General features: G+C 65.3%; 82 protein-coding genes. 34 read left to right on the forward strand and 48 right to left on the reverse strand.

All coding sequences use genetic code 11. The features are described 5' to 3' along the window. The first annotated feature begins 141 nt into the window (after positions 1–141). From RBB39_RS10280 to RBB39_RS10305, 6 genes are all read left to right on the forward strand, one after another. A complete protein-coding gene (locus tag RBB39_RS10280) occupies positions 142–1,119 on the forward strand; it encodes a GlxA family transcriptional regulator (protein WP_181248576.1) in 978 nt (325 codons plus the stop codon). Between the two features lie 793 nt (positions 1,120–1,912). After that, positions 1,913–2,425, forward strand: a complete 513-nt coding sequence (locus RBB39_RS10285) for a DUF417 family protein (protein ID WP_045990897.1) — start codon at positions 1,913–1,915, stop codon at positions 2,423–2,425. A 442-nt stretch (positions 2,426–2,867) separates the two neighbouring features. Next, entirely contained in the window at positions 2,868–3,089 is a 222-nt protein-coding gene (locus RBB39_RS10290) for a hypothetical protein (RefSeq protein ID WP_045990898.1), read from the forward strand. 722 nt (positions 3,090–3,811) lie between these two features. Next, a complete protein-coding gene (locus RBB39_RS10295; protein WP_124802861.1) occupies positions 3,812–4,036 on the forward strand; it encodes a hypothetical protein in 225 nt (74 codons plus the stop codon). Positions 4,037–4,384: 348 nt separating this feature from the next. Further along, a complete protein-coding gene (locus RBB39_RS10300) occupies positions 4,385–4,936 on the forward strand; it encodes a cysteine hydrolase family protein (protein WP_045990900.1) in 552 nt (183 codons plus the stop codon). Between the two features lie 83 nt (positions 4,937–5,019). Further along, the gene (locus tag RBB39_RS10305) at positions 5,020–6,012 is read left to right on the forward strand and encodes a GlxA family transcriptional regulator (RefSeq protein ID WP_239452484.1); all 993 of its coding nucleotides are present in this window, start codon (positions 5,020–5,022) and stop codon (positions 6,010–6,012) included. Here RBB39_RS10305 and RBB39_RS10310 read toward each other — a convergent pair. Next, positions 6,000–6,731, reverse strand: a complete 732-nt coding sequence (locus tag RBB39_RS10310; protein WP_083970157.1) for a class I SAM-dependent methyltransferase — start codon at positions 6,729–6,731, stop codon at positions 6,000–6,002. The two genes, RBB39_RS10305 and RBB39_RS10310, sit on opposite strands and share 13 nt — an antisense overlap. Positions 6,732–6,997: 266 nt before the next feature. Between RBB39_RS10310 and RBB39_RS10315 the strand changes: the two genes are divergently transcribed. The 5 genes from RBB39_RS10315 to astB are packed head-to-tail and all read left to right on the forward strand — an operon-like array spanning position 6,998 to position 13,194. Next, positions 6,998–8,212, forward strand: coding sequence for an aspartate aminotransferase family protein (locus tag RBB39_RS10315; protein ID WP_045990902.1), 1,215 nt, complete (start codon positions 6,998–7,000; stop codon positions 8,210–8,212). A 38-nt stretch (positions 8,213–8,250) separates the two neighbouring features. Further along, the gene (locus RBB39_RS10320; protein ID WP_045990903.1) at positions 8,251–9,321 is read left to right on the forward strand and encodes an arginine N-succinyltransferase; all 1,071 of its coding nucleotides are present in this window, start codon (positions 8,251–8,253) and stop codon (positions 9,319–9,321) included. Continuing rightward, a complete protein-coding gene (astA, locus tag RBB39_RS10325) occupies positions 9,321–10,364 on the forward strand; it encodes an arginine N-succinyltransferase (protein WP_045990904.1) in 1,044 nt (347 codons plus the stop codon). The genes RBB39_RS10320 and astA overlap by 1 nt, the downstream gene beginning before the upstream one ends. Further along, positions 10,364–11,833: a succinylglutamate-semialdehyde dehydrogenase gene (gene astD / locus RBB39_RS10330; RefSeq protein WP_045990905.1), complete on the forward strand. Its 1,470-nt coding sequence runs from the start codon at positions 10,364–10,366 to the stop codon at positions 11,831–11,833. The genes astA and astD overlap by 1 nt, the downstream gene beginning before the upstream one ends. A 5-nt stretch (positions 11,834–11,838) precedes the next feature. Continuing rightward, complete coding sequence (gene astB, locus RBB39_RS10335) at positions 11,839–13,194, forward strand: N-succinylarginine dihydrolase (RefSeq protein ID WP_045990921.1); 1,356 nt, start codon at positions 11,839–11,841, stop codon at positions 13,192–13,194. Positions 13,195–13,272: 78 nt separating this feature from the next. Here astB and RBB39_RS10340 read toward each other — a convergent pair whose 3' ends face one another. The 5 genes from RBB39_RS10340 to RBB39_RS10360 all read right to left on the reverse strand — a co-directional run bounded on the left by RBB39_RS10340 (position 13,273) and on the right by RBB39_RS10360 (position 21,433). Beyond that, entirely contained in the window at positions 13,273–14,139 is an 867-nt protein-coding gene (locus RBB39_RS10340; RefSeq protein ID WP_083970160.1) for a DUF4434 domain-containing protein, read from the reverse strand. A 101-nt stretch (positions 14,140–14,240) separates the two neighbouring features. After that, a complete protein-coding gene (locus RBB39_RS10345; protein ID WP_306169071.1) occupies positions 14,241–17,390 on the reverse strand; it encodes a tetratricopeptide repeat protein in 3,150 nt (1,049 codons plus the stop codon). Further along, positions 17,387–19,579, reverse strand: a complete 2,193-nt coding sequence (locus RBB39_RS10350) for a glycosyl transferase family protein (RefSeq protein WP_306169072.1) — start codon at positions 19,577–19,579, stop codon at positions 17,387–17,389. The genes RBB39_RS10345 and RBB39_RS10350 overlap by 4 nt, the downstream gene beginning before the upstream one ends. Next, on the reverse strand, positions 19,572–20,717 hold the full coding sequence (wecB, locus tag RBB39_RS10355) for a non-hydrolyzing UDP-N-acetylglucosamine 2-epimerase (protein WP_306169073.1): 1,146 nt from the start codon (positions 20,715–20,717) through the stop codon (positions 19,572–19,574). The genes RBB39_RS10350 and wecB overlap by 8 nt, the downstream gene beginning before the upstream one ends. Positions 20,718–21,058: 341 nt before the next feature. Beyond that, positions 21,059–21,433: a hypothetical protein gene (locus RBB39_RS10360; protein ID WP_286985737.1), complete on the reverse strand. Its 375-nt coding sequence runs from the start codon at positions 21,431–21,433 to the stop codon at positions 21,059–21,061. 95 nt (positions 21,434–21,528) lie between these two features. Between RBB39_RS10360 and RBB39_RS10365 the strand changes: the two genes are divergently transcribed. Then, a complete protein-coding gene (locus tag RBB39_RS10365) occupies positions 21,529–22,458 on the forward strand; it encodes a DUF808 domain-containing protein (protein ID WP_045990907.1) in 930 nt (309 codons plus the stop codon). A 139-nt stretch (positions 22,459–22,597) separates the two neighbouring features. On the opposite strand, the gene RBB39_RS10370 is transcribed toward RBB39_RS10365, so the two are convergent. Then, positions 22,598–23,971 carry a PepSY domain-containing protein gene (locus RBB39_RS10370; RefSeq protein WP_286985739.1) on the reverse strand — a complete coding sequence of 458 codons (1,374 nt, stop codon included), beginning with the start codon at positions 23,969–23,971 and terminating at the stop codon, positions 22,598–22,600. Between the two features lie 73 nt (positions 23,972–24,044). Next, positions 24,045–24,533 (reverse strand): DUF2946 family protein, encoded by a 489-nt coding sequence (locus RBB39_RS10375; RefSeq protein WP_286985740.1) that lies wholly within the window; start codon positions 24,531–24,533, stop codon positions 24,045–24,047. Between the two features lie 153 nt (positions 24,534–24,686). Here RBB39_RS10375 and zapE point away from each other — a divergent pair, with 153 nt between their 5' ends. The 3 genes from zapE (at position 24,687) to RBB39_RS10390 (ending at position 27,017) form a co-directional block, all read left to right on the forward strand. After that, a complete protein-coding gene (gene zapE, locus RBB39_RS10380) occupies positions 24,687–26,021 on the forward strand; it encodes a cell division protein ZapE (protein WP_306169074.1) in 1,335 nt (444 codons plus the stop codon). A gap of 110 nt (positions 26,022–26,131) precedes the next feature. Beyond that, entirely contained in the window at positions 26,132–26,626 is a 495-nt protein-coding gene (locus RBB39_RS10385) for a GNAT family N-acetyltransferase (protein WP_306169075.1), read from the forward strand. Positions 26,627–26,813: 187 nt separating this feature from the next. Next, complete coding sequence (locus RBB39_RS10390) at positions 26,814–27,017, forward strand: CsbD family protein (protein ID WP_045990910.1); 204 nt, start codon at positions 26,814–26,816, stop codon at positions 27,015–27,017. Positions 27,018–27,123: 106 nt separating this feature from the next. Here RBB39_RS10390 and RBB39_RS10395 read toward each other — a convergent pair whose 3' ends face one another. Next, positions 27,124–28,155: a LacI family DNA-binding transcriptional regulator gene (locus tag RBB39_RS10395; protein WP_306169076.1), complete on the reverse strand. Its 1,032-nt coding sequence runs from the start codon at positions 28,153–28,155 to the stop codon at positions 27,124–27,126. 502 nt (positions 28,156–28,657) lie between these two features. Between RBB39_RS10395 and ltnD the strand changes: the two genes are divergently transcribed. From ltnD to denD, 5 genes are all read left to right on the forward strand, one after another. Beyond that, entirely contained in the window at positions 28,658–29,599 is a 942-nt protein-coding gene (ltnD, locus tag RBB39_RS10400) for an L-threonate dehydrogenase (RefSeq protein WP_045990913.1), read from the forward strand. Positions 29,600–29,656: 57 nt separating this feature from the next. Then, entirely contained in the window at positions 29,657–30,949 is a 1,293-nt protein-coding gene (gene otnK, locus RBB39_RS10405; RefSeq protein ID WP_306169077.1) for a 3-oxo-tetronate kinase, read from the forward strand. Continuing rightward, positions 30,946–31,593: a 3-oxo-tetronate 4-phosphate decarboxylase gene (gene otnC / locus RBB39_RS10410; RefSeq protein WP_045990915.1), complete on the forward strand. Its 648-nt coding sequence runs from the start codon at positions 30,946–30,948 to the stop codon at positions 31,591–31,593. Before otnK ends, otnC begins: the two co-directional genes overlap by 4 nt. Before the next feature lie 92 nt (positions 31,594–31,685). After that, complete coding sequence (otnI, locus tag RBB39_RS10415; protein ID WP_306169078.1) at positions 31,686–32,483, forward strand: 2-oxo-tetronate isomerase; 798 nt, start codon at positions 31,686–31,688, stop codon at positions 32,481–32,483. A gap of 112 nt (positions 32,484–32,595) precedes the next feature. After that, complete coding sequence (denD, locus tag RBB39_RS10420) at positions 32,596–33,567, forward strand: D-erythronate dehydrogenase (RefSeq protein ID WP_306169079.1); 972 nt, start codon at positions 32,596–32,598, stop codon at positions 33,565–33,567. 102 nt (positions 33,568–33,669) lie between these two features. Here denD and RBB39_RS10425 read toward each other — a convergent pair whose 3' ends face one another. The 13 genes from RBB39_RS10425 to RBB39_RS10485 form a co-directional block, all read right to left on the reverse strand. After that, complete coding sequence (locus tag RBB39_RS10425; RefSeq protein WP_083970254.1) at positions 33,670–34,335, reverse strand: NTP transferase domain-containing protein; 666 nt, start codon at positions 34,333–34,335, stop codon at positions 33,670–33,672. Beyond that, on the reverse strand, positions 34,325–35,329 hold the full coding sequence (locus RBB39_RS10430) for an XdhC family protein (protein WP_045991772.1): 1,005 nt from the start codon (positions 35,327–35,329) through the stop codon (positions 34,325–34,327). Before RBB39_RS10430 ends, RBB39_RS10425 begins: the two co-directional genes overlap by 11 nt. A gap of 60 nt (positions 35,330–35,389) precedes the next feature. After that, positions 35,390–37,765, reverse strand: coding sequence for a molybdopterin cofactor-binding domain-containing protein (locus tag RBB39_RS10435; RefSeq protein ID WP_083970253.1), 2,376 nt, complete (start codon positions 37,763–37,765; stop codon positions 35,390–35,392). Continuing rightward, the gene (locus tag RBB39_RS10440) at positions 37,752–38,297 is read right to left on the reverse strand and encodes a (2Fe-2S)-binding protein (RefSeq protein WP_045991771.1); all 546 of its coding nucleotides are present in this window, start codon (positions 38,295–38,297) and stop codon (positions 37,752–37,754) included. Before RBB39_RS10440 ends, RBB39_RS10435 begins: the two co-directional genes overlap by 14 nt. Before the next feature lie 315 nt (positions 38,298–38,612). Further along, positions 38,613–39,824 carry a mandelate racemase/muconate lactonizing enzyme family protein gene (locus RBB39_RS10445; RefSeq protein WP_045991770.1) on the reverse strand — a complete coding sequence of 404 codons (1,212 nt, stop codon included), beginning with the start codon at positions 39,822–39,824 and terminating at the stop codon, positions 38,613–38,615. 176 nt (positions 39,825–40,000) lie between these two features. After that, entirely contained in the window at positions 40,001–40,897 is an 897-nt protein-coding gene (locus RBB39_RS10450) for an NAD(P)-dependent oxidoreductase (protein ID WP_045991769.1), read from the reverse strand. Between the two features lie 120 nt (positions 40,898–41,017). Then, a complete protein-coding gene (locus RBB39_RS10455; RefSeq protein WP_045991768.1) occupies positions 41,018–42,478 on the reverse strand; it encodes an aldehyde dehydrogenase family protein in 1,461 nt (486 codons plus the stop codon). A gap of 67 nt (positions 42,479–42,545) precedes the next feature. Continuing rightward, positions 42,546–43,820, reverse strand: coding sequence for a TRAP transporter large permease (locus tag RBB39_RS10460; protein ID WP_045991767.1), 1,275 nt, complete (start codon positions 43,818–43,820; stop codon positions 42,546–42,548). Beyond that, on the reverse strand, positions 43,817–44,404 hold the full coding sequence (locus RBB39_RS10465; RefSeq protein ID WP_045991766.1) for a TRAP transporter small permease: 588 nt from the start codon (positions 44,402–44,404) through the stop codon (positions 43,817–43,819). The genes RBB39_RS10460 and RBB39_RS10465 overlap by 4 nt, the downstream gene beginning before the upstream one ends. A 118-nt stretch (positions 44,405–44,522) precedes the next feature. Further along, the gene (locus RBB39_RS10470; protein ID WP_045991765.1) at positions 44,523–45,539 is read right to left on the reverse strand and encodes a TRAP transporter substrate-binding protein; all 1,017 of its coding nucleotides are present in this window, start codon (positions 45,537–45,539) and stop codon (positions 44,523–44,525) included. A gap of 60 nt (positions 45,540–45,599) precedes the next feature. Further along, complete coding sequence (locus RBB39_RS10475; protein WP_045991764.1) at positions 45,600–46,958, reverse strand: four-carbon acid sugar kinase family protein; 1,359 nt, start codon at positions 46,956–46,958, stop codon at positions 45,600–45,602. Then, on the reverse strand, positions 46,955–48,220 hold the full coding sequence (locus RBB39_RS10480; RefSeq protein WP_045991763.1) for a ribulose-bisphosphate carboxylase large subunit family protein: 1,266 nt from the start codon (positions 48,218–48,220) through the stop codon (positions 46,955–46,957). The genes RBB39_RS10475 and RBB39_RS10480 overlap by 4 nt, the downstream gene beginning before the upstream one ends. 60 nt (positions 48,221–48,280) lie before the next feature. Continuing rightward, complete coding sequence (locus RBB39_RS10485; RefSeq protein WP_045991762.1) at positions 48,281–49,111, reverse strand: phosphogluconate dehydrogenase C-terminal domain-containing protein; 831 nt, start codon at positions 49,109–49,111, stop codon at positions 48,281–48,283. 165 nt (positions 49,112–49,276) lie between these two features. On the opposite strand from RBB39_RS10485, the gene nanR reads away from it, so the two are divergent. The 3 genes from nanR (at position 49,277) to RBB39_RS10500 (ending at position 52,251) form a co-directional block, all read left to right on the forward strand. Next, positions 49,277–49,984 carry a transcriptional regulator NanR gene (nanR, locus tag RBB39_RS10490; protein ID WP_045991761.1) on the forward strand — a complete coding sequence of 236 codons (708 nt, stop codon included), beginning with the start codon at positions 49,277–49,279 and terminating at the stop codon, positions 49,982–49,984. Between the two features lie 98 nt (positions 49,985–50,082). Continuing rightward, a complete protein-coding gene (locus tag RBB39_RS10495; RefSeq protein ID WP_083970256.1) occupies positions 50,083–50,895 on the forward strand; it encodes a trimeric intracellular cation channel family protein in 813 nt (270 codons plus the stop codon). A 228-nt stretch (positions 50,896–51,123) separates the two neighbouring features. Further along, on the forward strand, positions 51,124–52,251 hold the full coding sequence (locus RBB39_RS10500; RefSeq protein WP_052704271.1) for a DUF3541 domain-containing protein: 1,128 nt from the start codon (positions 51,124–51,126) through the stop codon (positions 52,249–52,251). Between the two features lie 68 nt (positions 52,252–52,319). On the opposite strand, the gene RBB39_RS10505 is transcribed toward RBB39_RS10500, so the two are convergent. From RBB39_RS10505 to nhaD, 5 genes are all read right to left on the reverse strand, one after another. Further along, the gene (locus RBB39_RS10505) at positions 52,320–53,129 is read right to left on the reverse strand and encodes a PEP-CTERM/exosortase system-associated acyltransferase (RefSeq protein WP_052704270.1); all 810 of its coding nucleotides are present in this window, start codon (positions 53,127–53,129) and stop codon (positions 52,320–52,322) included. A gap of 105 nt (positions 53,130–53,234) precedes the next feature. After that, positions 53,235–56,096: an EAL domain-containing protein gene (locus RBB39_RS10510; RefSeq protein WP_045991759.1), complete on the reverse strand. Its 2,862-nt coding sequence runs from the start codon at positions 56,094–56,096 to the stop codon at positions 53,235–53,237. Continuing rightward, positions 56,096–57,316 carry a hypothetical protein gene (locus RBB39_RS10515; RefSeq protein WP_231498440.1) on the reverse strand — a complete coding sequence of 407 codons (1,221 nt, stop codon included), beginning with the start codon at positions 57,314–57,316 and terminating at the stop codon, positions 56,096–56,098. The genes RBB39_RS10510 and RBB39_RS10515 overlap by 1 nt, the downstream gene beginning before the upstream one ends. Next, a complete protein-coding gene (locus RBB39_RS10520) occupies positions 57,285–57,797 on the reverse strand; it encodes a substrate-binding domain-containing protein (RefSeq protein WP_240184161.1) in 513 nt (170 codons plus the stop codon). The genes RBB39_RS10515 and RBB39_RS10520 overlap by 32 nt, the downstream gene beginning before the upstream one ends. A 259-nt stretch (positions 57,798–58,056) precedes the next feature. After that, positions 58,057–59,535 carry a sodium:proton antiporter NhaD gene (gene nhaD, locus RBB39_RS10525; protein WP_045991758.1) on the reverse strand — a complete coding sequence of 493 codons (1,479 nt, stop codon included), beginning with the start codon at positions 59,533–59,535 and terminating at the stop codon, positions 58,057–58,059. A gap of 258 nt (positions 59,536–59,793) precedes the next feature. On the opposite strand from nhaD, the gene RBB39_RS10530 reads away from it, so the two are divergent. After that, complete coding sequence (locus tag RBB39_RS10530) at positions 59,794–60,510, forward strand: DUF3581 family protein (RefSeq protein ID WP_045991757.1); 717 nt, start codon at positions 59,794–59,796, stop codon at positions 60,508–60,510. 256 nt (positions 60,511–60,766) lie between these two features. Here RBB39_RS10530 and chrA read toward each other — a convergent pair whose 3' ends face one another. Beyond that, a complete protein-coding gene (gene chrA / locus RBB39_RS10535) occupies positions 60,767–61,987 on the reverse strand; it encodes a chromate efflux transporter (RefSeq protein ID WP_045992175.1) in 1,221 nt (406 codons plus the stop codon). Positions 61,988–62,222: 235 nt separating this feature from the next. Beyond that, positions 62,223–62,948: a hypothetical protein gene (locus RBB39_RS10540; RefSeq protein ID WP_052704305.1), complete on the reverse strand. Its 726-nt coding sequence runs from the start codon at positions 62,946–62,948 to the stop codon at positions 62,223–62,225. Positions 62,949–63,356: 408 nt separating this feature from the next. On the opposite strand from RBB39_RS10540, the gene RBB39_RS10545 reads away from it, so the two are divergent. Continuing rightward, positions 63,357–63,713, forward strand: coding sequence for a DUF427 domain-containing protein (locus RBB39_RS10545; RefSeq protein WP_045992174.1), 357 nt, complete (start codon positions 63,357–63,359; stop codon positions 63,711–63,713). Between the two features lie 57 nt (positions 63,714–63,770). Here RBB39_RS10545 and RBB39_RS10550 read toward each other — a convergent pair whose 3' ends face one another. Together RBB39_RS10550 and RBB39_RS10555 are read right to left on the reverse strand one after the other, a co-directional pair. Continuing rightward, positions 63,771–64,304: a methylated-DNA--[protein]-cysteine S-methyltransferase gene (locus RBB39_RS10550; RefSeq protein ID WP_052704304.1), complete on the reverse strand. Its 534-nt coding sequence runs from the start codon at positions 64,302–64,304 to the stop codon at positions 63,771–63,773. Beyond that, a complete protein-coding gene (locus RBB39_RS10555) occupies positions 64,288–65,799 on the reverse strand; it encodes a DNA-3-methyladenine glycosylase 2 family protein (RefSeq protein ID WP_239452528.1) in 1,512 nt (503 codons plus the stop codon). The genes RBB39_RS10550 and RBB39_RS10555 overlap by 17 nt, the downstream gene beginning before the upstream one ends. Before the next feature lie 113 nt (positions 65,800–65,912). On the opposite strand from RBB39_RS10555, the gene RBB39_RS10560 reads away from it, so the two are divergent. Continuing rightward, positions 65,913–67,223, forward strand: a complete 1,311-nt coding sequence (locus RBB39_RS10560) for a DUF2252 domain-containing protein (RefSeq protein WP_045992173.1) — start codon at positions 65,913–65,915, stop codon at positions 67,221–67,223. Between the two features lie 13 nt (positions 67,224–67,236). Here RBB39_RS10560 and RBB39_RS10565 read toward each other — a convergent pair whose 3' ends face one another. The 10 genes from RBB39_RS10565 to dctP form a co-directional block, all read right to left on the reverse strand. Then, the gene (locus tag RBB39_RS10565) at positions 67,237–68,112 is read right to left on the reverse strand and encodes an SDR family oxidoreductase (protein ID WP_045992172.1); all 876 of its coding nucleotides are present in this window, start codon (positions 68,110–68,112) and stop codon (positions 67,237–67,239) included. 95 nt (positions 68,113–68,207) lie between these two features. Beyond that, positions 68,208–70,172, reverse strand: coding sequence for an acyl-CoA synthetase (locus tag RBB39_RS10570; protein WP_157033033.1), 1,965 nt, complete (start codon positions 70,170–70,172; stop codon positions 68,208–68,210). Positions 70,173–70,246: 74 nt separating this feature from the next. Beyond that, on the reverse strand, positions 70,247–71,686 hold the full coding sequence (locus tag RBB39_RS10575; protein ID WP_045992171.1) for a coniferyl aldehyde dehydrogenase: 1,440 nt from the start codon (positions 71,684–71,686) through the stop codon (positions 70,247–70,249). Beyond that, a complete protein-coding gene (locus tag RBB39_RS10580; protein ID WP_045992170.1) occupies positions 71,683–73,497 on the reverse strand; it encodes an FAD-dependent oxidoreductase in 1,815 nt (604 codons plus the stop codon). The genes RBB39_RS10575 and RBB39_RS10580 overlap by 4 nt, the downstream gene beginning before the upstream one ends. An 81-nt stretch (positions 73,498–73,578) precedes the next feature. Continuing rightward, positions 73,579–74,604, reverse strand: a complete 1,026-nt coding sequence (locus RBB39_RS10585) for an AraC family transcriptional regulator (RefSeq protein ID WP_045992169.1) — start codon at positions 74,602–74,604, stop codon at positions 73,579–73,581. A gap of 189 nt (positions 74,605–74,793) precedes the next feature. Then, a complete protein-coding gene (locus tag RBB39_RS10590) occupies positions 74,794–76,317 on the reverse strand; it encodes a malonyl-CoA synthase (RefSeq protein WP_045992168.1) in 1,524 nt (507 codons plus the stop codon). Next, on the reverse strand, positions 76,314–77,669 hold the full coding sequence (locus RBB39_RS10595) for a malonyl-CoA decarboxylase (RefSeq protein WP_045992167.1): 1,356 nt from the start codon (positions 77,667–77,669) through the stop codon (positions 76,314–76,316). The genes RBB39_RS10590 and RBB39_RS10595 overlap by 4 nt, the downstream gene beginning before the upstream one ends. Before the next feature lie 76 nt (positions 77,670–77,745). Continuing rightward, positions 77,746–79,095, reverse strand: coding sequence for a TRAP transporter large permease (locus RBB39_RS10600; RefSeq protein WP_045992166.1), 1,350 nt, complete (start codon positions 79,093–79,095; stop codon positions 77,746–77,748). Further along, a complete protein-coding gene (locus RBB39_RS10605; RefSeq protein ID WP_197037048.1) occupies positions 79,095–79,652 on the reverse strand; it encodes a TRAP transporter small permease subunit in 558 nt (185 codons plus the stop codon). Before RBB39_RS10605 ends, RBB39_RS10600 begins: the two co-directional genes overlap by 1 nt. Positions 79,653–79,719: 67 nt before the next feature. Beyond that, entirely contained in the window at positions 79,720–80,715 is a 996-nt protein-coding gene (gene dctP, locus RBB39_RS10610) for a TRAP transporter substrate-binding protein DctP (protein ID WP_045992164.1), read from the reverse strand. Between the two features lie 291 nt (positions 80,716–81,006). Between dctP and RBB39_RS10615 the strand changes: the two genes are divergently transcribed. Continuing rightward, the gene (locus RBB39_RS10615) at positions 81,007–81,705 is read left to right on the forward strand and encodes a GntR family transcriptional regulator (RefSeq protein WP_045992163.1); all 699 of its coding nucleotides are present in this window, start codon (positions 81,007–81,009) and stop codon (positions 81,703–81,705) included. Positions 81,706–81,817: 112 nt separating this feature from the next. After that, positions 81,818–83,341, forward strand: coding sequence for a YdiU family protein (locus RBB39_RS10620; protein ID WP_045992162.1), 1,524 nt, complete (start codon positions 81,818–81,820; stop codon positions 83,339–83,341). An 88-nt stretch (positions 83,342–83,429) separates the two neighbouring features. Here the strand turns inward: RBB39_RS10620 and RBB39_RS10625 are convergent, their stop codons facing one another. Beyond that, positions 83,430–87,374 carry a NahK/ErcS family hybrid sensor histidine kinase/response regulator gene (locus tag RBB39_RS10625; protein WP_045992161.1) on the reverse strand — a complete coding sequence of 1,315 codons (3,945 nt, stop codon included), beginning with the start codon at positions 87,372–87,374 and terminating at the stop codon, positions 83,430–83,432. Positions 87,375–87,765: 391 nt separating this feature from the next. Between RBB39_RS10625 and RBB39_RS10630 the strand changes: the two genes are divergently transcribed. The 6 genes from RBB39_RS10630 to ttcA all read left to right on the forward strand — a co-directional run bounded on the left by RBB39_RS10630 (position 87,766) and on the right by ttcA (position 93,997). Next, positions 87,766–88,023 carry a DUF4212 domain-containing protein gene (locus RBB39_RS10630; RefSeq protein ID WP_045992160.1) on the forward strand — a complete coding sequence of 86 codons (258 nt, stop codon included), beginning with the start codon at positions 87,766–87,768 and terminating at the stop codon, positions 88,021–88,023. Positions 88,024–88,061: 38 nt separating this feature from the next. Beyond that, a complete protein-coding gene (locus RBB39_RS10635; RefSeq protein WP_045992159.1) occupies positions 88,062–89,855 on the forward strand; it encodes a sodium:solute symporter family protein in 1,794 nt (597 codons plus the stop codon). 102 nt (positions 89,856–89,957) lie between these two features. Then, entirely contained in the window at positions 89,958–91,781 is a 1,824-nt protein-coding gene (locus RBB39_RS10640) for a DUF294 nucleotidyltransferase-like domain-containing protein (protein ID WP_045992158.1), read from the forward strand. Continuing rightward, on the forward strand, positions 91,778–92,470 hold the full coding sequence (locus tag RBB39_RS10645) for a 3'-5' exonuclease (protein ID WP_308812406.1): 693 nt from the start codon (positions 91,778–91,780) through the stop codon (positions 92,468–92,470). Before RBB39_RS10640 ends, RBB39_RS10645 begins: the two co-directional genes overlap by 4 nt. A gap of 95 nt (positions 92,471–92,565) precedes the next feature. Beyond that, positions 92,566–92,805 (forward strand): hypothetical protein, encoded by a 240-nt coding sequence (locus RBB39_RS10650; protein WP_239452527.1) that lies wholly within the window; start codon positions 92,566–92,568, stop codon positions 92,803–92,805. Between the two features lie 232 nt (positions 92,806–93,037). After that, positions 93,038–93,997, forward strand: coding sequence for a tRNA 2-thiocytidine(32) synthetase TtcA (ttcA, locus tag RBB39_RS10655; RefSeq protein ID WP_083970319.1), 960 nt, complete (start codon positions 93,038–93,040; stop codon positions 93,995–93,997). A gap of 160 nt (positions 93,998–94,157) precedes the next feature. Here ttcA and fnr read toward each other — a convergent pair whose 3' ends face one another. The 6 genes from fnr to ccoG form a co-directional block, all read right to left on the reverse strand. Next, entirely contained in the window at positions 94,158–94,898 is a 741-nt protein-coding gene (gene fnr / locus RBB39_RS10660; RefSeq protein ID WP_045992157.1) for a fumarate/nitrate reduction transcriptional regulator Fnr, read from the reverse strand. 154 nt (positions 94,899–95,052) lie between these two features. Further along, entirely contained in the window at positions 95,053–95,739 is a 687-nt protein-coding gene (locus tag RBB39_RS10665) for a sulfite exporter TauE/SafE family protein (protein ID WP_045992156.1), read from the reverse strand. Next, positions 95,736–95,966, reverse strand: coding sequence for a cbb3-type cytochrome oxidase assembly protein CcoS (gene ccoS, locus RBB39_RS10670; protein WP_045992155.1), 231 nt, complete (start codon positions 95,964–95,966; stop codon positions 95,736–95,738). The genes RBB39_RS10665 and ccoS overlap by 4 nt, the downstream gene beginning before the upstream one ends. Further along, complete coding sequence (locus RBB39_RS10675; RefSeq protein WP_045992154.1) at positions 95,963–98,437, reverse strand: heavy metal translocating P-type ATPase; 2,475 nt, start codon at positions 98,435–98,437, stop codon at positions 95,963–95,965. The genes ccoS and RBB39_RS10675 overlap by 4 nt, the downstream gene beginning before the upstream one ends. Continuing rightward, the gene (locus tag RBB39_RS10680) at positions 98,437–98,958 is read right to left on the reverse strand and encodes a FixH family protein (protein WP_045992153.1); all 522 of its coding nucleotides are present in this window, start codon (positions 98,956–98,958) and stop codon (positions 98,437–98,439) included. The genes RBB39_RS10675 and RBB39_RS10680 overlap by 1 nt, the downstream gene beginning before the upstream one ends. After that, positions 98,958–100,376 (reverse strand): cytochrome c oxidase accessory protein CcoG, encoded by a 1,419-nt coding sequence (gene ccoG / locus RBB39_RS10685; protein WP_239452526.1) that lies wholly within the window; start codon positions 100,374–100,376, stop codon positions 98,958–98,960. Before ccoG ends, RBB39_RS10680 begins: the two co-directional genes overlap by 1 nt. Positions 100,377–100,453: the final 77 nt, after the last annotated feature.

Raw genomic sequence — 100,453 nt, forward strand, 5'->3', positions numbered from 1 at the left:
GAGAGGTCGCGGCCTCCTTCGATGTGAAGCCAGCTGCCGTGGGTGTCGACCTGGTGTAGCCCATGCGCAACGGACATGGGCGCTGAATCTCGCAGATCAGTGGCGTAATATATGCCTCGCGCACACTCCTCGAGACCCCCCATGCCACACACCGTCAGCACAACACGTTCGCCGGATTTGCTTCGACAGGTCGGGGTCGTGGTCATGCCGGGGTTTTCGCTGCTGGCGCACGCCTGTGCCACCGAACCGCTGCACGTGGCCAACTTGCTGCACGGGCGAACCCTGTATCGATTGACCAGCTACGCCAGCGGCGGCGACGCGGTGACCAGCGCCTCCCAGCAGACGGTGTTGCCACGCGCCGCGCTGGGGGAGGCGGAGTCGCAGCCCGATATGGTGCTGGTGTGTGGTCCGGCCAAGCTGCCGGGGGGCATTCCTGATGACCTGGCCGCCTGGCTCAGGCGTCTGGCGGCGTCCGGGGTGGTGCTTGGCGGTATCGGCGGTGGCACCGAAGCCCTGGCCCGGCTGGGCCTGCTGGATGGCTACCAGGCAACGCTACCCTGGCAGCGTTTCGAGGCCTTCGCTGCGGCCCATCCCAGGGTGCGCCTGTCTCAGCAGCTGTTCGAGATCGACCGCGACCGGATCACCTGCGGCGGGGGGACCGCCGCCATGGACATGATGATCACCCTGGTGGAAAGCCACCACGGCTCAGGCCTTGCCACTCGTATCTCCGAGTACTTCGTGATGGAGCGCATCCGCATGGGGGACGAGCCCCAGCAGATCCCCCTGCGTTCACGCCTGGCCCATGCGCCGGACAGCCTGGTCGAGGCGGTCCAGCTGATGGAGGCCAACATCGAGGAGCCGCTGTCTACCCATGAACTTGCCGAGCACCTGGGGATCTCTCGCCGTCAGTTGGAGCGGCTGTTCAAGAAGTACCTGAAGTCGGTGCCGAGCCGCTATTATCTGGACCTGCGCCTGCAGAAGGCCCGTCGAATGTTGCGCGATACCGACCAGCCCGCGGGCGAGATCGCCCTGCAGACCGGCTTTTCTTCTGCCGCCCACTTTTCCACGGCCTATCGCAACCACTTCGGCATGACCCCGAGAGAAGAGCGACTGGGCTGACGCTCGAGGCTTTCTGTATCCGGTACGTCTTCAGGCCTTGATGAGCGACGCTTGTCGGAATGGTCTGGTCCTGAGGGTAACGGCTGCTGTCTTCACCGTGCTTCTCCCCTCCGTCGCGTTTCAGCTTCTCGCTCCGACCCTCTCGCTTCGCCCCTGCTCACTCCCGCATTTCTAGCCTCGCCTCCACTCGTTCCGTCTGCACGCGCTCCACTCGCCTCGTCTGCACTCGTCCCGTCTGCACTCGCTCTACTCGCCTCTGCGCTCTACATCATCTCCAGCACGACTCCTCTCGCTGATCTCTCCCCGGCTTCTGTCGTCCTATCGTTTCGCCTCTTGCTATCTCTACTGTGCACTGCCCGATGTGCCTACCCGCTAACAATTGGCGTATTTCCTTCTTTTGCGTCGCCGAGTGCATAGACCGGCACAGCATTGGCACGTAAGGAATCTCCAATAAATGCTACATAGATACCGTAACTCCTGGAGCCGTTACGGCTTGTCCGCTGGCTGAGGTCAGGCAACGGCCAAGCAAATGGATCTGCTTTCGTCCCGGGAATGTCGATGGGCGTGTCGATAGCGGCCCGGGACGAAAAAAAATGAAGAAGGCGTGTAAGAAAGTCGCAGGTAACACCTACCAACCACCATGAACAACAGACGAGTTGCTCGGAAGCCTGCCGCTATTGAGGTCGGAATTCTGTGCATATTCGAACGAAGCGTGAATGAAACGGTAGCAGCAAAGTGGAGGCGTCAAGATGCCATCCACGCAAACTAAAAAAGTGAAGACGGAGAGTTAGACATGAACCACACCACCATTTCTCGACTGGGTTTCTATGTGGCCCTGTACGGCGTCGTCGCCATTCTTTTCTGGATCGGCTTTTTCAAGTATCACCCCGATGAAGCTGCAGCGATCCAGGGCATTGTGGCCAGTTCGCCACTGATGGCCTGGCTCTATGATGTCGCCAGTGTCAATCAGGTATCGGCCGCGATCGGAACCGCCGAGATTATCGTCGGCCTGCTGGTAGCCGCCTATCCCATCTCGAAAAAGGCCGGCCTGGTGGGTGGTGCCTTGGCAAGCGTGATCTTTCTGACAACGACCAGCTTCCTGTTGACCACGCCGGGTGTGCTGCACGTCAGCAGCCTGTCGGGTGACACCCTGGCATTCCCGTCCCTGTTCGGAGGCTTCCTGGCCAAGGATCTGGTACTGCTCGGCGCATCGCTGGTGATCACCGGCTCAGCCTGGCAGGCGGTGAGTGCAGAGCGCAGTGCACAGCATGCTCAGGACGACGCTCTGGTTGCTGATGCTGCATAGAAATGAAAGGGCTTTTCGGTATCGGGAGTGTGGCTTTCCCGGGCTGGAAAGCCCGGTCCGCGCCTGGTCCCTTTGTGAAGGGGCGCTGGTGGAGGACATGGCTACCAAGGTGTGTGGGCGCAAGAGTCCGCGTCGGCGCACCTTTCTAATCAAGAAGTTTGGGTGAATTAAATCAGCAGCTTAAACGAATATTGTGCCTGAATGATTAGATGGACATATTTGCAATTGCCAATATGAGGGATGCCGATTAGATTTGATGTTGCCGGGTAACAAAACGTTACGACGAGAGTCGGAAAGACGGAAAGTGGTTAGACCGAAGATAGAAGTAGAGGGCAGAGTGTCGGCGCGTCCAGGAAGATGATCCCAAGGGATGCTCGATAACGCACAAAATATCAGAACGATTCAACGTCGAAACACTATCGACGACTCCAAGGAGAGTGACATGAAAACCAAAATGATCTTTGCCGCAGTGATGGCCTCCATGTTTGCCGCTGGCAGTGTCTATGCCATGGACTCCGACACCCTGCAAAAGCGCATGCAGGAAATCGAAGAGCGCAGCACCGAAGCCTCTGAAGAGCAGAAGGTCGAGGCCCTGGAGCAGGAAGTGGCTGAGCTCAAGGACCTGCTGCAAATGACCGTAGAGAGCCTGGAAGAGTCCCAGTAACACAAGCTGGAGAAAGACACGCTGGAACGCTGACGTAAAGGGCGCTCGCTCTGCAACCCGAGAGGATCGCCCTGGCAGCGCATGAACTAGCCAAAAGGACATGCAAGCGTGAAGGGAAATGTCGGTAAGGTGATAGAAAAGGCGTGCTCATCTTGATGACTCCCTTATCTACAGCGGCAGGGACGCCGTCTTGCCTTGCGGGTTTGAAGCGCTCTTTGGGTTGGTTGTGACAAGACGTTGGGCATCAATACGCTGGCGGTTTCCGCTGGGTAGATGCCGCCAGCCAAAAGCGCTAGTGGTCAAACCAATGTTCGGACTGTGCAAGTCTGGTCATGCAGAGCAAGCGTCGGTTGCGTGCTGAAATGGTGCCCTTTAGATTGATCTTGTCGATTTGTGAACAGTGTTTTTCGAACGGATATCGATGCCTGTTCGCCGACACGTGGACGTTCATGGACCGAGCGCCTCAAGGACTTGAGTCGAAGGATTGGCTCACTGGCCGCAGGGACGCGGTCTTGCAGAGCGATTGAAGCGTGACATTGGATGTCCGGCGGAAGAGCTCGGGAGTGGTCGTCGAAGCGCCTACCTGTCGGTGGCCGTGACGCACCTTGGCTTTCACTAACGTTGGTTGATTACCGCTTCCTGCCACCACCCGGCAGCGCCATCCAGGGGCGGCGGTCAGGACAAGTGGTCGAAGGATGTTCGACGAAAACGAGGAGAGAGACATGAAAACCAAGATGTTGGCAACTGCAGCGCTGGTCTCGATGATGGCCGTCGGCTCAGCCTTCGCCATGGATTCCGATACCTTGCAGAAAAACATGCAGCGGATCCAGGAGAATGCCGAAAGCGCAGAGCGCCAGGCCAAGATTGCAGCCCTCGAGCAGGAGGTTGCAGAGCTGAAGGAACTGCTGCGCGAGACCATCGCGGCGTTCCAGGAAGCGAATATGTAAGTCGTCAGCAAAGACGGCAGCAGTGTTGTCGCGTTTCGCGACCGCTACGTGAAAGGCTCACTCAGGTGGGCCTTTTTAGCGTTTGAAGGATGCTGCGTTCGAATGCCCCTGCGTTCATGACATGCTCAATCGTGGCTACGCTGCTGCGGTCTGCTGGTATCCAGCACTCGTCCATTGATGGGAGAAAGGTCAGGGCAGCCGATACCGATTCCTATGCTGGTGCCGATGGACGGAATCCTCGATAGTAACGTCATGTCCGAATCTGCCCCCTTCAGGGCCGGCCCTGTACTGCGCATCGCTGCTGCGGGGCACTAGTCTGCAATCTCCCCCCTTTGCTGGAGATTGGACATGACCACAGCACTTCTCGTCATCGATGTTCAGGCCTCGTTTCTCGCGCGCCCCTACTGGGATGCCACTCGACTCGGTGATTGGCCGGAAGCTCAGCGCTCCTTGATCGACCTGGCACGCGAGGCAGGCATGTTGATGGTGCGAATCATCCATACGGAGCCGGGAAGCCAGGGCGCATTTGATCCCGACAATGGGTTGACCCGAGCTATGGAGGGCTTCGAAGACCCCGCTGATGTGACCTTTTACAAGACCGCCCACAACGCCTTCACCGATACAGGGCTGGACCGCTGGCTACGCGGTCGAGGGGTGTCTCGGCTATGGATCAGCGGTATTCGCACCGAGCAGTGCTGCGAGACCACCACCAGGGTGGCCTCCGATCTGGGATACGCCGTGGACTTCGTCAGTGAAGCGACCCTGACCTTTGCCATGCAGCGGGGAGCGCGAACCTTCAGCGCCAGCGACATCCGCGAGCGTACCGAACTGGTGCTGGACGGCAGATTCGCGCGTATCGTGGACGTGCAGGCGTTGCGTGAGGAAGCCGCTGCGGCCTGAGCTGGTCCATGACGGGTGCGACCGCAGTAGTCACCATATCCTGAGCATTCACCACGCCAACGACAATGATGAGGAGAGGTTGGGTGCAGGGCAGTTGCGACAAGACCAGGGTCTGGCGTATCGCCATCCTGATGATCCCCGGTCAGGTGCCTCTGGACCTGATCGGTCCCTGGCAGGTGTTGCGCAGTGCTGCCTCCGAGATCTCCTTTCAGATCGACTATGTCGGCCCCCAGGCACAGCTCGACTGGCTTGGTCCGCTCGCACTGTCCGGGATATCGCCCTTGCCCGATGACCTGCATCAGGTCGACCTGCTGCTTGTTCCGGGGCAGTACCGCGCCGCCATGGAGCCTGACGCCCAGCGACGTACGGTCGATTGGCTGAGGGACGTCGCGGAGCAGGCTAGCGCCGTGATGGGGGTATGTTCGGGTACCCTGCTGCTGGCTCAGGCGGGCCTGCTGGAAGGGCGCCGCTGCACCACCCATCACCAGCTGCTGGCACAATTGAAGGAACTGGCCCCCGGGGCTCGGGTGCAGGACGACTGCATCTTCACCGAGGATGGGCCCATCCTGACCAGCGCCGGCATCTCCACCGGGGTCGATACCATGCTGCATTGGCTCTCGCGTATTGCAGGGCAACAGACCGTGCTGACGGTGGCGCGGGATATGGTGCTGTATCTGCGACGCAGCGGTCGGGAGCCGCAACTCGGGGTGTGGCTGACCGGCAGGAATCACGTCGATCAGCGCATTCATCGACTTCAGGATCGTCTGGCGGCGGACCCGGCCGCTCCCTGGACCCTGGCTGGCATGGCCCGCGAGGCCGCCATGGGCGAACGCCACCTGAGGCGGCGCTTTGGGCAACTGACCGGCATGAGCGCGCCAGAGTATCTATCTCGCATTCGCTTGCATCTGGCCATGCAGTTGATGAGCGAGACCTCGCTGTCGCTCGCGGACATCGCCGAGCGGGTGGGGGTGAGCGACGAACGTCAGTTGCGCCGGCTGTGGAAGCGCTTTGAAGCCGACACGCCGGCCCAGTGGCGCCGCCAGCATCGCCAGTGGACGCAGGCTCAGCCGGACTGATGTTCAGTAGGCCCAGGTTCTGCTGGTCGAGATTCGGCTGGTCGAGGTTCTTCTGGTTGAGGTTCTTCTGGTCGCGGTTTCGCTGGTCGAGGCTCGGCGTGGTCGGCCTTGGCGGCGATCAACGCGCGAAACAATGAGCCCATCATCACCGGAGTGTCCTGTTCGATGACAAACCCTGCCTGGTCCAGCAATGGCCGGGCCTGGCGAGTGATATCGGTGGCGATGGCGGATGTCAGCAGATTGAGCCCCCTGCGCGCCAGTCCCGAGGGCCGCTCGTCGCTCTGGAACTTGTCCATCATGCATAGCTGGCCGTCGCCTTTGAGGACGCGATGGGTCTCGGCGAGCCCCTTTGCCGGATCCGGCATCACCGCCAGGATCAGGTGCATCACCACCACATCGAAGCTGTTGTCGGCGTAGTCCAGCCGCTCGGCGTCCATGGTTCTGGCCTCGACGTCGATGCCAAGCCGACAGGCGCGATCCTTGAGACGTTTGACCATCGCCGGGCACAGGTCGCTGGCGTGGATCTCCAGGTCGCGCGGTAGCCACGGCAGGTCCAGGCCGGTGCCGGCCCCCACCAGCAGTACCTTCATCCCCGACTGCCAGCACACCTGATTCAGGGAGCGCCGCCGCGCCCTGGCAAAGGTACGCTGGGCCACCGCGTCGTAGATGGGGGCATAAAGCGAATAGCGCCAGCGGTTCCAGACGGTGGTGTTGAGCATGGCGGAGCCCCTGGAGGTGGTAGTGATCGGGTCAGGTCCTGCGGGAGTCTTCAGCCTAGACGAAGCCTGGGTAGGCGTCATGACGATGGTGCAAGGGCAGGGCGCAAGGACAGAGCTTTGTGAAAAAGCGGGTCCCATTGCTGAAAGCCGTGGAGCGAGGGCGTCCCTATACTCGAAGCATCGATCCATTTCATGCTTTGCAGTAGCGCGCAAACTGCGCGCTCCCGTCCGACGACGGGCAACGCCAACCACAGCGGAGATCCCCGATGAGCCATACCCCGAGCCGTGCCGACTTCGACCAGTACATGGTGCCCAACTACGCTCCTCAGAAGGTCATCCCGGTGCGCGGCGAAGGCAGCCGTCTGTGGGATCAGGAAGGCCGCGAGTACATCGACTTCGCCGGCGGCATCGCGGTGAACTCGCTGGGTCACTGCCACCCGGTCCTGGTCGAGGCCCTCAAGGCCCAGGCCGACAAGCTGTGGCACCTGTCCAACGTCTACACCAACGAGCCGGCACTGGAGCTGGCCCGGGAGCTGACCGAGCGTACCTTCGCCGACAAGGTCTATCTGTGCTCTTCCGGTGGCGAGGCCAACGAGGCCGCACTGAAGCTGGCGCGTCGCTGGGCCCATGACAAGCACGGGGCCCACAAGGACAAGATCATTTCCTTCCGTCAGTCCTTCCATGGTCGCACCCTGTTCACCGTCAGCGTGGGTGGCCAGCCCAAGTACTCCCAGGGCTTCGGGCCGGTGCCCGGAGGCGTGCTCCACGCCGAGTTCAACAATCTGGACAGCGTGCGCGAACTGGTCGGCGACGACACCTGCGCCATCATGGTCGAGCCGATGCAGGGCGAGGGCGGCATCGTGCCGGCCACGCCCGAGTTCCTCCAGGGCCTGCGTGACCTGTGTGACGAGTACGACGCCCTGCTGGTGTTCGACGAGGTGCAGACCGGCGTGGGCCGCTCCGGCTCGCTGTACGCCTACATGGACTACGGCATCACCCCGGACATCCTGACCAGCGCCAAGAGCCTGGGCGGTGGTTTCCCGGTGGGCGCCATGTTGACCACCGATCGCGTCGCCCCGGTGCTGGTGCTGGGCACCCACGGTTCTACCTACGGCGGCAACGCCCTGGCCTCGGCGGTGGCATTGGCGGCGATTCGTCATATCGACACGCCGGAAGTGCTCGGTGGCGTCGCCAAGCGTCACGACCTGTTCCGCGAGCACCTGGAAGCGATCAACCGCAAGCACGGTGTGTTCAAGGAAATTCGTGGCATGGGACTGCTGATCGGTGCCGAGATGGCCCCCGAGTATGAAGGTCGCGCCAAGGACATCCTGCCGCTGGCCATCGAGGAAGGTCTGATGGCGCTGATCGCCGGCCCCAACGTGCTGCGAATGGCGCCGTCGCTGGTGATTCCCGAGGCCGACATCGTCGAGGGACTCGAGCGTCTCGAACGCGCCATCGCACGGATGGTCAGCGCGTCGTGAAAGGTGCCGATCAACATGAGCTGACGGGAGGGCATCCGATGCTGGCCGTTCGCCCTGTGCGGCTAGGTGACCTGCCGGCGCTGGAGCGCCTGGCGGGTTCCGCCCAGCCACGTTTGACCAACCTGCCGGCCCACCGTGATCGCCTGGAAGAGCGCATCGCGCGCTCCCAGCGGGCGTTTGCCAGTGAGGCCGAGGTGCCCGGCGACGAGCACTACACCTTCGTGCTCGAGGATCGCGAGCGGGGTGAGGTGGTCGGTACGGCGACCATCCGCGCCCTGGCCGGGGCCACCGAGGCGTATTACACCTATCGCCAGGAAACCCTGATCCACGCCTCGCAGCAGCTCAATGTTCGCCGTGAGGTGCCGACCCTGGCGCTGTCCCATGAGGTCTCGGACGCCAGCCTGCTGTGCGCGCTGTCGCTGGATCCGCGCTACAAGGGCACCAGCGCCGAGAGCCTGCTGCGCCGTGCCCGGCTGATGTTCATCGCCCAGTACCCCGAGCGCTTCGCCGAGGTGCTGGCGATGGCCTTCCCGGGGTATCTGGACGACGACGGCGAGTCGCCGTTCTGGAACAGTGTCGGTCGCCACTTCTTCGTGCGCGACTACCACGAGATCAACTACACCGCAGGCGTGCGCTCGAAGAGCTTCATCGCCGAGGTGATGCCGCAGTTCCCGCTGTACCTGGCGCTGCTGACGCCCCAGGCGCGCGCTGCCATCGGGCGCGAGCACCCGGCCCACGAGGCGGCGCTGGAGGAGATGCTGGCCGAGGGCTTCCTGCGCTCGCGCCACGTCGACCTGTTCGACGCAGGCCCGGTGATCAAGGGTGACCGCATGCGCCTCGAGTCCTTCCGTCGCGCCGCCTGGCACCCGGTACGCATCCGCCCAGAGCACGCTCTACCCGATGCTGAGCCTGCGATGGTCGCCAACCAGTGCCTGGACGGCTTCTGCTGCACGGTGGCGCGCTACGCGCTGTCGCCCACCGGCCAGCTGATGCTGTCGCCGGCCCACGCCGAACTGCTGGGCGTGGAAGAAGGACGTGCGGTGCTGGCGGCACCGCTGGGGCTGAGCGATGACGGGCTCGACCCGGGCTACGATGAGGGAGAGCTGTAATGCGCATGCGACCGATCATGGAAGGGGACCTGGACGAACTCCAGGCGCTGGCCCGGGAGACCGGCGTCGGCTTCACCTCCCTTCCCGACAACCGCGAGTTTCTGGCGGACAAGATCGCCTCCGCGACGAGCGCGTTCAACGAGCAGACCCCGGTGGACCAGCGTCTCTACTTCTTCGTGCTGGAAGACGAGGAGAGCGGGCATCTGGCCGGCTGCTGCGCCATCGAGGGGCAGGTCGGGCGTGAAGTGCCGTTCTATCACTACCGCGTGGGCACCCTGGCGCACTCGTCCAAGCAGCTCGACCTGCATCGCACCGTCGATACGCTGTTTCTGAGCTCGGATCACACCGGCGACGCCGAGGTCGCCTCGCTGTTCCTGCGCCCGGAGTTCCGGGGTGCCGATCGCCGCCATCAGCGCAACGGCGCGCTGTTGTCGATGATGCGTTGGCTGTTCATGGCCGAATTTCGCGATCGTTTTCCCGAGAAGGTGCTGGCGGAGATGCGCGGACGCTTCGACGAGAACGGACGCAGCGCCTTCTGGGACTGCCTGGGGGCCAACTTCTTCCCCATGGACTTCAACGAGGCGGATCGGCTGACCGGCCTTGGCCAGAAGAGCTTTATCGGCGAGCTGATGCCCAAGTTCCCGATCTATACGCCGTTTCTCTCGGAGCAGGCGCGTGCCTGCATCGGTCAGGTCCATGAGCACACCCGCCCGGCCCTGGCCATGCTCAAGAAGCAGGGGCTGCGCTGGGAGGGCTATATCGACATCTTCGACGGCGGCCCCACGGTCGAGGCCTACATCGACGACGTCAAGGGCGTGCGCTTGTCGCGACACGTGCGTGTCGAGGTCGACCCCAACGCCGACAGCGCCGAGCGGCCCCAGTGGCTGGCGGCGACCACCCGCATGGCCGACTTCCGTGCCGCCTGGGTCGGGCGCGGTCCCGACGCCGACGGCGTGCTGGTGCTCAATGACAACGAGGCGCGCAGGCTGGAGGTCGCCTCCGGCGACACCCTGCGCGTGCTGAATTCCGACGAGGAGGCGTGATGCAACCCACACAACAATTGCTTATCGATGGACAGTGGATGTCCGGCGACGCCGAGGCCTTCACCAAGCTCGACCCGATCACCGGCGCCGAGCTGTGGCAGGGCAAGGCCGCCAGCGACGAGCAGGTCGCCCAGGCCGTTGCCAGCGCACGCAAGGCTTTTCCCGACTGGGCATTGACCTCGCTTGACGAGCGTGAAGCCCTGGTCGAGCGCTTCCGTGGCGTGCTTGAAAGCCACCGCGAGGACCTGGCGGCCAGCATCGCCCACGAGACCGGCAAGCCGCTGTGGGAAGCACGCACCGAGGTCGGCGCCATGATCGGCAAGGTGGCGCTGTCCATCCGTGCCCGCGAGGAACGTACCGGCGAGCGCGAGCGTGACCTGGGCGACGCCCGAGCGGTACTGCGCCATCGCCCCCATGGCGTGATGGCGGTATTCGGCCCCTACAACTTCCCCGGCCATCTGCCCAACGGGCATATCGTGCCGGCGCTGCTGGCCGGCAATACCGTGGTGTTCAAGCCCAGCGAGCAGACCCCGCTGACCGCCGACCTGACCCTGCAGTGCTGGCTCGAGGCCGGCTTGCCGGCGGGCGTCATCAACCTGGTCCAGGGCGCGGCACAGGTCGGCCAGGCGCTGTCCGCCGATGCCGGTATCGATGGCCTCCTGTTCACCGGCAGCGCCAAGGTCGGTGGCCTTTTGCACAAGCAGTTCGCCGGCCAGATGGGCAAGGTGCTGGCGCTGGAGCTCGGCGGCAACAACCCGCTGGTGGTCAAGGACGTGCCGGACGAGGACGCCGCGGTGCTGACCATCCTGCAGTCGGCCTTTCTGTCCGGGGGCCAGCGTTGCACCTGCGCCCGCCGCCTGATCGTGCCCGAGGGCGAGGCCGGTGATCGCCTGATCGACGCCCTGAGCGGTGCCATCGAGCGCCTGCGCGTGGCCGAGCCCTTTGACGAGGAGGCGCCGTTCTACGGTGGTCTGGTCAGCGTCGAGGCGGCCGAAGGGCTGCTCGCCGCTCAGGCAGACCTGGAGGCTCGCGGTGGCAAGGTGCTGTCGCGCATGCGCCAGGTCGAGCCGGGCACCAGCCTGCTGACACCGGGACTCGTCGACGTGACCGGGGTCGAGGTGCCGGACGAGGAACACTTCGGGCCGCTGCTCAAGGTCTACCGCTACCAGAGCTGGGACGACGCCATCGCACTCGCCAATGACACCCGCTATGGCCTGTCCGCCGGGCTGATCGGTGGGGAGCGGGCCGATTGGGACGACTTCCTGCTGCGCATCCGCGCCGGTATCGTCAACTGGAACCGCCAGACCACCGGCGCCTCCGGCGACGCGCCCTTCGGCGGCGTCGGCGACAGCGGCAACCATCGCCCCAGTGCGTATTACGCTGCTGACTACTGCGCCTACCCGGTCGCCTCGGTGGAGAGCGAAGCCCTGAATCTGCCTGAAAAGCTGCCGCCGGGGGTGAGCCTGTGAGCGATATGAGCCAGCGGGACGTGGTCGAGGTCAACTTCGACGGCCTGGTGGGGCCGACCCACAACTACTCGGGGCTGGCCCACGGCAACGTGGCGTCGATGTCCCACGGTGGCCTGGTGTCCAATCCTCGCGAGGCGGCGCTGCAGGGCCTGGCCAAGATGAAGGCGCTGAAGGACGCGGGCTACGTGCAGGGCGTGCTGCCGCCGCAGCAGCGCCCTGACCTGGGGGCGCTGCGCTCGCTGGGCTTTGCCGGCGACAACGGTCAGGTGCTGGCCCAGGCCGCCAGCCAGGCGCCGCAACTGCTGCGCGCGGTGTGCTCCGCTTCCAGCATGTGGACGGCCAACGCCGGCACCGTAACGCCGAGCCTGGATGCCGCTGACGGTCGAGTGCACTTCACCCCGGCCAACCTGCAGTCGAGCTTCCACCGCTTTCTGGAGCCGGAGACCACCGGTCGGGTGCTGGCGGCGATCTTCGCCGATCCCGCTCACTTCGCCCATCACCCGGTGCTGCCGGCGACGCCGGCGTTCTCCGATGAAGGCGCGGCCAACCACACCCGGCTATGCGGCGAGCACGGCGAGCCAGGGGTGCACCTGTTCGTCTACGGGCGTCAGGCCTTCGGTGGTGACGGCGTCGAGCCGCATCGCTTTCCGGCCCGCCAGACCCTGGAGGCCAGCCAGGCCATCGCCCGCCAGCATGGGCTCGCTGAGCATCAAGTGGTCTACGCCCAGCAGCACCCGGATGCCATCGACGCAGGGGTCTTCCACAACGACGTCATCGCCGTGGGCAACGGCCCGGTGCTGCTCTACCACGAGCTGGCCTTCCGAGACGAAGAGGCCACCCTCGATGCGCTGCGCGAGAAGATGTCGACGCCGCTGATTCCGGTGCGGGTGCCGCTTGAGGCGGTCAGCCTCGAGGATGCGGTGGCCTCCTACCTGTTCAACTCCCAGCTTCTGTCCAATGACGACGGCAGCATGACCCTGGTGGTGCCGGGGGAGTGTCAGGAGCGTGAGGCGGTGTGGCGGTGCATCCAGGATCACCTGCTGGCCGGCAACAACCCGATCGGCGAGGTGGTGGTCAAGGACGTCAAGCAGAGCATGCGCAACGGAGGTGGTCCGGCCTGCCTGAGGCTCAGGGTGGTGCTGAGCCAGGCCGAGCGCGAGGCGCTGTCCGGCCGGGTGCTGCTCGACGACGCCCTCTACGCCGACCTGGTCGCCTGGGTCGAGCGTCACTACCGCGAACGTCTGGCACCGGAAGACCTGGCCGATCCCAGGCTCGCCGAGGAGACATTGGCGGCGCTGGACGAGCTGACGTCCCTCCTCGCGCTGGGCCCTGTGTACCCCTTCCAGGGAGCTGGCAACTGAGCCGCGATGGGCTCAAATGAGCACGCGTATCCTGGTTGCTGTTTGTCGATTCGACCCCACCCTCCCCGGTGGGGTTTTTTATTGAGCGAGAGCGCCAGATGGGCCTTGGTGCAGCGCTTCTGCCCAGGGCATGTAGCGCAGCGAAAAGACCGCGTCCGGATGGCAGTCGTTGCCGCGTTGGCGTGGGGTCGCCGGGCTTGCCTGGAAGTCGGATTCGGTCGCGCTGGTGCGGGCGAAGGCTTCGCGGACGACGCCGATGCGACAGCTCAGGGCGTCGCGGTAGGCCTGGCGCATGGGCGGATCCAGGTTGCGGGCGCCTTCGTCGTCCTGCCACCACACCTGCCAGCCGCTTTCGGTGATGTCCTCGGCCCAGGCCGCGTAGACCCCTGGCGTCACGAAGCCTCCGCTGAACATGCTCAGGTGCAGCGGGCCCGTCAGTTGTTGGCTGGCGCTGGCCAACTGGCGCGTCAGTTCCTGGCGTACGCCGGGTTCACGAAACAGCCAGTCATCGAGTTCTTCCGGCAGGTACCAGCCCACCGGCGTCAGTGGCCATTGGCGCTGGATCTGCTGCTGTCGCGCATGCGCCTTGGCCAACTGCTGGTACCAGTAGTGACGGAAGCGGGCGTTGTCGGGGAGGGTTTCGTAGTATTCGGGGTCCTGATAAAGACCGAGAATCAGATCGAGTCCCTGGCGTTCAGCGTCGACCAGGGCGCTGGACAGCCAGCCATCGGCGCCGCCGAAGGTCTCTTCGCCGTACTGGGTCCACTGCACGATCAAGGTGTGGACGCCGTTCTCGCGGGTACGCCGCCACAGCGTCTGCCACTGCTGTCGGCTGAGCGTCGCATCGCGATTCTGAGGCTGGTAGAACAGGGTTTCGCTGCGGTAGTTCTCGGCGGCTCTTGTCAGGGGGCTGTCGTCGGCGGCAGCGACCGTCCCCACGGGCATGGCAAGGACCAGAGTCAGGGTCAGTGGCGCGACAATGCCAGCGAATGGGACTGGCACCGCGGTGCCTTTGAGGTGTCCGGCCACAAGAATGCTTGAGTTCATCACAGGCTCAGCTCCAGATGGATCATCCAGCCGTCGCGTTCCTGGTAGAGGTTGCCCCCCAGGGATTGCTGGTACTCGGTGGAGACGCTCAGCTTGCGGCGAAAGGCGTTGTAGTGATCCTCGTCGTACCACCGCTCCCAGCGCAGTCCGGCGGCGAGTCGTACATCTTCGTCCCAGCTGGTGGTGTCGTGGCTGGTGGCCTGGAGACTGGCGTAGGGCATCAGCGTCTGGGCCGAACGGGTCGGCAGCTTGAAGGTGCGGCCCTGGCGGTAGCGGCCGAACAGCTGTACATCGCCACGTTGGGTCCACCAGGCGGCGTCGAGATAGAGCGAGCGCTCGTTCCACTGATCCTGGCTCGCGCGCCATTCGCTGCTGTAATCGCCCTGATCCAGAAAGGAGCCGGTGGCCCTCAGCAGCAGATTGTAGTCGGTGTGCTCGCCATCGTTTTTCTGGGACTCGGCGAATATCTCGGCGTACAGGTTCAGGTTGTGACGGGCCAACGGCTTGGCCCGCAGTCCCAGACCCAGGGAGCGTCCTCGCCCGTAATCATCACGATCATCGCCGCCGATGATGGCTCTCATGTAGCCGGCCAGCTCCCGTCCCTGGTGGATCGGGTCGTGGCCAAGCGCGTGGTCCCATTGAACCACCTGGGTGTTGATATCGTGGCCGCTATCGTCGTCGTTATCGTGGTTCGATGGGTCACTGCGTATCCCCGGCGTCGGGCTGGTTGGCGACCAACTGCTGGTCAGCGTGATCCGGTCGCGCCGCGTCAGCGTCTCGTGGGCCCTTCGCAGCCGGTAGCGGCGCTCGGCCATGGCCTCGAGGCTGTCCTCGCCCACCGCCAGGTCGAAGGGCTGCAGGTCGATAGCGTCCTCGATGCGCGTCATGGAGCGGGCGTTGTCGCCAATGGTGCTGTAGAGGTTTCCCAGGGTGGCGGCGCTGACGTAGTCCTCTGGATAGGCCGGACGGGCGCGCTCCAGCAGCGCAATGGCCTCTGACCGAGCACCTGCTTCCTCCGTTGCAGCGAGCGTCAGTCCCAGCTCCCGGGCAAGCCTTGGCGAGCCCGGCGAGGCCGCCTGGGCCTCGGTCAGCCAGCGGCGTGCGAGGGTCGGGTCTCCGGCCTGGCGGGCCACTTGGCTCGCGCCTTCCAGGATGGCGGCGTCGGTCTTGGGCTTTCCGCCGGCGGCTGCCACTGCGCCTCTGGCCAGGGCCACGGCGCCGGCGTCGTCGTGGCGGGCCAAGGCGATGCGTGCGCCGAGCAGCCTCGCCTCAGGACTATCGCTATCCTCGGGCCACCAGCGCCAGGCGCCCTCGGTGTCGCCACTTGCCAGGGCACTGCGCGCGCCGGCCAGGCGGTCTGTCTGGTCGAGTTTGCCGTCGCTGGCGCCGTCGCGTTCGAACGCTCGCCACTGACGCCAGGCGGCGTCGGGGTCGCCGGCGGCAAACAGCGCGAACGCCAGGCGTTTGCGGGCCTGGATCTCTGGCTGCGTCATTGCAGCCGTCACCGCGCCAGCTTCTGGCTGGCGCGGGGTGAGCTGTGTCAGCGCCCTCTGAAGATAGGCGGCGGCCTGGGCGGGCCTGTCTTGCGAGCAGATCCCGAGGGCCGCCCAGGGTGGCGTGCTGGCGTCGGCCACGCTGCGAACGACAGGGCAACGATCGTGGCGCGCAAGCTGCTCGAGCAGGTTGTTGCGCTCGGTATCGGCCAGTCGGGGCTGGCGTACCAGCGCTTCCAGCGTTGAATCGGTGACGCCGGCATTGTCGTCGGCGTAAAGCTGGGCCAGTCGCGCCAGTGAGGTCGCCGATAGCCGCTCGGGGGCAAGCTTGAAGGCTTGCTCCAGCAGTCGCCGGGCCGCCTGGGGCCGCTGTGATGCCAGATACAGATAGCTTGCCTGCTCAAGCGAGCCGGAATCGCCGGTCAGATGATAGTGCTGCTGCCATAGCTCGGCGGCCTCGGGGCGTCCCAGCCGCTGGGTCAACTCGGCGCGCTCGCGCAGGATCGCCGGCGTCTGTGGCTGACGTGTCAGCAGGCGCAGCGCCTTGTCATCCAGCCCGTCGGCGCGATAGCGATCCAGCAGCACCCGATCGCGTCGCTGGTGCCAGGCCTCCGGCAGTTCCGTGGTTTCCAGCAGTTCGAGGGCATCGAGACGATCGGCGAGTATCAGCCAGCTTTGCGGATCTTCCTTTGCGTCGCACTCGGTGAAGGTGCTCAAGGCCTCGGGGTCGCCATGATCGCTGAGCCAGCTCACCAGCGTCAGGCAATCCATGTCCTGGCGGCTGGCCATCTGGCGGACCCTGTCGGTGTCGCCCACTGCCAGCGAGGTCTGCAGCAGCTTGCGGGTGTCGCTGGCGTCCAGCTGATCCGACTGCTCCAGGGTGGCCAGCCAGCGCTGGGCGATCCCGGAGTAGCCCAGGGCGATGGCGCGATCGGCGCCTGCGCGCAGCACGAAATGGCGGACGTCGCCCTCGGGAAGCCTGGCGATCAAGGCATTGATGCCGCGTGCATCATCGGTCTGAATCATGGCGATCGACAGGCGTCGCCAGTCGTCGTCGTTCAGCGTATCTTCCATGGCGTGGGGCACCAGCGCATCGATCACGCCGTTCCAGTCCTGGATCTGCTCGGCCAGGGCGGCACGGTAGCGGTCCCGTGCCAGGGCGTCCTGCCGGGCGGGCACCGTAGCAAGCCATTCCAGTGCTGCCCGGGCGCCGCGGGTTGCGCGCAAATAGTTGGCCTGGGCGCTCCACAGGGCCTCCCGGGCGCTGCCCGACGTTTCGCTGAGCCATAGCGTCAACTCGCCCTCGCTGGCGTGGCCGTCGGCGATCCAGGCCTGGCGCAGGGCATTGATCTGGACCGCCGCCACGTTGGCGTCCAGCGCCCCCAGCGCCGCCATGGCGCCATCCAGATTGCCCTGCTTCGCCAGTGCCTGGGCCAGCAGGCGATAGGCCTCGACGTTCTCGGGCACCTGGCTGATCAGGTGCTCCATCAGCTGCTGGACTTGCGCCCAGTCGCGCTGTTCTGCTGCCCGGTAGGCCTTGTCGAGATAAGGGTAGCTGTGAAACTCCTCGAACTGGTTCAGCCCCAAGGCCGGTGGCTGAGTCAGCAGCTGAGCCAGCGACACGGCGATCAGCAGCGACATCGCCCTGGCCTTCATACCGCCACATCCTCGAGACTGCGGGCCGCCTGTCGGCGGTGGTCCGCCTGGAGCGCGAGCGCTCGCTCCAGGTCATTCGATTCGATCATCCCGCGCGCGACAAGGAAGTCGCCCAGACGACCCTGTTCAGGATCGAAGTCGATCATCGCCTGGCCGAACAGGGCGGGTGTGATAAGCCCTTGCTCCAGCAACAGTTCTCCGAGCAGGTACTGGTGAGCGCAGTAACCATCGAGGCGTGCGGCGTCGGCGTCTGCATCCAGCTCAAGCAGTCGGTCCCGGTCGACGTCGCCAAGCTCTCCCAGGTACCAGTGGCGCAGGCCAAGGGTGACGCGTCCGAGCGGGACCAGACGCTGCTCGACAGGACGCTTGATGCGCCGGCCAATGGCGCCGATGGCGACCGGACTCAAGGCGGTCTCGGTGGCGATGATCAGGCTGTCGCCGCTCTCGCCGATGGGCAGCGTGGCGTAGCGCAGGGCGACATGCCGGGGCAGGGCGTCGATCAGCGCGGGCGACAGCACCAACGGATGGATCTCGACGCTGGCGATGCCCCGCCGTCTGGCTTCAAGTCTGGCCAGCGTTGCCCCGGACACCAGGTCTCGTGCAATCAGCTCTCTGGGTAGCCGACGTGCTCCGACCTCAACACCTATGCGTTCGATATCGCTCGCGGTGACAACGCCATCCTCGATCAACAGGGCTTCGAGAGAGACTTGCACGGCGTCGTCGAGCTGGGGGAAGTCGTGGGTGGTCTTGTCCCAGGCGAAGGTGCGGTGGCGCGCCCGGGTGAAGAACAGCTTCCAGGCCCGCACGTTGGCCAGAAAGTTGACCAGATTGCTCCACAGCATGCGTGGAAAGGACAGCAGGCCCTGACGCCAGCCGTAGTAGATCTTGACGAAGTAGAAGCGCTGGAAGGCCCTGTTGACCAGCAGCAGACCATTGATGGTGAGCAGGGTCTCCAGCAGCCAGCCACCGAGGATCGACTGGAAGTGCCAGGCCTGTGGCGACAGCACGGCGTACAGCCACAGCCCTGCCAAGATCAGCATCAGCAGGGTGGCGACCAGCGCCAGGGGGTAGGCCACCAGGCCACGACGGTCGCGCCACAGAAAGTAGTTGAGACGCCAGTTGGTGCGGCTCCAGCCCAGATGCTGATAACCCTGGAAGACGATACCGGTGATCCAGCGGGACTTCTGCCGGACCACCGCGCCCAGCGCCGTGGGGAAGTGCTCGCGCACACAGATCACCTTGCTGTCACGCTTCGACAGGCCGTGGGCGTGTTCGCGCCGAGGCGACAGCTCATCGCGCTCGACGCTGTAGCGCACGAAGACACAGGAAAGCCCGCTTTCGTGCAGGCGAAAGCCGATATCGTAGTCTTCGGTCAAACTCCAGATGTCGAAGGTGATGCCGTCATTGAGCTGCCTTAAGTGGGCCAGCGCACGACGACTGAAGCAGGTGCCGACCCCGGCGCTGGGCACCTGGCCGCACATGGCCTCGCGGATCAGCACGTCCTTGCCGTGGTACTCGGAGAACTCGTCGATGTAGTGGCCGCCGGAGAGCTGATACCAGCGTGGACGGAAGGGGTAGACCGGGACCTGTATCAGGTCCTTGTCCGGCAGCAGATAGTTGTAGAGCCTAAGCTCCATCGGTGAAATGACGTCTTCGGCGTCATGCAGGATGCAGCCGGCAAACTCGATCCCGGCGGCCTTCTCGAAGCGCGCGATGGCCTCGATGATGTTGTTCAGGCAGTCGGCCTTGCTGGTGGGGCCGGGGTGTACCGTGACCACCTTGTGCACGTTGCTGAAGCTCTGGCAGACCGCGTCCACCTCGGCCTGGGTCTCGGGGTCGTTGGGGTAGGTGCCGACGAAGATCTGATAGTTCTCGTAGTCCATGGTGCTGGCCATCAGCTGGGCCATCTGGCCGACCACGCCGACTTCCTGCCAGGCCGGCACCATGACCGCCAGCGGCTTCTCCCGTGCCTGATAGAGACGCTCCTCGTTGGCCCGGGGATTGTCGCGATAGATCGACCAGTAGCGCCAGCTGCGCCGGGTCCAGTAGACCAGATCGAGAAACAGGTCATCGATGCCCATGGCCAGCATCAGCAGGCACAGCGTTATGGCGACGTACTTCAGGGCGAACAGCACATGGATGGTGGCGTCGACCAGCCACAGTGACAGCTCGGGGGATAGCTCAGGCATCGCCGGCCTCGTGTGCCTCGAGGGTGTGGGCAAGCCAATCGTGAAGGTCGTCGATGATCTGACTGGCGGCGTCTCCGCTGCCATAGGGATTGGGGATCGCGCCCATGCGACGGCGTGCCTTCTCATCATCGAGCAGTCGCGCCGAGGCGGCCACGATAGCGTCGCTGTCACTACCGGTCAGGATGACGGTACCGGCGTTTAGGGCATCGCTGCGCTCGGTGTGCTCACGCATCACCAGCACCGGCACACCGAGGGCTGGCGCCTCTTCCTGGATGCCGCCGGAGTCGGTGAGGATCAGGCTGGCGCGGCCCATCAGCCAGACGAAGTCGCGATAGTCCTGGGGCGGCACCAGCAGCACATTGGAGATACCCGCCAGGGCGTGTTCCACGACGTCCTTGATCGCTGGGTTGAGATGGACCGGGTAGACCAGATCGACGTCCGGGTAGCGAGCGGCAAGTGCGGCGATGGCGGTACAGATGGTACGGATGCCTTCACCGTGGTTCTCCCTGCGGTGGCCGGTGATCAGCACCAGCCTGGCATCGTCGCGCAGCGCGGCAAGCGGTGAGGGGGCGGCCGGGCGATAGCCTTGGCGGTCGAGGCGGCTTTTCATCCAGGCCAGGGCGTCGATGACGGTATTGCCGGTCACCAGGATGGAATCCGGCGCTACCTGTTCGCGCAGCAGGTTGTGGCGCGCCGACTCGGTGGGGGCGTAGTGGCGCCGGGCGATACGCGCCACCATGCTGCGATATGCCTCCTCTGGCCAGGGCGACGCGATATTGCCAGTGCGCAGGCCGGCTTCTACATGGGCCACCGGGACCCGGCGGTGGAAGGCCGCGAGGCTCGCAGCAAAGCAGGTGGCGGTATCGCCATGGACCATCACCAGGTCGGGGGCCACCCGTGACATGTCCTGGTCGAGTGCCTGGATCATCGCCTGCATCAGACCGTTGAGGGTCTGGGCTGGCCTCATCACCGCCAGGTTGCTGTCCGGCGTGAGGTCGAACAGCGACAGCGCCTGAAACAGCATCTCGTCGTGCTGGCCGCTGGCGCACAGGTGCAGTGACAGCTCCGGGCATGCCTGTATGGCCTGGGCGACCGGGGCCATCTTGATCGCCTCGGGACGGGTTCCAACAACGAGCATGACGACAGGCATGAGACGTCCCATGGGAGCGGAGTAAAGTATTCTTTGATTATCTCAGCATACTTCGGTGCGAACCGGGCGTTATCGCAGTGATCAAGGTCAACAAAAGGATATTTTTTGCCGAAAGCGGCGAGAGAGCGACACCTCGTAAGGGAGAGGCGGAGCGACTCTTGGGAGAGAGGGTAGCGGCGAGCCTGGAGAGAGGGTGGCGGCGAGCGTGGAGAGAGGGTAGCGGCGAGCCTGGAGAGAGGGCGGCGGCGAGCCTGGGGAGAGAGGGTAGCGGCGAGCCTGGAAAGAGAGCGGCGCCGGGAATCGAATCCCGGGACGACCCAGCCAGCCAGTCAGCAGGTTTTGCAATGCACAAGGAAGTCGAGCACCTTGTGCTCGCTCATTTCGCAGGGCTTCAGTTGCCACCCACGAGCGGTCAGGTAGCCGTTGAGACTGACCACATCGTTGCCGCCCAACTCCCGGGCGAACACCTTGAGCGAGCGCCCTCGATTGAAGGTGCGTCGGGTCATGGCGTAGCGGCGTCCCCGGTAGTGCACCTCGCTGTAGCCCTCGGGCACAGCTTCGAGCAAGAGCGCCAGGTCGTCGGGCGTCAGCTTGTCGGCTGTCAGATCGTCAGCAGCGGGATCTGAAGCCGGCTGCGGCCTGGCATCGGGCAAGTCTGGATGGGCCTTTGATGCTGCCGGCTTTCCAGTGGATGCTTGCGACATGGCATAGACCTCCGGGGCAATTGCTGCGGCGGCGAAGGGGCCGAGCGGTTATGCTGAGTCTACCCAAGTTTTCCCAGGCCAAGGAGGGATGCCCTGTGGCTGGAAGTAGCCTGTTAACCCTGATCGACGACATCGCCACCCTGCTCGACGATGTCTCGGTGATGACCAAGGTGGCGGCCAAGAAGACCGCCGGTGTTCTCGGCGACGATCTGGCGCTCAATGCCCAGCAGGTCACCGGCGTGGCGGCGGATCGCGAGCTGCCGGTGGTGTGGGCGGTGGCCAAGGGGTCGCTGTTCAACAAGTGTTTCCTGATTCCCGGCGCGCTGTTGATCAGCGCCTTCGTGCCCTGGCTGGTGACGGTACTGCTGATGCTTGGCGGGGCCTTTCTGTGCTTCGAGGGCGCGGAAAAGCTGGCCCACAAGTTCCTGCACAAGGAAGACGCCGAGCAGGAGCGCCAGGCGCGACTGGCGGCGCTGGCCGACGGCGAAACCGACATGAAGGCCTTTGAACGCGACAAGATCAAGGGCGCCATCCGCACCGACTTCATTCTCTCGGCGGAGATCATTGTCATCGCGCTGGGCACCGTCAGCGCCGCCCCCCTGAGCCAGCAGATCGCGGTGCTGGTGGCCATCGGCCTGCTGATCACCGTGGGTGTCTACGGCCTGGTGGCGGGGCTGGTCAAGCTCGACGACCTGGGGCTCTACCTGACGCAGAAGGACGGCGGCCTGGCACAGGCCCTGGGCCGAGGACTGCTCAAGGGCGCACCGCTGTTGATGAAGGGGCTGTCGATCTTCGGCACCCTGGCGATGTTCCTGGTCGGCGGTGGCATTCTTGCCCACGGCATCCCGGTGGTCGGGCACTGGATCGAGGGGCTGGCCGAGACCGAGGTAGCCCTTCCCGGCCTCGACGCCATCATGCACGGGCTGGTGCCAATGCTGGGGAACGGCCTGTTCGGCCTGGCCGTGGGTGCTGCCCTGGTGGCCGTCTGGACCGGCATCCAGCGGCTTCGGGGCAAGGGCCACTGATCGCGGATAGGTAGACAGGGGCGGAGCGTGCTCCTGGCTTCAAGCAAGAAGGGCGACCCGTGGGTCGCCCTTCTTGTGTGGTGGATGGCCCTTTCCTGGCTTTGCCGATGGCCCTTTCCTGTCTTTACTGATGTGGGGCCTAGCCGGTAGCGCGTCGGCGTGCCGCGACCAGGGTACGCAGGGCGTCCACCGTCAGGAATATCACCAGGCTTACCCCCATTACCGGCATCGCCAGGCCCAGCAGCAGCGCCACCAGCGAAATGAGCGCCAGCACCGACAGCGGTAGTTCCAGCAGGGCCTGCCACAGCGTCTGGCTGTCGCGGGTCAGGGCACGGCGGCGCCACCACATGGCGTAGCCCCAGCCGACCATGGTCATGATGCCGATGCCGAGGGCGGCCAGCAGCAGTTGGTTGGGCAGGCCGAAGAGGATGCCCATATGGCCGTCGATGCCCCAGCGGGTGAGCTTGGCCGCAGGCGGGTAGTCGTTGAAGCTCACCTGATCCAGCACCTGGAAGCTTTGCGGATGGATTGCCACCTCGTCCACCTGGGACGGCCAGCTACGGTCGATCTCGCGCACCTTCCAGGCCTGATTGTCGCCGGGCACCAGCAGCTCGATCTTGCCGGCGTCGAGGCCTGCCTCACGGGCCTGGCGTTCGACCGCGTCGAAGGCCTCAAGCGACCCCGATACGGTCGGGTGAGCGCCGGGCATGGCGTGGTCGGCGTGTGCGTCGTAGGCGACGTCGTGGGCCTGAAGCGACTGGGACACCCGAGGCGTCCCCCAGCCTGCGGCCTTGAGCATGGTGAAGAAGTTGTCGCCGGCGTACTTCGACCAGGTCATGCCGGTGGCCGACAGGGCCAGCAGGCCGACCAACAGGAACAGCCCCAGCAGACTGTGGCGTCGGCGGGTGCGCAAGCGACGGGCGGTGCGGGTCTGCTTGTCGGGCTGCACTCGGGGCGAGGGGGTGACCGCCCAGATGGTCAGCCCGCCCAAGGCGGCGAGCCACATCCAGGAAGCGGCCAACTCGCTGTAGAGGCGGCCGGGATCGCCCTGCATCAGGCTGCGGTGGATCTGGTCGATGATCCGGCGTAGCGGCAGTACCCCACTGGTACCGTAGACGGTCATGTCGCCACGGATTTCGAGGCTTTGCGGGTCGACAAAGATGGCCCGGTGTTCGCCGGCATCAAGGCTTGGGTCTGCGAACATCACCCGGGTGGTGGCGCCGGGTTCGGGGGCCGGGCGCACGGCGCTGGGCAGGGCGGAATCATCGAGATAGTCCTGGGCCGCTGCAATCTGGCGTGACAATGGCCGGGCCAAGGTCGCGGAAGCGCTGTCCGAACCGGTGGTCAGCGCGTCCCGGTACAGTGCCTGCTCCAGTGCCGGGGTCAGCGCATAGAGCGTGCCGGTGAGGGCGGCGAAGAAGATGAAGGGGCCGACCAGCAGGCCGATATAGAAGTGCAGTCGTATCACCAGCGTCTTCAGCGCCGGCGCAACGGGTTTCGCGTGCGTCGTCATGGTCATTCTCTTGAAGGCGGAGTTGCCGACGGCGATGCCGTTCGGTGGCTCTGGAGGCGGTGGCCTCGATGGATCACGACAATGACGCGGGAGGGGCGCGGGGAGTCGGACGCTGGAAGCGCCCGCTGACAACGGGGGGAATGCCTGCAGCACAACGTGCCGGCGGGGCCCGCGGCGCCAGGCTAACCAATACCAGCAACAGCAGGGCCAGCCACGGCACCTGGGCAAACAGTACGCAGTAGCCACAGGCGGCCAGGTGATGATGTCCGGCGTCACCGACCGCCCCCTCGGCGGCAGGCTCAAACGTGCCGTGCCCCTCTACTTCCGCGGCGCTCGGCGTGGGATCATGCTGGGCATGGCCTTGTCCGGTGCCTTGAGCCAGGCCTTGGTGGTGACCATGTCCATGGTGGTGTTGTCGACCGGCCTCGTCCTCCATCGCCAGGCGCTGGACCTGGCTGATCAGTGGGCCCACGAACAGCATCAGCATGGCCAGCACCGCCAGCAGGCAGACCCGGCGCTGACGGCGGGGTCGGGAGCTCAAGAGACGAGCGGCTGAGGGCATGAAAGAGGCAACCTTAGCGATCGGGAATATGCAGACGGGCCACTATAGTGCAGCGCCTGGCGTTTGCCCACGGTGGAGGCATGCTCTTCCGAGGGACCTGTGCCGGCGGCAATGGGGGCACACGGGTCGATACCACCAGCCAGGGATCTATCGATGAGTGACGGCTACAAAGAGGGCGAAGGGACCGGTGACAGGATCGGCGGCGGGATCGATGAAGCAAGCGGTGAAGGCCTGCAACCGCATCCTGGGCCGGACCGAGAGGCGCCATCGCGTGGCAGTCAACGGCTGGATCGGCCGCTCCATGGGCCGCTGAACCAGACTCGATGTCAGCCGTTGTCGCTGGGCTATCAGGCGCTGCTGGAGGAGGGACATCTGGTTGCCGATGCCGCCCAGGCCCGGGCGGTCGAGGCGCTGGACGCCTTGCAGCAGGAACTCGCTGGCGGCGTGTCGAGCCGGGGCCTGTACCTCTGGGGTCCGGTGGGTCGTGGCAAGACCTGGCTGATGGATCTGTTCGTCGAATGCAGTCCGGTGACGGTGCGTCGTTGGCACTTTCATCACTTCATGCGCTGGGTGCACCAGCGTCAGTTTTACTGGCGCGGACAGCCCGACCCGCTGGCAAGGCTCGCCGAGGAGCTTGCCGCCGAGGTCGGGGTGCTGTGTCTCGATGAGGTGTTCGTCGAGGACATCGCCGACGCCATGCTGCTGGGCGGGCTGATGCAGCAGCTGTTCGCCAGACGCCTGACTCTGGTGGCCACCTCGAACCAGCCGCCGGCCGAGCTCTATCGCGATGGCTTCAATCGCGAGCGTTTCCTGCCGGCCATCGCCGCCATGCAGGCCCATCTTCAGGTGCTCGAACTGGATGGCGGTCAGGATCATCGCCGCCATCCCGGCGACGTTCACCAGCGCTATTTTGTGCGTAGGGCCGGCGACCCCGGCATCCTGTCCGAGCAGTTTGTTCGGCTGAGCGGCAGGGCGGCGACGCCCCGAACATTGGCGCTTGGCGGCCGCAAGCTGGAGGCCAGAGGCCTCGAAGGCCAGGTACTGTGGTGCGACTTCGCGGCCTTGTGCGAGGCGCCGCTGGCGGCGCTCGACTTTATCGCGCTATGTGATCGCTTCGATACGCTGTTGCTGGGGGAGGTGCCATGCCTGGCTTCCAGGCCTGACGAGGATGACAGCGACGGCAGAGCCGCGCCGGATCGGCAACCGGGCGCCCCGCGTCCCATCGCTCGTGGCACAGAAGACGCCAGTGAGCGGGTGGCCGCCGGTGATCGCGTACTGCCGCCGCTGGGGGCCAGGGACGACAGCGTGCGTCGCTTTATTGCCCTGGTCGACGAATGCTACGACCGCCGGGTACCGCTGGTGATCGAGGCGTCGGTGGCGATGGAGGAGCTTTATCCCGATGGCTATCTGGCGTTTGCCTTCCGGCGCACTCTGAGCCGGCTTGGCGAAATGCAGCTGGTGCGCTTCGGGCAGCGCCGGTTGCCTTGATCCTTGCGGCGTCAGCCTGGGCGAGGCCGCGATCGGCAGGCGCCGTCGAAAAGTGTCGGCAGGGACAATAACGCTCACAAGTGAACGGCAATAGACGGAAGTGGACAGCAATGGACGAAAATCGACAGATGAACGGGATCACCATCGAGCGCTTGAGCACCGCTTCGCAACAGCTTGACCAGGTCGCCGACTGGACCTTTGACGCCTGGGGGCACCTGCATCCGGAGGCCGACATCGACGGCTGGCGCCAGGCGGTGGCTCAGATGTGCGGTCCGGCCGGGGTGCCCTCGGTGTTCGTGGCGATGAAGGAGGGACAGCCCCTGGGCACGGCGAGCCTGTCGCCGGATGACATGAGTATTCGCCGGGAACTGTCACCGTGGCTCGCCTCGGTCTACGTGCCGCCCGAACAACGCGGTCAGGGGCTCGCCTCCGCGCTGGTACGACGGGTGGAGCGGGAGGCCCGCGACCACGGCATCGAGTGGCTTCACCTCTACACGCCGGATCAGCAGTCACTGTATCGCCGGTTGGGATGGGAAGAACTCGAAGAGCTCGACTATCTGGGTGAGCGGGTCACCATCATGCGGCGGCGGCTGATTGATGGGTGAAGTGAAAAGGTCGGTCGGAGGATGGACTGTGCTCAAACAGTCTTTTACGGAAGTTATCTGATTGAATTGTTTATAAAAAACGAAGGTGTGTGGTGGGGTGGGCTAGCCGCTGGGTTTGCCGCAGGCTAGCCTTCGTCAGGAGTATGCCATCTACCTTTATGAGATCGACTGACCCGGAGATCATGCCATGGACAAGCACACCATCGAAGGCAAGTGGAAGGAACTGAGCGGTGCCGCCAAGGAAAAGTGGGGAGAACTCACCGACGACGAGATTCAGCAGGCCGAAGGCAACAAGGAAAAGCTGATCGGCATCATCCAGCAGAAGTTTGGCCTGGCCAGAGAAGAGGTGGAGAAGGAGTTTGACAAGCTCAAGGGTCGGCTCGATCAGTAGCGGCGAGTGCCGCGGGCTCTGTCGCCCGTGCGGGCAGGCAACGTCTTGTACCAGCGGGGAGTCATCGTGACTCCCCGTTGTTCGTTGTGGGTCAGGTCTGGTGTCCTCAGGTGCTCTCACCTTCCAGCAGGGCGAAGCTGACGTCGATCTGGCGTTCGGGGTCACGGCCCTCCAGACGGTCGATGATCTGCGAGGCGGCGAGCCGGCCGATGGCCTCGCGGGGGGAGGAGATGGTGGTCAGACGCGGCATCAGCGAGCGGCCGAAGGGCAGCCCGGTAAACCCGGCGATGGCGATGTCGTCGGGCACTCGCAGGCCCCGGCGCTGTGCGCCCAGCAGGGCGCCGCTGGCCATCACATCGTCGACGAAGTGGATCGCCTCGACGCCCGGGTGGTGGCGACGGACCTCGTCCAGCGCCGTGGCGCCAAGGTCGAAGTGGCTGTCCTGGTGCCACTCCATCAGCGGGGCCGCAAGTCCGGCCTTCTCGAGCCTGGCGCGGTGGCCGGCGTAGCGCTGGGCGGCGCGATAGTTGGACTCGAGCCGGGTGCCGGCGAAGACGATATGACGGTAGCCCCGGGCGATCAGATGATCGGCCATGGCGGCGCCTGCCTTTTCGTGGTCCATGCCGACGTTCATGTCCAGTGCCGGGCCCAGTTCCATGATTTCCACCAGCGGTCGAGGAAAACGTTCCAGCAGCGCGCTTAGCCCCGGCTGGTGGCGCAGGCCGGTGGTCACCAGGGCGGTGGGGGACCAGCCGAGAAAGGTGCGGATCAGCTCTTCTTCGCGCTGCATGCTGTAGTCGGTGTTGCCCAGCAGCATCTGGTAGCCGTGCTGGTCGAACTGTGCCTGCAGCCCCTGGATGACCTCGACGAACACCACATTGGACAGCGACGGCACGATCACCGGGATGAAACGCGAGCTGGCCGAGGCCAGGCTACCGGCCACCATATTGGGCACATAACCAACCTTGGCGATCGCCGCCTCCACCTTGTTGCGGGTGGTCTCGCGTACGCTGTCCGGGCGGTGAATCGCCCGGGATACGGTGATCGAGGAAACTCCAGCCTCACGGGCGACGTCGTCAAGCGTCGGGTTGTCCAGGCCCTTGCGGCGGCGGCGATCACCGCCCTGGGTCTCGTTCATCGGACTCTCCTTGATCGATGGCATCAGAGGGACGCCTGCCTTCCATGGTATGCCGAATGGGGCGCGCTGGCTCGCTCGTTCCCAGGCTGTCCCTGCGTCGCAGGTCAGTGGGGACATGGCCCAGCGCCTCGGCCTCGAGCGGCTGATGCCGAGCGCTTCATGCAGGGCAGCTTGGATCAAGCGCTGCACGCCTCGGGGCACCCATGGTCCCGACACCGGGATCACGGCGGTAGTTAGACATTGGTCGATGCCTATCGCTTTCGTGCTTGTGCAACAAGGGACTCTGGACTAAAAATGTTAGCGCTAACATTTTACAGGGCAGCAGCGCTGATCTTCACCCATCATCGCCGACCGGATTCCCTATCGTCCTGTTATCGGTATTGGTCGCTGGCCTTCGGTGTGCCGGGGACAGATACCGCCTCCCTGCTCCTTCCGCAGATGAAGTCGAAGCAGGCCATACTCTTGTTTGTCGGCCCTGACGGCCTCGTTACCGGAGAGCAGCATGAGTGAATCATCCACGACATCCGCCGGATCCCCTGTCTGTGGCGTGGTGGGACTTGGCGCCATGGGCATGGGCATCGCCCGAAGCCTTCTGCGTGGCGGCCTTGAGGTGATCGGTTGCGACGTTTCCAGCGCCTCCCGTCAGGCCTTCGAGGAAGCCGGTGGCGAGGCGGTGGCGTCGGCCCGCGAGCTGGCGCCGCGCTGTGACGTGGTGCTGCTGGTGGTCGTCAACGCCGATCAGGTCGAGGCGGTGCTGTTTGGAGAAGATGGCCTGGCAGCGACGCTTGCGTCGGGCAGCCTGGTGATCCAGTGCGCCACCGTGGCTCCGAGTTTCGCCGAATCCCTGGGACGCCGACTGGCAGAGGCTGGGCTGATGATGCTCGACGCCCCGATCAGCGGCGGGGCGGCCAAGGCGGCCAGCGGAGAGCTGTCGGTGATGGCCTCCGGGAGTGCCGAGGCCTTCGCCCTGGCCGAGGCACCGCTTGGTGCCATGGCGGCCACGGTCCACCGGCTGGGCGACGCGCCGGGGCCTGGCTCCAGCGTCAAGCTGGTCAATCAGCACCTGGCCGGGGTGCATATCGCCGCCGCCGCCGAGGCCATGGCGCTGGGCCTGAAGATGGGCATCGACGGTCGCGCGCTGTACCGGGTGATTACCCAGTCGGCGGGCAATTCGTGGATGTTCGAGAACCGGGTGCCGCACATTCTGGACGGCGACTATCACCCGCTGTCGGCCGTGGACATCTTCGTCAAGGACCTCAACATCGTCCACGACACCGGCCGCGAACTGCGCCTGTCGATGCCAGTGGCGGCCAGCGCCCTGCAGCAGTTTACCGCCGCCAGCGGCATGGGGCTGGGACGCGAAGACGACGCCGCGGTGGTCAAGGTCTACGCCGCCACCGCAGGGATCGCACTGCCCGCGGCCAATGACGACGACGCCGGATAAGGCCGCGTCGCGGCTGTGTTCCTCCCCTTTATTCACCGTATTTGACGAGGACTGACCATGACTCTGGTACTCGGCGCCATCGCCGATGATTTCACCGGTGCCACCGACCTGGCCAACAATCTGGTGCGCTCCGGCATGCGCACCGTGCAGATGCTTGGCGTGCCTACCGGCAAGCCGCTGCCTGAAGGTGTCGACGCCGTGGTCGTCGCGCTCAAGTCGCGCACCTGCCCGGTGGAGGAGGCGCTGGCCGACAGCCTGGCGGCGCTGGACTGGCTGACCGAACAGGGCGCACGCCAGGTCTTCTTCAAGTACTGCTCGACGTTTGATTCCACCGCCGAGGGCAATATCGGCCCGGTAGCCGATGCCCTGCTCGAGCGTCTGGGCGGCGATCAGACGGTGATGGTGCCGGCCTTTCCGACCACCGGACGCACGGTCTATCAGGGTCACCTGTTCGTCGGCGATCGTCTGCTCAACGACAGCGGCATGCAGGATCACCCGCTCAATCCGATGACCGACGCCGATCTGGTGCGGGTGCTGGGCGCGCAGACGTCGCATGCGGTGGGGCTTCTGTCCCACTCGGTGATCCGCCAGGGCGCCGAGGCCTGTGCCAGCCACCTCGAACGCCTGGGAGGTGACAAGGTCCGCCACGTCATCTGTGACACCCTGGATGACGCCGACCTTGAGGTGCTGGCTGCGGCCTGCGTCGAGCTGCCCCTGGTCACCGGCGGCTCGGGCCTTGGCCAGGCGCTGCCCGCCGAGTATCGGCGCAAGGGCTGGCTTGAGGCGGTCGACGACGCGGCTCGGCTGGCCACGGTCCAGGGGCAGGCCCTGGTGCTTTCCGGTAGCTGCTCGCGGGCGACCCTGGCCCAGGTCGAGCACTTCCTCGAGCGCCATCCGGGGATCGCCCTGGACCCGCTGGCGCTGGCCGAGGGTGACGCGCCCATCGCCGAAGCGCTGGACTTCGTGCGTCGCCACTATCGGGACTCGCCGGATGAACCGGTGCTGGTCTACGCCTCGGCTGCACCCGAGCGGGTCAAGGCCGCCCAGCAGCGCCTGGGTGTGGCCAAGGCGGGCGAGCTGGTCGAGCGGGCCCTGGCGACCCTGGCCGCCACCCTGGTGGACGAAGGTGTCGGCAGGTTGCTGGTGGCCGGCGGCGAGACCTCCGGTGCGGTGGTCTCGGCGCTGTCGCTGGACCAGTTGCATATCGGCGGGCAGATCGATGCCGGGGTGCCCTGGACCCAGGCCCGCGTCGGCGGGTCGACCCTGTCGCTGGCGCTCAAGTCCGGCAACTTCGGCGGCGTCGATATCTTCAGCCGCGGCTTTCAGGTGCTCAAGGAGATGAGCCAATGAGTGCACGTGACGTCAATCGTCTGCGCGAGCAGATCGCGACCTACGGCAAGTCATTGTTCGACCGCGGCCTGACCATGGGCTCCAGCGGTAATATCAGTGTGCGTCTGGACGACGGCGGCTGGTTGATGACCCCGACCAACGCCTGCCTGGGACGACTCGATCCGGCCAGCATCTCGACGTTGTCGGCGACGGGGGAATGGCTCGATGGCGACAAGCCGACCAAGGAAAGTTTCCTGCATATGGCGATGTACGCCGAGCGGCCCCAGTCCGAGGCCATCGTCCATCTGCACTCGACCCACTCGGTGGCGGTATCCTGCCTGCCGGATGTGGACCACCACGACTGCATTCCGCCGCTGACCGCCTACTACGTGATGCGCGTCGGCCGCCTGCCGCTGGTGCCCTACCACGTGCCGGGGGACCCCAGCCTTGGCGACGCGGTACGTGGGCTCGCCGGCAAGCACAGCGCGGTGCTGCTGGCCAACCACGGCCCGGTGGTGGCGGGCAAGTCGCTGGAGGCAGCGGTCTACGCCACCGAAGAGCTCGAGGAGACCGCCAAGCTGTTCCTGCTGCTGCGCGGCCAGAATCCTCGAGGGTTGACGCCAGAACAGGTAGAGGAACTCGAAGCACGCTTCCCCCGCGACTGACCCGGGGCTATTGGCGTCGGGGGTGTCGACACGGCCCCGATACTGGGCCCCCGACGCGAGGCCCGCACGACAATGACAATCAGGAGAGCGAGATGCCCCGCCTGGCCGCCAACCTCAGCATGATGTTCACCGAGCACGACTTTCTCGACCGCTTTGGCGCCGCCGCCAAGGCGGGCTTTACCGGCGTCGAGTACCTCTTCCCCTACGACTTCGAGGCGCACGAACTGCGTGAGCGGCTCGACCAACATGGGTTGACGCAGGTGCTGTTCAACCTGCCCCCCGGCGACTGGGAGGCCGGCGAGCGAGGCCTTGCCAGCCTGCCGGGGCGCGAGGGGGAGTTCCGCGAGGGGCTCGAGCGTGCGCTCGACTACGCCGCGGCGCTCGACTGTCCGCGCCTGCATGCCATGGCGGGGCTGCTGCCGCAAGGCGCCAGCGAGGCCACCCGAGAGGCCCATCTGGCCACCTACGTCGACAACCTTTCCCATGCCGCCGAGGCCTGTGGCCGGGCCGGGCGTACCCTGTTGATCGAGCCGATCAACGGCCGCGACATGCCGGGCTTCCTGTTGCAGCGCCAGGAGCTTGCCAGGGAAGTGATCCAGCGCGTCGGCTCGCCCCACCTCCGGCTGCAGTTCGACCTGTACCACTGCCAGATCGTCCAGGGCGACCTGATCCGTACCCTGGAAAGCCAGTTCGATGTGGTGGGACACGTGCAGCTTGCCGGGGTCCCGGAGCGCCATGAACCGGACCAGGGGGAAGTGAACTTTGGCCCGGTGCTCGAGCGTCTCGACGCCCTTGGCTATGACGGCTGGGTCGGCTGTGAATACCGCCCCGCAGGTGACACCGTCGATGGCCTGGGCTGGGCGCGCGCCCATGGTGTCGTTGCCAAATAACTCGCCGCCGAAGGAGGAGGGCTTCCATGCATATCTTGATGACTGGTGCCTCTGGTGTATCGCTGGGGCAGCGCCCGGCGTGGGCCATCGTCCCCAAAGGAGGAGAACACCCATGCATATCTTGATAACCGGTGCAGCCGGCTTCCTTGGCCAGCGTCTGGTCCAGGCGCTGCTGGCCAAGGGCGAGGTCAACGGCCAGCCGCTTTCGCGCCTGACCCTGGTCGACCAGAGCACGCCGCCCCACCCGCATGACGCGGGCCAGGTGGCGGTGACGTCCACCGCTCGGGACCTCACCGAAGAGGGAGCCTGGGACGCCCTGCTGGATGGCGCCCCGGACGTGATCTACCACCTGGCAGCGGTGGTCAGTTCTGCCGCCGAGGGCGATCTGGAGCTGGGGCTTGCGGTCAACTTCGACGCCACCCGGGCGCTGCTCGACGGCTGCCGCCAGCGCGGCCTGGCCACGACCCGGGTGATCATGGCCAGTTCGGTGGCGGTGTACGGCGGCGAGTTGCCCGAGGTGCTCGACGACATGACCGCGCTGCGGCCCCAGAGCTCCTACGGCAGCCAGAAGGCCATGTGCGAGTTGTTGATCAACGACTACAGCCGGCGCGGCCTGATCGACGGTCTGGTGCTGCGCCTGCCGACCATCGTCATTCGTCCAGGCCGGCCCAACGCCGCGGCCTCGAGCTTTGCCTCCAGCATCCTGCGTGAGCCCCTGAACGGCGAGGCCGCGGTGTGCCCGGTGCCCACCGAGCTCGAACTGTTCGTGATGTCGCCTGGCAAGGTGGTTCAGGCGCTGGTCCACGGCGCCGAAGTCGCCGCCGATGCCCTGGGTGACTTCCGCGCCTTCATGCTGCCGGGTATCAGCGTAAGCGTGGCGGCCATGCTCGACGCGCTGGAGCGTCAGGGTGGCGCTCAGGCGCGGGAGCTGGTGAGTTTCGAGCCGGATGAGCGTATCCGCGCCATCGTCGAGAGCTGGCCTGGGCGCTTTCGTACCGACAAGGCCGAGGCCCTTGGCTTTGTCGGTGACAGCGACTTCGATGCCATCGTCGAGGCCTTTGTCGAGGATCAGGCGACGGGCTAGCGGTGGGGAATCGGGGCTGAAGGCGGTTGCCCAGGGTCTGGCGCGGGTGCCTAGCGCGGGGGCTTGGCGAGAGTTCTTGGCGAGAGCCCTTAGCGAGGGTGCTTAGCGTGGATCTTCGGGGGTATCCAGGTCGCGCACCACGCCGGGATCATCGACGTCGATCTCGAGCAGTGCCTGGCGGTGGCGGTGCAGTAACGCTCGGGCGCCGTCCTGGCCGTGAAGCTGCGTCATCTCGGGCCAGAAGTCGCAGCCAACGATCACCGGGTGGCCGGGTTGGCCGTGAAAGCGCGGCCTGACCAGTCGGTCGGCCCTGGCGCTGGCGGCAAGCCGGCGGCAAGTCGGCGCCGAGATCCAGGCCATGTCGCCGAGCCATACCGCCGCTGCGGTGAGCTCAGGACTTTGCTGCTGGCGTTGCTGAAGCAGCCAGCGAAAGGCCGCCGACAGGCTGTCGCCGAGGGCGTCGCTGGGACGTTCAAGCGACAGCAGCTCGAGGCTGGCAGAAGGTGCACGGGCCCAGTCGGCGAGGCTCTCGCTCGGCCCCAGCACCACCAGCCGCCGAGGGGTCAGCTCGGCCGCCGCCGCAAGGCTTGCCGCCAGCAGCCGGCGACCATCTTCGAGGCGTGCATGGCGCTTGTCCGCGGCGCCGAAGCGCCGTGAACGACCCGCCGCCGCTACTACACAGATCAGCGGGGTGGCGTGGGACGGATGGCGGCCATCCTCACGAGAGGGGGTTGAAGCAGGAGTGCCCGACTGGCCGCTAGAGCGCATGGCGGTCCTTGCCCCGGCGTACCCGAACGATATCGGCCATCACCGCCAGGGCGATCTCCGCCGGGGTCTTGCTGCCCAGGTTCAAGCCGATCGGCATATGGATACGCGCGATCTCGTCAGCGTTCAGGCCACCGCTGCGGGATAGCCGCTCGGCCCGCGCCCGGGACGTCTGCAGCGATCCCATCACCCCGATATAGAACGCCTCGGAGCGTACCGCCTCGATCATCGCCAGATCATCGATGCGCGGGTCGTGGGTCAGCGCCACCACCGCCGTGGCAGCATGGCAGCCGCCTTCGGCGATAAAGCGGGACGGTAGGGTCGCCACTTTCTCGATGTTGCCGGAGGCGGCCCCGAGTTCATCGATAAAGGACTCCAGCATGCCTTCCCGAGGGTCGCAGACGATCACCTCGAAGCCGAGCCCCACGGCGAACTGGGCGCAGGCGACGGCCACCGGCGAGACCCCGGCAAGCAGCAGTCGGGCGGCTGGGCCGACGCGCAGTTGCGCACTGGCCTCACCATTCCCATCGACCAGAACGACGCGATCACCCAGGCCATCGTCTTGAACGAGTGAACGCGCGCCGCTGTCCAGGTCTACGCGGCGAATCAGCGGCTTGCGTCCTTCCAGTGCCGCCTCCAGGGCGGAGAAGTGCGCCAGTGCCGCCTGGTCGGGGGCGAAGCGTTCGACCAGCACATCGAGCACGCCGCCGCAGGGAAGGCTGGGCGCCGGGTAGTCGACGTCGTCGCCGGCGCCGTAGCGCACCCGCCTGACCGGCGTATCGAAATCACCCTGCCCAAGGCGCTCAAGAAAGTCTTCCTCGACGCAGCCGCCAGACAGCGAGCCAACGTGATCACCGTCACGGGTGGCAGCCAGCCAGGCACCGGGTTCGCGTGGCGATGAGCCATAGGTGGACAGCACCGTGGCCAGCCACAGGGTGCGCCCGTCGCGCAGCCAGGCGAGGGCACGTCGCACCACCCTAAGATCCAGATGTTGCATGGTCAGCGTGTCCTGTGTGTGACGAGCGCCACGCGATCAGCGTGGCGCTCGGGTGACGGGTCAGGCCCCCAGTGCGGCTTTGAGCGCCTCCGGCCGCATCGGCAGGTCGCGCAGGCGCACGCCGGTGGCGTGAGCGATGGCGTTGGCGATGGCCGGTGCCACCACACAGGTGCCTGGCTCGCCTAAGCCGACCGGGGTGTGGTCGTTGTCGACGAATTCAAGGTCCAGCTCCGGCACCTGATGCATGCGCAGCGGCGTATAGCTGTTCAGGTTGAGGTCCGCAGGCCGGCCTTCGGCGTACTCGGTGCCTTCGTGCAGGGCCATCGACAGGCCCCACAGCAGGGAGCCCTCCAACTGGGCCATGGCACCGTCGGGATGGGCCAGGGTGCCGGCATCCACCACCGAGGTCAGCTTCTCGACCGTCACCTCGCCGCTGGCACGATCCACATTGACGCGGGCGACACAGGCCACCCAGGTCGGCATATGGCGTTCCTGGCCGAAGCTCAGCGCCACACCGAGACCGGTGTCCTCGGGCAGGGCGTCGCGCTCGCTCCAGCCGGCCTTGTCGAGCGTGCGTTCGAGCACTGTCTTGAGGCGCTCGGCGCCGCCGACGCTGTTGGGCGCCTCGCCGGCGTTGCGTCCTTCGGCCTTGAGCAGGTTCCGGCGGTACTCGGCAGGGTCCTGGCCGGCGGCCAGCGCCAGTTCGTCGATATGGCTCTCCACCGCCCAGGTGGTCCAGCCTGGCCCCACCGCGCGCAGATAGCCAGGAACGAAGGCCTCGTGGGCCTTGTGGTTCTGCTGGGCCCACACCCGCTGGGCGCCCAGTGTGTACCAGTGGTCGGCACCACTGATGGCAAAGGAATCGATCTTGCCGCCACCTTCGACGAATTCGCCGAGAAAGCCGGGTGCGATATCGGCGGTGGGCCAGCCGGCGGCGGCGGCGTGTTCGCTGGCCTGGATGGCGCCGTCGGCTGCCAGGGCCGAGCGCAGCCGCTGCACCGAGGGTGAGCGCACGCAATCCATGCGACTGTCATCGGGGCGGGTAAAGACCATCTTGACCGGGGCACCCACGGCCTTGGCGGCCAGCGCAGCAGGCACGGCATAGTCGCCATAGAGACGGCGTCCGAAGCCGCCGCCCAGATAGTACTGGTGGAAGGTCACCTGGCTCTCGTCGACTTCCAGCGCCTTGGCCACCAGGGGCACCGCCACGGACTGCTGCTGGTTGCCGCAGTGGACGTGCCAGTGGCCGTCGCGCTCGACCACGGTGGCGTTGACCGGCTCGAGCTGGAAGTGCAGCACGCTGGACGTGGTGTAGGTGGCATCGATCAGCGACACGTCCTCGGTGGACGCGGCCTGCTCGAGGGTGGACGTCACCTCGCCGATATCGACGAACAGGGCGCCGTTGTCACGGCTCGGTGACTGGGTCAGACGGCGGCCTTCATCGAGAATGTCGGCCTCGGTGATCGAGATGCCGGAGCCGTTTTCCCATTCAATCTTCAGCGCATCGGTGGCACGCATGGCGGCGGAAAAGTTGTCGGCGATCACCGCCAGCCAGCCCTGGCACAGGCCCGAGGGGTCTTCCAGACGGATGGTCTGGCGATAGCCGGCGATGGACTGGGCCGCGCTGTCATCGATGGAGGTGGCGCGGGAGCCGAAACGGGTAGGCGGCAGCACCGGGCGGGCATAGAGCATCCCTTCGACCTTGGCGTCGATGCCGAAGACGGCCTCACCGGTGGTCTTGGCGGGGATGTCCTGGGCCCGGCCGGAGGTGCCCAGCACGCGGCGCTCGGAGGCCGGCTTGAGCTCGATGGCTTCAAGCTCTTCGGCGCTGTAGCTGCGCGACAGGGTGCCGCTGGCAACGATCTCGCCGTAGCCGATGCGCTTGTCGCCGCTGATGACCTGACCGTCACGGGCCTGGCAGTCGGCGGCGTCGACCTCGAGCAGGCGCGCACCTGCTTCGATCAGCGCCTGGCGTCCGGCGGCGCCGGCACGGGACAGCGGCAGGAAGCTGTGGTTCACCGACCAGCTGCCCCCGGTGATCATGTAACCCCACTTGGGGTCGCTGTCGACGTATTCGATGGCGATCGTCGCCGGGTCGACCTCGAGTTCCTCGGCCACCAGGCGGGCCAGGCTGGTGCCCACGTGCTGGCCCATCTCGGCCTTGGTGCAGTGCAGGGTGACGTGACCCTGGGCGTCGATGGCGTACCACAGGGTCGGCTCGAAGCGACCCTTGGCCAGGGCCTCGCTGGCCGCGTCGGCGGCGCCGAAGGCCATGCCGGGCAGGCCAAAGGCGAGCACTGCGCTGGCGCCCAGGGTGCCGATCAGAAAGCCGCGGCGGCTAAGACCGGGGCCAGCTTGGCGGTCGGCTGGTGACGTATCGCTGCGGACTGCACAAGCGCCCCGATGGGCCGCCAGGGTGTCATCAAACCGGCTCATGGCGGGGCTCCTCGGCGCTGGTACGGGTTTCGCTGCGGGCAGCAGTAGCGGAGGCGGGGTCGAAGGTCTCGACGCCACCCTGCTGAAGCGAGGAGGCGCGTTTCACCGCGCGATGGATGCGCACGTAGGCCATGCAGCGGCACAGGTTGCCGCTCATGCCCTGGGTGATCTCGTCATCGCTGGGGGAAGGCTTGCGCTTGAGCAGATCGGCCGCCTGCATGATCTGACCGGATTGGCAGTAGCCGCACTGGGGCACCTGCTCTTCTCGCCAGGCCTGTTGCAGCGGGTGGTTGCCGTCGGCGTCGAGGCCTTCGATGGTGGTGATCTCGGCACCTTCGGCGGCGGCCAGCGGCAGCACGCAGCTACGGGTGGCGGAGCCGTTGAAGTGGATGGTGCAGGCGCCGCACTGGGCGATGCCGCAGCCGAACTTGGTGCCGGTCAGGCCCAGGGTATCGCGCAGTACCCACAGCAGTGGGGTCTGGGGATCCACCTCGACGCTCACCGCTTCGCCGTTCAGGGTGAAGCTGGTCATGGGGGCTGGTTCCTCGCTGGTTTCATTGCGTAGCTTCAGGGTCCGTTGGTGCTTCTGATTTTTCTTGTATGCGTCCCTTTTACCCGTTCTTGGGGCAACAGGGGACGCGAGGACGGTCGGGATGCCGTAACTGGCACACCATCTGCCTCTTAATAAGCGATGTCGCGATACTATAGACCAGTCGACTAGTGGGCAACGTTGAATGCGGGAACGGGCGAAATGCGTGGATGGCGGTTACCGCAAAGGCGCCGGGGGCGTCTGACGCCTCTCGTGGTGGGACTGCTTCTCGACATGGAGTTCAGGGCGTCAGTGAATCTAGCTCTCGCTGAGACGTCGATGGAGTGCGTCGCCCTTGAGCATTTCGGGGTTCAGGCGAACGCCCAGCCCGGGTTCGCCGCTGACGCGGATCATGCCGTCCTCGACCGGCGGCAGGCCCTCGACGCAGTCGGCGTACCAGCCGTAGTAGAAGGCCCGGGTGAATTCCTGCTCGGCGACGTTGGCAAGCGCCATGGCCAGGTGGGTGGATACCGCCAGCGTCACCGGGCCGGAACAATCATGGAAGGCGATCGGGCGGCCCTCGGCTTCGGCCAGGGCGGCGGCCTTGCGGGCGAAGCTGACGCCGCCGCCCCAGGTCACGTCGATGATCGGGGTGTGGATACGTCCGCGATGCAGCAGGTCGCGAATCTGACCCAGGCCGCCGAGGGTCTCGCCGCCGGCCAGGGGGACGCAGGTGTCGGCCAGCTCGCCAAGCTGGTCGAAGCGATCCATCCACAGCGGGTCCTCGATCCAGTCCGGGTCAATGGGCGCCAGCGCCTGACAGATGGTGCGCGCCGCCGGCAGACTCCAGAGCCCGTGCAGTTCCGCCTTCAGGCGCATGCGATCGCCGTGGACGCGACGGATCTCCTCGAACGGCCACAGCGCACGATTGAGATCGGCAGGCGAGATGGACATGCCGTGGCGGGCGCCTTCGGCGAAGTCGAAGGGCCAGATCTTCATGGCGGATATGCCCATCTCGAGGAGTTCTGCGGCGAGCTCTGCCGGACGCTCGAGAAAGGCGTCCAGGTCCTCGTAGCGGGGAGACGTCCCGTCATCCCCCGAGCCACCCTTGATGCCGAAGTTGTCCGGGCGTACCTCGGCGGACTTGGACACATAGTCGGGGCCGGCGCAGGTGTTGTAGAGCGGCACGCGCTCTCGGGTAGCGCCACCGAGCAGGTCATGCAGGGGCAGGCCGGCACGCTGACCGGCCAGGTCCCACAGGGCCACGTCGATGGCGGACAGCGCGCGGGTCTCGGCACTGGTGCCGCCAAAGCCCACGTAGGGTTGCATCTTGCGATGCAGCGCCTCGATGCGGGAGGCATCCTCGCCCAGCAGCAGGGGAGCGAGGCGGCCATGAACATCGGCGTCGATGGCGTCGGTGCCGAACCAGCTCTCGCCCAGGCCCACCAGGCCGTCCTCGGTGTGGACGCGCACCCAGATCAGCGACGGACGAGCCGCAGGCCGCAGGGTTTCGATACGCTGGATCTTCATGCTGGTCTCCGCAAGGTTCAGTGTTTCGCTACCGTTGATCGGCCCCGTTCGTCATCGCCGCGTACCGCCACCGTTCATCGCTGTTGTGCATCTTCAATGGCCACCCTTGCTGACGTCGCTTGATCCGCTCAGGCAGCTTGCGGGTGGCCGCCGTCAAATGACGTGTGACGCAAGCATCATGGCTGCTTTGACTGTGATTCGCCGAGCAGACTGACCAATTCCGGGACCAGTCTTTCACCGTGGCCGGCATCGACGATGTCCTGGTAGAGCCGGGTGATCGCCTGGCTGAGCTGGCGCGAGGCGCCGAGGTCCTCGGACATGCTTTGATAGTAGCCCACGTCCTTGAGCGAGTTGGACAGGCTGAAGCGGAAGCCTGCAGGGTCGGCGTCGGTCAGGAAGGGACGCAGGCGTTCGAGCACCACGCCGCCGCCGCCACCGTTGCCCAGCACCTCGAGCAGCACGGCGTCGTCGATGCCGGCGCGTCGGGAGGCGGCGCTGGCCTCGGCCAGTACGGCGGTGAAGCCCAGCGAGACGAAATTGTGCAATAGCTTCAGGGTGTGGCCGGCGCCCACCGGGCCGCCGTGGGTGATGTGCTCGGCGAAGGCGCCAAACAGCGGCTTGAGCTCGTCAAACAGCGCCTGATCGGCACCGACGATCAGGTTGAGGCGGCCCTCGGCGGCCTCCTTCGGGGTGCGGGTCATGGCGGCGTCGACGAAACGGCCACCGGCCTCGCGCACCCTGGCGTCGATGGCCTGGGTGGAGCTGGGGATGGCGGTGGAGCAGTCAACCACGATCTGGCCTGGCTTGAGCCCCTCCAGCACGCCGCCTTCGTCGAACAGCACGCTTTCCACCTGGGGAGTGCCGGTGACGCACAGGATCACCAGATCGGCGGTCTCGGCGACCTCGCGGGCGCTGGTCAGAGCGCTTGCCCCTTTGTCGATCAGGTCGTCGCTGGGCTGATTGCCGGGGTGATCGAGAAAGCTCAGGCGATGGTCCGCGCGCAGCAGGCTGGTGGCGATCCCGTGGCCCATCAGGCCGACGCCGATCAGGCCGACGTGAAGCGAGGTGGTCATGTCCCTTTCCTTGTGGTGGTGGTAGTGGTGATGATGGTGGTTGGTGCTTGATAGTCCTGGGTGACGGCCTAGAGGAGGGCCGGCACCTTTCGTGCCAGGCCCAGACGTTTCCAGCGACGTCTAGCCGTGATGAATCGCAATGGTCTTGATGCGGGTATAGCTCCTGAGCCCTTCAAAGCCCTTTTCGCGGCCGTGGCCGGAGCGGCCGACGCCGCCGAAGGGCAGCTCGATACCACCGGCGGCGCCGTAGTTGTTGACGAACACCTGGCCCGAACGGATCGCCTTGGCCAGACGCAGTTGGCGGCCGCCGTCGGTGGTCCATACGCCCGCACACAGACCGAAGTCGGTGGCGTTGGCCAGGCGTGCGGCCTCGGCCTCGTCGGCGAAGGCCTGGACCACCAGTACCGGCCCGAACAGCTCCTCGCGGCTGACGCCGTGGCCTTGCGGCACCTGGGTCAACAGGTGGGGGACCACGAAGTGGCCGTCCCGGGGGGCGTCGTCGGCCAGGCGTCCACGGGCGGCGATGTGGATACCGTCATCCTGTGCCGCCTGGATCAGCGTCATCACCTTGTCGCGCTGGCGTTCATTGATCAGCGGTCCGCAGTCCGGGTCGTTCTCGCCGACGTCACAGGTCAACCGCGCGAAACGCTCGCTCAGTGCCGCCACCACCTCATCGTGGATGCTCTGCTCCACCAACAGACGGCTGCCGGCGGAACAGGTCTGGCCGGCGTTCTGGATGATCCCGCGTACCACGGCGTCCAGGGCGCGTTCACGGTCGGCGTCGGCGAACAGCAGCTGGGGCGACTTGCCGCCGAGTTCCATGGTCACCGGCACGTGGTGCACCGCCGCCGCCTGAGTCACCAGGGTGCCGGTCTCCGGCGAGCCGGTGAACGACAGATGATCGATGCCGGGGTGGGCGGCCAGGGCGGCGCCGGCTTCACGGCCGAGGCCAGGCACCAGGTTGAGCGCGCCTTCCGGCAGCCCGCAGTCGACGGCCAGCTGGGCCAGGCGCAGCACGCTCAGACAGGCGTCCTCGGCGGGCTTGAGCACGCAGGTGTTGCCAGCGGCCAGCGCCGCCGCCACGCAGCGTCCGAAGATCTGGGCCGGGTAGTTCCAGGGGATGATCTGGGCGCACACGCCCCAGGGCTCGCGCAGCGTCATCACCGCATAGTCGGGATCGAAGGGGATGGTCTCGCCGTGGAGCTTGTCGGCGGCGCCGGCGTAGAAGCGGAAGTAGCGCGCGCAGGCGGCGATGTCGCCCCGGGCCTGGCTGATCGGCTTGCCGGTGTCGGCGCACTCGAGGGCGGCCAGGGTCTCCCTGTCGGCGTCGATGGCCTGACTGAAGGCATACAGCCATTCACTGCGCGCCCGCGCCGAGAACGTCGACCACTGGCCAAGCTCGCCTGTGAAGGCTGCCCGGGCGGCGGCCACCGCAGCATCGACGTCGGCTGCGCTGGACGCGGCGATACGGGCGATGACTTCGCCGCTGGCCGGGCGCAGCACCTCGAGGGTGTCGGCGGTATCGACCCAGTGACCGCCGATCAGGGCGCCGGTGGGTGGAGTGAGGGGGAGGGCGTGCATGCTGTCGACTCCTGAGAAGGGGCGGAAGATGGGGTGGGCCCCGGCGCGGCCGGGGCAGTGATCGGTATCAGTAGAGCAGATCGACCAGGCCCAGCGAGATCCAGGGCATGTAGGTGATCGCCATCAGGCAGGCCAGGACCACCAGCACGAAGCGCGCAAGCCAAGGGATCAGCTCGTCGATGGACAGCTTGGCCACGGCGCAGGCGGCGAACAGATTGACCCCCAGCGGAGGGGTGAACATGCCGAGCGCCAGGTTGACCACCACGATCAGGCCGAAGTGCACCGGGTCGATGCCGTACTGCACGGCGATGGGGGTGAAGATCGGGGCCAGCACCAGGATCGCCGCCGAGGTCTCGACGAACATGCCGATCACCAGCAGCATCACGTTCACCGCCAGCAGGAAGCTGACCGGGCTCTCGAACACCTGGGTGACCCAGGCGGCAACCTCGCCGGGCAGCCCCGAGCGGCTGATCAGGAAGCTGAACAGCGCCGCCGCCGAAATGATCAGCATCACCGTGGCGGTGGAAATCACGCTCTGGCGCAGGATCGGCACCAGTTCCGACAGTGGCAGCTCGCGGTAGACCAGACCGCCGACGATCAGGGCGTAGAACACCGCCACCGCCGAGGCCTCGGTAGGGGTGAAGACCCCGCCATAGATGCCGCCGATGACCACCACCGGCATCAGCAGAGCGGCCCAGGCACGACGCATCGAGGTGGTGAAGGCGGCGCGATCCTCGCGGTCGCGCAGGCCGTAGCCGCGCAGCTTGCAGAAGATGTACAGAAACAGCAGCAGCGCCGAGCCAATCAACAACCCCGGACCGATACCGGCAATGAACAGGCGCCCGATCGAGGTGTCGGTGCTGACGCCGTAGAGGATCAAGGGGATGGAGGGCGGGATCAGTACGCCGAGCTCCGCCGAGGAGGCCTGGATCGAGGCCGCCAGCGGACGCGGGTAGTCGTGGGCCACCATCGCCGGAATCAGGATGGAGCCGATGGCGAAGGTGGTGGCCACGCTCGAGCCGGAAACCGCGGCGAACATCATGCAGGTCAGCACGCAGGTCATGGCGAGCCCGCCCTGGAGCCCGCCGACGATGGACTTGGCCAGGTCCACCAGGCGCTGGGAGATGCCGCCGGCGGCCATCAGGTTGCCGGCCAGGATAAAGAAGGGGATCGCCATCAGCGGGAAGTTGTCGATGCCGACGAACATCTGCTGGGGCACCATCAGCAGCGGAAAACGGGTGAAGAACTCGATACCGATCACCGACGCCAGCAGGATCGACACGGCGATCGGCACGCCCAGGGCGAACAGGATGATCAGCGATAGTCCGATAGCGGCGTTCATGGCTGCTTCCTCCCTTCGGTACCGGACGAGGTGCCTGTGTCAGGACCAGGTCTGGATTCGGGTTCAGGCGCGTGTGCGGGGGCCTCGGCATCGACCACGCCGATGGTCTCGCGTCCGGTCAGCTGGGCGATCAGTCGAGTGATCACCGACAGCAGCGAAAAGGCGGCGCCGATCGGAATGGCGGCGTAGATCCAGGCGATCGAGATGCCGACGCCGGAGAGCATCTGGTTCTGCACGCGCAGCGTCATCTGATAGCCGTAGATCACCAGGATCGCCAGAACGATCATGCAGCAGGTGGCGATCAGTATCTCCAGCGCCTTGAGGGCGGAGGTCGGCACCAGCTTGTAGATCACTTCGACGGCCATCATGTAGCCGCCGCGAAAGGTCGCCGCGGCGCCCAGAAAGACGCACCAGATCATGGTGGAGCGGGCCATCACCTCCGACCAGGTGGAGGGGGCGTCGAACACGAACCGGGTCAGCACCTGGTAGAAGCCAAGGCTTACCGAGGCGATCAACATCAGCACCGCTGCGTAGAGGGCGACCTGGGAGATGGCCCGCTCGAGACGGAAGAACAGATCCAGCATGGGGCTTTCCTCATCGCGGGTAAGGCCCGAGGACGGGTCAGGCTTGACCGCCCAAGCGCTCGCCAACGGCAGGTAGCGAGCGCTCGGGCGGGAAGGTCAGTCGAGGATCAGTGGACGATCAGCTGCCGCAGTCGCTGGAGCGAATGCGATCGAGCATTTCCGAGCCGTACTCGTCGGTGTAGACCGAGTAGGAGGGCTCGACGGCGGCCTGGAACTGGGACTTGTCGATGTCATCGACCACGGTCATGCCCTTGGCCTTGAGTTCCTCGACGCCTTCGGTCTCGAGTCTCGACACCATCGCTCGCGTGGCCTCGGCGCCGGCCTGGGCGGCCTCCATGAACCAGCCCTTCTGCTCATCGGACAGGCCGTCCCAGAGGATCGGCGAGGCCAGCATGATGGCCGGAGAATAGACGTGGCCGGTCAGCGACAGGCGATCCTGGACCTCCCACAGATTGCCGGTGAGGATCACCGAGATGGGGTTTTCCTGGCCGTCCACGGTGCCCTGCTGCAGCGCGGTAAACAGCTCCGGGAAGGCCATCGGTGTCGGATGCACGCCCATCTCGTTGAACGCCGCCATGTGCATCTCGTTTTCCATGGTGCGGATCTTGAGACCCTGGGCATCTTCGGGGGTCTCGATGTCACGCTGGCTGTTGGTCATGTGGCGGAAGCCGTTCTCGGTCCAGGCAAGACCCACCAGATCGTGCTCGCCGATCTTGTCGAGCAGGTCCTGGCCGACCTCGCCATCCAGCACGCAGCGGGCGTGGTCGTAGTCCTTGAACAGAAACGGCAGGTCGAGCACGTAGGTCTCAGGGACGAAGTTGCCCAGCGGCCCGGTGGAGGTGACAACGGCGTCGATGGTGCCGATCTGCAGGCCTTCGATCATGGCGCGCTCGCCGCCCAGCGCACCGGAGGGCTGCTCGTTGACCGTGAATTCGCCGTCGGACAGCTCCTCCAGGGTCGCCTTGAAGGCATCGATACCCTCGGAGTAGTGAGAGCTGTCCGAGGTGGTGTGGCCGACGGTGATGGTCTGGGCGGCGGCAGCCGGCAGGGCAAACCCGGCCAGTGCCACCGCCAGCAGGCAGGGCTTGAGGTGAAAGGCGGGGCGGCGTGTTGCGTGGCGTACAGTCGTCGTCATTGTTGTTTCCTCTTTGCGGGATGACGCTTGGGTGTGGCCGTGCCCGGTGGCACGGCCGGATCAGTGCTCGTGGTCGGCCAGGGCTCGTCCTCGCCTTAGCCGCTCGAAGTAGTCGTCGCCACCGATCTGACCGCCCTTGAAGGCGATCTCCAGATCCTGGTAGCGCGGGTCGTCGCTGTGGGCCTGGCACAGCGGCGAACCCGGGGTGTCCGGCAGCGGCATCTTGACCGTCAGGGCATGGATGTTCAGGGCGGTGATGGCATGGCTCGAGGTGTCGCCGCCGGCGACACACACCCGGGTCAGCCCCTGATCGTCCACCAGCGCCTTGAGCATCTCGCCGAGGGCCTTGCCCAGACTGTGGCGGCTGGATTCGGTGGCCAGGCTGTCGTCGTGGCTGTCGGGTCCCATGGCGGTGTGCAGGATGACGCTGCGCCCACTGCTCAGGGCATCCAGTGCCTTGAGGATGGCGGTAGCCATGGCCTCGTTGCGATGGGCGGGGATGGCCAGACTGCGAGCGTCGAGCTCGATGCGCTGAAAACCGGCATGCTCGACCGCCCAGTGAATCTGGCGTGCGGTGGTGCTGGAGACGCTGCCGGAGACCACCGCGATGCGCTCGACCGAACGGGGCGGAGTGAAGTCCTCGCCCCCTTCCACCAGCCCCAGGCGTTGCCACTCGGCGAGCAAGGCGTACTCGACGCCGGACGAGCCGACCACGAAGCCGCCCGTGCCGCCTTGTTGCTGCGGGCGAGTGCGCCAGAGTTGATGACCCACCGCCTGTTGATGGGGGGGCTCGAGCACGTCGAACAGCACCGCCGGATGCTCGGCGAGGGCGTGATCCACGCGTTCGTCGATATCCGGCTGGGCCAGGCTGGGCACATCGATCAGGCCGACCGGCAGAGTGGTCTGGGCGGCCAGGTGGCGGCGCAGGTCCGCCTCGTGCATGGGGGTGACCGGGTGGCGCGACATCACTGGGTGTCGATCGATGCGGTAGATCTGATCCTGATAGGCGGCGTAGAGCTCTCCGAAGGCGGTGTAGCGGCGCATCTGCGGCACCCCCACCACCAGTGGGATCGGTGTCTCGCCGAAGACGCCGCGCGCCACCTCCATGGCACAACCGATGCTGCCGACCTCGGGGCTGCTGTCGAAGGTGGAGCAGGTCTTGTAGTGGGTCAGCGCTGCGCCCTGTTCGGCCAGCCACTGGAAGGATCGCTTGAGCTCGCGGCGCATCCAGTCATTGGACTCGCTGCGGCTGGTGCCGGCCAGGCCCAGGGCACGGCAATGATCGAAGCGCGCGCGCTGCTCGGCGCTGGGGCGAGCGGTGAACAGCACACTGGGGACGCCCTGGCAGGCCAGGGCCTCCAACGCGTCGGTGGAGCCGGTCAGATCATCGCCGTAGTAGCTCAGCAGCAGGTCGTTCATGGGCAGAAGGTCTCCAGAGCCTGGGCCAATTCGCCATGGTCACGGGCGTGGTCGGACAGCGAGATGCCGCGTGCTGCGGCGTCGTAGGCCTGGCGCAGGCTTCTGACCCCGGCGGCAATACCGCCAGGGTGGGCCATGATGCCGCCGCCTGCGGTGACGATCATGTCGCTGCCGCCCCCCATGGCGCGGCAGGTGTCGATTGCCTGGCAGGCGGTCTGATTGGACGAGAATACCGGCATCACGGTGTGGGCCGGTCCCGGGGGCTCGAACAGCGGCGTCAGGCAGGCCCGGGCGCTGGCGGCGACGCTTTCGTCGGATTCCGAGAACTTGTTGGCCAGACCATTGACGTGAAGGTGATCGACGCCGGCCAGGCGCCAGAAGGTCTGCCAGGCGGCGAAGTCCATGCCCAGCAGCGGCTCCCGGCTGAACATGCCCCAGCCGGCGCGGTGGCCGTGGATGGGCAGCTCACAGTGGCGCCGCAGGTGACTGACGCCGGCCAGACCCACCGCGTTCAGGGCGACCATCACACAGCTGCCGCCGGCGGCCAGCACGTGGTCGTGGTGCCGGCGCATCTCGTCGATCTCGCCGGTGATGTTGAAGGCCACCATGACCTTGCGTCCGGTGCGCTGCTCATGTTCGAGCACCAGCGGCATGATCGCGTCGACCCGCTCGGTGAACGGGCAGTGCGGGCCGTTGGCCTGGAGTTCATCGTCCTTGATGAAGTCGATGCCGCCATCCAGCAGTTCCTTCACCACCTCGGCGGTGGCATCGGGTGAGAGCCCGACGCTGGGCTTGATGATGGTGCCGATCAGTGGACCCTGGTCGACGCCGCTGAGGCGACGGGTACCGTCGATGCCGAACTGGGGCCCGGGGCAGGCCTCGGCAAAGGCGTGGGGCAGGCTGACGTCGAGCAGCCTGAGCCCGGAGAATTCCTTGAGTTCATACAGATTGCCGGCGAGGGTGGCCATCAGCGTGGTCAGTGACGGACCGAGGTTCTCAATGGGCCAGGACAATCGCACCCGGGCGCGCTGGTAGCGGGTGCCGGGCGGCTGGGGCCGGGTCGGCATGGGCAGCGAGGGCGCGTCGACGCTGTCGAGCAATTCGATGGACTCGACCCTGGCCGCATGACGCTTTCGAAAGTCATCGGTTTCCGCGGCCAGGCGGGTGAAGGTGCCGCAGGATTGCTCCCCGGCCATCACCTGGCAGGCCTGCTCCACCTCGAAGGGGGTCTCGATCAGGTAGCTGGCTTCGATTCGGTTCATGCCTGGCCTCTTGGTACTCGCGATGGCGCTGTCGTCAGACTCTGTGGAGAGCGTGGCCCCTCAGGTGATGCGCTGAATGCTGTCGGCGATGGCGTCCGGCTCGAACACCCGCTTCCAGTCATCGCGCATCAGCATCGGCTTGCCGTTCTCGATCGCCTTGTTGCAGGCATCCGAGAAAGCGCCGGGCTGTTCATCGAAGATCACCGCACCGAGGATGTTGAGATGGCCAAGCAGAAAGTCCCTGGCGCACTCATGGCTGACGCCTCGATCCACGACTTCGTCCATCGCTTCACGCATCACCGATAACAGTGTGGCACATACCGTTTCCGACAGACCGGGTTCCAGCAGCGCCATCTGTTCAACGCTGACGCGATGGCTGCGCCCGACGGGGGCATAGATGGTCCTGGCCACGGCCTCGCCGAGGGCAAAGTGGCGGTCATCGCCCTGCATCAAGGCGCTGACGATATGCTGGGTGGCGTGGCTGCCGCCGAAATAGTCGCGCTTGGCCTCGAGGGTGGTCTCGTCGTTGAAGATCGGGGGGTGGCAAGGGTGAGTGACGAAGTAGACCAGGTCGTCACGTTCGGGCAGATGGCCGGCGAAGGGGGCGGCGGCGTCCAGGCAGACCACCATGGTGCCGGCTTCGATCGACGGTGACAGCTCGGCGGCAATCTTCTGGATCAGGGTGTCGGGAACGGCCAGGATGATCACATCCGCGCCGGCCACCGCCTGCTCGGCGCTATCGACGCACTCGATGTCGAGTTCGTCGCGAAGCCGTTGGCGGCCCTGTTCGCTGACCTCGACGTGACGCACGTCGAAGTCCGAAGTCTTGAGATTGCGGGAGAGGCGGGCGCCCATCTTGCCGCCGGCACCGATCAAGGCAATGGTCGTCATGGCCAGGTAACCTGTGTGAAAAAGTGGAAGAGGCAAGCTTTGCTGCAACTGGTATGATGACAATATAAGTGGCCGAGGCTGTCAAACACGACCTTGGTCGAGTGTCATGTTCCAGGCCCGCTGGCATGGGTATGCTGCGGGGCCTGGCGCCGCGAGGTAGAGGCCATGAGCGACTCGTTAAAAATTTCTCGCCGCAAACTGTCCGACGAGGTGTTCGATCGGCTTTATCAGCAACTGTTGAACGGCGACTATGCGCCGGGGGACAGCCTGCCCTCTGAGCGGGAATTGATGGATACCTTCGGGGTCGGCCGGCCGGCCATCCGCGAAGCGATGCAGGCGCTGGAGCGACTGGGGCTGGTGTCGATCCACCACGGGCAGCGGCCCAAGGTGCTGACGCCCAGTGCCGACGGCATGCTGGCCCAGATAGAACTGACCGCGATGCACCTGCTGTCGACCGAACCCGCCTCGCTCGAACACCTCAAGGAGGCGCGGCTATTCTTCGAGGTGGGCATGGTGGCGCGGGCGGCGCGGCAGGTGGGCGCCAAGGATCTGGCGCGCCTCGAGGCGCTGGTGGAGCGCCAGCGGGTGGCGTTGAACAAGGACATCGATGCCTTTATCGCGGCGGACATGGGGTTTCATGTTGCCATCGCCGAGACCACCGGTAACCCTATCTTCATCGCGGTCAGTCGGGCGATGTTCGAGTGGCTGGCCAGGTTCCATACCTCGCTGATCCACTGGAAAGGCAGCGAGCATGTGACGCTGGAGGAGCACGAGCGCATCCTGGCGGCGTTGAAGAACGGCGACGAAGGCGCTGCCATTCGCGAGATGACGCGTCATCTGGAAAGGGCGCGTTCGGTGTACGCTCCCAGTTGAGGGCGCATTGATCCCCGCTTTTGACGCTCGCCCCGGACGGGCGACACTTATCGAGAAGGAACGGGACCTTGGATAGTGATCTGGTCTACGCCCTGGACATGGCGGGGACGGTGGTCTTCGCCCTGTCGGGCATCTTGCTGGCGTGCCGCTCACGCATGGATCCCATCGGCATGCTGGTGCTGGCGGCGGTGACCGCCGTCGGAGGAGGGACCCTGCGTGATCTGGTGCTGGGTGTCGCCCCGGTGTTCTGGATCCGCGATCCGACCTATCTTTGGGTGATCCTGGCCACGGTGCTGTGCGCGCTGGTCGGATTTCACTATATCCATCGCCTCAATCGGGTGGTGCTGCCGGTGGCCGACGCCTTTGGTCTGGCGCTGTTCGTGATCATTGGTGCCAACAAGGCGATGCTGCTGGGGACCTCGGGGGTCGTGGCGGTGTTGATGGGGCTGTTTACCGGGGTGGCCGGCGGCATGATCCGTGACGTGCTGGCAAGGCGGGTGCCGATGGTGCTGTGTCGTGAGGTCTACGCCACCGCCGCCATCGCCGGCGGTGTGGTCTTCGTGGCATTGGCAAGCCTCGGCGCCCCCAGGCTTGGCATTCTGCTGTCGCTTGTCACCACCCTGGGGCTGCGGCTCGCGGCAATCCGCTGGCAGCTGGCGCTGCCGGTGCTGGCCTGGGTGGTGATCGAGCCATCTCCTGGCCAGTCGGCGTCGAGTCGGACGGCGGATGCCGACGCCGCAGCGGTGCCGGCTGACCCGGCGGCGATGCCGGCCGATGGCATTGACACACCGCTGACGTCGGCCCGTGAGACGGCATCGTCCGCCGACGTCGCGCGTCCCAAGATGCGGGTGAGGATGGTCTCCCGAAGCAAGGCTGCCCGCCTGTGGCCCGAGGATGAGGACGTCGACTGAGCTCTCGATTGACGGTTTCCTTCCTCGATGCTCGAGCATCGCCGTCTGCAACTCTGTGCTGGGATCTCTGCGATCGATGCCAGGCGATTGCCTCTGGCGCGGGCAGGCGGGAGGCATCTATCTTGCGGGTGTGACGCCCATCCTCGGGCGTTGCTCGCCGGCAGGAGAGATGGCATGGACAGTGCAGTTTGTCGCTTGTGGAAGAGGTCGCGAGCTGCGGCTGTGCTTATGGTGCTGCTGCTGGCGTCGGGGTTGGCCGTATCGGTGGGGGCTCACAGCGTCTCGGCCGGCGCTGGCAGCGAGTCGGCGCTCACTGTCAGGACTGCCTGTGCTGACTGCGCACGCGCCGCCGCCGAGATCCGTGCCGTCTACGAAACCTCCTTCGACCTTCTTCCCGCCGACAAGCAGCGCCATTACGCCCAGCGGTTGTGGCGGGTGACCGGTGACCCTGCCTACCTATGCGCCAATCATGCCTACGGCCGACGTCTGCTCGATCAGCTCGCGCGTGACGCCTTCACCGTCGCGGACAGTGACCGGCTTCGCCAGCGCAATCGCGAGTTGCTGGCGGCCTACCCCGAGACCAGCCCCAAGCAGCGTCGGCGCAAGGCCATGCTGTCGGAACATGTCGACATGATGCTGCCTCGGGGCATCCTGTTTCGGCTGGCCCAGGCCCGCTACCACGGCTTGCTTGGACAACTTTCCGAGGCTGACCGGCGCTCGCTTGAGCAGGCCGTGGGCGCAGTGGATTGGCGGGCCTTTCTGACCGACCCCGAGGTGGTGTCGGTGTATGCCGCCCAGGTGGCCAACCAGGCCGCCTTCCTGGCCCAGCTGGGGATCGTGGATCTGCGTGGCGAACTCGCCCGGGCCTTTCGTGACCGTTATCCACCCGGACGGATCGAGGGGCTGTCGCCGGCGGAATATCGTAACTGGGTCTACGGCCTGACCCACTTCATCATCGCCGCGAGCCACTACTACCAGCGGATGCTGTCCGACGGCGAGCTCGATTGGGCGGTGGCGGCGTTGCTCGGCCAGGGAGAGGCGTTGTTGCAGGTCAAGGCCGATATCATCGCCGAGGTAGCGCTGTCGCTGCAGTTGGCAGGGCAGGCCGATCATCCGCTGGTGGCGGTGCTGCATGAAGCGCTGCTGGCACGACGGGATCCGCAGTCGGGCATCCTGCCCGCCACCGACGGCGGGTTCGATCTGGGCGAAGGTGAGCATCGCAACGTGCTGGCGATCATGACGCTGGGGTGGGACGGGCGGTTGTATTCAGGGCCGCGGCTGGTCCTCAAGAACATCTCCGAGGAGCGTGACTGCCGACTGCCTGGGCGGTCCCTGGCTACGTCGCCAGAGGACTGAGTTGGAGGCCGGGTCGGAAGTCCGCTCAAGGGTCGGGTCGAGAGGCCAGACACTCGACCGACGCCTCGCTATACCCGGCAGCTCGACGTCGAGCGCCACAGGCTCCCCAGTCCGTCGAGGTGGTCCCGGGTGGCGGGCAACTGGGCCCCCAGTGACTCGTGCAGACGAAGGTAAAGCGGCGTCAGCAGCGGATTGCGTTCGCGCTCGGCGCATTCGTTGTCGATGTAGTAGGCACGCCGGGTACCGCAGTAGTGGATGGTGTCGCTCACCGGCTGGAAACGAAAGCCGGACAGGGTCAACAGCCGCGCCAGGGGAGGCTCCATCAGGGCGTAGAGGTGTCGCCGTGCGGTCAGGCCGGCAAGGGCGTGGGCGCTCAAGAACAGGCCGGTGACGATCAACGGAAATGCCTGGCGTTCCTCCGGAGGAAACTGTACCGGCAGCGTTTCTTCGCCCTTGCTTGGGGCCCGGAAAAGCCGCGAGATCGCCAGGCGAGAAATTTCGGCGATCTGGCGCCCGTCGTGCTGTCGCGGATGTAGCGAAGGCGCCGTGAAGACGCTGCGGGTGGCGTTCATCACCGGCAGGTCATCCGGACGATCGACGGGGGGAAATACCAGTCGCACGCAGCCCGCCGCGAGACCGCTTGAGCGATGTTCGACCAGGCAGTGGATGGCCTGTTCATCGAAGTCATCATGCTCCTGTTGCTTGTCACTGTCGCCTGGCAGGGCGTATTGAAGCTCACGTAGAAAGACGTCATGGCGCAGCGAATAGACCCGCTCCCTGTCCGCGACCGTCTTTACCAGGATCACCCGGAACTGGTCGGCGAACTGCTCCAGCAGGCGCTGTTGCCGGGATGGCCTCTCGGTGTCTGCTGCTGGCATGGGGGATCACCTCCGTGTTGTTATAGCCGGGCCGTAAAGGCCCGGCGGGCGTCCGGCTCCCTGCTCCGGTACACCCTGTCTATGATAATACCCATTCAATATGCACTAGTTTACCGAATCGATGTCGATCACTGGATCGAAGGCGAAGACCTCTTTGAAGGGCACAGGACGGCCAAGGTGATACCCCTGGCCATAGGTGATGTTGTAGGACGACAGCAGCGGAATCAGCGCCTCCTGGTCGACGAACTCCGCCACGGCCTGTTTGCCGAAGCCGGTGGCGATGTCCGACACCGCCTTGACGATGACGCGGCTGTCGGGATTGGTGGCCAGGCTGCGGATGAAGGAGCCGTCGATCTTGATATAGTCCACCGGCAACTGGCCCAGATAGTGGAAACTCGAGAAACCGACGCCGAAGTCGTCCAGCGCGGTCCGACAGCCTAGATCACGTACGCTCTGCAGCACCCCGCGGGCGGTGGAGAAGTCGGTGACGGCGGCGGTCTCGGTAACTTCCAGCACCAGATGATGGGGATCGGCCTGACTGACCGTCAGCAGGTTGGCCAGGTACTGCTTCAGCCCTTCGTCGTGGAGCGACTGTCCCGACAGGTTGACCGCCAGGCTGATGCCCTCGAGCCTCGCCAGAGCATGCACGCAGTGATGCAGCACCCAGCGATCGATCGCCACGATCTGGCCTGAATGTTCGGCCACCGGGATGAAGCGTGCCGGTGATATCAGGCTGCCATCGTCGTCGCGCATGCGCAGCAGCACCTCGTAGTGGCGGATCGAGCGATCCTCCAGCCGCACGATGGGCTGCACCATCAGCACGAAGTCACCCTCCACCAGGGCTCGGCGAATGCGGTCGACCCAGTAGACACGCTCGTTGAGCTCATCCCGGGCATTTTCCAGAGTGGCCAGCAGGTGCCAGCGTTGCAGGTTGCTGGCCTTGGCCTTGTACATGGCTACGTCTGCGCTGGCCATCAGGTCGGCGGGGGTGGCGCCCTCGGTGGGGAAGGGGACGATACCGATGCTCGCGGTGACCCGGTGGCGACGTCCTTCGGCGACGAACCCGAGGCTCTCGAACAACTGGTTGAGGTGCTGGGCGACGCGGATCGCGTGGTCGTCGTCGACCCCAGGCAGCAGCAGGGCGAACTCGTCGCCGCCGAGGCGCGAGATGACCCCTCGGTGGGCGTACTCCTGCTGCAGCAGGCGGGCCACGGTATGCAGCATGCGATCCCCGGCATGATGGCCGCTGAGCTCGTTGACCTCCTTGAACTGGTCAAGGTCCAGCAGCATGACCACGCCCTGCTCGTCTCGGGCCAGGGCCTTGCGCAGCGACTCCAGGAAGAAGCGACGATTGTAGAGCTCGGTCAGCGGATCGCGCTCGGCGAGCCAGGTCAGTCTGGCCTCGGCGGCTTTGCGCTCGGTGATATCAAGTCCCACCGATATGCGTGCCAGGGAGGCTTTGGCACCGCTCTTCAGCGGGCTGTGGTACCAGATGATGGTGCGTGGCTCCCCATCGGGAAGGGTCAGGGTGCGTTCTTCCTGATGCAAGGGCTGGCTGGGCTCGCTGTCCCCCGGGCCTGCGCCGAAGATGTCGTCGAAACGACGCCCCAGCAGTTCCTGGGAGGGGCAGCCGAGCTGGTCCTTGAGGTAGTCGTTGACCATGTCGATGCGCCCCTCTTCGTCCAGCGTGAGGATATGCACCTGGGCGGTATCGATCAGATTGCTGACAAAGTCCCGCTCCCTGGCCAATTCATCGATACGACGTGCCAGCTCATCCCCCCGCTGAGCCACCTGGCGCTGCAGGCGCTCGAGCTTGTCGGCCAGGGTCAGGGTGCTGGATTCCAGCACGTCGATCTCGTCCGGCAGGCGACGTGGCGCCAGCGGCAAGGCTTCGCGCGCCTGGGAAAAGCCACCACTGGCCAGCGGCGGCAGCACCGAGGCCACCCGGCGCAGTCGAGCCATGGGACGCAGCAGGATCGCCAGCAGCAGAAGTTCGGCAGACAGCCAGCCGAACAGACTGGCCATCATCTGGGTCCGGGTATCGAGCTGGATGGCATGGATCTGGGTGGTGATGTCCGAGATCAGCACGAAATAGGCGGGTGCACGAGCCCCGGAGGACGAGGTCAGCGGGACGGCGGAAAGCTCCAGATGACGTCCCTGCTGTTCGAGGCGCAGGGGTTCCTGCGCCAATGCCTCGAGGGAACCTTTTCGGCTTGCCTGGTGCAGCAGCGGCAGGCTCTGTGAGGCGTTGGTCACCGCCTGTACCCGTCCCTTCCAGCCGTTCAGTCGACGGGGTTCAAAGGTGGCTTCGGTGGCGCTGGTATCGACGCTGATCAGGGCGACCTCGCTGGTGGATATCTCGCGAGTCTGGCGGGCGACGTCCGCCAACGAGCGAGACAGCAGCAGGGTGCCTGCGCTGCCGCCGCTGGCCAGTATCGGGACTACGGCATACTGGCGGCACTCGGGAGAGCACTCGAGCGGCGACAGGGGGAGCTCTTGGGACATGACGCTTTCCACCCAGCGCCGATAATGAGGCGGCGGCGACTGGCCTGGTTCGAGCCCCAGCGACATGACCGCACGGGTGCGATCATCGTAGACCAGCATCTGTTCGATGCCCGCCTCCAGCTGGAGCGAGGGCCACAGTGAGGCCAACGCAGGGGACAGCGCCTCGGGCGGTGACGGCGGGGCCCCCTGCTCCAGCGCAGGGCCCAGGTCGGGCGAGGCCGCGATCAGTCCCGCCAGCTGCTGCAACCCTTTTTCCGAACGGCGGATGGCGAACTCGAGCTCACGCTGCTGGCGCTCGATCTGCTCCTGGCGCGTGGCGGTGAACTGACGTGTCAGGTTGGTGTGAGACAGGTAGGTGAACAGCACTGCCAACGCCACCAGCAAAAGGCTGGTGAGGGTGACCACTCGCCATGTGAGGCCCAGGCGAAGGCGCTCGGGGCGTGACGGGCTGGTAACCGGCATCAGAACCTCAACGAGAGCTGGAAGAGCCACATGTTCCAACGTCGCTCGGTGTCTTCAGGATCTGGATTATCCTGAACCGGCAGCCAGGCGGTCCCGTCCACATAGTGATATTCGCCCGCCAGCATGACCCGTGAATGGGGCTGCCATTGCAGACCAAAGGTCCAGTCATTGGCGTACTGGGAGTGGGCCGGACCACGGCCTTCGCGTTCGTAGTCGGTGCCGTTGCGGTCGTCGCGGTCGTTGACCAGGCTGTCGTAGCGGACCAGCCAGCGCCAGTCGTCGAGGAAGCGCCGGCGATATTGCACGTACCAGCTTTCACCCTGGTTCTCGTTGTCCTCGAAGGCGTCGAAGCCGGTGAGGCTGACGTCGCGCAGCGCGTACTCCGCGGTCAGGCTCCACAGCTCGGCGTTGTATTGAGCAGAGAAGATCCACGGCTGGAAATCGAGCTTGCCGTCTCCGGGAAAGGCACCGGGGGAGTCGTAGTCGGCCTTGACCGAAGCCGCGCTGACGGCAAATACCATGCGACCGCCGTCGTGTTCGTAGCGCACCTGGCCTACCGCCGAGGTGTCGGCGTCGAAGGAGCCGGGCAACACATCGAGCCCCAGCACCTCTTCCACATCGTCATCCACCTGGGCCTGGCCCACACCCAGCTGGGCGTGGATCACGCCATTGTCGATACGTTCTTCATGGTAGAGGCTGACGCCGTCGGCAGACAGCCCCAGGGAACGGGTGCGGTCGAAGTAGATCGACTGCGGCAGCAGAATGCTGGGGCGGGTAAAGGCCACGTCCCGGGTCTGGTTGTAGAAGCCGAAGGGGTTCTTGAAGCGCCCGACCTGAATGCCGAAGGTGCGATCGCGGTCGGACAGCATCTGCCAGTCGACGATACCGTAGTCGAGTTCCACCGAACCGTTGTCGACCTCGCCGGCGCGCCGGCTCAGGGCCTGGGCGGCCAGCAGCAGGTTCTCGGTGGGTCGGATGGAGGCGTTGATGCCGAGCTCCGTGTAGTCCCAGCTGCCGCCACTATCGCTGCTGTCGCCGAACATGTTGTTGTCGTCGGTGATCACCAGCGCCTGGCTCAGAAAACCGTGCACCTGGAAGGTGTCCAGGGGGGACGCCTGTGCGGTGGACACCAGCAGCAGCGGCACCAGCAGCGAAGGCGCCAGCAGCCCCAGGCGGCATCCCACCGACCTAATCCCTGGCAATGGCTTGGACGCGCTCATCCAGATACTCCCTTTCGATGTAGCCGATGGCTCCGGGGGTGGTGGCCACCGTGTCGATCATGTCTTGCTGACTGCGCACACGATGTGGCGCCTGCCCGGTACCCGAAAAGACGATGCGGTCCCAGGCCAGCTGCAACTGGTGAGGATAGACAGACAGCCATTCCTTGACGAAGGTGGCGTGGACGGGGTCATCACTGGCCAGGACGTACACCTCCGCGCCTTGCCCGCTGGGCCAGGTGCGCAGGCGCATGGCAAAGATCGCCCGCAAGGTATCGCGGTCGAGCTCGCTCAGGGCAAGGCCAGGATGAGAAATGACCACCACCTCGTCTGCGGTCTTTCCCCACGCAGCCGTGCTGGCCAGCCCTCCGGAGATCAGGACCGTCCAGATGCAGAACAGGAGGCGAAGAGATAACCGACGCATCAACGCAGCCTCTCTGCAGCCTCGATGGAGGACAATCGCCACCTGGAGAGTGGCATCCACTGTGTCATAGTGCTCCGGATTCCCTGCATGGCTTCCTTGCGACGTCGCATTTCTTGGGCTTGGCCGCAGAAAAACGCTCTTTATAGGTAGATAGCCAGATGTCGTTACGCATCAAATGCGCCCAGCTTGTGCATTAACAAGCTTATCCTAAGGTGAGTCACTGTGGGGGAAAAGAGAGGTAGTAAAGAGTTTATGCCACCAACGCAAGGCGATGTGGTGCTTGCGAAGGTGGCATGGCAGAGAGAGGGACGGCCGGGATTCAGCCCTGAATGGCGAAGCTGGCCTGGTTCAACCACAGGTGCGCCGCGACGCTGGCGGCGTAGCCCAGCGCGATCACCGGGGCCCAGCGCAGGTGGCCCATGAAGGTGTAATAGCCGCGTGCCTGGCCCATCAGCGCGACGCCAGCAGCGGAACCGATCGACAGCAGGCTACCACCGACGCCAGCGGTCAGGGTGATCAACAGCCAGTGGCCGTGGGACATCTCTGGCTCCATGGTCAGTACCGCGAACATCACCGGAATGTTGTCGACCACCGCCGAAATGACACCGAGCGCGATATTGGCCCAGGTCGCGTCCCACTGGTTGTACATCACGTCAGACAGCAGTCCGAGATAGCCCATGAAGCCAAGACCGCCAACGCACATGACGACACCATAGAAGAACAGCAGGGTGTCCCACTCAGCCCGGGCGACCCGGTTGAACACATCGAAGGGGACCACGCTGCCGAGTTGCTCGAGCTTCTTCCAGTCGCCCTTCTGGGTATAGACGGTGCGCTTGCGGTCCAGCGACTTGGGCAGGCTCTTGCGCAGATAGAAGCCAAAGAACTGCAGATAGCCCAGTCCGGTCATCATGCCAAGCACCGGCGGCAGGTGCAGCAGGGTGTGGCAGGCAACGGCGGTGGCCACCGTGAGCAGGAACAGGACGATGATGCGGCGTGCCCCACGCTTGAGCTCCACCGTCTCCTCGAGGCTGTCCGGGGTGCGATTGTGGATGAAGAAGCTCATCACCACCGCCGGGACCACAAAGTTGATCAGCGAGGGAATCAGCAGTTCGAAGAACTCCTGAAATTCGATCAGGCCGGCCTGCCAGACCATCAGGGTGGTGATGTCGCCGAAGGGGCTGAAGGCGCCACCTGCGTTGGCTGCGACCACGATGTTGATACAGCAGAGATTGATGAAGCGCTTGTCACCTTCGGCCACCTTGGTCACCACCGCACACATCAGCAACGCCGTGGTCAGGTTGTCGGCGATCGGCGAGATGACGAAGGCAAGGCCGCCGGTGAGCCAGAACAGGGTGCGGTAGCTGAAGCCTTTCTGGACCATCCAGGAACGCAGGCCATCGAAGATCCGGCGCTCGTCCATGGCGTTGATGTAGGTCATCGCTACCAGCAGGAACAGCATCAGCTCGGAGAATTCCAGCAGCGTCATATGGAAGGCATGCTCGGCCTCATCCGGCATACCGGATTGCACGTAGGTCCAGCCGATCAGCGCCCAGATAAGGCCTGCCGCTACCAGCACGGGCTTGGACTTGCGCATGTGCAGCTTTTCTTCCGCCATCACCAGGGCGTAGGCCAGTACGAAGATGGCCACCGCCAGAAAGCCGGCGAAGGAGCCGGTGAGGTCGAGTTCTCCGGTCACCGCCTGGCTGGCTCCCGCCAGGGTGAGCCCCATCAGCAGCAGAGCGGCGAGGACGAGCCAGCGACCCGGTCGTCGTATCCTCTTGTTGTCATAATTATGCATGACGATGTCATCCTGAAAGTGAATGAGAAAGGGAGAAATCGACGTCGAGACTACCACAGCGTTTTGCACTGCAATATGCTGCCAAAGGCGCGCTGGAATGCACCTTTGGTAGGAGTAGTGAGGCCCTGTCCGGTTGTCGGGGCAAGAATCTGTGCTAGTTGATGCCGGCGGTGCTCATCTCGGCAGGTTCTGTGGCATCATGCTCGCCTGGAGAGCCTCCGGGAGCTCCATCTTCAGTTTCAGCCAGGCGCCTGTTCCATGTTTCTTGATGACTACCACTCCTGCGTCGATGATCGCATCGTGATTTCCGCTGACCAGGCGAGCCGCTTCGCCAAGTGCATAGCCGGCGACTTCAACCCCATTCACACACCGGGCGCACGGCGGTTCTGCGTACCGGGCGACCTGTTGTTCGCTCTGGTGCTGAAGCGTTTCGGACTGTCGCCGCACATGAACTTTCGCTTTCTCGCCATGGTGGGGGCGGATCGGGCGCTCAGTTTTCGCGAGGAAGGCGACCGGGTGATACGGGTGCTGGACGATGACGGCAAGTGCTATCTGGAGGTCGAACGGCGCGGAGAGGTGACCTTCGACGAGAGCGTCGTCGAAGCCTTCACGCGCTGCTACGTGGCGTTTTCTGGAAAGAACTTTCCTCACTACATGAAGCCGCTGATGGAAGACTGCGGTGTCATGTTCAATCCCAAGCGGCCGCTGGTGATCTACGACAGCATGGGCTTTTCGCTGACGCGACTGGATGCGCTGGCGCCGGCGTTACGGCTGCTGGATTCCCGCCTGGAGGTCATCGGCAAGCGCGGTGACGTGCACCTCGAGTTCGCCATCGACGCCGCTGGAGAAAGTATCGGTCATGGTGGCAAGAAGCTGGTGGTCAGTGGCCTGTGTCCCTATGACGCCGAGGCCATGGACGACATCGTCGACCAGTTCTACCAGTTGAAGCGGGATCACGCCGGCACTCCCTGCTGAGTCCGGGCCGGACCTGACGGCCGGCTGCTGGTATCGCCGGCGTCGGGAGCGACACCTTCTTCATGGGCAGGCAGGCACCTTTCGTACCAGCCAAGCCCTAGGCGCTGTGCGAAAAGTCGACGAGCGAAGGTTAGACAAGGCAAAAATCGGTGAGAAAGCGCAGTTTACGGGGTGTAAATGAGCATTTTGACCGGGCTGGCGCACCAGCCGATTTTTAACGCCGTATTACCGAGCGCAGGCACTTTTCAGACAAGCCCTAGCCCAGCAGCCCCCTGACCAGCCCCAACGCCAGAAACGCCAGCACCAGTGCCCACACCGGCAGCCGCTTCAGCAGCACGAATCCTGCCACCACGATCGCCACGTCGAGGGTCGAGACGATGGCGCTTTGCCACACCGGATCGATGAAGGCGGCCCCCAGCAGCCCGACCACAGCGGCGTTGGCACCGCTCATGGCGGCCCTCAGGCGAGGGCGACGGCCGAGCCGTTGCCAGGCCGGCAACAGCCCGATCACCAGCAGGGCCCCGGGAAGGAAGATGGCGACCAGCGCCAGGGCGCCCGCCCACACGCCGCCGGCAACGCTGCCCAGATAGGCGGCGAAGGTGAACAGCGGCCCCGGAACAGCCTGAGCGGCGCCGTAGCCAGCCGTAAACTCCTGAGTCGAGACCAGCCCGCGGCCGACCACCTCGGCGTCCAGCAGCGGCAACACCACATGGCCCCCGCCAAACACCAGTGCGCCGGCGCGATAGAAACCGTCGGCCAGCGTCGTCCAGGCGTTGGGCGAGAGCCAGTGCAGCAGGGGCAGCCCTCCCAGCAGCAGCGCGAACAGCACCAGGGCAACGGGACTCGCCCAGGACGCCAGCGATGGTGCCGGCACGCCAGCGTCGTCGGTCGACGTTGACGTCGCGCCTTCCAGCAGCAGGAGACCTGCCAGGGCTCCCAGCACGATGACCGCCACCTGGGCGCCGATGCCGCCGACGACCAGCATGATGGCAAGCGCCACCAGCGCCATCCTGGCACGGGGAAGATCCGGGCAGAGGCTGCGGGCCATGCCGGTCAGGGCCTGGGCGACGACCACCACGGCGACCAGCTTGAGCGAGTGGATCAGCGCTTCGCCAAGGGCGCCGTCCATGGCACCGGCACCATAGGCGAAGGCCATCATCGCCAGTGCCGAGGGCAGGGTGAAGGCGAGCCAGGCCAGCAGGGCGCCGACCAGGCCGCCGCGGATCAGTCCGATGGCAAGCCCCACCTGGCTGCTGGCCGGGCCGGGAAGAAATTGGCACAGCGCCACCAGTTCGGCGTAGGCGGATTCGCTCAGCCAGGCCCGGCGCTTGACGAAGACCTGATGAAAGTACCCGAGATGAGCGACCGGACCGCCGAAGGACGTCAGCCCGAGGCCAAGGAAGGTCAGAAAGATATCCAGGTGGCGTCGCGGCTGTTGTCGGAGGGGTTGTTGCGATTGTTGAGGGCTGTGTTCCATGACGTCACCGCGAAAAGTGGCAGTCCAGTCTGGCACCTCGAGGTGACAGTGAAATGAAAGGAGATAACGGAAGGCAGGTGGCATGGACAGGGGGCGTCATGCCCCCTCTCTGTCTGCGCTCTGTCTCCACCCTATCTCAACTCAATCTCCGCTCTATCCCCAGTCTGGCCGACTGGCCCTTCGGCCAGGGCCCCATCCCGCCAGTGAGCCAGCGCCGGTACTTTTCAGGCAAGCCTTAGCGCAGGTAGAGGCGGCCCTGTTCATACAGACTGCGGCAGTCGCTGGCGTCGTGGAAGCGATCGGCTTCGATATTGCCGCTGGCAACGCCGGGGCCGGCGAAGCGAGGATCATCGCACTCACCGTCGTGGCTCCACTGGCTGCCGTCGTCGCCCCACTCGATCTCGCCACCGACGTAGCTGCTCGATGCGCTGGCAGAGGCGCCGGCCGACGCTGCACTGCTGGTGGACAGCGACTCGGATACCACCAGGGTCGCGGGTGCCAGCTGGCCGCTGCCATCGTAGCTGCCGACCCAGACGTTGTAGTTGCCGCTGGGGGGCGAGGTCAGTACCACCGCCGGATCGGTGCCGTCGGCGTCATCGCTGCAGTGCCAGATGCCGCTGGCGTCGTAGACCACCAGGGTGGTATCGCTGGCCGAGGTGGCGGCGATCTTCAGCGGATAGCTGCCGGCGGTGTAGTTGATGTCCACATCCGGAGCCTCGGCGTTGACGAAGCCGGCGCAGTCGGCGCTGACCACACTGGCCCGGGTATTGCCGCCGGCCATCACGTCGAGGGTCTGGGGATCCGGCTGGAAGCCGGCGCTCAGGGTCAGGGTGGAATAGACCGGAGCGGCGGACCAGTCGAGCTGCTGGGCCACGGCAGGCTTGCTGGTGGACATGCCGGCGCAGGCGGTGGTCAGCAGAGGAAGCGCCAGAATGAGGGAGGTACGTGCGAAGGGGGGCATCGGATGTCCTTGGATGAGCGTTGGATGGCGACGGGGCGAATGAGACACCAGGTCAGTCGAACGAGGGGGCAGTCGAATGGACGGACGACATGACAAGAGCGACGCCCGAATTTCAGCGCACGCCCGGTCCTTAGCATAAAAAACCTGGATATCGGATACCACTTAATAAGCACTCACTAGCTCTGGGCGATAGTGCTGTGCTGAATCGGCGCATCAGGCTGAATCAGCAAAAAGTACGCTGAAAGTGTGTTCTACAGGCGTGGTACTGTGATTCATGGAAATTTGAGAGCAGGCGATGGCGTCGGGGGTCTTCGGAATGGGCCCGCGCAGGGCACCCGGGAATCCGGTTCGGTCTTCGCCAGCACTCGACGAGACCGTCATCTTCCCGACACGCAGAGGATGCTGCCGATGGATACCCCCCGTACGGAGCGAATCTCGATCTACCCCTTGACCACCCGCGTAAGAGTGGACGTCGAAGGCCAGGTCCTGGCCGACACCCTGCACGCGCTGGAACTCACCGAACCGGGCTACCCGCCACGTCTCTACCTGCCTCGCAGTGACGTCGACATGAGTCGTCTGGTAGAAAGCGACACCCGGACCCACTGCCCGTTCAAGGGTGACGCTCGCTACTTCCATGTGGAGGTCAACGGCCGCCGTTACGAAGATTCGGTGTGGAGCTACGAACAACCCCTCGATGGCGTCCAGGCGATCCGCGCCCACCTGGTATTCGATCCCAGGGTCGCGACCGCCAGCGTCGAATCCTGAAGAGGGGCCGCTTGGCGATAGAGAGCCCTGTCAGGCGGTCAGGCGGTCAGGAACTGGTCAGCATAGCTCCAGCGGCACTTCCTGGGCCTCGAAGGCCAGCAGCCATTGCTTGCGCCCCATGCCACCTGCATAACCCGTAAGGCTGCCATCACTGCCGATGACCCGGTGGCAGGGCACCACGATGGCGATGGGATTGCGTCCGTTGGCCGCGCCCACCGCCCGGTGGGCTCCCTTGCGGCCGAGTCCTTCGGCGATCTGGGCGTAGCTTCGGGTCTCGCCGAAGGGGATCTCCGACAGCGCCTTCCACACCTGACGCTGGAAGTCGGTGCCCAGGGGATCCAGCGGCAGCGAGAAGCTCTGGCGTCGCCCCTGAAAGTAGTCATCAAGCTGTTCGCGGCAGGCGCGAGTGTGCTCCGAGGGGCGAGCCGTGATGGTCTCGGCCCGGTCGACGTCGATAAAGTCGAGTCGGGCGACGCCGCCAGGGGTAGCGGCGATGACGATGGCTCCCAGGGCGTCGACCTCGGGCGGATGGTAGACCTCGAGTCCAGCGAAGGCGTCGAGACAGGCGATGGGATCAAGGGTCGTTGTCATGGTCATGACTCCAGAGTTGCAGCAGCAGATAGCTGCGCCAGGGGCGGGCCTTGTCAATGTCGATGCCGATATCGCTGTCGCCCCCAGCCAATGAAGGGGGGGGCAGGACGCGTCGAATCACGGCGTCACCGGCGAGCCAGACATCGGGGTCGCTTTCGCCCCTTAGACGAGCGTAGCCGGCGGTCCAGGGGCCGATGCCGAGAATGTCCTCCCAGTGCGGAGGATTGCGCTCGTCACCTGCCACCGCTTCGGCCAGGCGTCGAAGCGTCTGGCGTCGGCTGTCGGGCATGCCGAGAAAGGCAAGCGGCGAGCCTGCCAGCGACGCCGCGCTCGGAAAGTGGCAGCCACCGTCCGGGGTCCTCTCGCCGAGGGCATCGACCAGCGTCTGGGTCAGGGCGCGCGCCTGGACGAGGCTGACCTGCTGGCCGAGTACGGCGCGAACGGCAGCCTCGAAGGGTGACCATAGCCCAGGCAGGCGCAGGCCTTCCACCAGTGGCAGACCGGGAGCCGCGTCGCGCAGGGTCGCGTCGATCAATGAGGGGGTAGTGTCCAGGTCGAGCATGCGCCGAATATTGGCGATGACGCCGGTCACCTGATTCAGATCGTCGATGACCAGTTCGACACGAAAGCCATGGCGTTCGGGCTGATGGAAGGCGGTGAAGTGCCCACGGGCGCTACGCCAGCGGAAACGTCGACCGTAGTGATCGTCGCCGACCCACTCGAGACCGCGGATCGCTCGGCGAGCGAAGAAGTCGCGCAGCGTGGCGAAGGCGTAAGGGGGACGATAGCCGAGGGTCAGGCTCAGGCACTGGCCGAGCCCCTGCCCCGTGTCCTTGCGCGTGCTGGTGCTCGACACGCGCCGGCGAATATCACGGGGGCTGAGTCCGATGCGCTCGCGGAACACCTCGTTGAAGCGTCGTACGCTGCCGAAGCCGCTGGCCAGCGCGACCTCGCCGATGGTCAGGCTCGATTCATGCAGCAACTGTTTGGCGAACAGACAGCGACGATGCTGCGCATAGCCTGATGGCGAAATGCCCAGGTGGCGCTGAAACAGCCCTCGCAGATGGCGAGCTCCGATACCGAGCCGTGCGGCCAGGGCCTCGACCGAGTCACCATCCAGCGCGCCCTGGTCGATCAGCGCAAGCGCTCGCTTGAGGGTGGTGTCACTACCTTGCCAGGCAGGCGAGCCCGGGGCGCTGTCGGGACGACAGCGCAGACACGGTCGGTAACCCGCCTGGAGCGCGCCCAGCGCACTTTCGTAGTAGCGCACGTTGTCTTCCCGCGGCAGTCGCGCCGGACAGATGGGCCGACAGAAGATACCGGTGGTCAGCACCGCCACGAAGAAGCGACCGTCGAAGCGTGGGTCCCGACTGAGCCGGGCTCGTCGCAGCGTCGCGAGATCAAGCGTCATGGGGTGGGATGCGCGGGCGCCTGATGCGTGGCCCGGGGCGCCTGGCTGGCGGGTGGCGTTCAGGTTGGTGGACGGCGCAGGCATGTCCCTCTCCCAGACGGTATGCTTGAGGACAAGTCTATCGCGTCCTTGTCCCCACAATGGCGGAAATCGGCACTCACTGGAAGATCGTTGTCCCCCCCGCACAGGAGAACCGCATGTCGCTACCCTTGACTCGCCACAATCGTCCGCGTCAGGTGCTTGACGCCATCGAGGCAGCCAATACCGGTCTCAGGGAAGACGACCGGCAGGCCAAGTTCGACAAGATCGCGGCCTCGCCCTACGCCTTCTTTCGAGGCACCAATCATCTGTACTGGGCCGATGTCTGGCATGACTGGCGCTTTTCGCTCTACGGCGGTCAGGTCGACACCCAGACCTGGTTGCAGGGTGACGCCCACGCCTTCAACTTCGGCGCCTATGGCCACCACGATGACCACGTGCGCTACGGCATGGACGATTTCGACGACTCGCTGATCGGTGACTATCAGTATGATCTCTGGCGCCTGGCCATCAGTCTGGTGCTGGACGCCCACGACAATCAGGGTCTTTCGCCCAAGGCGCTGCGCCGTGGTCTCAAGCACCTGGTGCTTGCCTACCATCGGGAGCTTGCCGACCATCGCCGAGGCGAGACCCCAGGGTACGTCAATGTGGAGAGCGCCAAGGGGCCGCTCAAGCCGTTCATGCAAAAGGTCGAGCGCAAGAAGAGTCGGGCCAAGATGCTCGACAAGTGGACCCGGCTCGACGATGACGGCCGCCGGCTCGAGCGTGAGGGCAAGCTGTCCAACCTGCCTGCCCACCTGGACAGCCAGTTGCGCAAGGCCATCAACGAGGAGTATCGCGATACCCTGAAAGGCGAGCGCAGCGAGTCCGAGGACGAGCACTTTCGCATCAAGGACACCGCGCGGCGTCTGGATGCGGGCACCGGTTCACTGGGACTGGACCGTTTCTACGTGCTGATCGAGGGTGGCAAGGACCACGAGCACGACGATGTCATTCTCGACGTCAAGGAGCAGCCTGGGCCGGCCGGGCTGGTGCTGATGAGCGAGGCCGGCAAGCGCGCCTGGAAGGCGACCTTTCCCCATGAGGGCATTCGCCATGCCGCCGCTTTCCACGCCATCGCCGAACACCCGGATATCTACCTGGGCTGGCTGCACCTGGGCGACAAGGTGTTCTCGGTGCGCGAGCGCTCGCCCTACAAGGAAGACTTTCCTACCCACAAGCTGAAGGGCGGCAAGGACTATCGCCAGCTGGTAAAGCAGTGGGGTGGCATCCTCGCCCGCGAGCACCTGCGCGGCGCCGCTGCGCTGACGCCGGACGATCCGGGCCGTTTTGCCCGGGCGGTCGGCCGGCGGGTCGACGGTCACCTCGATCAGGTGGTCGAGATGGTGACCACCCTGGCGCACAGCTACGCGCGTTGTGTGGCCCAGGACCATCAGACCTTTGTGCAGTCACGCAAGGATCGGCAGTGATGCCTGGCCTGGCTCAGGTCTGCTCGCCCGGCTCCAGCGGCTCGCGGGTGGGGCCTCGATAGACCCGCGCCAGGGTCCGCGTCATCAGCTTGCGTGACAGACCCGGCACCAGGCGCATGCCAAGGGTGGCCAGGCGTGCCTGGCGGGTCGGCACGATCAGGTAGTCACCCTTGTGCAGTCCCGTGAGGGTATCGTCGGCGATGGCGTCCAGGCTGGCCTTGGGGATGGACAGGGTCTGGGCGCGATTTTCCGGCGTCCGGCCCTGTTCCAGGGTGTCGACCATGGGAGAGTCGAACTCGCCGGGGCACACCAGCTGAACCCGGATGCCCTGGGGCGCGAGCTCGTAGTAGAGCGACTCGGTCAGCCCCACCAGGGCGTGCTTGCTGGCGCAGTAGGGGGTGTAGCCGAAGACCCCGGTCAAGCCCGCCACCGAAGCAATATTGATCAGCCAGGCCGCGGGGGCATTGCCCTTGTGTCCGTGCTGGCGCCCGCCCTGGGCCGCCAGGAACGGCAGCGCCGCCCGAGTGGCGTTGAGCGGGCCGAAGTAGTTGACCTCCATGACCTCGCGAAAGTCCCGCTGGGTCAGTGTCTCGAAGTAACCCTCGCGCATTACCCCGGCGCAGTTGATCAGACCGTCGATGGCGCCGCTTTCGGCGGCGATGGCGGCCATGGCCTCCTGCGTCGCGGTTTCATCGGTGACGTCCGCCACCCGACAGTCGACCACCGCCGCCGGCGACTCGCCTCGCAGCGTCTCGAGCGCGGCAAGCAGGCGCTGTTCGTTGCGGGCCACCAGGGTGACCCGCGCGCCCTCGCGTACCAGCCGCTGTGCCAGCGCCAGGCCCAGACCCGAGGAACCTCCGGTGATGACGAAGTGACGATGTTCGAACATGGTGGCTCTCCAGCCGCCAGCCTGTCATGGCAGTCTGACAAGCGTGGCCTCTTGTGGATGGTGGTGGTCGACGGTGTGCCAAACGCTCTCGGTGATCAGGATGCCTGTCGCCAGCGACAGGGAAGCGGGAAGGCCTCGAGGCGGGCCTTGAGAGAGGAGAGATCGACATCGCCAGCCACCCTGATCTCCGCCACCAGGCCGAGGGTCGCATCCTGGCATGCCGTGATGCGTGCCACCCCGGGCCCCAGTTCGGCGTCGGCGATCTCGCCATAGACCCGGGTGACCGCGTCCTGTCGCAGGGCCGGCTTGAACACCTTGCCCACCGCCGTCAGCGGAATGCTGTCGAGGATCCAGATGTTCTTGGGGATGGCGGCCTTCTCGGCCAGGTGGGCCTGACAGTGGCTGAGCAGGTCGTCCTCGTTGACATGGCGATTGGGCTGCAGGCTGACGTAGGCCACCGGCAGTTCGCCGACCCGGTCGCAGGGCTTGCCCACGGCGGCGGCCATCTGCACCGCAGGGTGGCGGTAGAGCGCGTCTTCGATCATCTGCGGATCGATATTGTGCCCCCCGCGGATGATCAGATCCTTGGCGCGCCCGGTGATCCACAGGTAGCCATCGGCATCCTGGCGGGCCAGGTCGCCGGTGTTGAACCAGTCATCCTCGACCCAGATGTCGCGGTTCTGTTCGGGCCTGGAGTAACCGTCGAAGACGTTGGGGCCGCGGATCAACAGCGTCCCGATCTCGTTGACTGCACAGTCGTGCAGGTAGCGGCCCTGGTCGTCGAGGGCGACCACCCGGGCACCGGTATAGGGCAGTGCCAGGCCCACCGATCCGGTGCGACGCTCGCCTGCGAGCGGGTTGGCCATGCTGCCGCAGGTGCCTTCGGTCATGCCGAAGCCCTCGATCAGCGAAATGCCGGTCAGCTCCTCGAAGTGGCCGTGGACAGCCCGGGGCAGGGGGGCGCCACCACTCAATGCACTTTCGAGGCTCGATACCTCGGCGTCACCGAAGGGCACCTCGAGCAGGCGAGAGAAGATCGCCGGCACCGCACTGAAGAAGCTGACCCGGTGGCGCTCCACCAACGACCAGAAGTTGTCGACCAGGCCGGGGCTGCGGAAGCCGCCCGGGGTGGCCAGCAGGATCTCCGCGCCGATCATCAGCGGCACCAGGCCGGTAATCAGTACGGCGTTGACGTGAAACAGCGGCAGGCCACAGAGGATCACCGCGTCCTCCCGGTGACGAAACAGCATCTGCATCATCGCCGCGTTGGCCACCTCGTTGGCGTGGCTATGGGGTGCCAGCTTGGGCAACCCGGTGGTGCCCCCGGTGTGGAACAGCGAGGCGCGCTCCTCGGGGTGAATCTTACGTTCATTGATGAGCCGATCGGCGGGGGCCCGATCGAGGCAACGGTCGAAGTCCTCGCACCAGTCGGCGGCGTCGGGCAGCGGCAGACGTTCGCGCAGTGCCCGGGCTTCGTCATCGCCGAGAAAGCGCGCGGCATCGACGTACAGCACCTTTTCGAGGCTCGGTACCCGGTCCTTGATGGCTTCCACCTTGTCCCAGATGTCGCTGCCCGGAAAGGGCGCCAGCGCCACCAGCACTCGGGTGCCGGCGGCGTTCATGATGCCGGCGATATGCTCGGGCTCCAGCATCGGGTTGATCGGGTTGACCACGCCGGCCGCCTCGCCGCCCCACAGGGTGAAGTGGGTCTGGGGCAGGCTCGGCAGCAGAAAGGACACCACGTCGTCTGAGTCCACGCCGAGGCGGTGAAAGGCGTTGGCAGCCTGCACCACACGGGCAAGAAACTCGGCGTAGGTGTAGCGCTGTCCCTGCTGCTGGGCCGTGGCGTCCATCACGAAGCGCAGCGCGGTGGCGTCGGGTCGGCGCCTGGCGCTGATCTGAATCAGCTCGAGGGTGCTGTCGGGCAGCTCCAGCGAGGCCCAGGGGGTCGCCTCGATGACCTCGATGTCGGCGCGATCGCGAATCGCCGGAAAACGACTAATTCGCTCGAGGTAGGAGGGCAGGGGCGAGGCTGCGGCGGAAGCGGTGTCGATGGTCATCTTGGTTTCTCGAGGCGTCGCGGCGTCAGGACCAGGCGCGACAGCAGCAATCGTAAGTGTTGTTGTTGAACGTGCTAGCGGACCAGCCACTGCATCAGTTTGAGGACCTTGTGGGTGGTGCTGGTGTAGGGCGGTATCAACAGTTTCATGCTGTCGACAGGGCCCTGACGGTAGACCGGGCGCATCTTGGAGAAGGTGATGAAGCCGTCGCGGCCGTGGTAGTGACCCATGCCGCTATCACCCACGCCACCGAACGGCAGGTCATGCTGGCCCACGTGCAACAGTGCATGGTTGACCGAGACGCCGCCCGACTGGATACGCTCGATGTAAAGGTCCACCAGCGCCCTGTCCTGGGAGAACGGATACAGCGCCAGCGGACGAGGACGTGCGTTGATGTAGTCGATGACTTCTTCCGGCTGGCGGTAGGTCTTGACCGGTAGCAGCGGACCGAAGATTTCGCGCTGCATGATCTCCATGTCATCGGTCACGTCCAGCACCAGGTGCGGGGCGAACTTGCGTGTCTCAGGGTTGCTTTGCTGTTGCGACAGGGGAATCACCCGCGCGCCCTTGGCCCTGGCGTCCTCCAGGGTCGCCTCGAGCCGGGCGAAGGAGGCGTCGTCGATGATCGAGGTGTAGTCGGGACTAGAGAGGTCGGGGTAGCGGTGTCCGACGATGCCCTTGGCGGCGTCGACCAGGGCATCCACGCTACCTTCCGGGAGAAACAGGTAGTCCACCGTGGTACAGATCTGGCCGGCGTTGAGCAGCTTGACGAACAGGATTCGCCGAGCGGCCTCGGCCAGGGAGAAGTCCGGGGCGATGATTGCCGGCGCCTTGCCGCCCAGTTCCAGGGTGACCGGGGTCAGGTTGTCGGCGGCGTTGGCCATGACCTTGCGCCCGGTGGCGGTGGACCCGGTGAACACCAGATGGTCGAAGGGCAGGCGGGTGAAGTGAGGCCCCAGCTCGCCGTCGTCGGCGAAGAACTTGAGCTTTTCCTCGGGGAAGTAGTCGGGGCTGAGGTCGATCAGCAGTTGGGCCAGTCGGGGAGAACGATCCGACATCTTGACCAGCGCCCGGTTGCCGGCGGCGAAGATGCCGATCAAGGGGGCGAGGCTCAGGTTCAGCGGAAAGTTCCAGGGCACCAGTACACCGACGACGCCCAGCGGTTGCGGGATAACGCTGTTGCGTGCACCGAAGTAGAGGCTGTGGTCGACCCGCCGGCGCTGGGGCTTCATCCACGACTTCAGGTGCTTGATGGCGTCCTTGATATCGCCGAGCACCACCACGAACTCGCAGAACAGGGTCTCCTCGCGGGAGCGATTGCCGAAGTCGTCGCTGATCGCCTGGACGAACGCCTCCTGGTGGTCCTTGAGCATGTTGGCCAGGGCCTTGAGGTGGCCGATGCGCTCCCGGTAGCTTGGCACCGGCGCCGCCAGATAGGCGCTTCGCTGCTGGTGGAAGGACTGCTCAAGCTGATCGAGGGTGCGGGGATCGGGTGACATCAGGGGGGCATTCATGCGTCGACTCCAGAGGTCGCGGTGGTCGTTGTGGCGGCGTCGCTGGCAATCAGGCCATGCAGGTCGCCGTGGCCGTCCAGCGCCGAGCAGGAGCCCGGCAGGGGCTTGGAAAAGTGGACGCGCGACACCTCGGCGGCCCGTCCTTCATCGAACACAGGCTCCTCGGCCCAGGCGTACTCCGCCAGGGCGAGGATGGTCAGCGAAGGGTTCACCCCCAGGTTGCCGGGAATCAGCGAGCCATCGATGACCCTTAGATTGTGGTAGCCGAAGGCGCGACCGCGATCATCGACGACGCCATCCTCGGCGCTGGTGCCGATGGCGACGCCGCCCATCAGGTGGGCGGTGCTGGGGGCGCCGGAGAGCACTTCGGTGGCCACGTTGCCGGCCTCGCCGCCACCGGCGGCCTCGACGAAGTGACGCGCCGCCTCGTGGGCGATGGGGAAGTAGTTCGACAGCGCCCGGTCATCCTTGTCCTGGTATACCGACCAGCCGGGCTTGAACATGGTGTACCAGGGGCGCTGGCTCTTCAGGTGGACGTAGGTGTCCCTGGTCTGCATCACCAGAAAGATGATCGAGTGTTTCGACTTGCCCACCGGGTTGAGCATCCGCAACGTGGTCAGCGGCTGGCGCAGGATATTGATCAGCATGCTGACCGAGCGAGGCACCTGACCATGGGTATCGGTCAGCGGCACGGCGCTCTGCAGCGCGAAGGTGGCGTCGCCGTAGCGGGGGAAGCGGTTGATCTCGATACGGGTCTCGTCGTCGGGATCGAACATCGAGGTGATGGTCGGGCCGTGGCAGATTTCCTGGGGCTGGCCGCTGGCGTCGGCGAACCTGGCGGTGTTGACGATCAGCGTCTCGGAGTTGGTGCGGACCTCTCGTCCCAGGCGCGATGACAGCCGGGGCAGGGTCTGGTCCTGGTCCCTGGCCTTGAGCAGCAGCGGGATGGTGCCGAATACGCCGGCGGACAGCACCAGGCCCCGGCAGCGCAGCCGGTAGGGCTTCTTGGCGAACCAGGCGGTGGAGGACTGCACCGTGATCTCGTAGCCGGCGCTGCCGTCGCGCTGTCCCTTGGCATCGGGCAGCGCCTCGATGCGCGTGACCTCACTCTCGGCGCGTATTTCCACGCCGTTGCGTTCGGCAAACCACAGGTAGTTCTTGACCAGAGTATTCTTGGCGTTGTGGCGACAGCCCATGGTGCAGCCGCCACAGTATTGACAGCTGTTGCGCTCGGGGCCGTCGCCGTCGAAGTAGGGGTCGCCTCGCTCGGCGCCGCTGGCGTCGTCGGGGTCCTCGGGAAACAGCACCCCGGTATTGACCGTCTGGTAGGTGTGTTCGCGGCCCATGCGCCTTGCGGTTTCCTGCAGCGCTTCGTCGGCGGCGTTCTCGTAGTGGCTCTTGGTGACACCGAGCATGCGCTGGGCCAGGCCGTAGAAGGGCGCCAGGCGTTGCTTCCAGTCGCCATGGACCCGGGTCCAGGACTCGGCGGCAAAGACCTCGTCCTTGGGGATCAGGTGCACATTGGCGTAGACCAGCGAGCCGCCGCCGACGCCGACGCCGTGCAGGGCGGTGATCTTGCGGGTCAGGCTGATCTGCAGATTGCCGGTCAGACCGAGCCTGGGGGCCCACAGGAATTTTTTCAGGTTCCAGGAGTTGTCCGAAAATTCCTCGTCCTTCCAGCGCCGGCCCTTCTCCAGCATCAGCACGCGATGGCCCTTTTCCGAGAGCCTCAGCGCGCTCACCGAGCCACCGAAGCCGGTGCCGATGATGATCTGGTCATAGTCGAAACGGTCGTCTTGGCTGGACGTCATGGACTGGCCCCTCACGCTGTCGTTGTTGTCTACACCGAGCATAGTGAAGGCAGGGCCGGGCGGATTGACCGAAGGCGCGCGCTATTTGACAGATCGCGCAATATCGAGCGTTTCGGTCTTATGCTTTCGTCGCCATTGGGCGGGACTCTCGCCCATGATCCGCTTGAAGCTGCGGGTCAGGGCGCTCAATTGGCTGTAGCCAAGCAGGTCGGCGATCTCGGTCAGGCTCAGTTGGGTGTCGAGCATGTAGACCCGAGCGCTGCGCATGCGCACGCGATCGAGCAACTGCTGGAAGCTCAGGCCGCGCTTGAGCAGGCGGTCCTGGAGGGTACGTGGTGGTACGTCCAGGGCCTGGGCCACGGCCTCCAGGCTGACCTGATCGAGCGGCAGCAGGTTGGTGATGATCCACTCCACCTTGCTTTCGATGTCGTCCCAGCGATGACGGTGCATCAAGGAGTTGATCAGGTGCCGCAGGGCCGGACTGCCTCCGGCGATGGCGTGGTCGAGACAGCTGCGGTCGAACACCAGGGTGTTCTCGGGATGATTGAAGCGCAGCGCCGAGTGCAGTTGCTGGGTGTAGGGTTCGAGGTCTCGTGGCTCCTCGCCGCACAGGTAGACGGCGCGTAGCTTGATCGGCTCGCCGTAGAGAAAGGTGAGGATGTTGTAGGCGCCCATCAAGGTATTGTCGTTGTGCTGGCGCGATGGGGCACTGCGCCCGGGCACACGATAGGTGAAGTGGTAGTAGGCCTGGTCATCGCGCTCCTCGAGACGCACATCGAGCCCTTGCACGTGGCGGCCGATTTCCTCGGCCACGGTGACCATCGCCTCGCGCAGGGTGGCGCACTGCTGGATCAGCAGGCCCACCATGCCCAGCATCGAGATATTCTGGTAGCGCCCCAGCAGCAGGCCGAAGTGGCGACAGCCGCTCATCTGGGCACCCAGTTCGAGCAGGTCGATCTTGGTGGCCACCGGAATCAGGCGGTCCGGCCGGTCGAGGTAGTCCGGCGGCAACGACAGTCGTGCCAGCGCCTGGTCGGCATCGACACCCTGCTCGTCGAGCAGGGTACGGTAGCCGGTCAGGGCCGCGGCACGCACCATGGGCTGCATGGGGGTATCTCCGGGACAGGGTGTGATCAGTATATCGCTCTGTGCGCGGGGCCGCGCTTGGTCAAAAGATATAGATGCCAGGCGTCTAATATGCCGAAGCGGGAGGTGCTGGTATACGCCGGCGGCGCCCCGCAGGGCGCCGCCGATGATGGAGCGAGTGTCGAGCTGCGCCGAAGAGGCGTCCCGGACTCAGCGATAGGTGTCCTTGAAGCGATCGCGCAGCTGATTCTTCTGCACCTTGCCCATGGTATTGCGCGGCAGGCTTTCGACGAAGAATACCCGCTTGGGCTGCTTGTAGCGGGCCAGCTTGTCGCTCAGCGCGGCGATGACGTCGGCCTCCTGGGGCGAGGCGCCTTCGGCGGGCACCACCACCGCGGTCACCCCTTCGCCCAGGTCAGGGTGGGGCAGGCCGATGACCGCGGATTCGGCGACGCCGTCCATCTCGTCGATATGCCCCTCGACCTCCTTGGGGTAGACGTTGTAGCCGCCGGAGATCACCAGATCCTTGTCGCGTCCGACGATCTGCACATAGCCCCGCTCATCGATCTGGGCCAGGTCGCCGGTGATGAAGAAGCCATCTTCCAGCAACTCCTCGGCGGTCTTCTCGGGCATCCGCCAGTAGCCCTGGAACACGTTGGGGCCGCGCACCTCCAGCATGCCGATCTCGCCCTGGGGCAGCGGCGTATGGTCACCCCCCTCTCGGTCGGTGATGCGTACCTCGACGCCGGGCAGCGGCATGCCCACGGTGCCGGCGATGCGATCACCGTCGTAGGGGTTGGAAGTGTTCATGTTGGTTTCGGTCATGCCGTAGCGCTCGAGGATGGCGTGGCCGGTGGCGGCCTCGAAGGCCTCGTGGGTCTCCGCCGTCAGCGGCGCCGACCCCGAGGTGAACAGACGCATGCGGGCGGTGGCCTCGCGGGTCAGGCGGGGATCCTTGAGCAGCCGGGTGTAGAAGGTCGGCACCCCCATCATGGTGGTGCCTTCGGCCATTTCCTCGAAGATGACGTCCGGGTCGAACTTCGCCAGGAAGCGCATGCTGGCGCCGGCCATCAGGATCACGTTGCAGGCCACGAACAGCCCATGGGTATGGAAGATCGGTAGGGCATGGATCAGCCGGTCGTGCTCGTTGAAGCGCCAGGCCTCGACCAGCGACTCGGCGTTGGAACCAAGATTGCGATGGCTCAGCATGGCGCCCTTGGAGCGGCCGGTGGTGCCGGAGGTGTAGAGGATCGCGGCCAGGTCATCCGGCCCGCGCTCGAGCATCTCGGTGACCGGTGTGGCCGCCTCGGCGGCCTCCATCAGGCTACCGTCGGCGGCGGTGCCCAGGGATTCGACTCGGGCGCCACCGCAGGAGGCAGCGACCTCGCGGGCGGCCGTGAGTGAATCCGGGCGGCAGACGAACAGGGCGGGTTCGGCGTCACCGAGGAAGTAGCGAATCTCCTCGCTGGTGTAGCCGGTATTGAGCGGCAGGTAGACTCCGCCGACCTTGAGGCTCGCCAGGTACAGAAGGATCGCCTCGGGGCTCTTGTCGACCTGGACGGCGACCCGGTCACCGGGCCCCACGCCGAGCGCGACCAGCGCCCCGGCGAGCCTGGCCACCGCTTCCAGCGCATCGCTGTAGCGGTAGTCACGGCCTTCGCGGGTGGTGATGAAGGGCGCGTCGCCACGCTCGGTCATGCGCTTTTCAAAGGTGGCAAAGAGGTTGTGATTCATGTGACGGGATCTCCCTTCAAGTGCTTGCGGGCGCGACGACGCTGGTCCCTGACCTGAGACGAGCAGGCCACCTTGCCTTCGGTGGTGTAGCGCTCATGGTTGCCTTCGATGTCGTCGAGCACGTAGAGATAGTTGACCATCAGTGAGCCGAACTGTGACAGCCCCCGGCGAGAGGTATCACCGAGCCAGTTGATGCGGTGCAGTTCGGCGCCATTGCCGAGATGGAAGCGGGCGACGGTATTCAGCGGAAGATTGCGCGCGTTGCGCTCCTTGGTGAGGTAGTGAGCGGCCAGCGGCTTGATCACCTCACCCAGGGCCTTGCTGCGCTCGGGGTCCTCGAGCCAGTCGTCGTGATCGAGCTCGGCCAGCAGGGCGCGGGTGTCGTCGTCGAGGCGACCGCGTTGGTCCTGGCGCTCGGCGTCCAGCCAGGCGCGAAAGCCGGGTACCGGTGACAGGGTGACGAAGTTCTTCAGCCGCGGCAGTTCCGACTTCAGCTCCTTGACCACCTGTTTGATCAGGAAGTTGCCGAAGGAGATGCCGCGCAGGCCGACCTGGCAGTTGCTGATGCCGAAGAAGGCCGCACTGTCGGCGTCTTCGGCCTCGATGGCCTCGTGGTTGGCGTCCAGGATCGGCTGGATGCGCTCGGGCATGCCCCTGGTCAGGGCCACCTCGACGAAGATCAGCGGCTCGTCGCCGATGGCCGGGTGAAAGAAGGCGAAGCAGCGCCGGTCCCGGGCGTCGAGGCGCCTGCGCAGGTCGTTCCAGTCGCAGATCTCGTGCACCGCCTCGTAGCGGATGATCTTCTCCAGTACCGCCGCCGGGGTGTTCCAGTCGATCCGCTTGAGCACCAGAAAGCCACGATTGAACCAGGACGCGAACAGGTGGGCGAAGTCGGCATCGAGCGCCTCCAGCGCCGGGAAGGCCTTGAGCCGGGGCAGCAGGTCCTCGCGCATGCGCACCAGCTCATAGGTGCCGCCGGCGGTAAGGTTGAGCCGGCGCAACAGCTCCTGGCGCTGCGGTTCGCAGGCCTCGAACAGTCGCTGCAGGTCGACATTGCCGCGACTGTCCCGGTAGCACTCGTAGGCGCCGTCGACGGCCTCGGGATCGGCACTGAACTGCTCGGTCAGGCACTGGAAGAAGCGCGTCTTCTCGTCTTCATCGAGGCAGCTGTAGCCGTCCAGGGCCTGGCCGGCCAGGGCGATGCTGGAGGCCTCGCCATCGCTTTCCAGAAGCTTGCGACAGGCGTCGATCACCTGGGTATGTTCCAGCGGCGGGCCATCGCCCCGGCGTCTGAGCAAGGCGTCACGCTGTGTGATACTGGAGAACAGTTCCTGCAGAAAGCTGAAGTTCATCGGGGACATCTCCTCGGGGCTGGGCCAGGTGGGAGCGGGCCTGGTGGCCCGCTGGTCACACGCGTCGGCGTCGGGATCATCCGGCGCTCTCCATGATCAGGTCCGGCAGCCAGGTGGCGATGCCCGGGAAGAAGCACAGCAGCACGATGCCGAGCACCATGCACAGGGCGTAGGGTAGGCTGCCGAGCAGGATGTCCTTGAGCGCGATATCCGGTGCGATCCCCTTGATGATGAACAGGTTAAGGCCCACCGGTGGGGTGATCAGGCCGATCTCCAGGTTGATGGTCAGGATCACCGCGAACCAGTAAGGGTCGAAGTTGGCCGCCAGAATGATCGGCAGCAGGATCGGCGCGGTCATCACGATCACCGCCACCGGCGGCAGGAAGAAACCGGCCACCAGCAAGAAGACGTTGATGATCCCCATCAGTACCCAGCGATTGACCTCCAGTGACGCGATCGCCTCGGCCACCGTCTGGGTGATGAACAGCGACGACAGGGCGTAGGCGAAGATCTCGGCGCAGGCGATGATTAGCATGATCATCACGCTCTCGCGCAGGGCGTCGCGCATGATGGTGGTGAGCGGTTTCACCTGCCACATGCGGTAGACCACGATGGCCAGGGCCAGACACAGGAAGGCCCCGGCGCCGGCCGCCTCCGAGGGCGTGGCGACACCGCCGTAGAGGGCGAACAGGATACCGCTGACCACCACCAGGAAGGGCAGCACCCGCACCAGCGCCTTCATGTTGGTCTCGACGTTCCTGGCGACGGTGTCCTTGAGCTCGCGGGCGGCATCGGCGACGGGGCTGGGGGTGTCATAGCCACCGGCCAGCTTGCACGCGATCAACGTCCAGGCCATGAACAACAGCGCCAGCATGATGCCGGGCAGGGCGCCGGCGATGAACAGCCGTCCGATCGAGGTCTCGGTGGAGATGCCATAGACGATCATGGTGACCGAGGGCGGAATCAGGATGCCCAGGGTGCCGCCGGCGGCGATGCAGCCAGCCGCCACGCCGTCGGGATAGCCGCGCTTGCGCATCTCGGGGATACCCAGCTTGCCGATGGCGGCGCTGGTGGCAGGCGACGAGCCGGACAGGGCGGCGAAGATCGAGCAGGCACCGATATTGGAAATGGCCAGTCCCCCCGGCACCTTGCCGAGCCACAGGTCCAGCGAACGGTAGAGGTCGCGGCCGGTGGGGGAGGAGGCCACGGCAGCACCCATCAGGATGAACATCGGAATCGCGACGAAGCCGAACGACGCCAGGCTGCCGAAGAAGGTCTCGCCGAAGTAGGTCAGCTCGCTGACGCCCCGGTCCATCACCAGGGCGGCGAGCGACACGCCGCCGAGGGCGAAGGCGATGGGCGTGCCGATGGCCATCAGCACGAACAGGGCGGTAACGATAAGGATGCCACTGGTAACTGGATCCATCAGCGTGCTCCTCCCAGTATTTCCGCCAGGTACTGCAGCGCCAGCAGGGTCGAGCCCAGTGCCAGCGGCACCAGCGCCGGCCACAGCGGCGGATTCCATACCGTGCCGGTGGTCCAGCCTCCGTGGTAGGCCTCCAGCAGGTAGAGCCAGGAGCCGTAGGCCAGGGCGATGCAGAAGGCCAGGCCGCACAGCGAGGCGATCAGGTTCATGGCGCACTTGATGCCGCCCTTGAGCGCATCGGGCAGCACCGTGACCGCCACCTGGCCGCCGGTCAGCAGCACATAGGGGGCGCCCAGCAGCATGGCGCCGGTGATCGAGAAGATCGCGAATTCGGTCTGCCAGGTGGTGCTTTCACCGAGCAGGTAGCGCACGAAGATCATGTGGCAGACGGCCAGCACCCCTGCAAAGAGGGCGGCGCCGGCCACCACTGCCATAGCGATGGATAGCCGGTCCATCAGCCGACAGAAAGCGCCCACCGGGCCGGAGGCATGTCGCCGGGAACCGGGGGCTGCGGGTGCAGAGACGTGAGGGGGAGAGTGGGACGGTGTGTGTGACATGGAGCCTCCGAGGTGACACGACAGCGACGAACGACGAGGCGCGGCCAGCGGCCGCGCCCACCTCGGTCTATTCCACCGCCAGGGCGGCGTCGATCAGTGCCTGGCCGTTGTCGACGTTCTCGGCAAAGCTCTTGTAGGCGCTCTCTTTCGCTACCTCGAGCCAGGCGTCGTAGTCTTCCTGGGACATCTGGACCACTTCGACGCCGTTTTCCTCGAACACTTCCACCATGGTCTGGTCGAGCTGGGCGGCCTGCTCGGCGAAGTACGCCTCGGCCTTCTCGCCAGCGTCGATCAGTGCCTGCTGTTGCTCCTCGTTGAGCCCGTTCCAGCTCTGCTCGGAGATCAGGATCGGCTCGTACATGAACCACAGGGCGTTCTCGCCCGGCGCCGTCAGGCAGCTGACCTGCTCGTAGATGCGATAGGAGACGAAGGAACCCGACGAGGTGTTGGCGCCGTCGAGCACGCCGGTCTGCATGGCGGTGTAGATCTCCGACGAAGGCATCGAGGCGATGGAGGCGCCGGCGGTGGCCAGCATCTCGTCGAACGCCGGGCCAGCCGCGCGCATGGTCTGTCCCTGCACCGTGTCGGGCGAGGTGATGCACTGCTGGTTGGAGGCGAAGCCGCCGGCCAGCCAGGCGTCGGCCAGCACCCGGGCGCCGGCGTCCTCGATCACCTGCTTGATCATGTCCATGAACTCGGAGTCGTTGAGGCGCTGGGCACGCTCGTGATTGCGCACCAGACCCGGCATCAGGGTGGCCGAGAATTCGGGGTGGCGGCCGCTGGCGTAGTCCAGCGGCAGCGAGGTCATGTCCAGGCGGCCGCGTACCAGCGCGCCCCACTGCTCCTTGGCCTTGAACAGCGACTGACCGGGATAGACCTGCAGGGCCAGGTCGACGTCGGCGGCTTCGACCTCCTTGGCCATCAACTGGACCATTTCGTCGCGCACGTCGCCCTGGCCACCGGGAAACTGGTGGGACACGCGCAGGGTGGTCTCGGCGCTGGCAATGGACGCGCTGGCGGTGGCGATGGCGGCGACGGCGAGAGTGAGAGCTTGGCGTTTCATGGTGACTCCTCGAGGCGTTGTTGTTGTGATGATTGTTGTAGTGGGTGTTGTAGCGAGCGTGATGATCAGTGTTGTGGTGGTGGGATAAACGCGCCGAGGTCGGCGCGGGGGATAGAGGTCAAACATTTTTTATCTGCTATGATGTATACATCAATAGCCAGCATGTATATTCCTGTCAATTCGTAGGGCTTAGACCATGGTGGAGTGAGGGCGCCGAGGGGTCAGTCGCATCAGGACAGGATATGCTGGAACGATTCGAGTTCAGCCAAGGGACAGCCAGGGGACAGCCATATGAGCAAGAAGCCCTCCAACGCCCAGCGTCTGCGGGACTCTCTCGAGGACGACATCATCAATGGTCGGCGCACGCCGGGTGAGCGACTGGACCCCGAAGAGCTGTGCAGGACCTACCAGGTATCGCGTACCCCGGTGCGCGAGGCCATCCAGCAGCTGGTGGCCAGTGGCCTGGTGACCGTCTACCCCAAGAAGGGCACCTTTGTCGCCAGGCTAGGGCTCGAGCGACTGATCGAGATGTTCGAGGTGATGGCCGAACTCGAGGGCATGTGCGGTCGACTGGCGGCGCGGAGAATCTCAGCCGATGAACTCAAGGCCTTGCGCGACGCCTTCGAAGGATGTCGCCGCGCCGGCGAGACCGGTGACAGCGACGACTACTACTACGAGAACGAAGCCTTCCACAGCGTCATCTATCAGGCCAGCCACAACGCCTTCCTGGCCGAAGAGGCCCAGACCCTCAAGCAGCGGCTCAAGCCCTATCGACGCCTGCAATTGCAGGTGCGTTCACGCATGCAGAGCTCGCTCGATGAACACCGTGAGGTGCTCCAGGCGATCGAAGCCGGTGATGCCGAGAGCGCCGAGCGCATCCTGCGTGACCACGTGCTGATCCAGGGCGAGCGCTTCAGCGACTTTGTCTCCAGCGTGCGCAAGCTGGAGGAGGGTGGGGGCGAGTTGCGACGCGCCACTGCCTCGAACTAGCCGGGCTCTGCCGTACCGGGATGGTGGTGTCGCAAGCAATGTCGCTTGACGACCACCACAGGCAGGGCCGAGGGTAGTCGGCATCCCACTTGCCAGCCTGAGGTAGCAGCCCATGTTTCCTGCCTTTTCCGGGCGCTATGCGTCCCTGCCCGATCGTATGCGCGCCGAGATGGCGCCCACCCCTGTGGCGGCGCCGCATCTGCTGGCCTTCAATCGTCCGCTGGCCGAGGCGCTGGGTTTCGACCTTGACGCCTTCGACGCGACCCGTGCCGCCGAGGTGCTCGGTGGCAACGCCGTGCCCGATGGAGCGACGCCGATCGCCGCGGCCTACGCAGGGCATCAGTTCGGCAACTTCGTGCCACAGCTCGGCGATGGTCGGGCGATCCTGCTGGGCGAGCTAGCCCATCGAGACGGCGGCCTGCGTGAGGTCCAGCTAAAGGGCGCCGGACGCACGCCCTTTTCCCGCGGCGGTGATGGTCGCGCGCCGATCGGACCGGTGCTGCGCGAGTATCTGGTGTCAGAAGCCATGGCCGCACTGGGGGTGCCCACCACCCGGGCGCTGGCGGCGGTGGCCAGCGGCGAGCAGGTGGTGCGCCAGATGGTGGAGCCCGGGGCGGTACTGACCCGGGTAGCCTCGAGCCATGTGCGGGTCGGCACCTTTCAGTATTTTGCCGCCCGCCGTGACAGCGAGGCGCTGTCGCTGCTGGTGGACTTCTGCATCGAGCGACACTACCCCGAGCTGGCCGACTTGCCCGAGGCCGAGCGCGCGCTGGCGCTGGTCGAGGCGGTGGTCGAGCGCCAGGCCAGCCTGGTCGCCCAGTGGAAGGGGCTCGGCTTTATTCATGGGGTAATGAACACCGACAACTGCGCGATCTCGGGGGAGACCATCGACTATGGTCCCTGCGCCTTCATGGACGCCTTCCACCCGCACAGGGTGTTCAGCTCCATCGATGAGCGCGGCCGCTACGCCTGGGACAACCAGCCGGCCATCGCCCAGTGGAACCTGGCGCGCCTGGCCGAGACGCTGCTGCCGCTGATCAGTGACGATCAGGAGCGAGCGGTGGCGCTGGCCACCGAGGCCATCGAGGCCTTCGCCGAGTGCCATGACGCCGCCTGGACGGCGGTGCTGCGTGCCAAGCTGGGACTCGGGGCTGATGACTCGCAAGGCCAGCCGGAAAGCCGCTCGACCGATGGTCAGGGGGGCCAGGTGGCAGACGAGGACCTGGCCCTGGGCGAGGACTTCCTCAAGGCCATGGAAGAGGGCAACGCCGACTTCACCCTGAGCTTTGCCCATCTGCCACGGGCGCTGGCCGGCGATGAGGCAGCGCTTGCCGAGGGCTTCGAGCGCAGTGGCAGGCTCGAGGCCTGGCTGCCGCGCTGGCGCGAGCGTCTGGCCCGTGAAGGCGTCGCCGACGAGGTCGTCGGCGCGCGCCTGGCGGCGGCCAACCCCCAGGTGATACCGCGCAATCATCTGGTCGAGAAGGCCATTCGCGCCGCCATCGATGACGACGACCTGAGCGTATTCGAGACGCTGCTCGCCGCCGTGACCCGGCCCTACCAGACCCCGGACGATACCAGCCTGCTGGCCCCGCCCGGGCGCGACGAGCGAGTGCTCAGAACCTTCTGCGGTACCTGAGGGGCCCCACCGGCGCCGCGGCCGCCGGTGGGCTGCTTGCCAGCAGGGCTTACGCCGACAGAACTTTCGCCAGCACGGCTCGCGCCGGCTACTGCGGTGCCTGGCTGGCCTGCAGGGTGCGCGTCAGCAGTGCCCGCAGGGCGGCCGGGCGCACCGGCTTGAGCAGCAGCTGGTAGCCGCCGCGGCGGACCTCTTCGGCCACCTCCTCGGTGCGGTCGGCGGTGATCACGATACCGGGCACCGCGCCGGTCAGGCGCTCCCCCAGGGCGTCCAGCGCCATCAGGCCGGTGACCTCGTTGTCCAGGTGATAGTCGGCGAGGATGGCGTCGGGGTCGTCGTCCAGATGGCGCAGCACCGACTTGGCGCCACCGATGGAGGTGGCGGTGAACACCTCGCAGCCCCAGCCCGACAGCATCGCCTTCATGCCCTCGAGGATCAGCGACTCGTTGTCGATGCACAGGATGCGCTTGCCGTCGAGCTTGCTGGCGACCTTGCGCGCAGGCCGGGAGTCCGTGTCCTCGGCCGGGGCCTTCGCCTCGACCCTGGGCACGCTGACCGAGAATACCGTGCCCACGCCGACCCAGGAGCGCACCCGGATGGGGTGGTCGAGCACCCGGCTCATGCGGTCGGCGATGGACAGGCCGAGGCCCAGTCCCTTCTCGCTTTCCTTGTGGCGCGAGGCCTGATCCAGGCGACGAAACTCCTGGAAGATCTCGGCCTGCTTGGCCTCGGGGATGCCGGGGCCGCTATCCCATACCTCGATCAGCAGGCGCTCGCCGCGCCGTCGAATGCCCAGCAGCACCCGGCCTTCCTGGGTGTAGCGGATGGCGTTGGACAGGAAGTTCTGAATGATTCGGCGCAGCATCTGGCTGTCGCTGTCCACCCACAGGGCCGACCCCACCACCTTGAGATCCAGGCCGCGATCTTCGGCCATCACCGCAAACTGGGCCTGCAGCGGGCGCAGGATGTCGGTCAGCGCAAAATGGCTGCGTCTGGGGGTCAGCGCGCCGGCGTCCAGCTTGGAGATATCCAGCAGGGTGCCGAGCAGCTCTTCGGCGGACTGCAGCGAACTGTCGATATGGCCGATGGTGCGCTTCATGTCCTCGGCGCCCATGTCCTGGGACAGCGCCGAGGTAAACAGCCGCGCCGCGTTGAGTGGCTGCAGCAGGTCATGGCTGGCTGCGGCCAGGAAGCGCGTCTTGGAGGCGTTGGCGTCCTCGGCCACCTGCTTGGCCTGGCGCAGGGCCTGCTCGGCTTCGGCGCGCACCCGGTTCTCCTGGCGCAGCGCGGCGTTGGCTTCGGACAGGGCCAGGGTGCGCGAGCGTACCCGCTCCTCCAGGGTCTCGTTGGTTTCCTTGAGGGCGATCTCGGCCCGCCGGCGCTCGGTAATGTCCTGATAGAGCGCGAAGAAGCCGAGGATCGCGCCGCTGTCGCCGAAGTGCGGAGTATAGGTCACCAGCATGTAGCGCAGGCCTTCGTTGGTGATCTCGAGCGACACCTCGAAGCTGACCCTTTCGCCACTCAGGGTGCGCTGAATCCAGGGAATGCGCTCCTCGGCCATGGTCTCCGGAATCACCTGGGTCACCTTCTTGCCGATGACCTCGTTGCGGTTGATGTTGAAGGCCTGCTCGTAGGCACGGTTGGTAAAGAGGTAGCGACACTCCCGGTCGAAGTAGGCGATCAGCGCCGGCACGTTGTCGGTATAGATGCGGATATTGTTTTCCGAGCGGATCAGCGCTTCTTCGGTGCGTTTCTGCTGGGTGATGTCCTGATAGGTGTAGACGAAGCCGCCACCGGGCATGGGGTTGCCCTGGACCTCCAGCACGCTGCCGTCCTGGCGATATCGCACGTAGCGGTGGGGCTGGCCCTCGCGGATGTTGTCGAGCAGCAATTCCACGTGCTCTTCCGGGTCGCCGGGGCCGTACTCGCCGTTATGGGCGTTGTAGCGGAAGATGCGGTCGATCGGCGCGCCGACACGGATCAGGTGGTCAGGGAAGCGGAACAGCTCCAGATAACGCTGGTTCCACACCACCAGGCGCAGGTTCTGATCCACCACGCTGATGCCCTGGTTGATGTTCTCGATGGTGGCCTGGAGCAGGGCGCGATTGAACTCCAGCACCTGGGAGGCCTCATCGACGATGGAGATGACGTCGGAGATGCCGATGCCACGCCCCTGCAGCGCCGAGTTGACGACGATCCGCGCCGACGAGGCGCCCAGCACCGAGGCCAGAAAGCGCTCGGTGAACTGGATCACGTCGATGGACGCTCGGGCACTGTCTTCCAGCGCCTTGCCGTTGCGCCGGGCGTAGTCCGAGAAGGCGCGGTCGACCTGGCCGGCGCTGAGGAAGCGCTGGCACAGCACCTTCAGGTCGCCGACCGTGGTAGCCCCGGTCCAGGGGCGATTGACCGAGGTCTGGCGGGTCTCGACGCTGTCGACGAACAGCGACGCCTGAATCCGTTCCACCACCCGCTGAGGGGTTACCTGGGAGACAAAGATGTAGGCCACCAGGTTGACCCCCAGCGACAGCATCACGCCGTGGGTAAAGCTGTCACCCACGTGCAGGCCGAACAGCGAGGTCGGTGACAGCCAGGCGATCCCCAGCGGCCCACCCTGGAGCCAGCCGGAGGGCAATACTCCGGCGTTGATCATCGCTGGCAACAGCAGGGTGTAGGCCCAGATGGCGAAGCCCGCGTTCATGCCGACGATGACCCCCAGGCGATTGCCGCGCTTCCAGTAGAGCCCGCCGATCAGCGCCGGGGCGAACTGGGCGGCGGCGGCAAAGGACAGCATGCCGATGGAGGCCAGCGAGGTGAATTCGCCGATCAGCTGATAGAAGCCATAGGCCATGGCCAGGATCACGGCGATGGTAATGCGCCGTGCCCGCAGGACCAGGCGGCCGTAGTCGCGGGCCTTGGTGTCGAACCAGCGCATGCGGAACAGCGCCGGGATGACGATCTCGTTGGAGATCATGATCGAGACCGCCACGGCGGCGACGATGACCATGCCGGTGGCGGCGGAGAAGCCGCCGATAAAGGTCAGCAGGGCCAGCCAGCTCTGGTTGGCGGCCATCGGCAGCGACAGCACATAGGTATCGGGTGATACGTCGGTGCCGGCGAAGATGGTCAGGCCGGCGGCGGCCAGCGGCAACACGAAGAAGGCGAACAGCACCAGGTACAGCGGGAACATCCAGCGCGCGCGGGCGGCGTCGTCGCGGTGGGTGTTCTCCACCACGGTGACGTGAAACTGACGCGGCAGACACAGGATCGCCAGCATGGCCAGCAGGGTCTGGGCCCAGAAGCTCTGGCCGAAGTCCTGCTGGGCCAGTTGCCGCTGCAGCTGCAGGTGGGTGTCGGCCCGGGTCATCAGGTCCTGCAGGCCATCGAACATGCCCCAGGTGACGTAGGCGCCGAGGATCAGGAAGGCCACCAGCTTGACCAGCGACTCGAAGGCCACCGCGTGGATCAGGCCCTCGTGGTGCTCGGTGGCGTCGGTATGGCGGGTACCGAACAGGATGGCGAAGATCGCCATGACGATGGCCACATAGAAAGCGGTGTCACCGAACAGCGGCGCCTGGGTGATGTCGGAGGCGTCGGTGAGCACGGCAAAGGACGTGGACACTGCCTTCAACTGCAGGGCGATGTAGGGCAGGGTGCCGATCAGCGCGACCAGGCTGGCGAAGGCCGCCAGAGACTGGGTCTTGCCGTAGCGAGAGGCGATGAAGTCGGCGATCGAGGTGACGTTCTGGTGCTTGGCGACCCGCACCATCTTGGCCAGTACCGGCCAGAACAATAGAAGCGTCAGTACCGGACCGACGAAGATGCTGGCGAACGACCAGCCGGAGGTCGCCGCCTGGCCCACGGCGCCGTGGAAGGTCCAGGAGGTGCAGTAGATCGCCAGCGCCAGGCTGTAGACCAGCGGGCGGCGATGGCTGGCCCCCAGGTGGCGTGCACGACGATCGCCGCGCCAGGCGATGGCGAACAGCACGGCGATGTAGAGCAGTGAAACAGCGATCAATAGCCAACCGGCAAACATGGGCACCTCCTCGACGTCAGCGGCCATTCTAGGGCATTGGCGGCCTGCTCGGCAGGGGCGCAGCGTGGTTGCCTCGATTCGGGCGCCTGAAGTGCGAAGCATTGACGGAATTTTGCGCCATCAAGGGAAAGGCATTGCCTGGTCTCAAGGCCTTGAATCGCGACTAAGGTGGATTGCACCTTTGTAGTGATAGACCATCGGCTAATATTCCAGGAATACTTGTAACTTACTGAAATGCTTTGTTTAATAGTTTTCTTGGTGCAGTGCATTTATGCTTTTCGACTAAAGTTATCGTTCCAGGAAAGGCCATTTTGTCTAGTCTGCTTCTCGAGCCTTTGTGTCGTCTTTGCGGCGGCATTTGGCGATCAAACCACTTCTTGAGGGTAGCCTTATGCTAGACAAGAGCGCACAGGCCTACTGGAAACGAAACATACGAACCATCCTCGGCTGTCTGGCCGTATGGTTCATCGTCTCCTATGGCTTCGGCATTCTGCTGGTGGATGTACTCAACAATATCCAGTTCTTTGGCTTCAAGCTCGGCTTCTGGTTTGCACAGCAGGGATCCATCTACACCTTTATCGTGCTGATCATTTTCTATGCCTGGAAGATGAACAAGCTCGATGAAGAGTACGACGTCCACGAACAGTGACACCCGCAAAATAACGTCAATGAACGGGAATTGATTCCATGGATGTACAACTACTTACCTATATATTTGTAGGGGCGTCCTTCGCGCTCTACATCGGTATCGCGATCTGGTCGCGTGCCGGGTCTACCAAGGATTTCTACGTCGCCGGCGGCGGCGTCCACCCTGCCGCCAATGGCATGGCTACCGCGGCAGACTGGATGTCGGCGGCCTCTTTCATCTCCATGGCGGGCCTTATCGCCTATCTGGGTTACGACGCCTCGGTCTACCTGATGGGCTGGACCGGTGGCTACGTCATGCTGGCCATGCTGCTGGCGCCTTACCTGCGCAAGTTCGGCAAGTTTACGGTGCCGGACTTTATCGGTGACCGTTACTACTCGAATATCGCCCGTACCGTGGCGGTCATCTGCGTTATTTTCGTGTCCTTTACCTATGTCGCCGGTCAGATGCGCGGCGTCGGTATCGTCTTCGCCCGTTTCCTCGAAGTCGAGGTCAATCTGGGCGTGGTCATCGGCATGGTCATCGTGTTCTTCTACGCGGTGCTCGGTGGCATGAAGGGCATCACCTACACCCAGGTGGCTCAGTACTGCGTGCTGATCACCGCCTTCATCGTGCCGGCGGTGTTCCTGTCGATCATGATGACCGGCCACGTGCTGCCGCAGACCGGGCTCGGTGCCACCTTCGTCGATGCCGCCGGCAACGACAGCGGCCAGTACATTCTCGATCGTCTCGACGGTCTGCTGACGGATCTGGGCATCACGCCCTACACCGACGGCAGCCAGCCGATGATCAACGTGTTCTTTATCACCGCCGCCCTGATGTGCGGTACCGCGGGTCTGCCCCACGTCATCGTGCGCTTCTTCACCGTGCCGCGGGTGCGTGACGCCCGGGTCAGCGCCGGCTGGGCGCTGGTGTTCATCGCACTGCTCTACACCACCGCTCCGGCGGTCGGCGTGTTCGCCCGCACCAACATCATCGAGACGGTACACGAGACCAGCTACGAAGAGGCACCGGCCTGGTTCAAGAGCTGGGAAGGCGTGGGCCTGATCGGTTGGCTCGACAAGAACGACGACGGTCGGGTGCAGATGGGGCCGGGCGCGCCGTTCGAGGGCAAGCCGACCTTCGAAAGCGGCCCGCTGGAAGAGGAAACTCCCGGCGAGCACGGGCAGCGGGTGGTGACCAATACGCCTACCGACAGCCCCAACGAGGTCTATATCGATCGTGACATCATCGTGCTGGCCAACCCCGAGATCGGCGGCCTGCCGGCCTGGGTGATCGCCTTGATGGCCGCCGGTGGCGTGGCCGCGGCGCTGTCCACTGCAGCCGGTCTGTTGCTGGTGATCTCGGCGGCGGTGTCCCATGACCTGATCAAGAAGCAGATCAATCCGAACCTCAGCGAGAAGGGGGAGCTGCTGGCGGCGCGTAGTGCTGCTGCGGTGGCGGTGGTGGTGGCCGGCTACTTCGGCATCAACCCGCCGGGCTTCGTGGCCCAGGTGGTGGCCTTTGCCTTCGGTCTTGCTGCCTCGTCCTTCTTCCCGGCGATCCTGCTTGGCATCTTCGACAAGCGCATGAACCGCGAAGGGGCCATCGTCGGCATGGTGCTGGGTCTGAGCTTCACCTTCATCTACATCGTCTACACCAAGTTCATCAACACCGATCCTTCGATCTGGTGGTTCGGCATCTCGCCGGAGGGTATCGGTACCCTCGGCATGATCCTCCACTTCATCGTGGCCTTCGTGGTCTCGCGGGCAACCGCGGCACCGCCGGAGCACATCCAGGAACTGGTGGAGAACGTGCGTGTGCCGAGAGGCGCGGGGGAGGCCCACGCTCACTAGAGCGGGCCATCAGGCAGGGGCGTCGGCCCACCATCCGTCGCCCCCTGCCAGACGACAACACTCCCCGACCCCGGCCTCGCCGGGGTCGGTCATGGAGCAGACATGATCGACATCGACTTCACTCATCCACCGTTTTCATTGCTAGACGAGGCCGAGCGCGAGCGGGTCCTGGGCGGGCTGGATATCGCCTACTACGGGCGGGATGACGTGATCCTCGATGCAGGGCAGTCCGGCGAGTTCGTCTTTGTGATCCACAAGGGCGAAGTCGCCGAACTGGACCCGGCCGAGGGCCCCGCCGCGGGGCGCATCGGCCACTACACCGGGGGCGATCTGTTCGGTGCCATCAGCGTGATCAACGGCCAGAGCCGTTACCGCTTCGTCGCCGAAGAAGAAAGCCTGTGTTATCTGATGCCGCACACCTTGTTTCTGTCGCTGTGCGAGAACAACGCCGCCTTCTCGGACTACTTTCACCAGCGCCTGATCAGCAAGACGCGCTTGCTGGCCGAACGTCGCGCCGAGGGCGGGGTCACCCTGGCCGGATTCATGCTCGCCCGGGTGAACGAGTGCATGCGTGAACCGCTCAAGGTCGGCTCGACGACATGCATTCGCGACGCCGTGCTGACCCTCAAGGACAAGGGCGCCGACAGCCTGCTGGTCGAGACGCCCGATGGTCCTGGCATGCTGACCAAGACCGACCTGCTCGAGGCCCTGGTGCTGGAGGGGTGCGACGGTGATGCCGAGGTCGGTGGTATCGCTCATCTGTCGCTGGTGACGGTGGATGAAAGCCAGTACCTGTTCGAGGCACTGATCGAGATGACCCGCCACAAGGTGGCCAGGGTGGTGGTGCTTCAGGGCCAGCGGCTGATCGGTGTCGTGGAGCTGACCGATGTGCTCAGCTTCTTTTCCAGCCGCAGCTACGTGGTCAGCCTGCAGGTCGAGCAGGCGACGACCCTGGCCTCGCTCAGCGAAGCAAGTCAGCGTGCGCCGGAGCTGGTCGAGGCGCTGATGGCCCAAGGGGTACGCATGCGCTTCGCCATGGGCATGCTGTCGGCGCTCAATGGGCGCATCATCAGCAAGGCCTGGCACTTCTCGATGCCGTCCCCTCAGCGCGAGCGCGCCTGTCTGCTGGTGCTCGGCAGCGAAGGGCGCGGCGAGCAGATCCTGAAGACCGACCAGGACAATGCGCTGATCCTGGCCGATGACCAGCAGTGGGACGAGCTCAGCGCAGATACCGCGCGGTTCACCAGCGTGCTCGACGATCTGGGCTATCCTCGCTGCCCGGGCAACATCATGGTCTCCAACCCCCAGTGGGTCGGCACCCTTGCGCAATGGCGCGCGCGCATCCGTCGCTGGGTCAGCGAACCCGACGGAGAAAGCCTGATGCGTCTGGCGGTGCTTGCCGACGCCTCGGGGGTGGCCGGTGACTTTGCCCTGGTGGACCGACTCCACGACGTGCTGGTCGAAGAAACACGGGGCAATGAACTGTTGCTGACCCATCTGGCGAGGGGAGTGTTGCGGTTCTCGACGCCCTTGACCCTGTTTGGAACGCTGAAGAAGCCCGAGCACGGCGTCGACATCAAGAAGGGTGGCATCTTTCCCATCGTCCACGGTGTTCGCACCATGGCGCTGGAGTGCGGGCTGCGCGAGACCTCGACCCACGACCGGCTGGCGGCGCTGGCGTCACTCGGGCGCATCGAGCGAGTGGTGGCGGAGGATCTCGGCGAGGCGTTGTCGCTGTTCTGTGAGCTTCGGCTTCGGGCGCAGCTGGCCTACCGGCGCGACGATGCCCGGGCCACGGACGCCCCGGACAGGGTGGTGGTGCAGTCGCTCAATTCACTGGAGCGGGACTTGCTGCGCGAGGCGCTGCACCTGGTCAAGGAGTTCAAGGCCAGCCTGTCCCACCGCTATCACCTGGAGTATGCATGAGTGTCGAGGCAGCCCCCCAGGGCAAGCTGCCTTGGCGTCAATGGTTTCGCTTGGGAGAGTACCCGATGCTGAGAGCGATCAGGCGTGTGGCCGACAGGCGTCGGCAGGCCGATGGCGATTTCGCCTGGCTGTTCAATCCCTATACCGGCGATGAGCTGGTGTCCCTGGACTGCGAAACCACCGGTCTGGATACCCGTCATGCGGAGCTGGTGTCCATCGCTGCGGTGCGCATCCGTGACGATCGCGTCTTGACCAGCGAGTCGCTGGACCTGCGGCTCGCGCGTCCTGCCAGTCTGAGTGGTGACTCCATCTGCATCCATCGCCTGCGAGGGGTCGACCTGGAAGGCGGCCTCGAGGTACGCGAGGCCTTGACGACGCTGCTGGAATTTATCGGCAATCGCCCATTGGTCGGCTGGTGTATCGACTTCGACCTGGCCATGCTGGATCGCTACCTGAAGGCGGAGTTTGGCTTCTCGCTGCCCAACGCCACCATCGACGTGGCCCAGCAGTACCGCAAGCGGCTGCGCCGAAGTCACCCGGAAATCGAGGTGCAGCCGACCTTTGAACAATTGGCAGAGCGACTTGGAGTCCCGATCATGGGACGCCATACGGCCCTGGGCGACGCCGTCACCACGGCGCTGATGCATCTGCGCCTGGAGAGCGGGGCACTCACGGCGCCATCGCGCTGACCCGTTGCCGTCATCCGCGCTGACCCGTTGCCGTCATCCGCGCTGACCCGGTGCCGCCCGCACCGGCAACCATTCACCTGCAAGGAGATCCTGTCATGAGTCTGCACGCCATGTTGACCCTTCTCGAGCCCACGCTGCTGGCGCTGGGCCTGGTCTCGGTGCTGGTGGCCTACCTCCAGTACTATCGCCGTACCCGGGACCTGTGGGGCATGGTCAAGTTCTGGGAGAAGCGCCTGACCCTGACCGTGCGCGAGTTTGGCTGGCAACGTGCCGGCATCCTGCTGCTGTTGCTGGGCGTGGTGGTGCGCTATCTGCTGGCGCTGAACGTCGTCTAGGGCCTGGCTGACAGGCACTTGCGTTCTTCGACTTGCCAGGCCAGACCAGGCCACGACGCGCAAGGGCGCCACTACGGCGGTGTCGTCCTTGGCGGTTTCCGATGAGCTGCCGACGAAAAGCCCCACCCTTATTGTCCTCGCCGGGGTGAGTGGTCGCTGACCTCTTCGCCACTAAAGCGTCCGGATGGTAGACTGGCGCCTCTTTCATTTTCAGCCGTGATGTCCCGCTCCCATGTCGCCACAGTCCGCCTCCGCCACCCTGTTCGATCCCCGTACCCCCGAGGATGACCATCTCTCGATCGATGCCGGCGTCAGCCCGGCCGACCCTGCTGCGGATGGCGATCAGACGGAAGCCCAAGTTCAGGCCAAGGCACGGCGTGAGTTCAACAAGCTGCAGAAGCGCCTGCGCCGCCAGGCCGGTAACGCCATCATCGACTACGGCATGATCCAGGAAGGCGACAAGATCATGGTGTGTCTGTCTGGTGGCAAGGACAGCTACACCATGCTCGAGATCCTGCGCAGCCTTCAGCGCAACGCGCCGGTCAACTTCTCGCTGGTGGCGGTGAATCTGGATCAGAAGCAGCCGGGCTTTCCGGAGCATGTGCTGCCGAACTATCTGGACAGCATCGGCGTGGACTACCACATCCTCGAGCGCGACACCTATTCGGTGGTGAAGGAGAAGACGCCGGAGGGCAAGACCACCTGCGCGCTCTGCTCACGCCTGCGGCGCGGCTCTCTCTATGGCTTCGCCGAGGAGATCGGGGCGACCAAGATCGCCCTGGGCCACCACCGCGAGGACATTCTCGAGACGCTGTTTCTGAACATGTTCTTCGGTGGCAGCCTCAAGGCGATGCCGCCCAAGCTGCTCTCCGACGACGGCAAGAACATCGTCATCCGCCCGCTGGCGTACTGCCGCGAGGCCGATATCCAGGCCTACAGCGAGGCGATGGAGTTCCCGATCATCCCGTGCAACCTGTGTGGTTCCCAGCCCAACCTGCAGCGCCAGGTGGTCAAGGAGATGCTGGCCGAGTGGGAGGTCAAGCATCCCGGGCGCCTCGAGAGCATGTTCAAGGCGGTGACCAATGTGGCGCCGTCGCAGCTGGCGGATCGGCAACTGTTCGACTTCGAGGGGCTGGAGGCCGTACAGGCCGAACGCCAGGCCCGGCGCATCGACGTGGTGGATGCCGGCTGATCTCGCCAACAGCGAATGTGCATGACGCCATGACAGCAAAAGAGGCCGCATCTCCGGATGCGGCCTCTTTCTTGTCACACGCCATCTATTACGCTTTGCTTTCCAGATCCTGGGTACCGGGCGCTGCTGGCCAAGCCCGGCACACTGCCGCCAGGCCCGCTCAGGTAACTTCGGTGTCGGCCAGGGTCGACAACGCGGTCAGGTCGAGGATATTGACCTCACGTCCCGATACCGCCACCAGATCCTGCTGCTGGAAACGCCCGAGGATACGGCTGACCGTTTCCACCGCCAGCCCCAGGTGATTGCCGATGTCGGCGCGGGACATGGACAGGCGGAAGCTGAACGGTGAATAGCCGCGGCGGCGGAAGCGGTCAGACAGGCCGAGGAAGAAGCAGGCCAGGCGCTGATCGGCGGTCTTGCGTGACAGCAGCTGCATCATCCGGCGGTCCTCTCGCAGCTCCTTGCTCAGGGTGCGGAACAGCTGGGCACGCAGCTCCGGTAGGGTCTGGGTCAGCGCATCGAGGCGGTCGAAGGGAATCTCGCACACCGTGGTGGTCTCCAGCGCCACCACGCTGCCGGGATAGCGGCCGTCGTCGATGCCATCCAGGCCAACCAGTTCACTGGGCAGGAAGAAGTTGGTCAACTGAGCTTCGCCGCTGCCTTCGGTGGTGATCTGCTTGAGACTCCCCGATCGGACCGCGAAGACGCTGGTGAAGCGATCTCCCTGCTCGACCAATCGTGTACCTTTCTTGATCGGCGGGTGACGACGGATGATGGAATCGAAGCGCTCGAGGTCGGCGGTCTCCAGCGACAGCGGAAGGCACAAGGAACTCAGGCTGCAGGACTCACAGCGAGTCTCATGCAGCATGGGACGCCGCCGATCTTGGGCCGTAGGACTCATTCGCAGCTCCTGTGGATCTGGGATCGATATTGACTGGGCCATGGGGAGAACAGACGTCGCCCGTACAGCACGTTGATGGCACTATTCTACACCCTCAGATCAGCTAAAAGTGGCGTCTACCTCTTTAGGATTAATAACTTAGAGGTAGGATGCGTCATTGATGCAGCCCAGTCCAAAGTTGCCAGACGGCAAAGGCGATGATCATGCCAGCGGCGACAAGGCGTGTTGCCCGATGCGCCAGCAGGGCCTGCATTTGTCTGGCGGCGAGGCCCGTCACCACCAGCGCCGGAAGCGTGCCAAGACCGAAGCTCGCCATCAGCAGTGCGCCCTCGAGGGGCTCGGCCCGTGCCAGGCTCCAGGCCAGCATCGAGTACACCAAGCCACAGGGCAGCCAGCCCCAGATGGCGCCCAGCGCCACCGCCTGGGGCAGACGCACCACCGGCAACAGGCGTCTGCCTGCGGGTTCCAGGTACCTCCAGAGGTGACGTCCCTGTGCCTCGACGTGACGCAGGCCTTTCCATAGATCGGCAATGTAAAGCGCCATCAGGATCAACATCAGGCTGGCGACGATCTGCATCAGGCCACGCAGGGTCGGCGAAAGGCCGATCACCGAACCCAGGGTGGCAACCAGAGCGCCCGCCACACAGTAGCTGGTGATACGACCTACATTGTAGCCGAGCACAAGTGTGCTCACCCGCCAAGGTTGACGCATGCTGGGGGGGATGGCAAAGGTCAGAGCGCTCATGATGCCGCCGCACATGCCAATACAGTGTGCACCACCGAGCAGGCCAAACACGAAGGCCGCCATCATGGGAGGCAGTTCCAGGCCGGTAGGGTTCACTCAGGCCCTCTGGACGATGGATCACGATCGGATGTCTGCGCAGGCGTTTCGGAAGAGGAAGCGCCGTCATCGGCACCGCGAGTGTCGTCCTCATCCTCGAACAGGATGCGATAGGCGGGGCCTTCGAGGTCCTCGAACTGGTCGTTGCGCACCGCCCAGAAGAAGGCCCAGACCGCCAGGCCCAGCAGGATCAACGACAAGGGTATCAACAGGTAAAGGATGCTCATGGGCCGGGGCTTGCGGTGACGGGTGAAGGCGTCGCGGTCCGCCTGGTGCGTCCACGTCGCAGACGCAGGGCATTGCCGATGACCAGCAACGAGCTGAGTGACATGCCGATGGCGGCAAGCCATGGGGGCACGAAGCCCAGCGCCGCTGCGGGCAGCGCCACGACATTGTAGAGCACCGACCAGGACAGATTCTGGCGAATGATGCGACGGGTCTGACCGGCCACCTCGATGGCTTCGACGATACCCGTGAGCGGTTCGCCCAGCAATACCAGATCGGCGCGGGTGCGGGTGAGGTCGCTGGCCCCGGCCATGGCGATGGCAAGGTCGGCGCCGGCCAGTACCGGCACGTCATTGATGCCATCACCGACCATGGCCACCTTTTCACCCTGTGCCTGTCGCGCCTTCAAGTGCCCGAGCTTGTCCTCGGGGGTGGCCTCGCCACGCCACTGATCGACGCCCAGCGTGCGGGCAAGCTGGCCGACGTTGACTGCGCGGTCGCCCGACAGGATCTCGATGGCAAGCCCCCGATGGGCGAGGGCGGCGAGGGTCTCGGCGGCGTCGTCACGGGGCTGATCGTCGAGCTTGAACCAGGCCTGGGGCTTGCCTTCGCTGGCCAGCAGCAACCAAAGCCCTGCGCCAGGGAGCTCAGGAACGGGTCGGCCCAGGCAGGCAAAATGCGGCTGGCCCAGTCGCCAGCGCCGGCCGTCGATCACGCCTTCCACGCCCTGCCCCGGGTGATTGCGCAGTTCGCTGGCCTGGCAGCTGGCGTCGCGCCAGGCAGCGAAGGCGCGGGCGATGGGGTGCTCCGAGCCGGTCTCCAGTGCCGCCGCCAGTGCCAGATGCCGGCGCTTGGCGGCAGCGTCCATCTCGCCATTGTTGGCGCTTCCTTCGTCGTCGCTCAGCGGCCGGTGTTCGGCGAGTTGCATACGCCCCCGGGTCAGGGTGCCGGTCTTGTCGAAGACGACGCGATCGAGGCCGGCCAGGGTCTCCAGCGCATCGGCTCGGGTCACCAGTACCCCGGCACGTCTCAGCCGGCCGTGGGCCACGGTCAGGGCGGTGGGGGTCGCCAGCGCCAGGGCGCAGGGGCAGGTCACCACCAGTACCGACAGGGTGATCCACAGGCTGCGGCTAGGGTCGATCAGGCTCCAGACCAGCGCCACCAGGGCGGTGATGACCAGCAGGTTCAACACGAAGCGATGGGCCACCTGCTCGGCCAGGCGGGCGATACGTGGACGATGGGCGAAGGCACGGTCGGTGAGATCGAGAATGCCGGCGGCGCGGGTATCGTCGCCGACGCGGGTGACCATCACTTCGATCGGGCTGTCCATGCACAGGGTACCTGCGTGCACGGTATCTCCCTGGCGACGCAGGCAGGGCAGCGATTCGCCGGTCAGCAGCGACTCGTCGATCTGGGCCAGGCCCGAGGTAAGGGTGCCATCTGCAGGAATCTGGGCGCCGGGGCTGACCCGAACCCGGTCACCAGGCGCCAGCTGACTGGCAGGGATGACGCGTTCATCGCCCTGCTCGTCGAGGCGCACCGCGGCACTCGGCAGCGCGCTGGCCAGGGCATTGCCGCTGCGGCCGTAGTGGGTACGGGCGCGAGACTCCAGGTAGCGTCCGAACAGCAGGAAGAAGGTGAACATGCTGACCGAGTCGAAGTAGCGGTCCCCGGAGTCGCTCACGACCGACCAGGTGCTGGCGACGAAGGCACCACCGATGGCCAGCGCCACCGGCACATCCATGCCCAGCACGCGGGTTCGCAGATCGCGCAGGGCGCCGACGAAGAAGGGTTGGGCCGAGTACAGTACCACCGGAGTGGTCAGCGCCAGCGATAGCCAGGCAAACAGACGCTCGAACTCGGTGCTGAGATCACCGCCGTCGACGTAGTGCGGGATGGAAAACATCAGCACCTGCATCATGCCGACGGCCGCCACGATCAGGCGCCTTATCATCTGGCGCGACTGTTGCTTGAGCCGCTGCTGAGCCTGGTCCGGCTCGTAGGGCTGGGAGGGATAGCCGATGGCAGCCATCTCGGCCAGCAGGCGCGACAGCGACAGGCGTTCGGGATCCCAGCGCACCTGAAGGCGATGCTGGGAAAGATTGACAGCGCAGCTCTCCAGGCCGTCGAGGGCATTCAGGCGGTGTTCGATCAGCCAGGCGCAGGCGGCGCAGGTGATGCCATCCACCGCCAGGGTCGCTACCTTGGTGTCGCCATCCTGACGCACGAAACGATCCTGCAGGCCCGGATCGTCGAATACCTGATAGCGGGCCTCGTCGGCGGGTGTCGGCGATGGGCGCTCCGGCAGGGCGGTGCGAAAGCGATAGTAGCTGTCCAGGCCGCCGCCGACGATGGCCTGGGCCACCGCCTCGCAGCCCGGGCAGCACAGCGGATGGCGCTGGCCATCCAGGGTGATCGACCAGGGTGCTGTGGCCTCCACCGGGGCGCCACAGTGGTAGCACGAGGCCGCCATCAGAGTCCCGGTGTCAGGCGCACGGAGGTCTCCCGCGGGAACTCTGCCTCGCCGGTCAGGCGCCATTCAGGCTGTCCTGACGCGCCTTCTGCGTGGGGCTGCAGCTGAAGGTACCAGCGATAGCGCAGATTGCGGTCGAGGGTGCCGACATAGTGGCCTGCACGGGTGTGGGTCAGCACCAGTGCCCGGTCGCGGGCGCCATCGGTGGGGAACTTCAGCGCCAGATCCAGCCGCTCTGGGCGTTCGTCGCCATCGAGTGTTACCACCACGTCGCCGGTGGTGGCGTCGATGCGCAGCTCGGCCGCCAGCCCCAGCGCCTCGGCACGTTGCTGCTTTTCGAGCTGGACGTTGATGGCCAGACCTTCCTTGTAGTAATCGTCCGGCACCGAACCGTCGAAGTAGCGGATCGAGAAGGCCAGGTAGACCATGCTGAAGGTGACCGACGACAGCAGCAGGGCGATCAGGAACCAGGGCCAGAACTGCTTGTACCAGGGCGGCACCTGGGGATCGGACAGGGACATCAGGGGGTAACTCCTATAAAGCGGCTTTCACGTTCGATGGCCACGGACGGATCGTCCTCGGCGAGGACGCGAACGCTGATATCGGCACTGCGTTGTTCCATCTGATCAGGATTCACGCTCAAGGTCATCACCAGTTGGCGGGACTGGTTGGCGGGAACCTCGATGGCGGTGGTGTCGCTCTCGAGACCCTCGATGCCGGCTACCTCGATCACGTAGCGATGAGGGCGGTTGTCGAGGTTACGCACGGTCATGGCGTAGGAGTTGGCGATGCGTCCATCGGTCAGTGTCTGGTAGAGCCGAGCGCGATCGCGCTCCACATCCACATCCAGCGGTGTGCGGTCGGCGATGGTCCAGACGAACAAGCCGATCATCACCACCAGGGCGACCAGATAGCCGATCAGTCGAGGCCTCAACAGGTGGGTCTTGTTGCCGTCGAGGGCGTGCTCGGTGGTGTAACGCACCAGACCACGGGGGTAGCCCATCTTGTCCATTACGCTGTCGCAGGCGTCGATGCAGGCGGCGCAGGTGATGCACTGGTACTGCAGACCGTCGCGGATATCGATGCCGGTCGGGCAGACCTGAACACAGAGGTCGCAGTCGATGCAGTGGCCAAGGCCCTGCTCTGCCGGGTCGGCGTTGCGCTTGCGCGGGCCGCGAGGCTCCCCGCGGTGGTAGTCGTAGGACACGATCAGGGTGTCGCGATCGAACATCACCGACTGGAAGCGGGCGTAGGGGCACATGTACAGGCAGACCTGCTCGCGCAGCCAGCCGGCGTTCAGGTAGGTGAAGACGATAAAGAAGCCGACCCAGAAATAGGACCAGCCGCTGGCCGAGAGGGTGGCAAGATCCAGCACCAGGCCACCGATCGGGGTGAAGTAGCCGACGAAGGTGATGCCGGTGGCCGCCGAGATGATCAGCCAGATGGCGTGCTTGGCGCTCTTGCGCCAGGCCTTGTCGGCGTCCCAGGAGCGCTTGTCGAGCTTGATGCGACGATTGCGCGGCCCCTCGATGCGGTGCTCGACCCAGATGAACAGGAAGGTCCAGACGCTCTGGGGACAGGTGTAACCGCACCAGACACGGCCGGCAAAGACGGTGATGAAGAACAGGCCGAAGGCGCAGATGATCAGAAGCCAGGACAGCAGCACGAATTCCTGGGGGTAGAAGGTGGCGGCGAAGATATGAAATTCGCGCCCCGGCAGATCAAACCAGACCGCCGGTCGATCACCCCAGGGAATCCAGGGCAGCAGCAGAAAACCGAGCATCAGCGCCCAGTTGGCGACCCGACGGACACGCTGGAACACGCCTTTGATCTCGCGTACGTAGATATGCCGGCGGCTCTCGTACATGCTCTGGCTGTCGGGGGAATGGTGCGACACCGCAGGGTCGGTGACGTCGTGGGCAGGGATCTTGTCGCTCATGGCAGACTCACATCGCGTCGATGGGGCCGAAGCCCCAGTCTAGCGATTGACGGGTAGGTGGGTGGCGAGTGCGGCCA

Origin of the sequence: Halomonas sp. MMSF_3323, from assembly GCF_030733595.1 — a bacterium.
Classification (GTDB): Bacteria; Pseudomonadota; Gammaproteobacteria; order Pseudomonadales; family Halomonadaceae; genus Halomonas; species Halomonas litopenaei.

What these genes read in the sequence shown, in the direction of transcription:
- ttcA (WP_083970319.1), top strand. Translation starts at nt 93,038, where the DNA reads ATGTCGCCACAGTCCGCCTCCGCCACCCTGTTCGATCCCCGTACCCCC.
- RBB39_RS10530 (WP_045991757.1), top strand. Translation starts at nt 59,794, where the DNA reads ATGTTTCTTGATGACTACCACTCCTGCGTCGATGATCGCATCGTGATT.
- RBB39_RS10300 (WP_045990900.1), top strand. Translation starts at nt 4,385, where the DNA reads ATGACCACAGCACTTCTCGTCATCGATGTTCAGGCCTCGTTTCTCGCG.
- RBB39_RS10480 (WP_045991763.1), bottom strand. Translation starts at nt 48,220, where the DNA reads ATGAACCGAATCGAAGCCAGCTACCTGATCGAGACCCCCTTCGAGGTG.
- RBB39_RS10445 (WP_045991770.1), bottom strand. Translation starts at nt 39,824, where the DNA reads ATGAAGATCCAGCGTATCGAAACCCTGCGGCCTGCGGCTCGTCCGTCG.
- wecB (WP_306169073.1), bottom strand. Translation starts at nt 20,717, where the DNA reads ATGCTCGTTGTTGGAACCCGTCCCGAGGCGATCAAGATGGCCCCGGTC.
- denD (WP_306169079.1), top strand. Translation starts at nt 32,596, where the DNA reads ATGCATATCTTGATAACCGGTGCAGCCGGCTTCCTTGGCCAGCGTCTG.
- RBB39_RS10475 (WP_045991764.1), bottom strand. Translation starts at nt 46,958, where the DNA reads ATGAACGACCTGCTGCTGAGCTACTACGGCGATGATCTGACCGGCTCC.
- chrA (WP_045992175.1), bottom strand. Translation starts at nt 61,987, where the DNA reads ATGGAACACAGCCCTCAACAATCGCAACAACCCCTCCGACAACAGCCG.
- RBB39_RS10605 (WP_197037048.1), bottom strand. Translation starts at nt 79,652, where the DNA reads ATGTCACACACACCGTCCCACTCTCCCCCTCACGTCTCTGCACCCGCA.
- RBB39_RS10315 (WP_045990902.1), top strand. Translation starts at nt 6,998, where the DNA reads ATGAGCCATACCCCGAGCCGTGCCGACTTCGACCAGTACATGGTGCCC.
- RBB39_RS10440 (WP_045991771.1), bottom strand. Translation starts at nt 38,297, where the DNA reads ATGACCAGCTTCACCCTGAACGGCGAAGCGGTGAGCGTCGAGGTGGAT.
- nhaD (WP_045991758.1), bottom strand. Translation starts at nt 59,535, where the DNA reads ATGCATAATTATGACAACAAGAGGATACGACGACCGGGTCGCTGGCTC.
- RBB39_RS10455 (WP_045991768.1), bottom strand. Translation starts at nt 42,478, where the DNA reads ATGCACGCCCTCCCCCTCACTCCACCCACCGGCGCCCTGATCGGCGGT.
- RBB39_RS10555 (WP_239452528.1), bottom strand. Translation starts at nt 65,799, where the DNA reads ATGCCTGCGCCGTCCACCAACCTGAACGCCACCCGCCAGCCAGGCGCC.
- RBB39_RS10645 (WP_308812406.1), top strand. Translation starts at nt 91,778, where the DNA reads ATGAGTGTCGAGGCAGCCCCCCAGGGCAAGCTGCCTTGGCGTCAATGG.
- RBB39_RS10425 (WP_083970254.1), bottom strand. Translation starts at nt 34,335, where the DNA reads ATGCGCTCTAGCGGCCAGTCGGGCACTCCTGCTTCAACCCCCTCTCGT.
- RBB39_RS10390 (WP_045990910.1), top strand. Translation starts at nt 26,814, where the DNA reads ATGGACAAGCACACCATCGAAGGCAAGTGGAAGGAACTGAGCGGTGCC.
- RBB39_RS10635 (WP_045992159.1), top strand. Translation starts at nt 88,062, where the DNA reads ATGGATGTACAACTACTTACCTATATATTTGTAGGGGCGTCCTTCGCG.
- RBB39_RS10650 (WP_239452527.1), top strand. Translation starts at nt 92,566, where the DNA reads ATGAGTCTGCACGCCATGTTGACCCTTCTCGAGCCCACGCTGCTGGCG.
- RBB39_RS10485 (WP_045991762.1), bottom strand. Translation starts at nt 49,111, where the DNA reads ATGACGACCATTGCCTTGATCGGTGCCGGCGGCAAGATGGGCGCCCGC.
- RBB39_RS10310 (WP_083970157.1), bottom strand. Translation starts at nt 6,731, where the DNA reads ATGCTCAACACCACCGTCTGGAACCGCTGGCGCTATTCGCTTTATGCC.
- RBB39_RS10640 (WP_045992158.1), top strand. Translation starts at nt 89,958, where the DNA reads ATGATCGACATCGACTTCACTCATCCACCGTTTTCATTGCTAGACGAG.
- RBB39_RS10460 (WP_045991767.1), bottom strand. Translation starts at nt 43,820, where the DNA reads ATGAACGCCGCTATCGGACTATCGCTGATCATCCTGTTCGCCCTGGGC.
- RBB39_RS10680 (WP_045992153.1), bottom strand. Translation starts at nt 98,958, where the DNA reads ATGTCCCTGTCCGATCCCCAGGTGCCGCCCTGGTACAAGCAGTTCTGG.
- RBB39_RS10630 (WP_045992160.1), top strand. Translation starts at nt 87,766, where the DNA reads ATGCTAGACAAGAGCGCACAGGCCTACTGGAAACGAAACATACGAACC.
- otnI (WP_306169078.1), top strand. Translation starts at nt 31,686, where the DNA reads ATGCCCCGCCTGGCCGCCAACCTCAGCATGATGTTCACCGAGCACGAC.
- RBB39_RS10370 (WP_286985739.1), bottom strand. Translation starts at nt 23,971, where the DNA reads ATGACGACGCACGCGAAACCCGTTGCGCCGGCGCTGAAGACGCTGGTG.
- RBB39_RS10465 (WP_045991766.1), bottom strand. Translation starts at nt 44,404, where the DNA reads ATGCTGGATCTGTTCTTCCGTCTCGAGCGGGCCATCTCCCAGGTCGCC.
- RBB39_RS10280 (WP_181248576.1), top strand. Translation starts at nt 142, where the DNA reads ATGCCACACACCGTCAGCACAACACGTTCGCCGGATTTGCTTCGACAG.
- RBB39_RS10590 (WP_045992168.1), bottom strand. Translation starts at nt 76,317, where the DNA reads ATGAATCACAACCTCTTTGCCACCTTTGAAAAGCGCATGACCGAGCGT.
- RBB39_RS10295 (WP_124802861.1), top strand. Translation starts at nt 3,812, where the DNA reads ATGAAAACCAAGATGTTGGCAACTGCAGCGCTGGTCTCGATGATGGCC.
- RBB39_RS10500 (WP_052704271.1), top strand. Translation starts at nt 51,124, where the DNA reads ATGGTGCTGCTGCTGGCGTCGGGGTTGGCCGTATCGGTGGGGGCTCAC.
- RBB39_RS10675 (WP_045992154.1), bottom strand. Translation starts at nt 98,437, where the DNA reads ATGGCGGCCTCGTGCTACCACTGTGGCGCCCCGGTGGAGGCCACAGCA.
- RBB39_RS10320 (WP_045990903.1), top strand. Translation starts at nt 8,251, where the DNA reads ATGCTGGCCGTTCGCCCTGTGCGGCTAGGTGACCTGCCGGCGCTGGAG.
- astA (WP_045990904.1), top strand. Translation starts at nt 9,321, where the DNA reads ATGCGCATGCGACCGATCATGGAAGGGGACCTGGACGAACTCCAGGCG.
- RBB39_RS10395 (WP_306169076.1), bottom strand. Translation starts at nt 28,155, where the DNA reads ATGAACGAGACCCAGGGCGGTGATCGCCGCCGCCGCAAGGGCCTGGAC.
- RBB39_RS10505 (WP_052704270.1), bottom strand. Translation starts at nt 53,129, where the DNA reads ATGCCAGCAGCAGACACCGAGAGGCCATCCCGGCAACAGCGCCTGCTG.
- RBB39_RS10285 (WP_045990897.1), top strand. Translation starts at nt 1,913, where the DNA reads ATGAACCACACCACCATTTCTCGACTGGGTTTCTATGTGGCCCTGTAC.
- RBB39_RS10560 (WP_045992173.1), top strand. Translation starts at nt 65,913, where the DNA reads ATGTCGCTACCCTTGACTCGCCACAATCGTCCGCGTCAGGTGCTTGAC.
- fnr (WP_045992157.1), bottom strand. Translation starts at nt 94,898, where the DNA reads ATGAGTCCTACGGCCCAAGATCGGCGGCGTCCCATGCTGCATGAGACT.
- RBB39_RS10585 (WP_045992169.1), bottom strand. Translation starts at nt 74,604, where the DNA reads ATGCAGCCCATGGTGCGTGCCGCGGCCCTGACCGGCTACCGTACCCTG.
- RBB39_RS10340 (WP_083970160.1), bottom strand. Translation starts at nt 14,139, where the DNA reads ATGCCCGTGGGGACGGTCGCTGCCGCCGACGACAGCCCCCTGACAAGA.
- RBB39_RS10540 (WP_052704305.1), bottom strand. Translation starts at nt 62,948, where the DNA reads ATGCCCCCCTTCGCACGTACCTCCCTCATTCTGGCGCTTCCTCTGCTG.
- ccoS (WP_045992155.1), bottom strand. Translation starts at nt 95,966, where the DNA reads ATGAGCATCCTTTACCTGTTGATACCCTTGTCGTTGATCCTGCTGGGC.
- RBB39_RS10580 (WP_045992170.1), bottom strand. Translation starts at nt 73,497, where the DNA reads ATGACGTCCAGCCAAGACGACCGTTTCGACTATGACCAGATCATCATC.
- RBB39_RS10360 (WP_286985737.1), bottom strand. Translation starts at nt 21,433, where the DNA reads ATGTCGCAAGCATCCACTGGAAAGCCGGCAGCATCAAAGGCCCATCCA.
- astB (WP_045990921.1), top strand. Translation starts at nt 11,839, where the DNA reads ATGAGCCAGCGGGACGTGGTCGAGGTCAACTTCGACGGCCTGGTGGGG.
- RBB39_RS10385 (WP_306169075.1), top strand. Translation starts at nt 26,132, where the DNA reads ATGGACGAAAATCGACAGATGAACGGGATCACCATCGAGCGCTTGAGC.
- RBB39_RS10550 (WP_052704304.1), bottom strand. Translation starts at nt 64,304, where the DNA reads ATGACAACGACCCTTGATCCCATCGCCTGTCTCGACGCCTTCGCTGGA.
- otnC (WP_045990915.1), top strand. Translation starts at nt 30,946, where the DNA reads ATGAGTGCACGTGACGTCAATCGTCTGCGCGAGCAGATCGCGACCTAC.
- RBB39_RS10565 (WP_045992172.1), bottom strand. Translation starts at nt 68,112, where the DNA reads ATGTTCGAACATCGTCACTTCGTCATCACCGGAGGTTCCTCGGGTCTG.
- RBB39_RS10290 (WP_045990898.1), top strand. Translation starts at nt 2,868, where the DNA reads ATGAAAACCAAAATGATCTTTGCCGCAGTGATGGCCTCCATGTTTGCC.
- RBB39_RS10625 (WP_045992161.1), bottom strand. Translation starts at nt 87,374, where the DNA reads ATGTTTGCCGGTTGGCTATTGATCGCTGTTTCACTGCTCTACATCGCC.
- nanR (WP_045991761.1), top strand. Translation starts at nt 49,277, where the DNA reads ATGAGCGACTCGTTAAAAATTTCTCGCCGCAAACTGTCCGACGAGGTG.
- RBB39_RS10450 (WP_045991769.1), bottom strand. Translation starts at nt 40,897, where the DNA reads ATGACCACCTCGCTTCACGTCGGCCTGATCGGCGTCGGCCTGATGGGC.
- RBB39_RS10350 (WP_306169072.1), bottom strand. Translation starts at nt 19,579, where the DNA reads ATGCCTGAGCTATCCCCCGAGCTGTCACTGTGGCTGGTCGACGCCACC.
- RBB39_RS10600 (WP_045992166.1), bottom strand. Translation starts at nt 79,095, where the DNA reads ATGGATCCAGTTACCAGTGGCATCCTTATCGTTACCGCCCTGTTCGTG.
- RBB39_RS10470 (WP_045991765.1), bottom strand. Translation starts at nt 45,539, where the DNA reads ATGACGACGACTGTACGCCACGCAACACGCCGCCCCGCCTTTCACCTC.
- RBB39_RS10510 (WP_045991759.1), bottom strand. Translation starts at nt 56,096, where the DNA reads ATGCCGGTTACCAGCCCGTCACGCCCCGAGCGCCTTCGCCTGGGCCTC.
- zapE (WP_306169074.1), top strand. Translation starts at nt 24,687, where the DNA reads ATGAGTGACGGCTACAAAGAGGGCGAAGGGACCGGTGACAGGATCGGC.
- ccoG (WP_239452526.1), bottom strand. Translation starts at nt 100,376, where the DNA reads ATGAGCGACAAGATCCCTGCCCACGACGTCACCGACCCTGCGGTGTCG.
- RBB39_RS10615 (WP_045992163.1), top strand. Translation starts at nt 81,007, where the DNA reads ATGAGCAAGAAGCCCTCCAACGCCCAGCGTCTGCGGGACTCTCTCGAG.
- RBB39_RS10575 (WP_045992171.1), bottom strand. Translation starts at nt 71,686, where the DNA reads ATGAATGCCCCCCTGATGTCACCCGATCCCCGCACCCTCGATCAGCTT.
- RBB39_RS10545 (WP_045992174.1), top strand. Translation starts at nt 63,357, where the DNA reads ATGGATACCCCCCGTACGGAGCGAATCTCGATCTACCCCTTGACCACC.
- otnK (WP_306169077.1), top strand. Translation starts at nt 29,657, where the DNA reads ATGACTCTGGTACTCGGCGCCATCGCCGATGATTTCACCGGTGCCACC.
- RBB39_RS10375 (WP_286985740.1), bottom strand. Translation starts at nt 24,533, where the DNA reads ATGCCCTCAGCCGCTCGTCTCTTGAGCTCCCGACCCCGCCGTCAGCGC.
- RBB39_RS10495 (WP_083970256.1), top strand. Translation starts at nt 50,083, where the DNA reads ATGGCGGGGACGGTGGTCTTCGCCCTGTCGGGCATCTTGCTGGCGTGC.
- RBB39_RS10345 (WP_306169071.1), bottom strand. Translation starts at nt 17,390, where the DNA reads ATGAAGGCCAGGGCGATGTCGCTGCTGATCGCCGTGTCGCTGGCTCAG.
- RBB39_RS10435 (WP_083970253.1), bottom strand. Translation starts at nt 37,765, where the DNA reads ATGAGCCGGTTTGATGACACCCTGGCGGCCCATCGGGGCGCTTGTGCA.
- RBB39_RS10620 (WP_045992162.1), top strand. Translation starts at nt 81,818, where the DNA reads ATGTTTCCTGCCTTTTCCGGGCGCTATGCGTCCCTGCCCGATCGTATG.
- RBB39_RS10595 (WP_045992167.1), bottom strand. Translation starts at nt 77,669, where the DNA reads ATGAACTTCAGCTTTCTGCAGGAACTGTTCTCCAGTATCACACAGCGT.
- ltnD (WP_045990913.1), top strand. Translation starts at nt 28,658, where the DNA reads ATGAGTGAATCATCCACGACATCCGCCGGATCCCCTGTCTGTGGCGTG.
- RBB39_RS10515 (WP_231498440.1), bottom strand. Translation starts at nt 57,316, where the DNA reads ATGAGCGCGTCCAAGCCATTGCCAGGGATTAGGTCGGTGGGATGCCGC.
- RBB39_RS10570 (WP_157033033.1), bottom strand. Translation starts at nt 70,172, where the DNA reads ATGACCATCGACACCGCTTCCGCCGCAGCCTCGCCCCTGCCCTCCTAC.
- dctP (WP_045992164.1), bottom strand. Translation starts at nt 80,715, where the DNA reads ATGAAACGCCAAGCTCTCACTCTCGCCGTCGCCGCCATCGCCACCGCC.
- astD (WP_045990905.1), top strand. Translation starts at nt 10,364, where the DNA reads ATGCAACCCACACAACAATTGCTTATCGATGGACAGTGGATGTCCGGC.
- RBB39_RS10430 (WP_045991772.1), bottom strand. Translation starts at nt 35,329, where the DNA reads ATGCAACATCTGGATCTTAGGGTGGTGCGACGTGCCCTCGCCTGGCTG.